This window comes from Pseudomonas sp. NMI760_13, assembly GCF_021283245.1.
In the GTDB taxonomy this organism is placed as follows: Bacteria; Pseudomonadota; Gammaproteobacteria; order Pseudomonadales; family Pseudomonadaceae; genus Aquipseudomonas; species Aquipseudomonas peradeniyensis.
The window spans coordinates 167,659-278,783 of the sequence record NZ_JAJSRC010000002.1; the positions used below are offsets into that span (position 1 = coordinate 167,659).

General features: G+C 65.3%; 107 protein-coding genes and 1 tRNA gene (2 of these 108 only partly in view). 43 read left to right on the plus strand and 65 right to left on the minus strand.

What is annotated here, in order from left to right; translation table 11 throughout:
- From LU671_RS02590 to LU671_RS02605, 4 genes are all read left to right on the plus strand, one after another.
- On the plus strand, positions 1-960 hold the 3' portion of the coding sequence (locus LU671_RS02590) for a haloacid dehalogenase-like hydrolase (RefSeq protein ID WP_232854867.1). The gene continues 96 nt to the left of window position 1, outside the view; only the last 960 of its 1,056 coding nucleotides appear in the window; the start codon falls outside the window, past its left edge; it ends in the stop codon at positions 958-960.
- Positions 961-1,032: 72 nt separating this feature from the next.
- Entirely contained in the window at positions 1,033-1,578 is a 546-nt protein-coding gene (locus LU671_RS02595) for a phosphonate degradation HD-domain oxygenase (protein WP_232854868.1), read from the plus strand.
- A gap of 521 nt (positions 1,579-2,099) precedes the next feature.
- Positions 2,100-2,291 (plus strand): type II toxin-antitoxin system HicA family toxin, encoded by a 192-nt coding sequence (locus LU671_RS02600; RefSeq protein ID WP_050703388.1) that lies wholly within the window; start codon positions 2,100-2,102, stop codon positions 2,289-2,291.
- A gap of 17 nt (positions 2,292-2,308) precedes the next feature.
- Positions 2,309-2,722, plus strand: coding sequence for a type II toxin-antitoxin system HicB family antitoxin (locus tag LU671_RS02605; protein ID WP_232854869.1), 414 nt, complete (start codon positions 2,309-2,311; stop codon positions 2,720-2,722).
- Positions 2,723-2,816: 94 nt separating this feature from the next.
- Here the strand turns inward: LU671_RS02605 and LU671_RS02610 are convergent, their stop codons facing one another.
- The 7 genes from LU671_RS02610 to LU671_RS02640 all read right to left on the minus strand — a co-directional run bounded on the left by LU671_RS02610 (position 2,817) and on the right by LU671_RS02640 (position 6,054).
- On the minus strand, positions 2,817-3,029 hold the full coding sequence (locus LU671_RS02610) for a DUF3079 domain-containing protein (protein WP_232854870.1): 213 nt from the start codon (positions 3,027-3,029) through the stop codon (positions 2,817-2,819).
- A 77-nt stretch (positions 3,030-3,106) separates the two neighbouring features.
- The gene (gene nirK / locus LU671_RS02615) at positions 3,107-4,252 is read right to left on the minus strand and encodes a copper-containing nitrite reductase (RefSeq protein ID WP_232854871.1); all 1,146 of its coding nucleotides are present in this window, start codon (positions 4,250-4,252) and stop codon (positions 3,107-3,109) included.
- A gap of 154 nt (positions 4,253-4,406) precedes the next feature.
- Positions 4,407-4,482, minus strand: a tRNA-Thr gene (locus LU671_RS02620).
- Positions 4,483-4,580: 98 nt separating this feature from the next.
- Positions 4,581-4,832, minus strand: coding sequence for a hypothetical protein (locus LU671_RS02625; RefSeq protein WP_028688480.1), 252 nt, complete (start codon positions 4,830-4,832; stop codon positions 4,581-4,583).
- Between the two features lie 22 nt (positions 4,833-4,854).
- A complete protein-coding gene (locus tag LU671_RS02630) occupies positions 4,855-5,241 on the minus strand; it encodes a hypothetical protein (RefSeq protein WP_203648624.1) in 387 nt (128 codons plus the stop codon).
- Positions 5,242-5,259: 18 nt separating this feature from the next.
- Complete coding sequence (locus LU671_RS02635) at positions 5,260-5,466, minus strand: helix-turn-helix domain-containing protein (protein ID WP_023629980.1); 207 nt, start codon at positions 5,464-5,466, stop codon at positions 5,260-5,262.
- 9 nt (positions 5,467-5,475) lie between these two features.
- Positions 5,476-6,054, minus strand: a complete 579-nt coding sequence (locus tag LU671_RS02640) for a hypothetical protein (RefSeq protein WP_203648623.1) — start codon at positions 6,052-6,054, stop codon at positions 5,476-5,478.
- 527 nt (positions 6,055-6,581) lie between these two features.
- Here LU671_RS02640 and LU671_RS02645 point away from each other — a divergent pair.
- The gene (locus LU671_RS02645; protein ID WP_028688477.1) at positions 6,582-6,941 is read left to right on the plus strand and encodes a multidrug/spermidine efflux SMR transporter subunit MdtJ; all 360 of its coding nucleotides are present in this window, start codon (positions 6,582-6,584) and stop codon (positions 6,939-6,941) included.
- A gap of 14 nt (positions 6,942-6,955) precedes the next feature.
- A complete protein-coding gene (mdtI, locus tag LU671_RS02650; RefSeq protein WP_232854952.1) occupies positions 6,956-7,252 on the plus strand; it encodes a multidrug/spermidine efflux SMR transporter subunit MdtI in 297 nt (98 codons plus the stop codon).
- A gap of 225 nt (positions 7,253-7,477) precedes the next feature.
- Here mdtI and LU671_RS02655 read toward each other — a convergent pair whose 3' ends face one another.
- The 5 genes from LU671_RS02655 to LU671_RS02675 form a co-directional block, all read right to left on the minus strand.
- Complete coding sequence (locus LU671_RS02655; RefSeq protein WP_232854872.1) at positions 7,478-8,701, minus strand: methyltransferase; 1,224 nt, start codon at positions 8,699-8,701, stop codon at positions 7,478-7,480.
- 94 nt (positions 8,702-8,795) lie between these two features.
- On the minus strand, positions 8,796-9,485 hold the full coding sequence (locus LU671_RS02660; protein WP_232854873.1) for an ABC transporter permease: 690 nt from the start codon (positions 9,483-9,485) through the stop codon (positions 8,796-8,798).
- Complete coding sequence (locus LU671_RS02665; protein ID WP_203648618.1) at positions 9,486-10,178, minus strand: ABC transporter permease; 693 nt, start codon at positions 10,176-10,178, stop codon at positions 9,486-9,488.
- 57 nt (positions 10,179-10,235) lie between these two features.
- Positions 10,236-10,997, minus strand: coding sequence for an ABC transporter substrate-binding protein (locus LU671_RS02670; protein WP_110734354.1), 762 nt, complete (start codon positions 10,995-10,997; stop codon positions 10,236-10,238).
- 13 nt (positions 10,998-11,010) lie between these two features.
- Positions 11,011-11,784, minus strand: coding sequence for an ABC transporter ATP-binding protein (locus tag LU671_RS02675; RefSeq protein ID WP_203648616.1), 774 nt, complete (start codon positions 11,782-11,784; stop codon positions 11,011-11,013).
- 606 nt (positions 11,785-12,390) lie between these two features.
- On the opposite strand from LU671_RS02675, the gene gabP reads away from it, so the two are divergent.
- A complete protein-coding gene (gene gabP, locus LU671_RS02680; RefSeq protein ID WP_232854874.1) occupies positions 12,391-13,776 on the plus strand; it encodes a GABA permease in 1,386 nt (461 codons plus the stop codon).
- 163 nt (positions 13,777-13,939) lie between these two features.
- Here gabP and LU671_RS02685 read toward each other — a convergent pair whose 3' ends face one another.
- The 3 genes from LU671_RS02685 to LU671_RS02695 all read right to left on the minus strand — a co-directional run bounded on the left by LU671_RS02685 (position 13,940) and on the right by LU671_RS02695 (position 17,295).
- Positions 13,940-14,383, minus strand: coding sequence for a hypothetical protein (locus tag LU671_RS02685; protein WP_203648604.1), 444 nt, complete (start codon positions 14,381-14,383; stop codon positions 13,940-13,942).
- Positions 14,384-14,519: 136 nt separating this feature from the next.
- Entirely contained in the window at positions 14,520-16,793 is a 2,274-nt protein-coding gene (ptsP, locus tag LU671_RS02690) for a phosphoenolpyruvate--protein phosphotransferase (RefSeq protein ID WP_232854875.1), read from the minus strand.
- A gap of 22 nt (positions 16,794-16,815) precedes the next feature.
- A complete protein-coding gene (locus LU671_RS02695; protein WP_028688498.1) occupies positions 16,816-17,295 on the minus strand; it encodes an RNA pyrophosphohydrolase in 480 nt (159 codons plus the stop codon).
- A gap of 141 nt (positions 17,296-17,436) precedes the next feature.
- Between LU671_RS02695 and LU671_RS02700 the strand changes: the two genes are divergently transcribed.
- Entirely contained in the window at positions 17,437-18,093 is a 657-nt protein-coding gene (locus LU671_RS02700; protein WP_232854876.1) for an HAD family hydrolase, read from the plus strand.
- Between the two features lie 115 nt (positions 18,094-18,208).
- On the opposite strand, the gene LU671_RS02705 is transcribed toward LU671_RS02700, so the two are convergent.
- Together LU671_RS02705 and ilvA are read right to left on the minus strand one after the other, a co-directional pair.
- Positions 18,209-18,634, minus strand: a complete 426-nt coding sequence (locus tag LU671_RS02705; RefSeq protein WP_232854877.1) for a DUF2269 family protein — start codon at positions 18,632-18,634, stop codon at positions 18,209-18,211.
- 128 nt (positions 18,635-18,762) lie between these two features.
- Positions 18,763-20,277 (minus strand): threonine ammonia-lyase, biosynthetic, encoded by a 1,515-nt coding sequence (ilvA, locus tag LU671_RS02710; protein ID WP_203648598.1) that lies wholly within the window; start codon positions 20,275-20,277, stop codon positions 18,763-18,765.
- Between the two features lie 133 nt (positions 20,278-20,410).
- Here ilvA and rpiA point away from each other — a divergent pair, with 133 nt between their 5' ends.
- Positions 20,411-21,085 carry a ribose-5-phosphate isomerase RpiA gene (gene rpiA, locus LU671_RS02715; RefSeq protein WP_011536226.1) on the plus strand — a complete coding sequence of 225 codons (675 nt, stop codon included), beginning with the start codon at positions 20,411-20,413 and terminating at the stop codon, positions 21,083-21,085.
- A gap of 171 nt (positions 21,086-21,256) precedes the next feature.
- Here the strand turns inward: rpiA and LU671_RS02720 are convergent, their stop codons facing one another.
- The 4 genes from LU671_RS02720 to LU671_RS02735 form a co-directional block, all read right to left on the minus strand.
- A complete protein-coding gene (locus tag LU671_RS02720) occupies positions 21,257-22,162 on the minus strand; it encodes an SdiA-regulated domain-containing protein (RefSeq protein ID WP_232854878.1) in 906 nt (301 codons plus the stop codon).
- An 86-nt stretch (positions 22,163-22,248) separates the two neighbouring features.
- A complete protein-coding gene (locus LU671_RS02725; RefSeq protein WP_203648594.1) occupies positions 22,249-23,169 on the minus strand; it encodes an SdiA-regulated domain-containing protein in 921 nt (306 codons plus the stop codon).
- Between the two features lie 151 nt (positions 23,170-23,320).
- The gene (locus LU671_RS02730) at positions 23,321-23,986 is read right to left on the minus strand and encodes a fumarylacetoacetate hydrolase family protein (RefSeq protein WP_232854879.1); all 666 of its coding nucleotides are present in this window, start codon (positions 23,984-23,986) and stop codon (positions 23,321-23,323) included.
- Positions 23,987-24,011: 25 nt separating this feature from the next.
- Positions 24,012-25,409 carry an FAD-binding oxidoreductase gene (locus LU671_RS02735; protein WP_232854880.1) on the minus strand — a complete coding sequence of 466 codons (1,398 nt, stop codon included), beginning with the start codon at positions 25,407-25,409 and terminating at the stop codon, positions 24,012-24,014.
- A gap of 170 nt (positions 25,410-25,579) precedes the next feature.
- Between LU671_RS02735 and serA the strand changes: the two genes are divergently transcribed.
- The 4 genes from serA to LU671_RS02755 all read left to right on the plus strand — a co-directional run bounded on the left by serA (position 25,580) and on the right by LU671_RS02755 (position 30,831).
- Positions 25,580-26,809, plus strand: a complete 1,230-nt coding sequence (serA, locus tag LU671_RS02740; protein ID WP_203648588.1) for a phosphoglycerate dehydrogenase — start codon at positions 25,580-25,582, stop codon at positions 26,807-26,809.
- A gap of 184 nt (positions 26,810-26,993) precedes the next feature.
- A complete protein-coding gene (locus tag LU671_RS02745) occupies positions 26,994-28,052 on the plus strand; it encodes a putative 2-aminoethylphosphonate ABC transporter ATP-binding protein (protein ID WP_203648586.1) in 1,059 nt (352 codons plus the stop codon).
- Position 28,053: 1 nt separating this feature from the next.
- The gene (locus tag LU671_RS02750; protein WP_232854881.1) at positions 28,054-29,778 is read left to right on the plus strand and encodes a putative 2-aminoethylphosphonate ABC transporter permease subunit; all 1,725 of its coding nucleotides are present in this window, start codon (positions 28,054-28,056) and stop codon (positions 29,776-29,778) included.
- A gap of 30 nt (positions 29,779-29,808) precedes the next feature.
- Positions 29,809-30,831, plus strand: a complete 1,023-nt coding sequence (locus LU671_RS02755; protein WP_232854882.1) for a putative 2-aminoethylphosphonate ABC transporter substrate-binding protein — start codon at positions 29,809-29,811, stop codon at positions 30,829-30,831.
- Positions 30,832-31,102: 271 nt separating this feature from the next.
- Here LU671_RS02755 and ilvD read toward each other — a convergent pair whose 3' ends face one another.
- Positions 31,103-32,944 (minus strand): dihydroxy-acid dehydratase, encoded by a 1,842-nt coding sequence (gene ilvD, locus LU671_RS02760; RefSeq protein WP_232854883.1) that lies wholly within the window; start codon positions 32,942-32,944, stop codon positions 31,103-31,105.
- Positions 32,945-33,261: 317 nt separating this feature from the next.
- Here ilvD and LU671_RS02765 point away from each other — a divergent pair, with 317 nt between their 5' ends.
- Positions 33,262-34,938 carry a DUF4153 domain-containing protein gene (locus tag LU671_RS02765; protein ID WP_232854884.1) on the plus strand — a complete coding sequence of 559 codons (1,677 nt, stop codon included), beginning with the start codon at positions 33,262-33,264 and terminating at the stop codon, positions 34,936-34,938.
- Between the two features lie 171 nt (positions 34,939-35,109).
- On the opposite strand, the gene LU671_RS02770 is transcribed toward LU671_RS02765, so the two are convergent.
- Positions 35,110-36,306, minus strand: a complete 1,197-nt coding sequence (locus LU671_RS02770) for a class I SAM-dependent rRNA methyltransferase (protein WP_232854885.1) — start codon at positions 36,304-36,306, stop codon at positions 35,110-35,112.
- Between the two features lie 234 nt (positions 36,307-36,540).
- Here LU671_RS02770 and LU671_RS02775 point away from each other — a divergent pair, with 234 nt between their 5' ends.
- Both LU671_RS02775 and mutM read left to right on the plus strand, forming a co-directional pair.
- Positions 36,541-37,359 carry an HDOD domain-containing protein gene (locus LU671_RS02775; RefSeq protein WP_232854953.1) on the plus strand — a complete coding sequence of 273 codons (819 nt, stop codon included), beginning with the start codon at positions 36,541-36,543 and terminating at the stop codon, positions 37,357-37,359.
- A 3-nt stretch (positions 37,360-37,362) separates the two neighbouring features.
- On the plus strand, positions 37,363-38,175 hold the full coding sequence (gene mutM / locus LU671_RS02780) for a bifunctional DNA-formamidopyrimidine glycosylase/DNA-(apurinic or apyrimidinic site) lyase (protein WP_232854886.1): 813 nt from the start codon (positions 37,363-37,365) through the stop codon (positions 38,173-38,175).
- Positions 38,176-38,343: 168 nt separating this feature from the next.
- On the opposite strand, the gene ggt is transcribed toward mutM, so the two are convergent.
- The 6 genes from ggt to LU671_RS02810 all read right to left on the minus strand — a co-directional run bounded on the left by ggt (position 38,344) and on the right by LU671_RS02810 (position 44,640).
- Positions 38,344-40,026, minus strand: a complete 1,683-nt coding sequence (gene ggt / locus LU671_RS02785; RefSeq protein ID WP_232854887.1) for a gamma-glutamyltransferase — start codon at positions 40,024-40,026, stop codon at positions 38,344-38,346.
- Positions 40,026-40,277: a YfhL family 4Fe-4S dicluster ferredoxin gene (locus LU671_RS02790; protein ID WP_011531711.1), complete on the minus strand. Its 252-nt coding sequence runs from the start codon at positions 40,275-40,277 to the stop codon at positions 40,026-40,028. Before LU671_RS02790 ends, ggt begins: the two co-directional genes overlap by 1 nt.
- A 109-nt stretch (positions 40,278-40,386) precedes the next feature.
- On the minus strand, positions 40,387-40,866 hold the full coding sequence (gene coaD, locus LU671_RS02795; protein ID WP_028689146.1) for a pantetheine-phosphate adenylyltransferase: 480 nt from the start codon (positions 40,864-40,866) through the stop codon (positions 40,387-40,389).
- A 101-nt stretch (positions 40,867-40,967) separates the two neighbouring features.
- On the minus strand, positions 40,968-42,575 hold the full coding sequence (locus tag LU671_RS02800; protein ID WP_232854888.1) for a GMC family oxidoreductase: 1,608 nt from the start codon (positions 42,573-42,575) through the stop codon (positions 40,968-40,970).
- 135 nt (positions 42,576-42,710) lie between these two features.
- Complete coding sequence (locus tag LU671_RS02805; protein ID WP_203648564.1) at positions 42,711-43,196, minus strand: twin-arginine translocation pathway signal protein; 486 nt, start codon at positions 43,194-43,196, stop codon at positions 42,711-42,713.
- Positions 43,197-43,209: 13 nt separating this feature from the next.
- Positions 43,210-44,640, minus strand: coding sequence for a coniferyl aldehyde dehydrogenase (locus LU671_RS02810; protein WP_232854889.1), 1,431 nt, complete (start codon positions 44,638-44,640; stop codon positions 43,210-43,212).
- A 144-nt stretch (positions 44,641-44,784) separates the two neighbouring features.
- Here LU671_RS02810 and LU671_RS02815 point away from each other — a divergent pair, with 144 nt between their 5' ends.
- Complete coding sequence (locus LU671_RS02815) at positions 44,785-45,450, plus strand: TetR/AcrR family transcriptional regulator (RefSeq protein WP_050707373.1); 666 nt, start codon at positions 44,785-44,787, stop codon at positions 45,448-45,450.
- Positions 45,451-45,485: 35 nt separating this feature from the next.
- Positions 45,486-46,340, plus strand: a complete 855-nt coding sequence (locus LU671_RS02820; protein ID WP_232854890.1) for a sulfurtransferase — start codon at positions 45,486-45,488, stop codon at positions 46,338-46,340.
- A gap of 104 nt (positions 46,341-46,444) precedes the next feature.
- Here LU671_RS02820 and LU671_RS02825 read toward each other — a convergent pair whose 3' ends face one another.
- From LU671_RS02825 to LU671_RS02840, 4 genes are read right to left on the minus strand one after another with little or no spacing between them, the layout of a single operon-like run.
- Positions 46,445-47,437, minus strand: a complete 993-nt coding sequence (locus tag LU671_RS02825) for a hydrolase (protein ID WP_232854891.1) — start codon at positions 47,435-47,437, stop codon at positions 46,445-46,447.
- Between the two features lie 60 nt (positions 47,438-47,497).
- On the minus strand, positions 47,498-48,112 hold the full coding sequence (gene rsmD / locus LU671_RS02830; protein ID WP_203648556.1) for a 16S rRNA (guanine(966)-N(2))-methyltransferase RsmD: 615 nt from the start codon (positions 48,110-48,112) through the stop codon (positions 47,498-47,500).
- The gene (locus LU671_RS02835) at positions 48,112-49,605 is read right to left on the minus strand and encodes a M16 family metallopeptidase (RefSeq protein WP_203648547.1); all 1,494 of its coding nucleotides are present in this window, start codon (positions 49,603-49,605) and stop codon (positions 48,112-48,114) included. Before LU671_RS02835 ends, rsmD begins: the two co-directional genes overlap by 1 nt.
- Positions 49,598-50,953, minus strand: coding sequence for a M16 family metallopeptidase (locus LU671_RS02840; protein WP_203648545.1), 1,356 nt, complete (start codon positions 50,951-50,953; stop codon positions 49,598-49,600). Before LU671_RS02840 ends, LU671_RS02835 begins: the two co-directional genes overlap by 8 nt.
- A 234-nt stretch (positions 50,954-51,187) precedes the next feature.
- Here LU671_RS02840 and ftsY point away from each other — a divergent pair, with 234 nt between their 5' ends.
- The 4 genes from ftsY to rpoH all read left to right on the plus strand — a co-directional run bounded on the left by ftsY (position 51,188) and on the right by rpoH (position 55,508).
- Complete coding sequence (ftsY, locus tag LU671_RS02845; protein WP_203648543.1) at positions 51,188-52,849, plus strand: signal recognition particle-docking protein FtsY; 1,662 nt, start codon at positions 51,188-51,190, stop codon at positions 52,847-52,849.
- Positions 52,846-53,517: a cell division ATP-binding protein FtsE gene (gene ftsE, locus LU671_RS02850; protein WP_011531723.1), complete on the plus strand. Its 672-nt coding sequence runs from the start codon at positions 52,846-52,848 to the stop codon at positions 53,515-53,517. The genes ftsY and ftsE overlap by 4 nt, the downstream gene beginning before the upstream one ends.
- Positions 53,514-54,542, plus strand: a complete 1,029-nt coding sequence (gene ftsX, locus LU671_RS02855; protein WP_232854892.1) for a permease-like cell division protein FtsX — start codon at positions 53,514-53,516, stop codon at positions 54,540-54,542. Before ftsE ends, ftsX begins: the two co-directional genes overlap by 4 nt.
- A gap of 111 nt (positions 54,543-54,653) precedes the next feature.
- Positions 54,654-55,508, plus strand: a complete 855-nt coding sequence (gene rpoH, locus LU671_RS02860) for an RNA polymerase sigma factor RpoH (protein ID WP_050707365.1) — start codon at positions 54,654-54,656, stop codon at positions 55,506-55,508.
- 154 nt (positions 55,509-55,662) lie between these two features.
- Here the strand turns inward: rpoH and mtgA are convergent, their stop codons facing one another.
- Positions 55,663-56,373: a monofunctional biosynthetic peptidoglycan transglycosylase gene (gene mtgA / locus LU671_RS02865; RefSeq protein WP_028689133.1), complete on the minus strand. Its 711-nt coding sequence runs from the start codon at positions 56,371-56,373 to the stop codon at positions 55,663-55,665.
- A gap of 64 nt (positions 56,374-56,437) precedes the next feature.
- On the opposite strand from mtgA, the gene LU671_RS02870 reads away from it, so the two are divergent.
- The 4 genes from LU671_RS02870 to trmB all read left to right on the plus strand — a co-directional run bounded on the left by LU671_RS02870 (position 56,438) and on the right by trmB (position 58,709).
- On the plus strand, positions 56,438-56,809 hold the full coding sequence (locus tag LU671_RS02870; RefSeq protein WP_232854893.1) for a DUF423 domain-containing protein: 372 nt from the start codon (positions 56,438-56,440) through the stop codon (positions 56,807-56,809).
- A 102-nt stretch (positions 56,810-56,911) separates the two neighbouring features.
- Positions 56,912-57,112 (plus strand): sulfur carrier protein ThiS, encoded by a 201-nt coding sequence (gene thiS / locus LU671_RS02875; RefSeq protein WP_232854894.1) that lies wholly within the window; start codon positions 56,912-56,914, stop codon positions 57,110-57,112.
- A 52-nt stretch (positions 57,113-57,164) separates the two neighbouring features.
- Positions 57,165-57,977, plus strand: a complete 813-nt coding sequence (locus LU671_RS02880) for a thiazole synthase (protein WP_232854895.1) — start codon at positions 57,165-57,167, stop codon at positions 57,975-57,977.
- Positions 57,978-57,986: 9 nt separating this feature from the next.
- Positions 57,987-58,709 (plus strand): tRNA (guanosine(46)-N7)-methyltransferase TrmB, encoded by a 723-nt coding sequence (trmB, locus tag LU671_RS02885; protein WP_110735367.1) that lies wholly within the window; start codon positions 57,987-57,989, stop codon positions 58,707-58,709.
- A 632-nt stretch (positions 58,710-59,341) separates the two neighbouring features.
- Here trmB and LU671_RS02890 read toward each other — a convergent pair.
- The 9 genes from LU671_RS02890 to LU671_RS02930 form a co-directional block, all read right to left on the minus strand.
- Positions 59,342-59,668 carry a DUF3392 family protein gene (locus LU671_RS02890; protein WP_011531731.1) on the minus strand — a complete coding sequence of 109 codons (327 nt, stop codon included), beginning with the start codon at positions 59,666-59,668 and terminating at the stop codon, positions 59,342-59,344.
- 9 nt (positions 59,669-59,677) lie between these two features.
- Positions 59,678-60,856, minus strand: coding sequence for a radical SAM family heme chaperone HemW (hemW, locus tag LU671_RS02895; RefSeq protein WP_232854896.1), 1,179 nt, complete (start codon positions 60,854-60,856; stop codon positions 59,678-59,680).
- Positions 60,853-61,449 carry an RdgB/HAM1 family non-canonical purine NTP pyrophosphatase gene (gene rdgB, locus LU671_RS02900; RefSeq protein ID WP_232854897.1) on the minus strand — a complete coding sequence of 199 codons (597 nt, stop codon included), beginning with the start codon at positions 61,447-61,449 and terminating at the stop codon, positions 60,853-60,855. Before rdgB ends, hemW begins: the two co-directional genes overlap by 4 nt.
- Positions 61,446-61,880 (minus strand): DUF4426 domain-containing protein, encoded by a 435-nt coding sequence (locus LU671_RS02905; protein WP_232854898.1) that lies wholly within the window; start codon positions 61,878-61,880, stop codon positions 61,446-61,448. The genes rdgB and LU671_RS02905 overlap by 4 nt, the downstream gene beginning before the upstream one ends.
- A 25-nt stretch (positions 61,881-61,905) precedes the next feature.
- On the minus strand, positions 61,906-62,526 hold the full coding sequence (metW, locus tag LU671_RS02910; RefSeq protein ID WP_011531735.1) for a methionine biosynthesis protein MetW: 621 nt from the start codon (positions 62,524-62,526) through the stop codon (positions 61,906-61,908).
- A 7-nt stretch (positions 62,527-62,533) separates the two neighbouring features.
- Positions 62,534-63,673: a homoserine O-succinyltransferase MetX gene (gene metX, locus LU671_RS02915; protein ID WP_232854899.1), complete on the minus strand. Its 1,140-nt coding sequence runs from the start codon at positions 63,671-63,673 to the stop codon at positions 62,534-62,536.
- A gap of 88 nt (positions 63,674-63,761) precedes the next feature.
- Positions 63,762-64,352 carry a YggT family protein gene (locus tag LU671_RS02920; protein ID WP_203648514.1) on the minus strand — a complete coding sequence of 197 codons (591 nt, stop codon included), beginning with the start codon at positions 64,350-64,352 and terminating at the stop codon, positions 63,762-63,764.
- Between the two features lie 10 nt (positions 64,353-64,362).
- Complete coding sequence (gene proC, locus LU671_RS02925) at positions 64,363-65,181, minus strand: pyrroline-5-carboxylate reductase (RefSeq protein WP_232854900.1); 819 nt, start codon at positions 65,179-65,181, stop codon at positions 64,363-64,365.
- 38 nt (positions 65,182-65,219) lie between these two features.
- Positions 65,220-65,906: a YggS family pyridoxal phosphate-dependent enzyme gene (locus LU671_RS02930; RefSeq protein ID WP_203648512.1), complete on the minus strand. Its 687-nt coding sequence runs from the start codon at positions 65,904-65,906 to the stop codon at positions 65,220-65,222.
- Positions 65,907-65,971: 65 nt separating this feature from the next.
- On the opposite strand from LU671_RS02930, the gene LU671_RS02935 reads away from it, so the two are divergent.
- Positions 65,972-66,967: a type IV pilus twitching motility protein PilT gene (locus LU671_RS02935; RefSeq protein ID WP_232854901.1), complete on the plus strand. Its 996-nt coding sequence runs from the start codon at positions 65,972-65,974 to the stop codon at positions 66,965-66,967.
- Between the two features lie 182 nt (positions 66,968-67,149).
- Here the strand turns inward: LU671_RS02935 and LU671_RS02940 are convergent, their stop codons facing one another.
- Positions 67,150-67,800, minus strand: a complete 651-nt coding sequence (locus LU671_RS02940) for a C40 family peptidase (RefSeq protein WP_232854902.1) — start codon at positions 67,798-67,800, stop codon at positions 67,150-67,152.
- 158 nt (positions 67,801-67,958) lie between these two features.
- Here LU671_RS02940 and LU671_RS02945 point away from each other — a divergent pair, with 158 nt between their 5' ends.
- Positions 67,959-68,384, plus strand: a complete 426-nt coding sequence (locus LU671_RS02945; RefSeq protein WP_023630210.1) for an NINE protein — start codon at positions 67,959-67,961, stop codon at positions 68,382-68,384.
- A 39-nt stretch (positions 68,385-68,423) separates the two neighbouring features.
- On the opposite strand, the gene LU671_RS02950 is transcribed toward LU671_RS02945, so the two are convergent.
- The 3 genes from LU671_RS02950 to LU671_RS02960 form a co-directional block, all read right to left on the minus strand.
- Entirely contained in the window at positions 68,424-69,128 is a 705-nt protein-coding gene (locus LU671_RS02950) for an SPOR domain-containing protein (protein WP_232854903.1), read from the minus strand.
- A 1-nt stretch (position 69,129) separates the two neighbouring features.
- Complete coding sequence (gene argS, locus LU671_RS02955) at positions 69,130-70,866, minus strand: arginine--tRNA ligase (RefSeq protein ID WP_232854904.1); 1,737 nt, start codon at positions 70,864-70,866, stop codon at positions 69,130-69,132.
- 189 nt (positions 70,867-71,055) lie between these two features.
- Complete coding sequence (locus LU671_RS02960; protein WP_232854905.1) at positions 71,056-73,275, minus strand: primosomal protein N'; 2,220 nt, start codon at positions 73,273-73,275, stop codon at positions 71,056-71,058.
- 169 nt (positions 73,276-73,444) lie between these two features.
- Between LU671_RS02960 and rpmE the strand changes: the two genes are divergently transcribed.
- The 3 genes from rpmE (at position 73,445) to LU671_RS02975 (ending at position 75,932) form a co-directional block, all read left to right on the plus strand.
- On the plus strand, positions 73,445-73,660 hold the full coding sequence (rpmE, locus tag LU671_RS02965; protein ID WP_110735343.1) for a 50S ribosomal protein L31: 216 nt from the start codon (positions 73,445-73,447) through the stop codon (positions 73,658-73,660).
- 2 nt (positions 73,661-73,662) lie between these two features.
- Entirely contained in the window at positions 73,663-74,484 is an 822-nt protein-coding gene (locus tag LU671_RS02970) for a thermonuclease family protein (RefSeq protein WP_232854906.1), read from the plus strand.
- A gap of 179 nt (positions 74,485-74,663) precedes the next feature.
- Positions 74,664-75,932, plus strand: a complete 1,269-nt coding sequence (locus tag LU671_RS02975) for a malic enzyme-like NAD(P)-binding protein (protein WP_110735339.1) — start codon at positions 74,664-74,666, stop codon at positions 75,930-75,932.
- Between the two features lie 188 nt (positions 75,933-76,120).
- Here the strand turns inward: LU671_RS02975 and LU671_RS02980 are convergent, their stop codons facing one another.
- The gene (locus LU671_RS02980; RefSeq protein WP_442799981.1) at positions 76,121-78,571 is read right to left on the minus strand and encodes a penicillin-binding protein 1A; all 2,451 of its coding nucleotides are present in this window, start codon (positions 78,569-78,571) and stop codon (positions 76,121-76,123) included.
- Positions 78,572-78,740: 169 nt separating this feature from the next.
- Between LU671_RS02980 and pilM the strand changes: the two genes are divergently transcribed.
- The 11 genes from pilM to LU671_RS03035 all read left to right on the plus strand — a co-directional run bounded on the left by pilM (position 78,741) and on the right by LU671_RS03035 (position 93,864).
- Entirely contained in the window at positions 78,741-79,637 is an 897-nt protein-coding gene (pilM, locus tag LU671_RS02985; RefSeq protein WP_232854908.1) for a type IV pilus biogenesis protein PilM, read from the plus strand.
- On the plus strand, positions 79,634-80,173 hold the full coding sequence (locus LU671_RS02990; protein WP_232854909.1) for a PilN domain-containing protein: 540 nt from the start codon (positions 79,634-79,636) through the stop codon (positions 80,171-80,173). Before pilM ends, LU671_RS02990 begins: the two co-directional genes overlap by 4 nt.
- Before the next feature lie 59 nt (positions 80,174-80,232).
- Complete coding sequence (locus LU671_RS02995; protein WP_232854910.1) at positions 80,233-81,186, plus strand: pilus assembly protein PilP; 954 nt, start codon at positions 80,233-80,235, stop codon at positions 81,184-81,186.
- The gene (locus tag LU671_RS03000; protein WP_232854954.1) at positions 81,143-82,366 is read left to right on the plus strand and encodes a type IV pilus secretin PilQ; all 1,224 of its coding nucleotides are present in this window, start codon (positions 81,143-81,145) and stop codon (positions 82,364-82,366) included. The genes LU671_RS02995 and LU671_RS03000 overlap by 44 nt, the downstream gene beginning before the upstream one ends.
- Before the next feature lie 4 nt (positions 82,367-82,370).
- Complete coding sequence (gene aroK / locus LU671_RS03005) at positions 82,371-82,889, plus strand: shikimate kinase AroK (RefSeq protein WP_186712005.1); 519 nt, start codon at positions 82,371-82,373, stop codon at positions 82,887-82,889.
- Between the two features lie 94 nt (positions 82,890-82,983).
- Positions 82,984-84,081 (plus strand): 3-dehydroquinate synthase, encoded by a 1,098-nt coding sequence (gene aroB, locus LU671_RS03010; protein WP_232854911.1) that lies wholly within the window; start codon positions 82,984-82,986, stop codon positions 84,079-84,081.
- Between the two features lie 15 nt (positions 84,082-84,096).
- Complete coding sequence (locus tag LU671_RS03015; protein WP_232854912.1) at positions 84,097-85,719, plus strand: AAA family ATPase; 1,623 nt, start codon at positions 84,097-84,099, stop codon at positions 85,717-85,719.
- A 374-nt stretch (positions 85,720-86,093) separates the two neighbouring features.
- Entirely contained in the window at positions 86,094-90,539 is a 4,446-nt protein-coding gene (gltB, locus tag LU671_RS03020; protein ID WP_232854913.1) for a glutamate synthase large subunit, read from the plus strand.
- Positions 90,540-90,644: 105 nt separating this feature from the next.
- Positions 90,645-92,063 (plus strand): FAD-dependent oxidoreductase, encoded by a 1,419-nt coding sequence (locus LU671_RS03025; protein ID WP_232854914.1) that lies wholly within the window; start codon positions 90,645-90,647, stop codon positions 92,061-92,063.
- 238 nt (positions 92,064-92,301) lie between these two features.
- Positions 92,302-93,366 (plus strand): uroporphyrinogen decarboxylase, encoded by a 1,065-nt coding sequence (gene hemE, locus LU671_RS03030; protein ID WP_110735319.1) that lies wholly within the window; start codon positions 92,302-92,304, stop codon positions 93,364-93,366.
- A gap of 150 nt (positions 93,367-93,516) precedes the next feature.
- A complete protein-coding gene (locus LU671_RS03035; protein ID WP_028689103.1) occupies positions 93,517-93,864 on the plus strand; it encodes a YgiW/YdeI family stress tolerance OB fold protein in 348 nt (115 codons plus the stop codon).
- Positions 93,865-93,979: 115 nt separating this feature from the next.
- On the opposite strand, the gene LU671_RS03040 is transcribed toward LU671_RS03035, so the two are convergent.
- A complete protein-coding gene (locus LU671_RS03040) occupies positions 93,980-95,221 on the minus strand; it encodes an MFS transporter (protein WP_232854915.1) in 1,242 nt (413 codons plus the stop codon).
- 122 nt (positions 95,222-95,343) lie between these two features.
- On the opposite strand from LU671_RS03040, the gene LU671_RS03045 reads away from it, so the two are divergent.
- On the plus strand, positions 95,344-96,249 hold the full coding sequence (locus LU671_RS03045; protein WP_232854916.1) for a LysR family transcriptional regulator: 906 nt from the start codon (positions 95,344-95,346) through the stop codon (positions 96,247-96,249).
- Between the two features lie 40 nt (positions 96,250-96,289).
- Here the strand turns inward: LU671_RS03045 and LU671_RS03050 are convergent, their stop codons facing one another.
- The 16 genes in view from LU671_RS03050 to LU671_RS03125 are tightly spaced (at most 27 nt apart) and all read right to left on the minus strand, a layout consistent with a single transcriptional unit that may run on beyond the window.
- Positions 96,290-96,724 (minus strand): hypothetical protein, encoded by a 435-nt coding sequence (locus LU671_RS03050; protein ID WP_050707335.1) that lies wholly within the window; start codon positions 96,722-96,724, stop codon positions 96,290-96,292.
- 27 nt (positions 96,725-96,751) lie between these two features.
- Entirely contained in the window at positions 96,752-97,978 is a 1,227-nt protein-coding gene (locus LU671_RS03055) for a beta-ketoacyl-ACP synthase (protein WP_232854917.1), read from the minus strand.
- Positions 97,978-98,706 (minus strand): 3-oxoacyl-ACP reductase FabG, encoded by a 729-nt coding sequence (gene fabG, locus LU671_RS03060; protein ID WP_203648471.1) that lies wholly within the window; start codon positions 98,704-98,706, stop codon positions 97,978-97,980. Before fabG ends, LU671_RS03055 begins: the two co-directional genes overlap by 1 nt.
- Positions 98,699-99,169: a hotdog family protein gene (locus tag LU671_RS03065; protein WP_203648469.1), complete on the minus strand. Its 471-nt coding sequence runs from the start codon at positions 99,167-99,169 to the stop codon at positions 98,699-98,701. The genes fabG and LU671_RS03065 overlap by 8 nt, the downstream gene beginning before the upstream one ends.
- Entirely contained in the window at positions 99,166-100,359 is a 1,194-nt protein-coding gene (locus tag LU671_RS03070; protein ID WP_232854918.1) for a beta-ketoacyl-[acyl-carrier-protein] synthase family protein, read from the minus strand. The genes LU671_RS03065 and LU671_RS03070 overlap by 4 nt, the downstream gene beginning before the upstream one ends.
- A complete protein-coding gene (locus LU671_RS03075; RefSeq protein ID WP_232854919.1) occupies positions 100,356-100,841 on the minus strand; it encodes a hypothetical protein in 486 nt (161 codons plus the stop codon). The genes LU671_RS03070 and LU671_RS03075 overlap by 4 nt, the downstream gene beginning before the upstream one ends.
- Positions 100,838-101,569 carry a class I SAM-dependent methyltransferase gene (locus LU671_RS03080; protein ID WP_232854920.1) on the minus strand — a complete coding sequence of 244 codons (732 nt, stop codon included), beginning with the start codon at positions 101,567-101,569 and terminating at the stop codon, positions 100,838-100,840. The genes LU671_RS03075 and LU671_RS03080 overlap by 4 nt, the downstream gene beginning before the upstream one ends.
- Positions 101,566-102,813 (minus strand): NAD(P)/FAD-dependent oxidoreductase, encoded by a 1,248-nt coding sequence (locus tag LU671_RS03085; RefSeq protein ID WP_232854921.1) that lies wholly within the window; start codon positions 102,811-102,813, stop codon positions 101,566-101,568. The genes LU671_RS03080 and LU671_RS03085 overlap by 4 nt, the downstream gene beginning before the upstream one ends.
- Entirely contained in the window at positions 102,800-103,957 is a 1,158-nt protein-coding gene (locus LU671_RS03090) for a sodium:proton antiporter (RefSeq protein WP_232854922.1), read from the minus strand. Before LU671_RS03090 ends, LU671_RS03085 begins: the two co-directional genes overlap by 14 nt.
- Positions 103,958-103,959: 2 nt before the next feature.
- Positions 103,960-106,275, minus strand: a complete 2,316-nt coding sequence (locus LU671_RS03095) for an MMPL family transporter (protein ID WP_232854923.1) — start codon at positions 106,273-106,275, stop codon at positions 103,960-103,962.
- Positions 106,265-106,954, minus strand: a complete 690-nt coding sequence (locus tag LU671_RS03100; RefSeq protein WP_232854924.1) for an outer membrane lipoprotein carrier protein LolA — start codon at positions 106,952-106,954, stop codon at positions 106,265-106,267. Before LU671_RS03100 ends, LU671_RS03095 begins: the two co-directional genes overlap by 11 nt.
- Positions 106,951-107,376, minus strand: a complete 426-nt coding sequence (locus LU671_RS03105) for an acyl-CoA thioesterase (RefSeq protein WP_232854925.1) — start codon at positions 107,374-107,376, stop codon at positions 106,951-106,953. The genes LU671_RS03100 and LU671_RS03105 overlap by 4 nt, the downstream gene beginning before the upstream one ends.
- Positions 107,369-108,913: an HAL/PAL/TAL family ammonia-lyase gene (locus LU671_RS03110; protein WP_232854926.1), complete on the minus strand. Its 1,545-nt coding sequence runs from the start codon at positions 108,911-108,913 to the stop codon at positions 107,369-107,371. The genes LU671_RS03105 and LU671_RS03110 overlap by 8 nt, the downstream gene beginning before the upstream one ends.
- Positions 108,894-109,832, minus strand: coding sequence for an LpxL/LpxP family acyltransferase (locus tag LU671_RS03115; RefSeq protein ID WP_232854927.1), 939 nt, complete (start codon positions 109,830-109,832; stop codon positions 108,894-108,896). The genes LU671_RS03110 and LU671_RS03115 overlap by 20 nt, the downstream gene beginning before the upstream one ends.
- Positions 109,829-110,563 carry a glycosyltransferase family 2 protein gene (locus LU671_RS03120; protein ID WP_232854928.1) on the minus strand — a complete coding sequence of 245 codons (735 nt, stop codon included), beginning with the start codon at positions 110,561-110,563 and terminating at the stop codon, positions 109,829-109,831. The genes LU671_RS03115 and LU671_RS03120 overlap by 4 nt, the downstream gene beginning before the upstream one ends.
- On the minus strand, positions 110,556-111,125 hold the 3' portion of the coding sequence (locus LU671_RS03125) for an AMP-binding protein (protein ID WP_232854929.1). The gene runs 1,110 nt beyond the window's last position; only the last 570 of its 1,680 coding nucleotides appear in the window; the start codon falls outside the window, past its right edge; the stop codon is at positions 110,556-110,558. The genes LU671_RS03120 and LU671_RS03125 overlap by 8 nt, the downstream gene beginning before the upstream one ends.

Here is a 111,125-nt window from a genome sequence, read left to right on the forward strand (position 1 = left end):
GCGCAGAAGCTCGACGCGATGATTGCCGCCAACGCCAACAAGGGTAACTACGCGGTGTTCGACATGGACAACACCAGCTACCGCTTCGACCTCGAGGAAGCGCTGCTGCCGTTCATGGAGAACAAGGGCCTGCTGAGCCGCGACAAGCTCGACCCCTCGCTCAAGTTGATCCCGTTCAAGGACACCGCCGAGCACAAGGAGAGCCTGTTCAGCTACTACTACCGCCTGTGCGAACTCGACGACATGGTCTGCTACCCCTGGGTGGCCCAGGTGTTCTCGGGCTTCACCCTCAAGGAGCTGAAGCAGCAGGTCGACGAGCTGATGGCCTCGGGCAAGCCGATCCCCAGCACCTATTTCGAGGGGGATCAGGTCAAGACCATCGAGGTGCAACCGCCCAAGGTGTTCACCGGCCAGGCCGAGCTGTACAACAAGCTGATGGAGAACGGCATCGAGGTCTATGTGATTTCCGCGGCCTCCGAAGAGCTGGTGCGCATGGTCGCCGCCGATCCCAAGTACGGCTACAACGTCAAACCGCAGAACGTGATCGGCGTGAGCCTGCTGCTCAAGGACCGCGCCAGTGGCCAGCTGACCACGGCGCGCAAGCAGATCACTGCCGGGCAGTACGATCCCAAGGCCAATGAAGGCCTGGAACTGACCCCGTACCTGTGGACCCCGGCCACCTGGATGGCCGGCAAGCAGGCGGCCATCCTCACTTACATCGATGAGTGGAAGAAGCCGGTGCTGGTGGGCGGCGATACCCCGACCAGCGATGGTTACATGCAATTCCATGGTGTGGATGTGGGCAAAGGCGGCATCCACCTGTGGATAAATCGCAAGGCCAAGTACATGGACCAGTTGAACGGCATGATCGCCAAGAACGCGGCGGCCCAGGCCAGGGAAGGGTTGCCGGTTACCGCGGACAAGAACTGGGTGATCGTGACGCCGGAGCAGATTCAGTAACAAGTCGTCATGGCCCTGTCGCGGGGCTTGCCCCGCGATAGCGACAGACCAGGTCAGTCAGGATTAGGCACAATGCCCACACCCACCCAGATCATCAGCGACACCTTCGCCCTCTACGAGCGCCACGGCAGTGCCGATTACATCGGCGAAGCCATCACCCAGATCGAGCACATGTCCCAGGCCGCCCAGTTGGCCATGCAGGAGGGCTACGACGACGAAGTGGTCCTCGCCGCCTTCTTCCACGACATCGGCCACCTGTGCGAGGGCGAGGACATGGGCGGCTATGGCATCGTCAGCCATGAACGTATCGGTGCCGAGTACCTGCGCCGCTGCGGCTTCAGCGAGCGACTGGCGCGGCTGGTGCAGTATCACGTCGAGGCCAAGCGCTACCTGACCTTGCGCCAGCCCGGTTACTACGATCGCCTGAGCGAGGCCAGCCGGCGCACGCTGGCGTACCAGGGCGGGGTGATGAGCGACAGCGAAGCCGATGCTTTCGAGGCCGATCCTCTATTCCGGGTGAGTCTGCGCCTGCGCGAGTGGGACGAGATGGCGAAGCTGACCGGGGTGCCGGTGATGGATCTGGAGGTGCTGAAGAGTAAGGCTTTGGCGGTACTTTGATCGATTCGTTGTTTTCAAGGTGTTCGGCGTTAGAGTTGCAGCGCCTATCAGATCGAGTGCCGCCCGCGCGGCGCATCGCGGCACAAGGCCGCTCCTACATCTGTTTCGGGCCAGTCAATCCTGTGCCATTACCTGGTCCGCCTTGTTGCTCCGACGCGGTCTCAGCGTGGACACCCCACCTGTCTCAAGACATGCACCAAGGCAGGCAACCATGGCCTGACAGGTTCGGCACGTTGCAACAAATGTAGGAGCGGCCTTGTGCCGCGATGCGCCGCGCGGGCGGCGCTCGATCTGATAGGCGCTGCAAGGGTAACGGCAGACACCTGAAGGCCCTCGCTCGGTCAAAGACCCTGAAAGGCTTGGCCGCAAGATCCCGCATCACTTCTCCAGATGCTCATGCTGTGCCTCTTACCATACTTCCCTTCCTGGCAGCCCACTCGTCGCAATAGTGGGTATGGTGTTGATAAACGCCGCTCGGTGGTTATACTAACCACCGAGCGGCCAGCCCAAGGAATGGGTTCATGAACAGCCGTGAAATGATTTCAGTGATCGAGGCGGATGGCTGGTACCTGGTGCGTTCGAAAGGCAGCCACCATCACTTCAAGCATCCCGAAAAGCCAGGCCTGGTCACCATCCCGCACCCAAAGAAAGACCTGCTGCCGGCCACTGCGGCCAGCATCCTGCGCCAGGCGCGGATCGGCTATGCCAGTTGACGAGGAGACCCATCACCATGTTGTTTCCCATTGCGATTCTCCCCGGTGACGATCAACACGCCTGGGGTGTTGAAGTCCCTGACATCCCGGGCTGTTTCTCGGCCGGCGAAGACCTCGACAACGCCATCGCCATGGCCCGCGAAGCCATCGAAGGCCACCTCGAACTGCTGGCCCAGGACCAGCAGGAGATCCCCAAGGCCAGCCTGGTCAGCGTGCACGCGGCCAATCCGGCTTATGTTGGCTGTACCTGGGCGCTGATCGATATCGACATTACTCGTTACCTGGGCAAGGCCGAGAAACTCAACATCACGCTGCCGGCTTACCTGCTCACCCGCATCGACTCGTACGTGCAGAACCATCCGGAGCACAAGAGCCGTTCGGGTTTCCTGGCCGAGGCGGCGCTCAGGATCCTGCAGGGTGATTGCAAGTGACCAGGCAATCGCGTCCAGCGGCAGTCGCACGCTGATTCGCAATTCGCCACCTTGCCGTATTTCCAGTTTCAGTCCGATTGAAATCGGTAGGACATCAACCTGTGTTCGATTGCCGATCCGGGTGGATGTCGAGTGGCTTGTCGAGGCGATCATCGAGTTGGTTCCAATCCTCCCCGAACAACTCCACCGGATGCATGGTCCGGTCTGCGCCGTTGCCGCACGCCAGCGCCTTGGCCGGGCAGTACAGGTCGCAGCCCCAGCAGATCCGTTCGGGATGGCTAGGGTTGCTGGGAAATCGCTTGGCCATGTCTCCCTCCATGAAGTGAATGCCTGCGCTCAGGCTATGCCGCGCATGGCCAAGGGGCTTGATCGGGATCAATGCCGCTAGCTGATCGGCCCGGGCGCCTGCACCTGTTTCATCAGGTCGTCGTTCCACTGACCCTCGACCTGCACATGCGCGGCGGCGCCGAGCATCACTGCTTCGATCAGGTTGTGGTTGAGGTAGGTGTACAGCCCGGGCTGGCGGAAGGTGTACAGCGCCGCGCCCGCCGCGCCGCCGGGGATGAACCAGGTCTCCAGGTTGCGTTGCGGCGGGTTGGCGAACTTGCCCGAGGCCCAGACATAGTCGCCATGGCCGCCGATCAGGTGCGGGCGAGTGTCGCGGTTGGCCTGGGAATGGACGATCAGCACAGTCTCGCCGACCTTTGCGGTGAGCGCCTGCTTGCCGGTCAGGGCACCGACGCTGCCGTTGAACACCACATGGCTGGGCACCAGCCCTTTCATCAGCTGGCTCATGTCGCCGAAGCTGGCCATGGGGTTGGCGTAGCGCTTGTACTTGCCGTCCTTGTCGCGGGGGATGTAGTAGTCCTGCTCGCCGATGTACCAGACCTTGTCGTAGCGCAACGGCCGGCCCTCTGGGTCTTTCAGGCCGTCGCGGGGCAGGACCATGATCGCGCCGTTCATGCCGCACACCACATGCCAGGGAATCATCGCCCCGCCCGGTGCGCAGTGATACACGAACACCCCGGCACGGTCGGCTTTGAAGCGCAGCTTCACCTGCTCGCCGGGCTTCACGTGGGTCAGCTCGCCGCCGCCGAGGGCGCCGGTGGAGGCGTGGAAGTCGATGTTGTGCATCATGCTGTTGCTGGCCGGGTTGACCAGGGTGAGCTCCACGTAGTCGCCCTCGTGCACCACCATCAGCGGGCCGGGTACCGAGCCGTTGAAAGTCATGGCGTGGATGTAGGCGCCGGCGGTGTCGATAGCCAGCTCCTTCTCTTCGATGACCATGCGGAACTCGACGATCCGAGGCTTGCCCTCGGCGCGTTGGGTATGGGCGTGGACTTGCGGCGGCGCCACCAGCTCGACACTGACACGCTCCAGTTTCGCTAGGTCAACCGCCGGGTCCTGGCCCGGTACGGCGGTCGCGGCCTTTGCCAGGCCGCTGCCAAGCGCCGAGGCGCCGACGCCCAGCAACACGGTACCGGCCAGCATGCCACGCCGGGTCAGGGACACGCCTTCTTGCTCATTCATGGGACTTCTCCTTAAGTCGACGAAAGCCGTCGGGCACAGGAATAGCCGCTTTGAATGTAGGGTTTATTGAGGGAGAACAAGAAGTGGAGAGGGTGGGCAATGTGTCGCAGGGGCTGAAACGAAAAAGCCCCGACATTCGTCGAGGCTTTGAGGATGGTGCCGGCACCAGGAATCGAACCCGGGACCTACTGATTACAAGTCAGTTGCTCTACCATCTGAGCTATACCGGCACAGGGGCGTCATTATAGCGATGGATTTGCCGCTGTAAACCACTTCGTTGCATCCATCGCACATTCCCCTAAGTCACCGCGCACAAAGGAGAAATTTCCTACCAGCCGCGGTGGATGGAGTTGACGCTTGGCTCGGGCTGGCCCGGGTTGAAGAACAGCTTGCCATTGTCGCAGCCGCGCTTGCGGCAGCTGCCGTCGGCGTTGTGCAGGGGCAGGCCGCGGTCGCCGCCCAGTTGCATGCCGGGCATGTTCCAGTTCAGCGGGGCGGGCTTGCTCGAAGGCGTGCCGCTGGCGCAGCCGGTCATGGCCAGGGCGAGGGTCAGCAGGGCGAAAGGCTTGGTGTGTTTCACGATGTTCGAGTCCGTTCCGGGATCAGTCTTTGTTCAGGATGCGCTGGATGGTGCCGCCGCAGGCCATGTAGCAGGAGTCGTAGTCATTGCCGCAACTGTAGCTGCTCCCCGTGTGGAAGGGGTAGCTCGGGTAGTGGCAACTGTGACGCGCTTCCTTCTTGCTCTTGCCGTTCTGGCAGTACTGGTAGGCCCTCATCTCGGCCTGGTACAGCGCACGTTCGCTGTTCTCCTGCAGGCGCGCCATCTGCTGGCAGTGGTTGCGCTCCGTCGAACAGCTGTTGATGCAATTCATGCCATGCGCGCTGGGCGGTGGCGAGTATCTATAGGTGTAGCTCGGGCCGCAGCCGGCCAGGGCCAAGGCCAGGCAGGCCAGCACGAGGGCGGCCAAACTGTTGTGGAAAAGTGCCATGGGTGTTGCAGTCCTTGATCATTCGTCGCTGAACTCCAGCAGATCGCCGGGCTGGCAGTTCAGGGCGCGACACAGCTTCTCCAGGGTCTCGATCTTGAAACCCTTGATCTTGCCGTTTTTCAGCAGCGACAGGTTCGCTTCCGTGATACCGATGATTTCCGCCAGGTCCTTGGAACGCATCTTGTTCCGGGCCATGACGACGTCGAGGCGGATGATTATCGGCATAGGAAGCAGTCAGACATAACAGTTGTGTTCATCGCTGATGGTCTTGGCGTCACGCATGAGCAGCGAGAAGGCACACAGCAGGATGCCTTTCATGATCTCGTAGACAGCCTGCGATGATACACCGATCGAGAAGCTGAAGCTCCTTTCGCCGGCCGGCAGGTCGATGGCCAGGGCCAGGCCCTGCAAGGTATAGGTCACCGGCCACAGCAACGGGGTGAAGATGCACAGCAGGCCGACCCACCAGAGCAGCTTGATATTGTCCGAGGTCCAGGTCTGGCCACGGGACAGCCGATGGAAGAACAGGCCGGTCAGGCAGAGGGCGATGACGGAAATCATCGTCGGGATCATGTCCACCACCAATACCAGGCCGATGGCCAGGGGGGATGCCTGGTAGCCGGGTTCCAGCAGCAGGGGCATCTGGTCGCCGTAGGCTTGCAGGTAGCCGTTGAGCATGTCGGGGAAATCGAAAATAAAAAGCAACGGGGTGATCGTCAGCTCGACGATCGCGGTTGTCCACGCCAGGTAGGCGGCGAATGCGCCGATGGTGCGTAGGCGCGAACGCGCATAGGCCACGGATCTACTGTTCATGGGGTGCCTCCGTACAGTGATGAACGGGGCGGATTATTCTTGAATAATTATCGTAAAACAATAATTAATTTTGTTATTTGGCCTGTGGCGACGGTTTGTCGCAGGAGGAGGGAGTAGGCATGGCACCGGCCTTGCCGGTGATCGCGGGGCTAGCCCGCTCCCACGCTGAGGAAGCTTGCCTACGCTATAGAGCAGTCGCAGGGTCATCCCTATAGGAACGACTGTGGGGAATATAATTTACGAAGCTTTCAGCAGGCTTTAAGAGGATAAATCTGGAGGCACGCAATTTTTCGCGAGAAATATTTAGTCTTAGCCTATCGTTTTGACTTAATCGATCAGCTAAGCTAATCTTGTGTTCATTATGTTGAACAGTAAAGCTTTCAAGCTCCTCTCTTCCTCCCGCCTGGTTTCCCGTGAGCGTCACTGGACCGGCGACCTCTAGCGCCACCCTCCCTCTACAGCCGTAAACGTCTCTGTCTGGTGCCGATGCCTGTGCGCTCGGCTGCTGTCGCCCATGGGAGGGCATCATGCGTTCCTGGATCTACCTGATCGTCGCCATCACCTTCGAGGTGATCGGCACGGCGTCGATGAAACTCGCCGCCACCCATTTCCCCGTGCTGGGGCATGCCGTCATGTACGTCATGATCTGTCTGTCGTATTTCTTCCTGGCCCTGGCGGTCAAGCGTGTGCCGGTGGGTGTCGCCTACGCGCTGTGGGAGGGGTTCGGTATCGTGCTGATCACCTTGATCAGCGTGCTCTGGCTCGGCGAAAGCCTGGGCTGGACCAAGGCCCTGGGTCTGGCGGTGATGATCGCCGGCATCCTGCTGGTCAAGGCCGGCACCCGGGCCAAGGCCGTCGAACGTGAAGGGGAGGCCGTGCCATGCTGATGCCATTTGCCTAGCTGGGCCTGGCCATTGTGCTGGAAGTCCTGGCCAACCTGCTGCTCAAGTATTCCGACGGTTTCCGTCGCAAGGGCCTGGGCGTGGCCTCGATCCTCTGCGTGCTGGCGGCGTTCACCGCGCTGGCCCAGGCGGTCAAGGACATCGACCTGTCGCTGGCCTACGCGATCTGGGGTGGCTTCGGCATTCTCGCCACCGTAGCCATGGGTTGGGCCCTGTTCGGTCAGCGCCTGTCCGGGCGCGGCTGGCTCGGCCTGGTGCTGCTGCTGGTAGGCATGAGCTTGCTCAAACTGGCTTGACAACACCCCCGCCAAAGCGCTTGGCCGAATGGTTTATGCACAATGGGCATTGGCCGCTTGCGCGAAAGGCATGCCGGCCAGCGCTACCATCGGTCTTTGCGCAAAGTCCTGTTTTTACTGGCTTTGACGCCCATGGTGGAATAAGCAAAGCAGCGCAAATAGCCTCTGGATCCAAGATTTGGTGATTTTCATCACAAGCTTGTTCACAGAGTTATCCACAGGCTGTCAACCGTGCTGCGGCGCTGTGTCACGCTCGCCTAGCAGCAGCAGGTTGCGGGGCGTCAGCGGGTAATCGCAGAACACCCCGACACGCACCACGTAGCCTTGCTCCTGAAGGAACAGGGCGCGGTCGAGCACCAGCCACATTTCCAGGGGGCGGCGGAACAGATTGCGAACCAGCTCGAGGTTACGCACCTCGGCCAGGCGTCGCTGGCCTGCGGCTTCCAGGGTGGCCCAGTCGGGGTTGCCGTTGATCGTGACCTGCTTGAGTTCGGCCAGGTCGCGGCAGTACTGCTCGAAGGGTTTTGCCAGCCAGCTGACCGGCAGCGATGGCGTGGGCAGGTAGCCGTCGATGCCACGTTGCTGGCGCTGCAAGAGGTCGAAGCCCAGGCGGCGGGCCATTGAGGTGTCGCGCTGGCGGCGGGTGCGCAGGCTGGAGGTGACCGCCTCGCTCAGCGGCAGGCCCAGGTCTTCCTGGGTCAAGGCTAGCGCCGAGGCCCGGGCGGCGCCGGAGAGTGGCTGATAGGCCTTGCCCTGGATGCGGTTGTAGCAGCAGGGCGCAACGGCGATCTGCCGGCAACCCTGCTGGCTTGCCAGCTCTATGAGCCGGACATGCAGGTCGCCGCAGGCGTGCAGGGCGACCGCGCTCTTGTCGCCGTTCAGGTGGCGGGCGCTGTCGGCGGCCATGACGTCCTGGTGTACGTGGGTGGCGGGCAGGTGGTGATGCTCGCTCAGGGCCTTGCCGGCGCTGACCAGTTCAGCGTCGTACTCCAGGCAGGTCAGTTGCTGGTCGGTCTGCAACAGGCGACGGCCCAGGTGGCCTTTGCCGGAACACCAGTCGAGCCAGTGCCGGGCGGGTTGGCTGAACGCCAGGCGACGGCTGAAGGCTTCGATCTGCTGCCACTTGCGGCCGGGGACACCGACATCGAGGCGGTGGCCGGCGGGATGCAGGCCGGCATCGGGCAGCTCGCCGACGGCGGACAGCTGCGCGGCTTCGGCGGCCAGTTGTGGGAAGGGGGGCGGGGCCTCCGAGGTTTCGGAGGATTCAGCTTGCTCGAGGGTGCGTTGGCGCAGCCAATGGGACAGTTGCGGGTGCTGGTCTTCCCACGCCAGGCGCAGGTGGGTGAACGGGCGTGGGTGCCACAGGGGCTGGTGGCGGGTGAGGAAGCGGTCGAGGGCCTGGAAGCGCTCGAGGAGCTGGTTGGTTTGCAGGTAGGGTGTTGAGGTCATTCGGGCACCGGGGTGCTAGCGAGAGGGGCTGCTGTGCAGCCCATCGCGGCACAAGGCCGCTCCTACAGAGAGGGGGCCGCGTGCGGCCCCGGGTTCAACGTCCCTGGCAGGCATCCACGCGCAGCCAGCGCTCCAGCACCTTGAAGCCCTGCACCAGCACGAACGAGATCAGCAGGTAGAACACCCCGGCGGCAAAGAAGATCTCCACCGGCAGGTAGGTCCGGGCAATGATGGTCCGCGCCATGCCGGTCAGTTCCAGCAGCGTCACGGTACTGGCCAGGGCGCTGGCCTTGAGCATCAGGATCACTTCGTTGCTGTAGGCCGGCAGGCCGATGCGCGTGGCGCGCGGCAGCATGATGTACAGCAGCGTCTTGCCCCGCGACATGCCCAGCGCCCGGGCCGCCTCGATCTCGCCCTTGGGGATCGCCTGCAGGGCGCCGCGCAGGATCTCGGCGATATAGGCGGCAGTATGCAGGGTCATGGTCAGCACCGTGCACCAGAACGGATCGCGCAGGTACGGCCACAGCGAACTGTTGCGCACTGCGTCGAACTGGGCCAGGCCGTAGTAGACCAGGAACAGCTGCACCAGCAGCGGTGTGCCGCGGAAGAAGAAGATGTAGCCGTAGGGCAGGGCGCGCACGTACCAGTGCCGCGAAGAGCGCGCCACACCCAGCGGAATGGCCAGGATCAGGCCGGCGATGACGGCGATGGCCACCAGCTCCAGGGTCAGGGTCGCGCCCTGGGCCAGGCGTGGCAGCCACTTGATGATGACTTCCCAGTTCATTTACTCGGCCCTCATGAAGCCGCGAGCGGCGCGCTTTTCCAGGAAGTGCATGCCGATCATCGCGATGATGGTCAGGCCCAGGTAGATGCAGGCGGCGACCGCGTAGAAGGTGAACGGCTCCTTGCTCACGGTCACGCCGATCTGTGCATGGCGCATGATTTCTTCAAGGCCGATCACCGACACCAGCGCGGTGTCCTTCATCAGGATCATGAACAGGTTGCCCAGGCCCGGCAGGGCGATGCGCCACATCTGCGGGAGGATGATCCGCGAGAGGATGCGACCCTTGGACAGGCCCAGTGCCAGGCCCGCTTCACGGTGTCCCTTGGGGATGGCCAGGATCGCGCCGCGGAACACTTCCGTGGCGTAGGCGCCGAAGCACAGGCCGAGGGCGATCACCCCGGCGGTGAAGGCGCTGAGCTCCAGGCCCGGCATGTTCAGCAGCTCGCCCAGGCTGTTCATCAGTCCGACGGTGCCGAAGTAGATGAGCAGCACCCAGAGCAGTTCGGGTACGCCGCGCACCAGTGTGGAATAAGTGCCGCCAAGCCATTGCAAGGGCTTGACCGGCGAGGTCTTGGCCAGGGCGCCGAGCAGGCCCAGGACCAGCCCCAGCAGCAAGGCGCAGAGCGCCAGTTTTACGGTCATCAGGGTACCGGCCATCATGGCCGGGCCGAATCCGTGCAGGTCGATATTCATGGGTAAGTTTGTTCAAGGGACAGGCATCGCCAGGGCGGCGATGCCTGTCGGGGCGAATCAATAGATGCTGAACGGGAAGTACTTGTCGTTGATCTTCTTGTAGGTGCCGTCGGCGACAATTTCCTTCAGTGCGGCGTTGAGCTTGTTGCGCAGCTCATTGTCGCCTTTGCGCACGGCAATGCCGACCTTATCGCTTTCGTTCACCGGGTCGCCTTTGAACTCGTAGTTCTTGCCGGCTTCGGATTTCAGCCAGTCGTAGTTGGCGTACTTGTCGGCGAGGATGGCATCGACGCGGCCGGAGGTGAGGTCGAGGTAGGCATTTTCCTGGCCATCATACAGGTTGACCTTGAACTCGCCGTCCATGCCGCCGTTATCGTCCAGCCAGGTAGCCGCCTGGGTGGCGCGCTGGGTGCCGATGGTCTTGCCCTTGAGCGAAGCGCGGTCGGTCTTGAAGTCGACGTTTTTCGGTGCGATGAACTGCTGCTTGTTCGAGTAGTAGGGGTCGGTGAAGTCGACGGCCTGCTTGCGTTCGTCGGTGATCGACAGCGAGGAGATGATGAAGTCGGACTTCTTGGCGTTCAGCGCCGGGATGATGCCGTCCCAGTCGGAGACGGCCACTTCGCATTCGACCTTCATCTTGGCGCACAGGGCGTCACCGATATCCTTGTCGAAGCCGACCACCTGGCCGCTGGCATCCTTGTTGTTGAAGGGCGGGTAGGCCGCCTCGATGCCCATTTTCAGTTTCTCGGCTGCCATGGCATTGGCCGAGAACACCAGGGTGGCGGCAGCGGCCAGGAGGAATTTCTTGTAGGTCTGCATTCGTGTTGCTCCGTTAGCGGTGGCTGGACATGAATTGCTTGCAACGCGCCGAGGTCGGGTTCTCGAAGACCTGCTGCGGCGATCCCTGCTCTTCGACCAGGCCCTGGTGCAGGAAGACCACTTCACTGGACACCTGGCGGGCAAAGTTCATCTCGTGCGTCACCAGCAGCATGGTACGGCCTTCTTCGGCCAATGCGCGGATGACGTTAAGCACTTCCTGGACCATTTCCGGATCGAGCGCCGAGGTCGGCTCGTCGAACAGGATGACCTTGGGCTTCATGGCCAGGGTACGGGCGATGGCGGCACGCTGTTGCTGGCCACCGGAAAGCTGGGCGGGGTAGCTGTGGCGCTTGTCGAAGATGCCGACCTTGTTCAGCAGCGCCTCGGCGTGCTCGGTGGCCTCGGCCTTGCTCTGGCCGAGCACGCGGCGCGGCGCCTCGATGATGTTGTCGAGGATCGACATGTGCGGCCACAGGTTGAAATTCTGGAAGACGAAGCCGATCTCGCTGCGCAGGCGGTTGATCTGGCGGTTGTCGGCGGCGATCAGGTCGCCGTTTTTCTGCGCCTTGAGTTTGAGGGACTCGCCGGCGACGATGATTTCGCCCTGGTGCGGGTTCTCCAGCAGGTTGATGCAGCGCAGCAGGGTGGACTTGCCAGAGCCGGATGAGCCGAGGATGGAGATCACGTCACCGTCGCGCGCGGTCAGCGAAATGCCCTTGAGAATTTCCTGCTCGCCATAGCGTTTGTGCAGGTTGCGGATTTCCAGCGCGGGCGTGGCCTGGGCCATGTGCGGTCCTCATGTGTTCGGGTGCGTTCCCAGCTGTTGGCGGCCTTCCTGGCGAGCGCCACGCTAGCATAGCGGCGCAACGGCGGCCAACCGGGTCGCGGGGGGCTCGGGTCGCTGGTGGGACAGTTTGTCGCATCGCTGCAGTGGACTGTCGCTAGGATATCCGCATTGGCGTTCTGCCCAGCACCGGAGCTTTGATGAAAAAAGGCGCGATGGTGCCAGCTTTGTTCCTATCTGGGAAGCCGTTTTTGGCCGGGTGGCACTGTGTCGCGGGTTATGCGGGTTCGAGGTTGCGCCTTGAGGTTGCGCTTTGCCGTGTCCTGAATTTGTGCCCAGGTGTTACCGAGGGGCACCTTTGGTGCGTTTGTAAGTGGGTATTTCAGTAATCCCAACTTGGCATGGGGATTTGACGACCTTTCGGTCAAAGCTTGGCACAATGCCCTGCAAGCCGCGTCGTTCTTGGTTACAGAAACATTTCAGACGAAAGCCATTCTCAGCTGGCCCGCTTATTGCCATCCCGAAACCACTGAATGCAGCGACGCCCACTCACACCCCGGCGCGCTGGCCAGTCATTCGTGTAGTCCACCTCCTTACAAAGGTAGTTTTATGAGCGGTAACAATTCCAATGACCTCGCTCAGGGGCTCAAGCAACGGCATGTGACCATGCTGTCGATTGCCGGCGTGATCGGCGCCGGCCTGTTCGTCGGCTCCGGCCATGCCATCGCTGCCGCCGGCCCTGCCGTGCTGCTGGCCTACGCCGCCGCCGGTACCCTGGTGGTACTGGTGATGCGCATGCTCGGCGAAATGGCGGTTGCCTCGCCCGACACCGGGTCCTTCTCCACCTATGCCGACCGCGCCATCGGGCGCTGGGCTGGCTTCACCATCGGTTGGCTGTACTGGTGGTTCTGGGTCCTGGTGATCCCGCTGGAGGCCAACGCCGCCGCCGCCATCCTGCATGCCTGGTTCCCGTCGGTGGACCTGTGGGCGTTTTCCCTGATCATCACCCTGGCGCTGACCGTCACCAACCTGTTCAGCGTGAAGAACTACGGTGAGTTCGAGTTCTGGTTCGCCCTGCTCAAGGTGCTGGCGATCATCGGCTTCATCGTCGTCGGCTGCGCGGCCATGTTCGGCATGGTGCCGAGCAGCCAGGTCAGCGGCATCAGCCACCTGTTCGATACCCAGGGCTTCATGCCCAACGGCCTGGGCGCGGTGCTGGCCGCGATGCTGACCACCATGTTCTCGTTCATGGGCACCGAGATCGTCACCATCGCCGCCGCCGAGTCGAAAGGCCCGGGCCGCCAGATCAGCAAGGCCACCAACTCGGTGATCTGGCGTATCTGCCTGTTCTACCTGGTGTCGATCTTCCTGGTCGTGGCCATGGTGCCGTGGAACGATCCGACCCTCGCCGAGAAAGGCTCCTACCAGACTGTCCTCAGCCTGATCGGCGTGCCGAATGCCAAGCTGATCGTCGATATCGTCGTGCTGGTCGCGGTGACCAGTTGCCTGAACTCGGCGCTGTACACCTCCTCGCGCATGCTGTTCTCCCTGAGCAAGCGTGGCGACGCCCCGGCCATCGCCCAGCGCACCACCAAGGCGGGCACCCCGCACTGGGCCGTGCTGCTCTCCACCGCCGCGGCCTTCCTGTGCGTGTTCGCCAACTTCCTGGCCCCGGCCGCGGTGTTCGAGTTCCTGCTGGCCAGCTCCGGCGCCATCGCCCTGCTGGTGTACCTGGTGATCGCCGTGTCGCAACTGCGCATGCGTGCCCAGCGTGAAGCCAAGGGCGAGAAGATCTCGTTCAAGATGTGGATGTTCCCGGGCCTGACCTGGGCGACCATCGCCTTCATCATTGCCATCCTGGTGGTGATGGCGCTGCGTGAGGATCACCGTGCCGAGATCATCGCCACGGCCATCCTGAGCATTGGTGTGGTGGCGGCTGGCCTGCTGCTGCACCGCAAGCGTGGTGCTGCTGCGCGGGTGGCGCTGGATAGCTGATCCGCTGGTGTGAAATGCAAAGGCCGCGTCCTGTGAGGGGCGCGGCCTTTTTGTTTGCCTGTGAGGCCCGCTCCCACAGGGATCTCACAAGCCTGAAAGGCGATAGGGAACCTGTGGGAGCGGGTTTACCCGCGAAGAGGCCGGTGCAAGTTGAGCGTCACTATCAGCCGAACTGCTTCTGCTGTTGCTGCTGCCTGGCCACGACCTCCGAGGCGGTGACATAGGCGTCCTGGAACTCGTCGCTCTCCAGCCAGGCCATGGTCGCATCCTCGTCGATGCCGTCGAGCCACGCGCGGTAGGCGGTGAACACCAGGACGATGTAGTCGGTGGCGTGTTCTTCCTTGTGGCCCTTGAGCACCAGTGCCAGCAGTGGGTCGACCAGGAATACCGAGATCATCGGCACCAGGCCGCCTTCCTGGGCTTCCTTCATTTTCACGAACAGGCTGTCGTAGCTGCCCGACTCCATGGCCTTGTTGAACACCTGCTCGACGCTGGCGCTGTCGCCGGCACTGGCCTTGACTGCCTGGCCGCTGCGCACCATGCGGTTCTGCTTGGCCTTGGTGGCGGCGCGCTTGGCGCGTTTCTGTTGTTTGGTGTTGGTGGCCATGGGGGCGGATCCTTGGACGACTGGTAAAGGCGCGTATTGAAGCGTAGTTGCCAGGGAAACCCAAGCAGGTATTCGAGATCGCCGGACGCTCTGCGCCCGTTTCGCGACATAAGGCCCGCAAAGCGGGCCCAGGATCTCAGAGGGTCTTGTTCGGCCCGATCATCCGCGCCAGGCCAAGGTTCTTCAGCGCCAGTTGCAGCGAGCTGTGGATAACTTGCGGGTTGTCATGGCTCATGGCGTCGGCCAGCAGTTCCCTGGCCTTGCTCAGGTTGATCTGGCGCAGCATCCACTTCACCTTTGGCAGGTTGGTGGCGTTCATCGACAGGCTGTCGAAGCCCATGGCCATCAGCAGGATCGCCGCAGCCGGGTCGCCGGCCATCTCACCGCAGATGCTCACCGGCTTGCCTTCCTCGTGGGCGACGCTGACCACGGTCTGCAACGCCTGCAGCACCGCCGGGTGCAGGTAGTCGTACAGGTCGGCGACCCGCGGGTTGTTGCGGTCGACCGCCAGCAGGTACTGGGTCAGGTCGTTGGAGCCGACCGAGAGGAAGTCGACCTGGCGCGCCAGCTCGCGGGTCTGGTACACGGCGGCGGGAATTTCCACCATCACCCCCACCGGCGGCATCGGCACGTCGGTGCCTTCGTCGCGCACCTCGCCCCAGGCGCGGTGGATCAGGTGCTGGGCTTCTTCCAGTTCGTGGATGCCGGAAATCATCGGCAGCAGGATGCGCAGGTTGTTCAGGCCCTCGCTGGCCTTGAGCATGGCGCGGGTCTGCACCAGGAAGATTTCCGGGTGATCGAGGGTGACGCGGATGCCGCGCCAACCGAGGAACGGGTTCTCTTCCTTGATCGGGAAGTACGACAGCGACTTGTCGCCGCCGATGTCGAGGCTGCGCATGGTTACCGGCAGCGGGTGGAACGCCTGCAGCTGCTCGCGGTAGATCGCCAGCTGTTCCTTCTCGCTGGGGAAGCGCTGGTTGATCATGAACGGCACTTCGGTGCGGTACAGGCCGACGCCCTCGGCGCCACGCTGCTGGGCGCGGGCCACGTCGGCGAGCAGGCCGGTGTTGACCCACAGCGGCATGCGGTGGCCGTCCGGGGTGACGCACGGCAGTTCGCGCAGGGCATCGAGGCCCTTGGCCAGTTCGCGCTCCTCCTCGACCACATCGCTGTATTGCTTGCGCAGCACTTCACCCGGGTTGGTGAACACCTCGCCCTTGTAGCCGTCGACGATCATCTCGATGCCGTCGGCCTTCGAATACGGCAGGTCGACCACACCCATGACGGTGGGGATACCCATCGCCCGGGCGAGGATCGCCACGTGGGAGTTGCCCGAGCCGAGTACCGAGACCAGGCCCACCAGCTTGCCTTCCGGCACCTCGCCGAGCATGGCGGGGGTCAGCTCCTCGCTGACCAGGATGGTGTTGTCCTCATAGACCAGCGACTGCGAGCGGGCCTCCTGGAGATACGCCAGCAGGCGCCGGCCCAGGTCCTTGACGTCCGAGGCACGCTCGCGCAGGTAGTCGTCGTCCATCAGCTCGAAGCGGTTGACGTGCTCGCCGACCACCTGGCGCAGGGCACCCTGGGCCCACTGGCCGGTCTTGATGACCTCGACCACCTCGCCACCGAGGGCGGCGTCCTCGAGCATCATCAGGTAGACGTCGAACAACGCGCGCTCTTCGGGGCGCAGCTGGGTGGCGAGCTTGGCCGACAGCTTGCGCATGTCCTCGCGCACGCCTTCGAGGGCGTTGTTGAACAGCTTGAGTTCGGTGTCGATGTCCTCGACGGTGCGGTCCGGCACCACCTCGAGGTCGGCGGGCGGCAGCATCACCACGGAACGGCCGACGGCGGCACCCGGGGAGCCCGGCACACCGACGAAGCGGGCCTCCTGGATACCCTTGCCCTGGCGCCCCAGGCCACGAATCGAGCCGGTCGCCTCGGCGTGGGCGATAACCCCGGCAAGCTGGGCGCTCATGGTGACCAGGAAAGCCTCTTCGCCCTCGTCGAACTGGCGGCGCTCCTTCTGCTGGATGACCAGTACCCCCACCACGCGGCGGTGGTGGATGATCGGCGCACCGAGGAAGGAGGCGAATTTTTCTTCGCCGGTCTCGGCGAAGTAGCGGTAGCGGGGGTGGTCGGCGGCGTTCTCGAGGTTCAACGGCTCCTCGCGGGTGCCGACCAGGCCGACCAGGCCCTCGTTGGGGGCCATGCTGACCTTGCCGATGGAGCGCTTGTTCAGGCCCTCGGAGGCCATCAGCACGAAGCGGTTGCTGTCCGGGTCGAGCAGGTAGACCGAGCAGACCTGGCTGCCCATCGCCTCCTTGACGCGCAAGACAATGATACCCAACGCCGTCTTGAGATCTTTGGCGGAGTTCACTTCCTGGACGATCTTGCGCAGCGTATTGAGCATGGCTCGGGGTCGGACTCCGTCGTCAGTCGCGCGTCAGCAGGCGCGGGGCTAGCTCTTTCAGGGCGCGACGGTATACCTCGCGCTTGAATGTCACCACCTGGCCCAGCGGATACCAGTAGCTGACCCAGCGCCAGCCATCGAATTCCGGTTTGCCGGTGAGGTCCATGCGCACCCGTTGCTCATTGCTCACCAGGCGCAGCAGGAACCACTTCTGTTTCTGGCCGATGCACAGCGGCTGGCTGTGGGTGCGCACCAGGCGCTGGGGTAAACGATAACGCAACCAGCCACGGGTGCAGGCAAGAATTTCCACGTCCTGGCGTTCCAGGCCCACTTCTTCGTTCAGCTCGCGGTACAGGGCATCTTCCGGCGTCTCGTCAGGGTTGATGCCACCCTGGGGGAACTGCCAGGCATCCTGGTTGATCCGCCGAGCCCATAGCACCTGCCCGGCATCATTCGTGAGAATGATCCCGACATTGGGGCGAAAACCATCCGGGTCGATCACGGCAGCAACCTCGCAAACGCATGTCACCGCATTGTTCCACAAAGCCTGAGCGCGCAGCAACGCGCCCGCCAAGCTTATGTGCAGCGAGGTGAAAACTCCGTATTCTGCGGGGCTCTTCCGTGGCTGATGCGAGTGACCGCGATGCGCCTGGCTTTATTCGACCTGGACAATACCCTCCTCGGTGGCGACAGCGACCACGCCTGGGGTGACTACCTGTGCGAGCGGGGCATTCTCGACCCGGTCGCCTACAAGCAACGCAACGACGCCTTCTACCAGGACTACCTCAACGGCACCCTGGACATGCAGGCCTACCTGGCCTTCTCCATGGAGATCCTCGCGTCCAGCGAACCTGCGCAGCTGGAGCAATGGCACCGCGAGTTCATGCGCGACTGCATCGAGCCGATCATCCTGCCCAGGGCCGAAGCCCTGCTGCGCCAGCATCGCGAGGCCGGCGACCAGTTGGTGATCATCACCGCCACCAACCGCTTCGTCACCGCGCCCATCGCCCGCCGCCTGGGTGTGCGTACCTTGCTGGCGACCGAGTGCGAGGTGCGCGATGGTCGCTATACCGGGCGTAGCACCGATATACCTTGTTTCCGTGAAGGCAAGGTGACGCGGCTTGCGCGCTGGATGCTGGAGAACGGGTTCGATCTGGAAGGCAGCTACTTCTACAGCGACTCGCTGAACGATGTGCCGTTGCTGGAGGTGGTGGCGAACCCGGTGGCGGTGGATCCGGATCCGAGGCTGCGGGTCGAGGCCGAGCGGCGGGGGTGGCAGGTTATTTCGTTGCGCGATTGAGGGCGCGGGGCCGCTTTGCGGCCCTTTCGCGGCACGAGGCCGCTCCTACAGGGGGCTGTGATTGCTTGTAGGAGCGGCCTTGTGCCGCGAGGGAGGGCGGAGCCCTCCTGCTGTCTCAGATCGGCTTGGCGCCCATCAAGCCGGCAATGGACAGGAAGCAGACGCCACTGAACACCGCCAATGCCAAGGTGAACTTCAAACCCACGGTTTCAGCCTTGCGCAGCCGGTTCAGGCGTACCACCAGCCACCACACGGCAAGCGCGCCAAGCGTATAGATGACGCTGGACGCCAGTACCCAGGTCTGCCCCAGCGGCCAGCCGACCAGGTGCACCAGCCACCAGCCGGTGAACGGCATGCTCACCAGGCACAGCCCCATCAGCAGCCAGACGAACACCAGCGGTCGGCGCAACAGTTTGCCGTAGGCCTCGGCATCGCCCTGGCGGCGGGCGCGGACAGTCCAGGTCGCCAGGCCCAGGCCGCCCAGCAGCAACAGGGCAGTGGCGAGGATGTGCAGGATCTTGAGGGTGGTCAGGTGTTCCATGTCTTCATCGTCCTTCAGCAGGGTAATTCGCGCCCGTCTCTTCGCGGGTAAACCCGCTCCCACAGGTGACGCGCCAACCTTGTGGGAGCGGGTTTACCCGCGAAGGACCATACGCCCAGCTTAGTCAGTTAACCCAAGAACAGCCGGTAAGCCGGGTTCTCGGTCTCGTCCCAGTACGGATAGCCGATCTTGGCCAGCGCCGCCGGCACCAGGTGGCGCTCGTCCTCCGGCACCTGCAGGCCCGCGACCACCCGGCCATCGGCGGCGCCGTGGTTGCGGTAGTGGAACATCGAGATGTTCCAGCGCCCACCCAGCTTGTTGAGGAAGTTGAACAGCGCACCCGGCCGCTCGGGGAACTCGAAGCGCAGCACCATCTCGTCGCTGGCCCCGGCCGAGTGGCCGCCGACCATGTGGCGGATGTGCAGCTTGGCCAGCTCGTTGTCGGTCAGGTCGGTAACCGGGAAGCCTTGCTCGATCAACTGCTGGACCAACACCGCGCGCGGGTCGGTTTCCGGGTGGGTCTGCACGCCGACGAAGATATGCGCCTCGTCCGAGGTGTGCTTGCGGTAGTTGAATTCGGTGATCTGGCGCTTGCCGATGGCTTCGCAGAAGGCCTTGAAGCTGCCCGGACGCTCCGGGATGGTCACGGCGATGATCGCCTCGCGCTTCTCGCCCAGTTCAGCGCGCTCGGCCACATGGCGCAGGCGGTCGAAATTGACGTTGGCGCCCGAGTCGATGGCCACCAGGGTCTGCCCGGCGACGCCCTTGAGCTCGACGTACTTCTTGATGCCGGCTACGCCCAGCGCGCCGGCAGGTTCGGTGATCGAGCGGGTATCGTCGTAGATATCCTTGATCGCTGCGCAGATTTCGTCGGTGCTGACGGTGATCACCTCGTCCACATGGTGACGGCAGATGTCGAAGGTATGCTGGCCGATCTGCGCCACCGCCACGCCATCGGCGAACAGCCCGACCTGTGGCAGCACCACGCGCTCACCCGCGGCCATGGCCGCCTGCAGGCAGTTGGAGTCGTCCGGCTCGACGCCGATCACCTTGATCTCGGGGCGCAGGTATTTCACGTACGCGGCGATGCCAGCGATCAGCCCGCCGCCGCCGACCGGCACGAAGATCGCGTCCAGCTGGCCCGGGTGCTGGCGCAGGATTTCCATGGCCACCGTGCCTTGCCCGGCAATGGTGTGCGGATCGTCGTAGGGATGGATGTAGACGAAGCCCTTTTCCTCCACCAGCTTCAGCGAGTAGGCCAGCGCCTCGGGGAAGGTGTCACCGTGCAGCACCACCTTGCCGCCCCGGGAGCGCACGCCTTCGATCTTGATCTCCGGGGTGGTCTTGGGCATGACGATGGTCGCCTTGATCCCCAGCTCCCGCGCTGCCAGGGCCAGGCCCTGGGCGTGGTTGCCGGCGGAGGCGGTGACCACGCCGCGGGCCAGTTCCTCGGCGCTCAGTTGCGCCAGCTTGTTGTAGGCCCCGCGGATCTTGAACGAGAACACCGGCTGCAGGTCCTCGCGCTTGAGCAGCACCGTGTTGCCCAGGCGCTTGCTCAACTGCCCGGCGCTGTGCAGCGGGGTTTCGACGGCAACGTCGTAGACGCGCGAGGTGAGGATCTTCTTGACGTACTGTTCGAGCATCGGAAAGCATCACTGGGCCGCGGGACAAGGGCTGGGAGTCTACCGCAGCGTCACGTCGGGCGACCACAGCAAAGCCGTGGGAGCCGTTATACTAGGCAACTTTGAAATCCGCCCAGCCCCTCCCGGAGCCCGCATGACCCAGGACCAACTCAAACAGGCCGTCGCCCAGGCCGCCGTCGATCTCATCCTGCCGAAACTGGATGAGAAAAGCGTCGTCGGCGTCGGTACCGGTTCGACCGCCAACTTCTTCATCGACGCCCTGGCCCAGCACAAGACCGCCTTCGACGGCGCCGTCGCCAGCTCCGAGGCCACCGCCCAGCGCCTGAAGGGGCATGGTATCCCGGTCTACGAGCTGAACAGCGTCAGCGAGCTGGAGTTCTACGTCGACGGCGCCGACGAGAGCGACGCCCACCTCAACCTGATCAAGGGCGGCGGCGCGGCCCTGACCCGCGAGAAGATCGTCGCGGCGGTGGCCAAGACCTTCATCTGCATCGCCGACGCCAGCAAGCTGGTGCCGGTACTGGGCGCCTTCCCGCTGCCGGTCGAGGTGATTCCGATGGCCCGCAGCCATGTCGCGCGCCAGCTGGTCAAGCTGGGCGGCGACCCGGTCTACCGTGAAGGCGTGGTGACCGACAACGGCAACGTCATCCTGGATGTGCACAACCTGCAGATCACCAACCCGGTGGAGCTGGAGAGCCAGATCAACGCCATCGTCGGCGTGGTCACCAATGGCCTGTTCGCGGCGCGTCCGGCGGATGTGCTGCTGCTGGGGACCGCTGAAGGCGTGAAAACCCTCAAGGCCGAGTAAACAAGCCTTGCGCGATCCTTGTAGGAGCGGCCTTGTGCCGCGAAAGGGCTGCGTAGCAGCCCCAGATTTCAGCGTTGAACAAAGATTGCCGGGGCCGCCTTGCGGCCCTTTCGCGGCACAAGGCCGCTCCTACAGGGGTAGACGTAAACGCGATAGCGCCAGCCCAGGCAATCAATCAGCCGGCTGCTTGAACACATAGAACAGGTTCGGCTCGCTGACCAGATAGATGGTCCCGGCGTCATCCATCGCAATCCCCTCCGCCTGCGGCACGGTCTGCTTCAAACCCTGAGACCCCTTGCGCAGCGACAGCGTACTCAGCGGTTTGCCCTTCACATCCAGCTCCAGCACCAGCCGTGACTCGTCCGACAGCGCCAGCAGATGCCCGCTGCGCTCGTCGAACTGCAGGCTCGACAAATCCCTCACGAACAAGCGCCGGTCACGCTTGCGGTCCTGTACCACATGCACCGCATAGGGCTTGTCGGGATTGTCATGAGGGAAACCATGGACTTCGTAGATCATCATCGGGTCCCGTTCCTTGGCCACGAACAGGCGCTTGCCCGCCGAGTCGTAGGCCAGCCCCTCGAAACCCTTGTTGCCATTGAGGCCGATGCCCAGGGACAGCTGCTCGGCATCGCTGGCGTCGAGGAACAGGGTGTCATCGTCAAGACGCACGCGAATCAGCCGCTGCTGGCGCTCGTCGGTGATCACGTAGCTGTTGGGCCCTACATACTCCACCGCCTCGGGGTCGCCGAAGCCGGTCAGTGGAACACGGCGCAGGATGCGGCCGTCCAGCGACAGCTCGATCAGCTCCGAGCGGGCATTGGTGACGGTGAACAGGCTCTTGCGGTCGGGATCGTAGGTCAGCGCCGAGATGTCATCGTCCAGCCCGACGATGGGCTGCGCTTCGATCGCCACCTGGTAGCGATCCAGGCCGATGCTCTGCTCGGCCGGCTGCCACCAGGTCTTGAGGTTGAACCAGCCGCGCTCGAACAGGCGGAACTCATGCCCGGCGGCGCCCAGGACGAGCAGGGCAACAAGCACGATGAAGGCTAAGATCAGGCGAAGGTGGCGGCGCATGCGGTCGGACTCGGCGAAAGGAGCACGTATCTAACCACTATCAACTGAAGCAAAGCTTAATGCCACCATCAGAAATATCTGATCGATCAGTGCTTTTTGAAGCGATAGAACAGGTTGGGCTCGCTGACGATGTACAGGTTGCCCTGGTCATCCATTGCCACCCCTTCTGCCCGGGGAATGGTGTCAGCCAGGCCATTGAAGCCGCCCAGCAAGGTCATGAAACTGACCTGCTCACCCTTCTCGTCCAGCTCGAGCAGCATGTTGGAGTCCGCCGACAAAGCCAGCAGGTGCCCGGTGCGCGGGTCGATGCCCAGCGCGGACAGGTTGCGCAGGTCCAGTTCGTCACTGGGCAGCGGTTGCTTGTCGCCCTTGAGCGGGCCGTGGCCATCGGTGCTCCAGATGAACATCTTCGGTGGCCGCTCGGCACCAATGATCAGTCGCTGCCGGATCAGGTCCCAGGCAATGGCCTCGAAGCCCTTGTTGCCATCCTCCGTATCGCCCAGGTCGTAGGGCTGGTAGTCGGCGCGGTTCAGCGATGTCGTGGCGGCATCCACCTTGACCAGTGTCAGATCATGGTTGCGCTCGTCGACAATGGCGATCTGGCCGTTCTCGAGGACCGCCACGCCTTCCGGATTGGACCAGCCCACCAGCGGGATCTTGCGCAGCACGTCACCGTCGAGGTTGAGTTCGACCAGGAACGGGTGCTTGCCCATGACCGCGAACAAGGTACGGGTGTGCGGATTGAACGCCAGGTCCGACGCCTCGTCACGCTCCATCCCCGGCAACGGTTTGGCATCGATGTCGGCCACGTAATCCGGCAGCCAGATGCTTTCCTGGCGCTCGGTCTGGCTTTCGAAGCCTTCCTTTATCCACAGCAGGCCACGGTCATCCCAGTGCATGGCTACCACCAGGCCATAGGCGATGATCGCCAGCGCAAGCAGCCACAGCGACCAGCGGGTGATCAGGCGTCGCTTTGGCGGAAGGGATGCGCTGGAAGGATTGGTCATCGAATGGAGATCCTGAAAGTAGGCGGCAGCGTGGTCGCCACTGTCGGCAAATGAAGGTTAATAGACGAATTATCCGGATCAATTGTGAAAAAAACGACAAATCCCACCGGCACAAGCAGCGACGACGGCATTGCACCGTCGTCGCCCGGAGTCAAAGCACCCGGCCTTCGAACCGGCTTGCACCGGGAAGTTCCAGCACCAGCTCATCGCCGACATTGAACGGCCCCACGCCCGCCGGGGTGCCAGTGAGGATGACGTCGCCGGCCTGTAGGGAGAAGTGCGCGGCCATGTGCTGGATCATCGGTACGATCGGATTGAGCATCAACGCGCTGTTGCCGTCCTGGCGCACCTCACCGTTGATGCTCAGGCGGATGCCGATGTCGGTCAGGTCCTCGAAGGTGCCGGCCGACACGAACGGCGGCAGCACGCAGGCGCCGTCGAAGCACTTGGCCAGCTCCCAGGGCAGGCCCTTTTCCTTCAGTTTCGCCTGCACATCGCGCAGGGTCAGGTCCAGCGCCGGGGCGAAGCCGGAAATGGCGTCGAGCACCTCTTCCTCGGAAGGGTGGGTGGACAGGGGCTTGCCCAGCAGCACGGCAATCTCCGCCTCGTAATGTACCGAGCCACGCTCGGTCGGAATCTTGAAGCCGCCTTCCAGGGGCACCACGCAGCTGCCGGGCTTGATGAACAGCAGCGGCTCGCTGGGGATGGGGTTGTCCAGTTCCTTGGCATGCTCGGCGTAGTTGCGGCCGATGCATACCACCTTGCCCAGCGGGAAGTGGATGCGCGTGCCGTCTACGTACTGGTGCTGGTAACTCATGGCCGACTCCTGTGAATACTGCTTTTTATTCGGGAGCGAAGATCTTACCCGGATTCATGATGCCGTTCGGGTCGAACACCGCCTTGATCGCCCTCATGCAGGCGATTTCCTCCGGCGAGCGGCTGTAGCCCAGGTAGTCGCGCTTGGTCATGCCCACGCCATGCTCGGCGGAGATCGAGCCGTTGTAGCGTTCGACGATCTCGAACACCCACTTGTTGACCTTGGCGCAGGAGGCGAAGAAGTCGTCCTTGGTCATGTGGTCGGGCTTGAGGATGTTCAGGTGCAGGTTGCCGTCGCCGATGTGGCCATACCAGACCACTTCGTAGTCCGGGTAGTGCTCGCCGACGGTGGCGTCGATATCGCGCAGGAACGCCGGCACCTTCGATACGGTGACCGAGATGTCGTTCTTGTAAGGCGTCCAGTGGGAGATGGTCTCGGACAGGTACTCGCGCAGCTTCCACAGGTTCTTCAGCTGGGTCTCGCTCTGGCTCATCACCCCGTCCAGTACCCAGCCCTGCTCGACGCAGTGCTCGAAGGTGGCCAGGGCTTCGTTGGCCACCTCCTCGGTGCTGGCTTCGAACTCCAGCAGCGCATAGAACGGGCAGTCGGTCTCGAACGGTGCGGGCACATCGCCCCGGGCGAGGATCCTGGCCAGGCCCTTGTCGGAGAAGAACTCGAAGGCCGTCAGGTCAAGCTTGCCCTGGAAGGCGTGCAGCACCGGCATGATCGCGTCGAAATCGGGCGTGCCCAGCACCATGGCGGTGAGGTTGCGCGGCGCGCGGTCCAGGCGCATGGTCGCCTCGACTACGAAGCCCAGGGTGCCTTCGGCGCCGATGAACAGCTGGCGCAGGTCGTAGCCGGTGGCGTTCTTGATCAGGTCCTTGTTCAGCTCGAGCAGCTCACCCTTGCCGGTGACCACCTTCAGCCCGGCCACCCAGTTGCGGGTCATGCCGTAGCGAATCACCTTGATCCCGCCGGCGTTGGTACCGATATTGCCGCCGATCTGGCTGGAGCCGCTCGAGGCGAAGTCCACCGGGTAGTAGAGGCCCTGGTCCTCGGCGAACTGTTGCAACTGGCGGGTGACGACCCCCGGCTGGCAGACCACGGTACGGTCGAATTCGTTGAAGGCGAGGATCTGGTTCATGTAGTCGAAGGCCACCACCACCTCGCCATGGGCGGCCACGGCGGCGCCCGACAGCCCGGTACGCCCGCCCGACGGCACCAGGGCGACCTTGTGCCGGTTGGCCCAGCGCACGATGGCCTGCACCTGCTCGACGGACTTGGGGAAGACGATGGCGCTCGGCGCCGGCGGGTAGTGCTTGGTCCAGTCCTTGCCGTAGGCCTCGAGCGAGGCCGGGTCGGTGAGGACCTTGCCAGGGTCGACCAGGGTCATCAGCTCATCAATTACCACGGACTGGGTCATCGCCGGAACTCTCGACTTATTCATAGTCACCCTGAGCACGCTTCACCTGTCGGGATAAGCTCAGGTTGTGTCGCGTATGCTAGCATAGCCCTCCCGCCGTTCGTGCTAAGGCCGACGCCGCGCCGCTCCACTCTCCTCGCCATTTTTCTCCGGGATACAGGTTTACGCAGATGAGCAAGACTTCTCTCGACAAGAGCAAGATCAGGTTCCTTCTTCTTGAAGGTGTGCACCAGAACGCGGTCGATACCCTCAAGGCCGCCGGCTACACCAACATCGAATACCTCACTGGTTCGCTGCCGGAAGCCGAGCTGAAGGAAAAGATCGCTGATGCCCACTTCATCGGCATCCGTTCGCGCACCCAACTGACCGAAGAGATCTTCGACTGCGCGAAGAAACTGGTCGCGGTCGGCTGCTTCTGCATCGGCACCAACCAGGTTGACCTGGCAGCGGCCCGCGAGCGCGGTATCGCCGTGTTCAACGCCCCCTACTCGAACACCCGTTCGGTGGCCGAGCTGGTGCTGGCCGAAGCCATCCTGCTGCTGCGCGGCATCCCCGAGAAGAACGCTTCCTGCCACCGTGGCGGCTGGATCAAGAGCGCGGCCAACTCCTTCGAGATCCGTGGCAAGAAACTGGGCATCGTCGGCTACGGCTCGATCGGCACCCAGCTGTCGGTCCTGGCCGAGAGCCTGGGCATGCAGGTGTACTTCTTCGACCCGCTGACCAAGCTGCCGCTGGGCAACGCGGTACAGGTCACCAGCCTGCACGAGCTGCTGGGCCTGGCCGACATCGTCTCGCTGCACGTGCCTGAGCTGCCGTCCACCCAGTGGATGATCGGCGAGAAGGAAATCCGCGCGATGAAGAAGGGCTCGATCCTGATCAACGCCGCCCGTGGCACCGTGGTCGAGCTGGACCACCTGGCCGCCGCGATCAAGGACAAGCACCTGATCGGCGCCGCCATCGACGTGTTCCCGGTCGAGCCGCGCTCCAACGACGAAGAGTTCGAAAGCCCGCTGCGTGGCCTGGACAACGTGATCCTGACCCCGCACATCGGTGGTTCCACCGCCGAGGCCCAGGCCAACATCGGCCTGGAAGTGGCCGAGAAGCTGGTCAAGTACAGCGACAACGGCACCTCCGTGTCGTCGGTCAACTTCCCGGAAGTGGCCCTGCCGGCCCACCCAGGCAAGCACCGCCTGCTGCACATCCACGAAAACATCCCGGGCGTGCTCAGCGAGATCAACAAAGTGTTCGCCGAGAACGCCATCAACATCTCCGGTCAGTTCCTGCAGACCAACGAGAAAGTGGGTTACGTGGTCATCGACGTCGACGCCGAGTACTCGGACCTGGCCCAGGAGAAACTGCAGCACGTGAAGGGCACCATCCGCTCGCGCGTACTGTTCTGAGTTTCACTGCGTCAAGAAAAAGGGAGGCCCTGGTGGCCTCCCTTTTTTTATCAGCTAACGCCTGAAAACCGGATGGTCGCTACAAAAATCCACCAATACCACTATCACTCGTTTTTGCCCCTTCGCCACACAACCGTCTCACAGCCCTCCTAGCATGGCCCCATCTCTTCGATGAGGCCTTGCCATGAACAACGCCACTCCAGGCGCACAGATGAAAGTGCGCGGTATCCACAAGCGCTTCGGCGCCTTCACCGCACTCAACGACGTCTCCCTCGACATCGCCGCCGGCGAGCTGGTGTGCCTGCTCGGCCCGTCGGGCTGTGGCAAGACCACCCTGCTGCGCTGTATCGCCGGGCTCGAGCGCCAGGATCGTGGCACGCTGTACATTGGCGACCGCGATATCTCCGAGCTGCCACCCCAGGCCCGCGACTACGGCATCCTGTTCCAGTCCTACGCGTTGTTCCCCAATCTCACCGTCGAAGCCAACATCGCCTACGGCCTGACCGGCAGCAACCGCGAGGCCTCGCGCCAGCGGGTCGGCGAAATGCTCGAGCTGGTCGGCCTGACGGGCAGTGAAAAGAAATACCCCGGCCAGCTATCCGGCGGCCAGCAACAGCGCGTGGCCCTGGCCCGCGCCCTGGCGCCCTCACCGTCGCTGCTGCTGCTCGACGAGCCGATGTCGGCACTGGACGCTCGCGTGCGCGAGCACCTGTGTACCGAGCTGCGCCAACTGCAGCGCCAGCTGGGCATCACCACGCTGATGGTCACCCACAACCAGGACGAGGCCATGCTGATGGCCGACCGCATCGCCGTGATGAACAACGGCCAGGTCGAGCAGTACGCCACGCCCCAGGAAATCTACGACCAGCCGGCCACGCCGTTCGTCGCCGAATTCGTCGGCCAGGGCAACTGGCTGCCGTTCCAGCGCAGCGGCGACAGCCATGCCCAGGTCGGCGGCCTGCACATGCGCCTGGCGGCCAACGCCGCTGGCGCCAGCAGCGGCCGGTTGTTCTGCCGACCTGAGGCGATCACCGTCAACCCGGTGGTACACGAGGAAAACCTGTTCCCGGCCAAGGTTCGCGAGATCACCTTCCTCGGCAACCGCTGCCGCATGAGCTTCGAGTTCAAGGCCTTCCCGGGCCATGCGTTGCTCGCGGAGCTGGCGCCGGAGGCGATGCCGCGCCTGGGTTCGCAGGACATCTGGGTGGCCCTGCCGCCGCAGAGCCTGCAGGTGTTTGCCTGAGATGGCCGCGCCGATGACCCTGCCGCTCACCTCAACCAATGCCGCACCTCGCAGTGGTGTTGCCCTGGGGGACCGTCTGTTCGTGATCGGTGGCAAGAGCCTGCTGCTGATCCTGCTGGTGCTGGCGGTGCTGATGCCGTTGCTGGCGATCTTCTGGCGCGGCTTCAGCGCTGAAGCCGGGCAGGGCGGCGGCCTGCCAGCTGCCCGTGAACTGTTCGCCAGCGAGAACTTCCATTGGCTGCTCGGCAACAGCCTGTCGGTGGCCTTCACCGTCGCCGCCATCGTCGTGCCGCTGGCCTACCTGTTCGCCTATGCCCTGCAACGCACGCTGATCCCGGCCAAGGGCCTGTGGCGCGGCATCTCGCTGCTGCCGCTGCTGGCGCCGTCGATGCTGCCGGCCATCGCGCTGGTCTACCTGTTCGGCAACCAGGGCCTGCTGCGCGGGCTGCTCAGCGACAATATCTACGGCTTCTGGGGCATCGTCCTCGGCGAGGTCATCTACACCTTCCCCCACGCCCTGATGATCCTGCTCTCGGCGCTGTCGCTGGCCGACGCAAGGCTGTTCGATGCGGCCTCGAGCATGGGGGCGGGGCCGACGCGGGCGTTCTTCAGCATCACCTGGCCGGCCACGCGCCAGGCGGTGTTCGCCGCGTTCTGCCTGGTGTTCACCCTGACCATCACCGACTTCGGCGTGCCGGTCGTGGTGGGTGGGGATTACCAGGTGCTGGCCCTGGAAGCCTACAAGGCGGTGGTCGGCCAGCAACAGTTCGGTCGCGGCGCGCTGATCGGCATGGTGCTGCTGGTGCCGGCGCTGCTCAGCTTCGCCGTCGATGCCTGGTTGCGTCGCCGCCAGGGCGAGGCCATGAGCGGCCGCGCCCAGGTGTTCGAGCCCAAGCCTTCCAGGCTGCGCGATGGCTGCTTCCTGGCCATCGTGCTGCTGGTGTGCGCGGCACTGCTGGCGGTGATCGGCATGGCGGTGTACTCGTCGCTGGTCAAGTTCTGGCCGTACAACCTGTCGCTGTCGCTCAAGCACTACATGTTCGAGGACACCGCCGGTGGCGGCTGGCTGGCCTACCGCAACAGCGTGACCATGGCCATCGGCACCGCGCTGATCGGCAGCGTGGTGATTTTCACCGGCGCCTACCTGATGGAGAAGACCCAGGGGCAGCGCATGCTCAACCAGCTGCTGCGCTTGCTGAGCTTCATCCCGATGGCGGTGCCTGGCCTGGTGCTGGGCCTGGGCTACGTGTTCTTCTTCAACCTCAATGGCAACCCACTGCATGTGTTCTACGGCAGCATGGCGCTGCTGGTGGTGTGCACCATCGCCCACTACCTGACCACCGCGCAGATGACCGCCACCACCGCCCTGCGCCAGCTCGACGGCGAGTTCGAGGCCGCCGCGCTGTCGCTCAAGGCGCCGCTGTACAGGCACTTCATGCGGGTCACCGTGCCGATCTGCCTGCCGGCGCTGCTGGACATCATCCGCTACCTGTTCGTCTCGGCGATGACCACCGTGTCGGCGGCGATCTTCCTGTACAGCCCCGACACCATCCTCGCCGCCGTCGCCGTGCTGAACATGGACGACGCCGGCAACGTTGGCGGTGCCGCCGCCATGTCGACCCTGATCCTGCTTACCAGCGCTGCCGCATCCTTGCTGCTGGCCGCTGCCTCACGCGGCCTGCTGCGCCGCTCCCAGGCCTGGCGCCAGCGCGCGCCAGGCCATTGACCGACTGCCCACACTGATAGGAACCGCATCATGTTCAAGCCCCTCGCACTTGCCGCTGCCGTATCCGCCGTCTTCAGCCTGCAGGCCTCGGCCGCGACCCAGCTGACCGTCTACACCGCCCTCGAGGCCGAGCAGCTCAAGAGCTACAAGCAGGCCTTCGAAAAGGCCAACCCCGACATCGAGATCAAGTGGGTGCGTGACTCCACTGGCATCATCACTGCCAAACTGCTGGCCGAGAAGGAACGTCCGCAGGCCGACGCGGTGTGGGGCCTGGCCGCTTCCAGCCTGGCCATCCTCGACCAGAACGGCATGCTCGAAGCCTATGCGCCCAAGGACCTGGGCAAGATCTCGCCCAACTACCGCGACGCCGCCAACCCGCCGGCCTGGGTGGGCATGGACGTGTGGGCCGCGACCCTCTGCTTCAACACCGTCGAGGCCGAGAAGCAGGGCCTGAGCAAGCCGGTGAGCTGGCAGGACCTGACCAAGCCTGAGTACGAGGGCAAGATCGTCATGCCCAACCCGGCTTCGTCCGGCACCGGCTTCCTGGATGTGAGCGCCTGGCTGCAGACCTTTGGCGAACCGCAGGGCTGGGCCTACATGGATGCGCTGCACCAGAACATCGGCCAGTACGTTCATTCCGGCTCCAAGCCGTGCAAGCTGGCCGCCGCCGGTGAATTCCCGATCGGCATCTCGTTCGAATACCCGGCCGTGCAGCTCAAGCGCCAGGGCGCGCCGCTGGATATCGTGCTGCCCAAGGAAGGCCTGGGCTGGGAGATCGAAGCCACCGCAGTGATCAAGGGCTCGCCGAAGGCCGATGCCGCCAGGCGCCTGGCCGACTTCTCCGCCAGCCCCGCGGCCATGGAGCTGTACAAGGAGAACTTCGCCGTGCTCGCCGCGCCCGGCATCGCCAAGCCGCAGACCGAGTTGCCGGCGGACTACGAGCAGCGCCTGATCAAGAACGACTTCGCCTGGGCCTCGAAGAACCGCGACCAGATCCTCAGCGAGTGGCGCAAGCGCTATGACGGCAAGTCGGAAAAGGTCGCGCAGCAATAACGTGTCGACCTCATTGGCGGGTAAACCCGCTCCTATGGAACAACACGTAACCTATTGATTTAGCTTGACCCTGTGGGAGCGGGTTTACCCGCGAAGAATCCAGCGCGGTGTATGGCACCGGCTGCGCCGGTGTTCGCGGGTGAACCCGCTCCCACAGGGGACAGTTCCCAGCGCGGCAACGCAGCCCAAAGGGCCAGCATGGGCAATGCAGGGGCCACAGGCATGAAAAAACCGGCGCACCAGGCGCCGGTTTTTTTATGCCGTCAGAGCCTCACAGCCCTTCGAGCATTGCCTTGTTGCGCACCGCGCCCTTGTCGGCGCTGGTGGCCAGCAGGGCGTAAGCCTTGAGCGCGGTGGTCACCTTGCGTGGACGCACCTCGGCCGGCTTCCAGCCCTTCTTGTCCTGCTCGACGCGACGCTCAGCCAGCTCTTCGTCGCTGACCAGCAGGTTGATCGAACGGTTGGGGATGTCGATCAGCACCTTGTCGCCATCGCGCACCAGGCCGATGGCGCCGCCCGCTGCCGCTTCCGGCGAGGCGTGGCCGATCGACAGGCCCGAGGTACCGCCGGAGAAACGACCGTCGGTTAGCAGGGCGCAGGCCTTGCCCAGGCCCTTGGACTTCAGGTACGAGGTCGGGTACAGCATCTCTTGCATGCCCGGGCCGCCTTTCGGGCCTTCGTAGCGGATGATGACGATGTCGCCGGCCTGCACTTCGTCGGCGAGGATGCCGCGCACGGCGCTGTCCTGGCTCTCGAAGATCTTCGCGGTGCCTTCAAACACGTGGATCGACTCATCGACACCGGCGGTCTTCACCACGCAGCCGTCCAGGGCGATGTTGCCGTACAGCACGGCCAGGCCGCCTTCCTGCGAGTAAGCGTGCTCGAAGCTGCGGATGCAGCCGTTCTCGCGGTCGTCGTCGAGGGTTTCCCAGCGGGTCGACTGGCTGAACGCGGTTTGCGTCGGGATGCCGGCCGGGCCTGCCTTGAAGAAGGTGTGCACGGCTTCGTCATCGGTCTGGGTGATGTCCCACTTGGCGATGGCTTCCTCCATGCTTGGGCTGTGCACGGTCGGCAGGTCGGTGTGCAGCAGGCCGCCACGGGCCAGCGAGCCAAGGATGCTGAAGATGCCGCCGGCGCGGTGCACGTCTTCCATGTGGTACTTCTGGATGTTCGGCGCCACCTTGCACAGCTGCGGCACCTTGCGCGACAGACGATCGATGTCGCGCAGGTCGAAGTCCACCTCGCCCTCCTGGGCCGCGGCCAGCAGGTGCAGGATGGTGTTGGTCGAGCCACCCATGGCGATGTCGAGCATCATGGCGTTCTCGAACGCCTTGAAGTTGGCGATGCTGCGCGGCAGTACGGATTCGTCGTTCTCGCCGTAGTAGCGTTTGCACAGCTCGACGATGGTGCGCCCGGCGGTGAGGAACAGCTGCTCGCGGTCGGAGTGGGTGGCCAGGGTCGAACCGTTGCCCGGCAGGGCCAGACCCAGGGCCTCGGTCAGGCAGTTCATCGAGTTGGCGGTGAACATGCCGGAGCACGAACCGCAGGTCGGGCAGGCGCTGCGCTCGTACTCAGCGACTTTTTCGTCCGAGGCCGAGGAGTCGGCGGCGATGACCATGGCGTCGACCAGGTCCAGGCCGTGGCTGGCCAGCTTGGTCTTGCCAGCTTCCATCGGGCCGCCGGAGACGAAGATCACCGGGATGTTCAGGCGCAGGGCGGCCATCAGCATGCCGGGGGTGATCTTGTCGCAGTTGGAGATGCAGACGATGGCGTCGGCGCAGTGGGCGTTGACCATGTACTCGACTGCGTCGGCGATGATCTCGCGGCTGGGCAGCGAGTAGAGCATGCCGTCGTGGCCCATGGCGATGCCGTCATCCACGGCGATGGTGTTGAATTCTTTCGCCACGCCACCGGCGCGTTCGATCTCGCGGGCGACCAGCTGGCCCAGGTCCTTCAGGTGTACGTGCCCCGGGACGAACTGGGTGAACGAGTTGGCGATGGCGATGATCGGTTTCTTGAAGTCTTCGTCCTTCATCCCGGTGGCGCGCCACAGGGCACGGGCACCGGCCATGTTGCGGCCTTGGGTGGAAGTCTTGGAACGATAATCAGGCATGGAGCGCTCCTGGCGGCTAAATCACGTCACGTAAATAGGGAGTGAGCTTCTCTTGTCCTGAAACGCCGAAGGCCGGTTGCCGCTGGCAAGGATGGGGGCCGAAGACCGCGCGGGATCGCCGCAGGCTCGACCAGAGCTCATAAACCCGCCGGGGATGTCTGGCGATGAATGGATCGATTCTACACCGCCGCGCCCGCGAGGGAATGGCGTTGTGATAATTGGCTGTCGCCAGCCCGCAAGGTAAAGGCCTTGGCGTGGTTCGGGCGGGTTTGGGTAGACTTGCGCGCTTCCTGTCCCACTGGCCAAAAGGATTTGCAATGCCAGCGCCTAGCCGCTCCTTATTGTTCTATGTCGTCATCGGCCTGATCCAGGGCCTGGTGTTGCTCGCCACCGTGAAGGGGCAGGGCGAGCTGCTCGGTTTCAACCTGTCGGTCGCCCTGTGCGCCGCGGTGGTGGTGGCCGGCGTGAACCTGCAACTGCTCGGCAGCGCGGTGCGCCAGCGTGGCACCGGCTGGCTGGTGCTGGGCCTGACCCTGCTGATCAGCGGGATCAGTGCCTGGGTCCTGGATAGCGGGCGCATGGGCTGGCTGCAGCAGACCTGGTTCCTGGCCGCCATCGTGCTGGGCTATATCGGCACCGCGTTCATTCTTGCCTGGCCGACCCGCGAGAATGGGCGGCCGCGCTATGAGGACCTGTTCCGGCATGCCTGGAACAACGTGTTCATTCTTTTCCTGGCGCAACTGTTGACCGGCCTGTTCTGGCAGTTGCTGTGGTTGTGTGCGTTGCTGTTCGGCATGCTCGGCATACCGCAGGTCACGGATGTAGTGGAGTCCCCGGTGTTTCTCTGGCTGGTGCTGCCGGTGGTGTTCTCCCTGGGGATGCGCATGGGGCGGGACAACGAGAAGGTCATCGGGTTGTTGCGCGGCATTCTGTTGACACTCTGTCGCTTCCTGTTGCCGTTGAGTGCGCTGATCGCCGTGGTGTTCACCCTGACACTGCCCTTCAGCGGCCTGCAGCCGGTGTGGGACACGGGTTATTCGACCGCTCTGCTGTTGGTGCTGGCAGGTATCAATCTGTTCCTGGCCAATGGCGTGTTTCAGGACGGCCATCAGGGCAATGCCTATCCTGCGCCGCTCAAACGCTTGGTCGAAGCCAGCTTGCTCTGCCTGCCGGTACTGGTGGGCCTGGCGGCTTATGCCAGCTGGATGCGCATCGACCAGTACGGCCTGACCCCGTCGCGCATCATGGCCATGCTGTTGGTGGGTGTGATGCTGGCGCACAGCCTGGCGGCGGTGTGGGCGGTGGTGAGCTCACGGCAGGCCTGGCTGAATAGCCTGCGGCTGAGCAACCCGTTGATCGCCTTGCTCAGCGCGGTGCTGATAGTGCTGTTCTACACACCGTTGCTCGACCCGCAGGTGTTGAGTGCGAAGAGTCAGGTCGAGCGCCTGCTCGGTGGACGCACGCCAATCACCGAGTTCGATGCCGGGACCTTGTACCGCGACCTCGGTCAGCCTGGGCGTGCAGCCTTCGAGCAACTGGAGAAGCGGCTGGAAACCGATGAACTGTTCGATGCGGGGCGCCGCGAGCAATTGCTGGGGTTGATGGCGCAGGTGCGTCGGCCGGAGGTGGTCGAAACCCATGGTCCGAAGTTCGAGTGGCTGGGGCCTGTGCAATCCACCAGCGAGTCACTGGCCGACTCGACCCTTGGACAAAGCCAGTGCGGTGGTAAGGGATGCTATTTGTGGGCGGTCGATCTGGATGGTGATGGGCACAATGAAGTGCTGATGATCCCCCGGCACACCTATGCATCGAGTGTGTTCGTGTTCACCTGGGAGGAGCGCGAGTGGCGTGAGGTGGGCAGCCTGAGCGGCCGGATGGAAAACCTCGAGGGCCTGGCCAAGGGGATTCGCGAGGGTGCGGTGAAACTGGTGGCTCCGCGTTACAAGACGCTCAGTATTGATGGGCAGGAACTGGTGCCGGACTTCAGGCGATAGTGGTTGACGGGCATGAGCGTGAGCGTTTGAGGGAGCCGGGGCCGCTCTGCGGCCCTTTCCGGCCGGTCCGACGCCTCGGCAAGGCCGCTCCTACAGTGACCGCGTAATCAACCACTGTAGGAGCGGCCTTGTGCCGCGAAAGGCTGCGCAGCAGCCTCAAACAAACGTTGCTTAGCTGTTGGGCAGCAACCGGCAGGTGATGCTCTTGATGTAGCGGGTCTCGGCGATCGCCGGGTGCACCGGGTGGTCCGGTCCCTGGCCACCGCGCTCGAGCAGTTGCAGGTTGCGGTCCAGGTGGCGGGCGCTGGTCAGCAGGATGTTGTTCAGGTCGTCCTCGGGCAGGTGCATCGAGCACGAGGCGCTGACCAGGATGCCGTCCTTGTTCAGCATGCGCATGGCCTGTTCATTGAGGCGGCGGTAGGCGGCCTCGCCGTTCTTCAGGTCTTTCTTGCGCTTGATGAAGGCGGGCGGGTCGGCAATGATCACGTCGAAACGCTCTTCGGCGGCCTTCAGCTCGCGCAGGGCTTCGAACACGTCACCTTCGATGCAGGTCAGCTTCTCGCTGATGCCGTTCAGCGCGGCGTTGCGCTCGACACCGTCGAGGGCGAAGCCGGAGGCATCCACGCAGAACACTTCGCTGGCGCCGAATGCGCCGGCCTGCACGCCCCAGCCACCGATGTAGCTGAACAGGTCCAGCACGCGCTTGCCCTTGACGTAGGGGGCCAGGCGGGCGCGGTTCATGCGGTGGTCGTAGAACCAGCCGGTCTTCTGGCCTTCGCGCACCGGGGCCTCGAACTTCACGCCGTTTTCTTCCAGCGCGACCCAGTCTGGCACTTCGCCGTAGACGGTCTCGACATAGCGGCCGAGGCCTTCGGCGTCGCGGGCGGCGGAATCGTTCTTGAACAGGATGCCGCTTGGTTTCAGGACCTGGACCAGGGCGGCGATGACGTCGTCCTTGTGCGCGTCCATGGTGGCCGAGGCCAGTTGCACCACGAGGATGTCGAAGAAGCGGTCGACCACCAGGCCCGGGAGCAGGTCGGAGTCGCCGTAGACCAGGCGGTAGCACGGCTTGTCGAATAGACGCTCGCGCAGCGACAGGGCGACGTTCAGGCGGTGCACCAGCAGCGACTTGTCCAGCGGCAGCTTGATGTCGCGCGACAGCAGGCGGGCGCAGATCAGGTTGTTCGGGCTCATCGCCACCACACCCAGGGGCTTGCCGTTGGCGGCTTCGAGGATGGCCTGCTGGCCCGCCTTCAGGCCTTGCAGCGGGGTCGCGGCGACGTCGACTTCATTGCTGTAGACCCACAGATGGCCGGCGCGCAGGCGGCGGTCGGCATTGGCTTTGAGGCGAAGGCTGGGCAGGGACATGACGTCGCTCCGGGAAAAAAGAGCGGGAGTATACCGTGTTGGCCAAGGCTTCGCTGTGGGGCGCGACCAAACGTTGGCATCATCGCGGGGCTAAAGAAATTCTTGGATCCAACGATCCACTGATAGTTACCCTGCCGGCGTACAGGGTTAGAATCCCCCGTCCCCAGCGAGAATGCACGAATGTCCCAGGAACTTACCGCCGAACAGATCCAGCAAGCCCTGCAGGGCATCACCATCCCGCCGCAGCCGCAGATCATGGTCGACCTGCAGTTCGAGCAGTACATGCCCGACCCGGACCTCGAGACCATCGCCAAGCTGATCAGCCAGGATCCGGGCTTGTCTGGCGCCCTGCTGAAACTGGTCAATTCGGCGCAGTTCGGCCTGGCGAACAAGATCGGCTCGATCCAGCGCGCGGTGAACCTGCTGGGCAGCCGCTCGATCATCAACCTGATCAACGCCCAGTCGATCAGGGGCGAGATGAGCGACGAGACCATCGTCACCCTCAACCCGTTCTGGGACACCGCCCAGGACGTGGCCATGACCTGCCTGACCCTGGCCAAGCGCACCGGTATCCAGGCGGTGGACGAGGCCTACACCCTGGGCCTGTTCCACGACTGCGGCGTGCCGCTGATGCACAAGCGCTTCCCCAACTACATGGAAGTGCTGGAAGAGTCCTACGCCAAGGCCAATGACGAGATTCGCGTGGTGGACACCGAGAACCGCGTGTTCAACACCAACCACTCGGTGGTCGGCTATTTCACCGCCAAGTCCTGGCGCCTGCCGGAGCACATCAGCGCCGCCATCGCCAACCACCACAACGCCCTGGCGGTGTTCCGCGACGAGTCCTCGCGCAATACCCAGACCCAGCTGAAGAACCTGCTGGCGGTGCTGAAGATGTCCGAGCACATCTGTGCGTCCTACCGCGTGCTGGGCAACCAGACCGTCGACCACGAGTGGAACATGGTTGGCCCGCTGGTGCTGGACTACATCGGCCTGACCGACTACGACTTCGAGCAGCTCAAGCAGAACATCCGCGAATTGGGCGGGCACTGAGCCATGCCGGAACTGCCAGAGGTCGAGACGACGCGGCGCGGCATCGCGCCCCATCTGGAAGGCCAACGGGTCAGCCGCGTGGTGGTGCGCGACCGGCGCCTGCGCTGGCCGATCCCGGAAGACCTCGACGTGCGTCTGTCGGGGCAGCGCATCGTCAGCGTCGAGCGCCGCGCCAAGTACCTGCTGATCAACGCCGAGGTCGGCACCTTGATCAGCCACCTGGGCATGTCGGGCAACCTGCGCCTGGTCGAACTGGGCTTGCCAGCGGCCAAGCACGAACATGTGGATATCGAGCTCGAGTCGGGGTTGATGCTGCGTTACACCGACCCGCGCCGCTTCGGGGCCATGCTCTGGAGCCTCGACCCGCTCAACCACGAATTGCTGATACGGCTGGGGCCGGAGCCGCTGACCGACCTGTTCGACGGCGAGCGGCTGTTCCAGCTGTCGCGGGGTCGGTCGATGGCGGTCAAGCCGTTCATCATGGACAACGCGGTGGTGGTGGGGGTGGGCAACATCTACGCCACCGAAGCGCTGTTCGCCGCTGGGATCGATCCGCGCCGCGAGGCGGGCGGGATCTCCCGGGCGCGCTACCTGAAGCTGGCGATCGAGATCAAGCGGGTGCTGGCAGCGGCCATCGAGCAGGGCGGGACCACCCTGCGCGACTTCATCGGTGGCGATGGCCAGCCGGGGTATTTCCAGCAGGAACTGTTCGTCTATGGGCGCGGGGGCCAGCCGTGCAAGCTGTGTGGCACCGAGCTGCGCGAAGTGAAGCTGGGGCAGCGGGCGAGCGTGTTCTGCCCGAAATGCCAGCGTTAAGTGACATGCGAGCCCTGTGGGAGCGGGTTTACCCGCGAAGAAGGTGGCGCGGAGGATGGCACCGGCTTCGCCGGTGTTCGCGGGTGAACCCGCTCCCACAGGATTTTTGCTGCCTCAAGGGGTAGCAGGGGATCTGTAGGAGCGGGCTTGCCCCGCGATAGGGCCGGATCAGTCGACTACCGCCGCCTGCCCTACACCCCTGGGGTCACTGGCCGCCTCCACGGTCCCGGCAGCCTTGTCCCAATACAGCACCTGCTGGTTGCCATAGTTACGCCCCACATCCTTCAACCTATACCCGCGCGCCTGCAGCTCGGCTTTTTGTGCGGCGCTGAACGTCCCCGGCTCATGCTCCACCACATCCGGCAGGTACTGATGGTGATAGCGCGGCGTCGCCGGCCACGCGGCCACCGGCCGCCCTTCGAGGAACCCCATCACCGACAGCAGCACCATGCTCGGAATCCGGCTGCCGCCGGGCGTGCCGAAGCTGGCGAACTGGCTCGGGCTTTCGATGAAGGTCGGGCTCATGCTCGACAAGGGCCGCTTGCCCGCCGCCACTGCGTTGGCCTGGCTGCCGGCCAGTCCATAGCTGTTGCTGCCGGTGGGATCGGCGGCAAAGTCGTCCATCTCGTTGTTCAGCACCACGCCGGTGCCGGGCACGCTGAACGCCGCGCCGAACGGCAGGTTGACCGACAGCGTGGCGGAAACCGCATTACCGTCGGCGTCGATCACCGTGAAGTGGGTGGTGTGGTCGCCCTCGCGCCAGGCCGGTGAGGGGGGCAGGGCGCTGCTGGGGGTGGCTTGGTGCACGTCGATGCTGTCGGCCAGGCCGGTCAGGTACTGGCGCCCCAGCAGGCGGTTGATGGGGTTCGCCACGTAGTCCGGGTCACCCAGCAGCCCGCGGTCGCGGTAGGCCCGGCGCAGTACTTCGATCACATAATGGCTGCGCTGCACCGGTTCGGCGCTCTGCCAGGGCAGGCGCTGGAGCATGGCCAGGCTCTGGGCCAGGGCCACGCCACCAGCCGAGGGCGGCGGGCTGCTGATCAGCTCGCGCTGGTCGGCCAGTGAATAACGCAGTGGCTCGCGCCAGGCGGTGCGGTAGCCGGCGAGGTCATCGAGGGTCCAGACACCGCCGGCCTGGCGCACGCCTTCGACCAGGCGGTGGGCCGTCGGGCCTTGATAGAAACCGTCGCGGCCGTGTTCGGCCAACGCCAGCAGGGTGGCGGCCAGTTCCGGCTGGCGAATCACCGTGCCTAGCGCCGGTACGTCATTGTCGGCAAGGAACAACCGGGCGCTTTCGGCATTGTCGCGCAGGGCACTCAGGCGCATGGTCGCGCGGTCACGGTAGATGCGGTCGACGGCAAAGCCCTGGTTGGCCAGGCGAATGGCCGGGGCCAGGCTGTCCTTGAGCGGCAGCCTGCCGTGGGTCGCGGCCAGGTCGGCCAGCGCCTGGGGCAGGCCCGGGATCGCCGCGGCCAGTGGGCCATTGACCGACAGGCCCGGCTGTACCTTGCCGTCCTTTAGATACATGTCGGCCCGGGCGGCGGCCGGGGCGCGCTCGCGGGCGTCGAGGAAGGCATAGCGTGGGCTGTCGGCGCTCTCGCGCAGAAGGAAGAACCCGCCACCGCCAAGGCCGGAGCCGTAGGGCTCGACAACGGCCAGCGTGGCGCCGATAGCCACGGCGGCATCGAAGGCGTTGCCGCCCTGCTGCAGGATCTGCCTTGCCGCCGCGGTGGCTTCACCGTGCGGGCTGGCGATCGCCGCCTGGCCTGGCCCGGCGGCCAGGGCGCCATGGGCCAGTAGCGCCAGGAGGGCGCCGAGGGCTGCGTGGCGGAGCGCGGCGACGAACGGCATCAGGCCTTGCCGGTGATCCGGCGGTACTTGGCCATCAGCTCGTCTTCGGTTTCCGGGTGGGCTTCATCCAGGGGGATGCAGTCCACCGGGCAGACCTGCTGGCACTGGGGCTCGTCGTAGTGGCCGACGCACTGGGTGCACAGGTTCGGGTCGATCACGTAGATCTCCTCGCCTTGCGAGATGGCGGCGTTCGGGCACTCGGGTTCGCAGACGTCGCAGTTGATGCAATCGTCGGTGATGATCAGGGACATGGAGACTCCGGCCGGGGCGTTGGGCCCGGGCATGTTTCAAAGCGATGGGCACAATTGTGCCGGATTCGCGCCCGCAGTGCACGCGGGCGCGACATCGTGACCGCGCGGCTTACTTGCGAAAGCGCTCAGTCAGCGCATCGGCCACGGCGGGGTGGACGAACTTGCTGATATCACCGCCCAACGCGGCGATTTCCCGGACCAACGTCGAGGAAATGAACGAATAGCGCTCGGATGGCGTAAGGAACAGGCTCTCGACGTCCGGCGCCAGTTGGCGGTTCATGTTGGCCAGCTGGAACTCGTATTCGAAGTCGGACACCGCGCGCAGACCGCGCAGGAACACATTGGCGTTCTGTTCCTTGGCAAAATGCGCCAGTAGCGAGGAGAAGCCGATGACCTCGACATTGGGCAGGTGCTTGGTGACCTCGCGGGCCAGCGCTACCCGCTGTTCCAGGGGGAACAGGGGGTTTTTCTTGGGGCTGGCCGCCACGGCAATGATCACGTGGTCGAACAGGCGCGAAGCGCGCTCGACCAGGTCGCCATGGCCTTTGGTAATGGGGTCGAAAGTACCCGGGTACAACACTCGGTTCATCGCGTCATCCTGGCTGGAGTGCGTTGGGGAGTCGGATGGTAGCGCAGCGATTGAGCTCGGCCAAGTCGCGTGGCTGGTCGATGGCACTATAGACAGCATGGCTATTGGCTGTCATGCGCGGATGCCAGGCGGCCGACCAGCGCCTCGCTGAGCAGGGCGGTCAGGGCATAGACCGACAGCTGCGGGTTGGCGCCGATGCTGGTGGGGAACAGCGAACCGTCGTGGATCGACAGGTTTTCCAGCTGGTGATGCCGGCCCAGGCTGTCGCACACCGCCTGCCGAGGATCCTCGCCCAGGGCGCAGCCGCCCATGACGTGGGCGCTGCCCAGGCGCATGCGGTGGAGTTCCAGGGGCAGGCTGTCGATCAACGCCTTGGCCTGTTCCGGGTTATCGACATACCGGGCATCGCCATGCACCGGCAGCACCCGGCGAGCACCGGCGGCGAACTGGATCTGCGCCATGCTGTGCCAGGCCCGGCGCAGCCCGTCGCGCAGGTAGTCGGTGACCGGGTAGTCGAGCACCGGCGAGCCATCGCTACGCAATTCCACCTGGCCGCCGGGGCTGTCCGGGTGAAAACCGTCGCGCAGCAGCGCCAGCATCACATGGGTATGGGGCAGCTCGGCCATGCGCAGGGCATTGTCCTGGCCATGGCCGCCGAGCAGGGTGCTGGCCAGGGCCGGGTGCAGCGGCGGGACTTCGAGCTTGTAGCCGACCGGGCCGGTGACGCCGTCCTGCCACTGGAACTGGTCGCTGTAGATCGACTGCGGCGCGCCGTAGTACGGGTCGATCTTCGCTTCGAACTGCGCGGCGCTGAAATTGACCAGGTGCAGGAAGGTGCGCTTGCCCAGGCGCTGGTGAGGGTCGGGTGCGTTGGAGCGCAGCAGCAGGGCCGGGCTGTTGATGCCGCCGCCGGCCAGTACGTAATGACGGGCGCGCACCCGAACCTGGCGGCCCGTGGGCTGGATCCCCTGGGCGTCCAGGGCCTGGCATTGCAGGTGGTCGATGCGTTGGCCGTCGTGGCTGAAGCGTTCGGCGCGGGCCAGGTAGAGCAGTTCGCCGCCTTGCTCGAGGGTGGCCGGAATGCTGGTGACCAGCATCGACTGCTTGGCGTTGACCGGGCAGCCCATGCCGCAGTAGCCCAGGTTCCAGCAGCCGCGCACGTTGCGCGGGATCACCGCCCAGCGCAGGCCGAGCGCCTCGCAGCCGCGTCGCAACACGTCGTTGTTGGCATTGGGCGGCATCATCCAGGGGCTGATGCCCAGGTGCTGCTCCATGCGTTCGAACCAGGGCTTCAGGCTGTCGCTGTCCAGGCCCTTGACGCCATGTTCGCGGGCCCAGTGCTCCAGGGTCTGTGGCGGCGTGCGGAAACTCGAGGTCCAGTTGACCAGGGTGGTGCCGCCCACCGCCCGGCCCTGCAGGATGGTGATGGCGCCGTCCTTGCTCAGGCGGCCCAGGCCCTCCTGGTAGAGGTCGGCATAAGCTTCGTGTTCCAGCAGGTGGAAGTCGCTGCTGGTCTTCAGCGGGCCTTCTTCGATCAGCAGCACCTTCAGCCCGGCCGCGCTCAGCCGTTCGGCGGTAGTGGCGCCGCCCGCACCGCTGCCGATCACGGCGACGTCGGCTTCGAGGCTCAGGTCCTGCGCTAGGCGCGAGCCATCGTGGGTGATCCAGCCTCGAGCGAGGCCTTGGCGAAAGGGGTCGGGGACGGGCATTGGCTTCCCTTTTTATTTTGCGAGTCGGCGGTTCGTGGGAGCGGGCTTGCCCCGCGAAGCAGGCAGCGTTGTGCCTGGCACCGGCTTTGCCGGTGTTCGCGGGGCAAGCCCGCTCCTACAGGAGTATGTGACAGGTCAGACCTTCGGCGGCCCTGGATAGCCGCAGGCTGCCCAGGCCTCGGGGCGTTCGTACCAGGCCATGAGCAGCAGTTGCAGCAGCGAGGCATGGCCCTGGCGCAGCAGGTTCAGCGAACTGTCACGCCAGCGTTCGAGAAAGCGGTCCAGCTCTGTATCCGTGGCGCCGGCCCAGCCGCCCCAGATGCCGGTCAGCGGCCCTCGGGTCAGCGGCAGGGTGAGCACGTCGAACAGTTGCCGGGTCAGCTTGAGCATGGCGGGCGACAGCGCCGCCAGCTTGTGGTCGAGGCTGTGCAGCACCAATTCGGTGGAAGCCAGGGTACCCGCCAGCACGACGGGTATCAGGGCCTGCAGCAGCGGCAGGTCGTCATCACGCAGGACCTGATAACCGGGCGAGGCCGCCTGCGGCGTACAGCCGACCAGGCTGGTTGCACCCAGGAACAGGCTGGCGCCGAAGCTGAACCTGAGCAGGTCGCGACGATGCATGAGGCGCCTGCGCTCAGCGGATGAACAGCTTGTAGACCAAGCGCTGCAAGGCTTTGCCATAGGGCGGGTAGATCGTCTTGGCGGCATTGATGCGCTGCTTGGCCAGCACGGCCTTGGCCTTGCTGAAGGTCAGGAAACCCTCGTGGCCATGGTAGTGGCCCATGCCGGACGGGCCGACGCCGCCGAACGGCAGGTCGTCCTGGGCCACATGCAGCAGGGTGTCGTTGAGGCAGACGCCGCCTGAGTGGGTGTCGCGCAGTACCCGTGCCTGCTCACCTTTGTCATAGCCGAAATAGTAGAGCGCCAGGGGCCGGGGGCGCTGGTTGATGTAGGCCAGGGCGTCGTCCAGGCGGTCGTAGGGCACCAGCGGCAGCAAAGGGCCGAAGATCTCGTCCTGCATCACCTGCATGCCGTCGTGCACCTGCAGCAGCAGGTGTGGCGGCAGATGGCGGCCCTGGCGGGGCTCGTCGGGGTAGAGGTCGAGCACCTGGGCGCCTTGCTCAAGGGCATCGTCGAGCAGGCGATTGAGGCGACCGAGCTGCCGCTCGTTGATGATCGCGCTGTAGTCGGGGTTGTCGGTCAGGCGCGGATAGAAGCGATGCACGGCGCGCCGGTAAGCCTCGGCGAAGGCGTCCAGGCGTTCGCGGGGCACCAGCACGTAGTCGGGGGCGACGCAGGTCTGCCCGGCATTGAGGGTCTTGCCGAAGGCGATGCGTTCGGCGGCGGTGTCCAGCGGCACATCGGTCGAGACGATGGCCGGCGACTTGCCGCCCAGTTCCAGGGTCACCGGGGTGAGGTTCTGCGCGGCGGCGAGCATCACATGGCGGCCGACGCTGGTGGCACCGGTGAAAAGCAGGTGGTCGAAAGGCAGGCGGGCGAAGGCCTGGCCGACCTCCACCTCGCCCAGTACTACACTGACCAGATCGCTGGGGAACACACGCCCGAGCAGGTCCTTGATGGCCTGCCCACTGGCGGGCGTGGACTCGCTGAGCTTGAGCATCACCCGGTTGCCGGCCGCCAGGGCGCCGGTCAGCGGGCCGATGGCGAGGAACAGCGGGTAGTTCCACGGCACGATGATCCCCACCACCCCCAGTGGTTGGTACTCGATCCGCGCGCTGGCGGGCTGGAAGGCCAGGCCGACCTTGCGCCGCGAGGCGCGCATCCAGCGCCCCAGCTGTTTCTCCGCGTCGCGCAGGCCGAGGACCGACGGCATCAGCTCGGCGATCAGGGTCTCGTCGCGGCTGCGGCCGCTGAAGTCGGCGTCGATGGTCGCTATCAGCGTCTCCTGCTCGGCCAGCAGCGCCTCGCGCAGGCTTTTCAGCCACTGCCGACGTTGCGCGGCCGGGGGCATCGGGTTGTCGGCGAAGGCCCGACGCAGGGCGTCGAATGTCGCTTGCAGGTCGAGGTCGGATTGCACAGGGGGGAGGACGGCAGGCGAGGTCATGGCGGCTCCGGGGGGGATAAGTGAATAGAGCATATACTCTAATTGGTACGATGGTGCACTCTTTTTCACCTGGCCAGCGGTGCACCCGACCTGCGGGAAGCCGTAAGATGGCCCGATCAATCAAGCTGGAGACTGGAGCTGAGCATGGCCCCGCGCATGAAGACCCGAGAGCGCATCGTGCAGAGCAGCCTGGAGCTGTTCAACCAGCAGGGCGAGCGTTGCGTCAGCACCAACCACATAGCCGCGCACATGGAGATCTCGCCCGGCAACCTGTACTACCACTTCCCCAACAAGCAGGCGATCATCGCCGTGCTGTTCAACCAGTACGAAGAGCTGGTCGACAGCTTCCTGCGTCCGCCCCAAGGCCGCATCGCCACCGTCGAGGACAAGCGCTTCTACCTCAAGGCGCTGCTGGCGGCGATGTGGAACTACCGTTTCCTGCACCGCGACCTGGAGCACCTGCTCGACAGCGACCCGGAGCTGGCCGCCCGTTACCGACGCTTCTCGCGGCGTTGTCTGCTGCAGGGACAGGCGATCTACCGGGGCTTCGTCGAGGCCGGCATCCTGAGCATGGACGGCCCGCAGATCGAGTCGCTGACCATCAACGCGTGGATCGTGCTGACCTCCTGGGTGCGTTTTCTCAGTACCACCCGCGAGCATTGCGCGCACCTGGGTGAAGAAGCGTTCATGCGCGGCGTCTATCAGGTGGTGGTACTGGAACTGGGGTATGTCACCCCGGGCTCGCGTGCCGCGGTGCAGGCGTTGTGCGATGAGTTCCACGTTCCGTTCAACCAGGCCCTGGAGCAGTGATCCTGGGTCTTCGAGCCATTCATCAGGAGATTGTCATGCCCCTTGCGCAACTGATCACCCCGCAACAGCTGGCCGAACGCCTGGACACGCCCGGCCTGGTGATCCTCGATTGCCGCTTTGCCCTGGAGGACGTCGACTACGGCCAACGCAGCTATGCCGAGGGGCATATCGCCGGGGCGCATTTCGCCGACCTCGAGCGTGACCTGAGCGGGCCGGTGGTCAAGGGCCGCACGGGGCGTCACCCGTTGCCCGATCCGCAGCGGCTGGTGGAGCGTCTGCGCGAGTGGGGCGTGGACAACGACAGCCAGGTAGTGCTCTACGACGATGGTCCCGGTGCCTTCGCCGCCCGGGCCTGGTGGCTGCTGGCCTGGCTGGGCAAGCGCGATGCGGTGTTCATTCTCGACGGTGGCCTGAAGGCCTGGCATGCCGCCCACCTGCCGTTGAGCCTGGACCCGCCAGTGCGTCGCGAGGGGACGTTCAGCGGCGAGCCGGACATGAAGCTGCAGATCGACGCCACACATCTGGTCAAGCGCCTGGACGATCCGGCGCTGACCCTGATCGATGCCCGCGGGCTGCCGCGTTTTCGTGGCGAGGTGGAGCCGATCGACCCGGTGGCCGGGCACATTCCGGGCGCCCAGTGCGCGGCGTTCACCGACAACCTCGGCGCCGACGGGCGTTTCCTGCCGGCCGACACGCTGAAGCAGCGGTTTGCCGAAAAGCTGGCTGGCCGTTCGCCGGAAGACCTGGTGGCCTATTGCGGCTCTGGCGTGACCGCCTGCCACAACCTGTTTGCCTTGGCGCTGGCGGGGTATCCGCTGGGGCGGCTGTATGCCGGGTCGTGGAGTGAATGGATCAATGATCCGCAGCGTGGCGTAGCCACTGGCGAGTAATTCGTAACGTGGGAGCGGGCTTGCCCCGCGATGGGCCGGTGATGCCATCGCGGGGCAAGCCCGCTCCCACGAAGTCCTCTCTCAGCCCTGCTCCTGGATGAGGGCTAGCGTCCTTCCATCAGCCACTGCGGAATCCGTCGCTCCAGGTAGTACCCCGGATTGCGCAGGCTGCCCTCGACAAAGCCCACATGGCCACCGCGACTGTGCAGTTCGAACTGCGTCAGTGGCGCCAGTTCATCCGCAGCCGGCAAGCTATGACCGAACACGAACGGATCATCGGCGGCATGGATGATCAGCGTCGGCGTGCGGTTCGCTCCCAGGTAATAGCGGCTGGACGCCCGACGGTAGTAGTCATGGGCATCGCTGAAGCCATTGAGCGGCGCGGTTACCTTGCCATCGAAGTCCCAGAAGGTGCGCAGGTTATGCAACGGGCCCAGGCGTTCGAGGGTCGCCAGCCCCTCATGGTGCTCCTTGTCCTTGAAGTGGCGCTGCTTATCCTGCACGTACGCCAGCATCGCGCGCATGAAATGCGCCTGGTAGATCTTCGAGAATCCCAGGCCGATGCGGTCGGCGCACTGGTCCAGGCGAAACGGCACCGACACCGCGACCGCCGCCTCAAGTTGACTGGCCGAGCCACTTTCCCCCAGGTATTTGAGCAGCACATTGCCGCCCAGCGAGTAGCCCACGGCATACAGCGGCGCCAGGGGCCGCAGTGCTCGCAGGTGGCGGATGGTCTCGGCCAGGTCTTCGCTGGCGCCGGAGTGGTAGCTGCGCGCCAGCAGGTTGGGCTCGCCCGAGCAACCGCGCCAGTTCACCGCGACGCTGGCCCAGCCACGCCCCTGCAAGGCCAGTTGCAGGCCTTTGACGTAGGGCGAATTGGACGAGCCGGTGAGGCCGTGGAGCACCAGCACCAACGGCGCGTCGGGTTGGTGTGGCCCGTGCCAGTCGAGGTCGAGGAAGTCGCCGTCGGCCAGCCACAGGCGCTCGCGGTTGCGCGGCAGGTCCGGGAGCTTGCGCCACAGAGGCCCCCACAGTGTCTGCAGGTGGGGGTTGGACAGGCCGGTGGCCGGGCGGAAGGTGGCGGTGAGGCTGGGCATGCTGGGCGACTCGTGGTGTGCCTGCCTAGAGTGCCATGAAACACCGCCGCTGTACCTGCGCTATTGGTCTGTGCCCGCTCGTTGCCACAACGCGTAGTGCACCTGACCGGTCTTCTTCTCGCGGTGCAGGCGCCAGTTGCCTGGCATCGGCAGCGAAGAGGGCACGGCTTCGCTTTCGGTGTAGATCCACGCCTGCTCGCGCAGCCACTGGCCCTGCTCCAGCAGGTTGCAGGTGTTGGCCAGCAGCTCCTGGTGGAACGGCGGGTCGAGGAACACCACGTCGAACTGTTGCTTGGCCGGGCCTTGAAGGTAGCGCAGGGCGTCGGTCTGCAGGATCTGCCCGCGCGGGCAGCGCAGCAGCTCAAGGTTGTTCTTGAGATTGGCGATGGCCGTTGGGTTGCTGTCCAGCGCCACGGCGTTTTCGGCGCCGCGGGACAGCGCCTCGAGCACCAGCGCGCCGCTGCCGGTGAAGGCATCGAGCACCAGGGCGCCTTCGATATGTGGCGCCAGCCAGTTGAACAGGGTCTCGCGCACACGGTCAGGCGTCGGTCGCAGGCCTTCGCCTTCCGGCACGGCCAGGCGGCGGCTGCGCCACTCGCCAGCGATGATGCGCAGCTGGCCGGGGCCCTTGCTGGCGCCCGGTGCCGGGCGCGCTGGGGTGTTGGGTCTTGCCATTAGTGCTCCGGTACGCCGAGCGGTTGCTCGGCGGGTTTGTCAGTGGGGGCCGGCAGGGGCTGCTGGGCCACCTTCGGGCCGACGGTGACGATCACCAGCTTGTCCGCCGCCAGATGCTTGTTCATGGCGGCCTTGACCTGCTCGACGGTCAGCGCCTGGGATTGCTGCATGAAATCTTCCAGCCAGCTCAGCGGCAGGTTGTAGAAGCCGATCGCGCCCAGTTGGCCGACGATGCTGGCATTGCTGGCGTTGGACAGCGGGAAGCTGCCGGCCAGTTCGCGCTTGGCATCGTCCAGCTCCTGCTGGGTCGGGCCGCTCTTGAGGTAGTCGGCAAGGATGTCCTGCACAAGCTTGAGCGTGCCCTCGCTGAGTTCGGCGCGGGTCTGCAGGTTGATCATGAACGGGCCGCGTACCTGCATCGGGCTGAACACCGAGTACACGCCGTAGGTCAGGCCGCGTTTTTCGCGGACTTCGCTCATCAGGCGGGTACCGAAGGCGCCGCCACCGAGGATCTGGTTGCCCAGCGACAGGGCCGGCCAGTCCGGATCGTTACGGTCGATGCCCAGCTCGGCCAGCATCAGGTGGGTCTGCTTGGACGGGAAATCGATGTGGGTCGCACCCGGCTTGGGCTCGACCGGTTGCTCGGGCTTGGCCAGGGCCGGGCCTTTTGGCAGCCCGGCGGAGACCTGGGCGGCAATGGCTTCGGCTTCGCCGCGGCTGAGGTCGCCGACCAGGGCGATCACCGCGTTGCCGGCCGCGTAGGCCTTGGCGTGGAAGCCGCGCAGCTGTTCCAGGGTAATGCCCGGGATGGTTTCGGCGGTGCCGTCGCTGGGGCTGGCGTAAGGGTGTTTGCCGTAGAGGTTGGCGAACAGGGTCTTGCCGGCGATCTTGCCCGGGTTCTGCTTCTCGTACTCGAAACCGGCCAGCAGCTGGTTCTTGATGCGCTTGAGGGCATCCTCGGGGAAGGTCGGCTGGCCCACCACCTCGGTGAACAGCCTCAGCGCCGGCTCGCGCTTGTCGCTGGCGCTGAGGCTGCGCAGCGACGCCACGGCCATGTCGCGGTACGAACCGTTGCCGAAGTCGGCGCCCAGGCCTTCGAAGCCCTCGGCGATGGCGGTAACGTCCTTGCCGGCCACGCCTTCGTTGAGCATGGCGTTGGTCAGGGTGGCCAGGCCCGGGGTGCCGCCGTCCTGGCTGCTGCCGGCGGCGAAGGTCACGCGCAGGTCGAACATCGGCAGCTCGCGGGCCTCGACGAACAGCACGCGGGCGCCTTCGGCGGTGGTCCAGTCCTGGATGTTCAACTGACGCCGGCTGGGGGCCTTGCCGTCCAGTTCGGCCAGCGATTGCAGGGTGTTGGATGGGCGGGCCGCGGTGTCCGCCTTGCCTTGGCTGTCGGACTGGGCCGGGCGCGCCAACAGCACGGCGACGGCCACCACCAGCACGATGATCGCCAGGCCGAACAGGGTGTAGCGCGGTGCGCTGCGATCACTCATGAGCGGACTCCTCGGGCAGTACATGGGCAACGCTCAGGCGTTCGCGGGTGAAATAGGTGCGGGCGGCGGCCTGGATGTCCTCCGGGGTCACGCGCTTGAGGTCGTCGAGCTCGCTGTCTATCAGCTTCCACGACAGGCCGACGGTCTCCAGCTGGCCGATGGTGGTGGCCTGGCTGCTGATGGAGTCGCGGTCATAGACCAGGCCGGCGATCACCTGGGCGCGCACGCGTTCGAGTTCTTCCGCGGTCGGTGGCGTGGTCTTGAGTTCGTCGAGCAGCTGCCAGATGCCTTTCTCCACTTCGGCCAGGGTCTTGTGCTTCTGCACGTTGGGCGTGGCCGAGATCATGAACAGGCTGTCACCGCGGGTGAAGGCGTTGTAGCTGGACGAGGCGCCGGCCACCAGTTCCTGGCCGCGCTCCAGGCGCGCCGGCATGCGGGCGCTGTAGCCGCCATCGAGCAGGGCCGAGATCAGGCGCAGGGCGTTGACGCTGCGCGGGTCCTTGGCCGTGGCCAGGGCCGGTACGTTGAAGCCGTAAACCAGGCTGGGCAGTTGCGTGCGCAGGTGCAGGGTGAGCTGGCGTAGGCCCGGCTCGGCCAGCTCCAGCGGCAACTTGCTTGGCGGCACGGCGCGCTTGGGGATGGGGCCGAAGTACTTCTGCGCGAGGGCTTTCACCTCGTCGGGCTTGACGTCGCCGACCACCACCAGGGTGGCATTGTTCGGTGCGTACCAGGACTCGTACCAGTGGCGCAGTTCCTCGACCTTCATGCGCTCGAGGTCGGCCATCCAGCCGATGGTCGGGGTGTGGTAGCCGCTGGCCGGGTAGGCCATGGCGCGGAACAGCTCGAAGGCCTTGGCGTTGGGCTGGTCGTCGGTGCGCAGGCGGCGTTCTTCCTTGATCACCTCGATTTCGCGGCTGAACTCGTCGGCCGGCAGGCGCAGGCTGGCCAGGCGGTCGGCCTCCAGCTCGAAGGCCACCGGCAGGCGGTCACGGGCCAGCACCTGATAGTAGGCGGTGTAGTCGTCGCTGGTGAAGGCGTTCTCCTCGGCACCGAGATCGCGCAGGATGCGCGAGGCCTCGCCGGGGCCGAGCTTGGCGCTGCCCTTGAACATCATGTGCTCCAGGGCGTGGGACAGGCCGGTCTGGCCCGGCGTCTCGTAACTGGAGCCGACCTTGTACCAGATCTGCGAAACCACCACCGGCGCACGGTGGTCCTCGCGCACGACCACCTTCAGGCCGTTGTCGAGGATGAATTCGTGGGTGGGTTGCACATCGGCGGCGAAGGCCGCCAGCGGCAGGCACAACGTGCCGAGCAACAGGCCAGCGGCGCGGCGGGCTAGAGCATTCATACGGTGTTCAACCTGTTCGGCGGCCCGCTTGGGTTTAGCGTCGGCGGGCCAGGAGGTGCTAGGATACTGATCCGGTTGCCTGGCGACCATGCCTGTCGCCGTTCTGGCCCGCAGGCCCTTACGACAAAACGTTGCGCATGAACCCGCTGGCTTCACAGTAGTCTGTTCTGCGTGACCCAAGAATTCCCGATGCGCCACTGCTGGCGCATCGCTACCCTGAGATAGCCGTCTTCCATGTTTGGTTCCAACGACGACAAAAAAGCGCCGGCCGCGGCTGGCGAGAAGAAAGGCCTGTTCAGCTGGTTCCGCAAGAAGCCGGAGCAACCTGTCGCCGAACAGCCGCAAGCCCCCCAACCGCCCGCTGAGGCGCCGGTGGTACAGCCGCCTCCCGCCGAGCAGCCCGCTCCGCTGGCCGAGGCACCCCAGCCTGCGCCGGTAAGCGCGCCGGCCGAGCCGGAGCCCGCCGCTGCGCCGCTGACCGCACCGGTGGTCGAAACACCTCAGCCTGTGCCGGTGGAAGTCCCGGTCGAGCCTGTCCAGACGGCCGAACCTGAGCCTGCCGCTGCGCCTCAGGCGCCGCAGCCCGCTGTAGTGCTCGAAGCACCCCAGTCTGTGCCGGCAGAAGTCCCGGCCGAGCCTGCCGCGGTGCCTCAGACGCCGCAGCCTCCTGTGGGAGCGGGCTTGCCCGCGAATGCGTCGGACCTGTCAACGGTTGTGCCCGAGCCAACACCGCCTGCGCCTGTAAGCAACCTGGTGCTGCCGGTCGCGGAAGAGCCGGTGGCGCTGGTGCCTGACCTGGAACCCAAGGTCCCGCCGGCTATCCCTGAGCGCCAGCCCCCTGAGGTGGTGGTGCCCGAGCCAGCACCGGTGGTGATTGCCCCTGTGGTCGAGCCTGAGCCAGAAGCGCCTGTCGCCCCCGCTCCGGCTGCCGTGGAACCCGCTCCAGTCGCAGCCGAACCCGCCAAAACAGGCTTCTTCGCCCGCCTCAAGCAGGGCCTGTCGAAGACCAGCGCCAGCATCGGCGAGGGCATGGCCAGCCTGTTCCTGGGCAAGAAGGTCATTGACGACGACCTGCTCGACGAGATCGAGACCCGCCTGCTGACCGCCGACGTCGGCGTCGAGGCCACCTCGACCATCGTCCAGAACCTGACGCAGAAGGTCGCCCGCAAACAGTTGGCCGACGCCGATGCCCTGTACAAGTCGCTGCAGGACGAACTGGCCGCTTTGCTGCGCCCGGTCGAGCAACCGCTGAAGATCGAGGCGCAGAACAAGCCCTATGTGATCCTGGTGGTCGGCGTGAACGGCGCCGGCAAGACCACCACCATCGGTAAGCTGGCCAAGAAGCTGCAGCTCGAAGGCAAGAAGGTCATGCTCGCCGCCGGCGACACCTTCCGCGCCGCGGCGGTGGAGCAGCTGCAGGTCTGGGGCGAGCGCAACCAGATCCCGGTGATCGCCCAGCACACCGGAGCCGACTCGGCCTCGGTTATCTTCGACGCCGTGCAGGCCGCCAAGGCCCGGGGCGTCGATGTGCTGATCGCCGACACCGCCGGCCGCCTGCACACCAAGGACAACCTGATGGAGGAGCTGAAGAAGGTCCGTCGGGTGATCGGCAAGCTCGACGCCGATGCGCCGCACGAGGTGCTGCTGGTGCTCGACGCCGGTACCGGGCAGAACGCCATCAGCCAGGCCAAGTACTTCAACCAGAGCGTCGAGCTGACCGGCCTGGCCCTGACCAAGCTGGACGGCACCGCCAAGGGCGGCGTCATCTTCGCCCTGGCCAAGCAGTTCAATATCCCGATCCGCTTCATCGGTGTGGGCGAGGGTATCGACGACCTGCGCACCTTCGAGGCCGAACCCTTCGTCAAGGCGCTGTTCGCCGAGCGGGAACCTTCATGATCCGATTCGAACAGGTAGCCAAGCGCTATCCCAACGGCCACGTCGGCCTGCACGAACTGAGCTTCCGGGCGCGTCGTGGCGAGTTCCTGTTCGTCACCGGCCACTCCGGCGCCGGCAAGAGCACCCTGCTGCGCCTGCTGCTGGCCATGGAGCGTCCGACCAGCGGCAAGCTGCTTTTGGCCGGGCAGGACCTGGGTCAGATCAGCAACGCGCAGATCCCGTTCCTGCGCCGTCAGATCGGCGTGGTGTTCCAGAACCACCAGCTGCTGTTCGACCGCACGGTGTTCAACAACATCGCCCTGCCGCTGCAGATCCTCGGGCTGTCCAAGGCCGAGATCGCCAAGCGCGTGGATTCGGCGCTGGAGCGCGTGTCGCTGAGCGACAAGGGCGAGCTGTTCCCGGCCGACCTGTCCACCGGCCAGCAGCAGCGCGTGGGCATTGCCCGCGCCATCGTCCACCAGCCGGCCCTGCTGCTGGCGGACGAGCCCACCGGTAACCTCGACCCGCGCCTGGCCGCCGAGATCATGGGCGTGTTCGAGGACATCAATCGCCTGGGTACCACGGTATTGATCGCCAGCCACGACCTGGCGCTGATCGCGCGCATGCGCCACCGCATGCTGACGCTGCAACGCGGCCGCTTGATCGGCGATGGGGAGGCCGGGCAATGAGCACCACACGTACACCAAAGGTTTCCGAGCGCGTGGCGCCGAAAGCCGCCGACCCACAACCGACGAAGAAAAAGCGTGGCGATCACGACGACGATGGCCCGGACTTCAGCACCCTGCTGCACGCCTGGCTGGAAAGCCACCGCGCCAGCCTGGCCGACAGCCTGCGCCGGCTGGGCAAGCAGCCGATCGGCAGTTTCTTCACCTGCCTGGTGATGGCCGTGGCGCTGAGCATGCCCATGGGCCTGTCGCTGTTGCTGAAGAACGTTGAGAAACTCGGCGGTTCCTGGCAGCGCGCGGCGCAGATCTCGCTGTACCTCAAGCTCGACGCCAGCAGCCGCGACGGCGAGGCGCTGCGTGACGAGATCAAGGGCATGCCCGGCGTCGCCGAGGCCCAGTACGTCAGCCGCGAGCAGGCACTGGAAGAGTTCCAGCAGCAGTCGGGCCTGGGTGAGGCGCTGCGCGAGTTGCCGGACAACCCGCTGCCGGGCGTGGTGGTGGTGACCCCGACCGAGGTCGACAAGCCCGCCCTGGAGGCCTTGCGTCAGCGCCTGTCCGAGTTGCCGCGGGTGGAAGCGGCGCAGCTGGACCTGGTGTGGGTCGAGCGCCTGGCGGCAATCCTCAAGCTGGGTGACCGGTTCGTCTTCGGCCTGGCGGTGATGCTGATTTCCGCGCTGTTGTTAGTAATCGGTAACACAATTCGTCTACATATCGAAAACCGCCGGGTCGAGATCGAAGTGATCAAGCTCGTCGGTGGCACCGACAGCTACGTGCGCCGGCCTTTCCTGTACATGGGCGCGCTGTACGGCCTGGGTGCGGGCGTGCTGGCCTGGGGCATCCTGGCGTTCGGCCTGAACTGGCTGAATGACGCGGTGGTCGGGCTGTCCGGCCTGTATGGCAGTGATTTCGCCCTGGGTGGCGTACCGGCCTCCGATGGTCTTTCACTCTTGATCGGGGCGGTGCTGTTGGGGTATATCGGTGCATGGATCGCCGTTGCTCGTCACCTGAACGAGCTCGCGCCGCGATAAATGTTTCATGGCCAGTATTGACAAATTTTTCATCCTGGAACTTGTACAACGGTTCCTTGTCTATGCTGGCAGTGCCCACAAGGCACGAGTCTGTAAGCCGGAGGTACTTGAATGACCACATCGTTGCAACCTGCCTATGCCCTGGTTCCCGGTGCAAACCTGGAAGCCTATGTGCACACGGTCAACAGCATCCCCTTGCTGTCGCCGGAGCAGGAGCGTGATCTGGGCGAGCGTCTCTACTATGAGCAGGATCTCGAGGCCGCTCGTCAAATGGTGATGGCCCACCTGCGTTTCGTCGTACACATCGCCCGTAGCTACGCAGGCTACGGACTGGCCCAGGCCGACCTGATCCAGGAAGGCAACGTCGGCCTGATGAAGGCGGTAAAGCGTTTCAACCCGGAAATGGGCGTGCGTCTGGTGTCCTTCGCGGTGCACTGGATCAAGGCCGAGATCCACGAGTTCATCCTGCGCAACTGGCGCATCGTCAAGGTGGCCACCACCAAGGCCCAGCGCAAGCTGTTCTTCAACCTGCGCAGCCAGAAGAAGCGTCTGGCCTGGTTGAACAATGACGAAGTGCATCGCGTGGCCGAAAGCCTCGGCGTCGAGCCCCGTGAAGTGCGCGAGATGGAAAGCCGCCTGAGCGGCCAGGACATGGCCTTCGACCCGGCGGCCGAAGCCGACGACGACAGCGCCTTCCAGTCGCCCGCGCATTACCTGGAAGACCACCGCTACGACCCGGCCGTGCAGCTGGAGGACGCCGATTGGAGCGACAACTCCACCAGCAATCTGCATGAAGCGCTGCAAGGCCTGGACGATCGCAGTCGCGATATCCTCTACCAGCGCTGGTTGGCCGAGGAAAAGGCCACGCTGCATGAGCTGGCGGAGAAGTACAGCGTTTCGGCCGAGCGTATTCGCCAGCTGGAGAAGAACGCGATGAACAAGGTCAAGGCACTGATCGCGATCTGATCGGCGCCTGGCTGGAGTGAAAAAGCCGCTGTTCTCGCAAGAGACAGCGGCTTTTTCGTGTGTTGTGGCGCGTGGGAGCGGGCTTGCCCCGCGATGGCGATGCGGCGATGAATCGTCTATCGCGGGGCAAGCCCGCTCCCACGAAAGCCAGGCCTCAAAGCCTGCGCGAAGTATCCAGCTGCATCAGGTAGCTCGGCCCACCCAGCTGGCTCATCTGCCGGCGAATCCACCCTGCCCGGCTCGCCACATAGGCGCTTGGCCGGCTGGCACTCCACTTGATCGGACTCGGCAGCACCGCTGCGAGCTGTGCGGCCTGTTGTCGCGTCAGGCGGCTGGCGTCCACGCCGAAGTGGTAGCGTGCCGCGGCCTGGGCACCGAACACGCCCTTGCCCCATTCGGCGCTGTTCAGGTAGACCTCGAGAATCCGCTCCTTTGACCAGAACAGCTCAATCAGCGCGGTGAACCAGGCTTCCAAACCCTTGCGCAACCAGCTGCGCCCGGACCACAGGAACAGGTTCTTGGCCACCTGCTGGGTCAGGGTGCTGGCGCCACGGACCTTGCCACCACGCTCGTTGTAGGCCAGCGCCGCCTGTATGGCTGGGATGTCGAAGCCCCAGTGGCTGGCGAACTTCTGGTCCTCGCCGGCAATGACTGCGACCTTGAGCTCGTCGGAGATGTCCTCCCAGGGCGTCCAGTCGCGTTGCAGGTCGATGGGCTCGCCGCTGAACCACGACTCCACCTTGCGCTCGACCATCAGCGCGGTGCCGGGCGGTGGAACCCAGCGCAGCACCAGGACCACGGCGGCGCTGCCGGCGGCGAACCAGAGCAGGGCGCGGGAAAGGCGGCGCAGAAGAGATGACAGCATGGTGATGGCTTGGCCGGACCGTTGGAACGGGCCATTATACAGACCCCTCCCGAGGAGTCGTCCCATGCTTCGCAGCTTCCTGATGCTCGCCGCGTTCTTCGGCTTTACCGGCGTCGCCCTCGGCGCCTTCGCCGCCCATGGCCTGAAGAGCCGTCTCAGCGCCGACTACCTGGCGATTTTCCACACTGGCGTGACCTACCAGCTGGTGCACGCCCTGGCGATCCTCGCGGTGGCGGTGCTCTCGGCACACCTGCCGGGGCGCCTGGTCGGCTGGGCCGGCGGTCTGTTCGCCGTGGGTATCCTGCTGTTCTCCGGTAGCCTCTACGTACTGACCCTGAGCGGCCTGGGCAAGCTCGGCATGATCACCCCGCTGGGTGGCCTGTGCTTCCTTGCCGGTTGGTTGTGCCTGGGCCTGGCCGCCTGGCGCCTGGGCTGACCGAACGGTCCACAATCGCGACTAATGGCGTGCGTCGCCCTTGGGTTGAGGGGTGGATCGGCGCTAGAATGCGGGCCCCAAAGAACAATGGTGGCCGTGCGCATGCGCATTCAATTGAACGGTGAACCTTACGAACTGCCCGAGGGCGAGAGCGTCGCGGCGCTGCTGGGCCGGCTGGAGCTGGCCGGTCGCCGGGTGGCGGTGGAACTGAACCTGGACATCGTGCCGCGCAGCCAGCACGAGAACACGCGATTGAGCGAAGGCGACCAGGTCGAAGTGGTTCATGCCATTGGCGGTGGTTGAGCGCGTTCCGCCGATTCATCCAAAGTCCCGTAACCTTTCCAGAGGAACATCGATGAGCAACGTTCGCAGCGACAAGCCTTTCGTCCTGGCCGGGCGCACTTTCCAGTCGCGCCTGCTGGTCGGCACCGGCAAGTACCGTGACATGGAGGAAACCCGCCTGGCCACCGAGGCCTCGGGTGCCGAAATCGTCACCGTGGCCGTGCGTCGCACCAACCTCGGCCAGAACGCGGGCGAGCCGAACCTGCTCGATGTGCTGTCGCCCGACAAGTACACCATCCTGCCGAACACCGCGGGCTGCTTCGATGCGGTCGAGGCGGTGCGTACCTGCCGCCTGGCCCGTGAGCTGCTCGACGGCCACAAGTCCCACGAGGAGCGGACGCTGGTGAAGCTGGAAGTGCTGGCCGACCAGAAGACCCTGTTCCCCAACGTGATCGAAACCCTCAAGGCCGCCGAAGTGCTGGTCAAGGACGGCTTCGATGTGATGGTCTACACCAGCGATGACCCGATCATCGCCCGCCAGCTGGCCGAAGCCGGCTGCATCGCCGTCATGCCGCTGGCCGGCCTGATCGGCACCGGCCTGGGTATCTGCAACCCCTACAACCTGCAGATCATCCTCGAGGAATCCAAGGTGCCGGTGCTGGTCGATGCCGGCGTGGGGACCGCCTCCGACGCCACCATCGCCATGGAGATGGGCTGCGAGGCGGTGCTGATGAACTCGGCCATCGCCCACGCCCAGCACCCGGTGCTGATGGCCGAGGCCATGAAGCACGCCATCCTTGCCGGCCGCATGGCGTATCTCGCCGGGCGCATGCCGAAGAAACTCTATGCCAGCGCGTCCTCGCCGCTGGAAGGTCTGATCAAGTAAGAGCCCCAGATGACTGAATCGCAAGAAACGCCGATCACCGAAGACGGCGAAGCCCGCCCGCACCGCCGCATCAAGAGTTTCGTGATGCGTGCCGGGCGCATGACCGAAGGCCAGCAACGCGGCCTGGAGCAGGGCGGCCCGCTGTTCATCCTGCCGTTGACCGACAGCCCGGTAGACTACGATCAGGTGTTCGGCCGTTCGGCGCCGCGCACCTTGGAGATCGGCTTCGGCATGGGCCATTCGCTGCTGGAGATGGCCGCTGCCTCGCCCGAGCTGGACTTCATCGGTGTCGAAGTGCACCGTCCAGGTGTCGGCGCACTGCTCAACGGCGTGCTGACCCAGGGCCTGAAGAACCTGCGGGTTTACGATTGCGACGCCATCGAAGTGCTCAACCGCTGCGTGGCCGACAACAGCCTCGATCGCCTGATGCTGTTCTTCCCGGATCCGTGGCACAAGGCGCGTCATCACAAGCGCCGGATCGTCCAGCTGGAGTTCGCCGAGCTGGTGCGCCGCAAGCTCAAGCCCGGTGGCGTATTCCACATGGCGACCGACTGGGAGCCCTATGCCGAGTACATGCTGGAAGTGATGAGCGCAGCGCCCGGCTATCGCAACCAGGCGGCTGATGGCGCCTACGTGCCGCGCCCGCAAGAGCGTCCGATCACCAAGTTCGAGCGCCGTGGTGAGCGCCTTGGGCATGGGGTGTGGGATCTGAAGTTCGAGAAGGTGGACTGAGCCAAGTTCGTTCGGAGCTGACCTTCAAACCTGCGAAATGGCAGGTACAAAAAAACCGCCTTTAGAAGGGCGGTTTTTTTATGCGGGCTTCGGGTTACGAATCCTCAACCTGCGTGTTTCAGTTTCACTGGAGACAGTTCACGGCTCAAATACTAGGGTTGCCTGGAGGTCGCGTCAATCGTGGAAATATCCAGCATTACGTGTGACTGGGCGAGTAACAGCTTCACCTTTTCAGAAAGCGTAAGATCACGCCGCTCTCATGTGATTCCTTCCAGTGTCGGGCCGGGAACGAATTCAATCCGTTGTCTCGGCCCCTTCGACGCGGCCCACGAACCGCGCCGGTGGAGTGTTCGAAGGGCCATCCACCTGGCCGCTTCACTGGAGATGGTTCACACGATTTCCGAAGGCGTCGAAGTGCCGGTCAGACGCTGGAAGATTGGCCCAGCCAACACGGAGGCCAAGGCATATGAAGCGTTTGCTGAATACGCTGAGCCGCGTCTGGAAGCTGATCCGGATCCTGATTGTTTTCAGGTCTGTCAGGGACTTCCTGCGCGATCACTTTGACGATGCCCGCTAAGGGTTAGTCGGGTGAGAAGCCGCCCTGGCTCGCCAGGGCGGCTTTTAGCAAGTACTCAGCCCCGCCGATCAGCTACGACCCCAATCAATACCAGCACCACCAGCAGTACCGGTGCCAGCGCATAGTTGTTGAACTGCCCCAGCCCCTTGACGATCCACGGCGTTGCATAGATCAGTGCCGCGCCGCTGCCGATCATCACCAGCAGCGCCATGAACGGCACCCGCAAGGCGCCGGCCAGGCCGCCCAGGCGGCCTTCTACCCAGCCTTTGATATCGGTGCCGAACAGCACCAGCAGGCAGCCCACCAGGGCCAGCGAGATTTCTGACAGGTTGCTGCGGCTCCAGCGGGAAACGGTCGAGAGCAGGTCAAGTACCAGGTCCATGGGTCATCCTTAATTCAAGAAGTACTGCAGCAGGTCGTTGAGGAACAGCTGACCACGTGGCGTGGCGGCCAGCCGATCCGGTTCGACCTGCAAAAGGCCTTTTTGTTCGGCTTCACGGCGGGCTTCGGCCAGTTGTGCCAGGGGTAGGCCGGTGCGCAGGCTGAACAGTTCGGCCTCTACCCCGTCGGTGAGGCGCAGGGCGTTCATCAAGAACTCGAAGGGTAGCTCATCGGCCGGCAGCAGCTTCTCGCCGGCCTTGAACGGCTTGGCCGGGTTCAGGTAGTCCTTGGGCAGGCGAGTCTTCCAGGTGCGCAGGATGCGTCCGTCGGGGAACGACAGTTTGCCGTGGGCACCGGCACCGATGCCGATGAAGTCGCCGAAGCGCCAGTAGTTCAGGTTGTGCCGCGCGGCACGACCGGCCTGGGCGTAGGCCGAGACTTCGTACTGGCGGTAACCGTGATCGGCCATCAGCGCCTGGCCGGCTTCCTGGATATCCCAGAGGATGTCGTCCTCGGGCAGCTCAGGCGGCTGGTTCCAGAACACCGTGTTCGGCTCTACCGTCAGCTGGTACCAGGACAGGTGCGTCGGCGCCAGTTCGATGGCCTGGCGCAGGTCGCCCAGGGCGTCGTCGAGCGACTGGTCCGGCAGGCCGTGCATCAGGTCCATGTTGAAGTTGTCGAAGCCTGCCGCACGGGCCATGTCGGCGGCGCGCACCGCTTCGTCGCCATTGTGGATGCGCCCGAGCTTCTCGAGCTTGGCGGGCTGGAAACTCTGCACGCCGATGGACAGGCGGTTGATGCCGGTCTGCCGGTAGGCCTTGAACTTCTCCTGCTCGAAGGTGCCCGGGTTGGCCTCGAGGGTGATCTCGATGTCCGGGGCGAACGGAATGCGTTGCTCGACTCCGCGCAGCAGGCGACCCAGTGCATCGGCGCTGAACAGACTGGGGGTGCCGCCGCCGAAGAAGATCGTGCTGATGGAGCGGCCCTGGACGGCAGGCAGTTCCTGGTCAAGGTCGGCCAGCAGGGCATCGATGTATTCGGCTTCAGGCAGCTTCGGGCCGGCCTGGTGCGAGTTGAAGTCGCAGTACGGGCATTTGCGCACGCACCAGGGAATATGGATGTACAGCGACAGCGGCGGGAGCTCGGGAAGGATCAGGCCCGCCGGTTGCACGAACAGCTTTTCGGTCATGCCAGGCCCAGACGTTGACGCAGCAGGGCCATGGCGCGGGCGCGGTGGCTGAGCTGGTTCTTGTCGACCGGGGCGAGCTCGGCGCTGGAGCAGTTACGCTCCGGGACCCAGAACAGCGGGTCGTAGCCGAAGCCGTGCTTGCCGCTGGCTTCGAACAGGATGCTGCCGTGCCACAGGCCTTCGCAGAGGATCGGCAGCGGATCGTCGGCATGCCGCACCAGGGCCAGGACGCAGACGAACTGCGCGCCGCGCTGGTCTTCAGGCACGTCCTTGAGCGCTTCGAGCAGCTTGGCGTTGTTCGCCGCGTCGCCCTTGCCGTCGGCGTAGCGCGCCGAGTAGATGCCCGGCGCGCCGCCGAGGAAGTCCACCGCCAGGCCCGAATCGTCGGCCAGGGCCGGCAGGCCGGAGATGCGTGCGGCGTTGCGCGCCTTGAGGATGGCGTTCTCGACGAACGACAGGCCGGTCTCTTCCGGCTCCACCTGGCTGAATTCGCCGATCGAACGCAGGTGCACGGACTCGCCGAGCATGGCCTGCAGTTCCTTGAGCTTGCCGGCGTTGTGGCTGGCCAATACGAGTTGCGTAAGATTCATCATTCGCCTGGGAACACTTCCTGGTTGAAGCTGAGTTTATGGCTGACGCCGCCGGTTTCGACGTTGATGTCGAAGGTGACGGTCTCGGCCTGGTCGATCTTGAACTGGGCGATGTAGTAGACCGCGCCCTGGTCGGTGATCTGCTTGAACGACAGCGGGTTGCTGCGCCCGGTCAGGTCCTTCACCGTGCCGCTGACCACCGCCGTTGCAGGCTTCTCGGCCTTGAGCACGGCGATGTTGAGCACGCCCTGGTTCTTGCTGCGGGTCAGGCCCGTGGCGGCGGCGATGTCCGGTTGCAGCATGCTTGAGGTGAAGGCGCTGTAGTGGACCGTCACATCGCCGAAGACTTCCTTGCGCTCCGGCCTGGCGGCATCGGCAGCCATTACCGGCAAGGCCAGGCACAGGCTGATCAGAAACAGTGCTAGTCGACGCATGATCCCATTCCTCCGTTCGCGAGGGTCAGACCGCGAGCTGATGCTCCTGCAGGCCCGGGCTGCTGACCCGATAGATACCGATCTCACCTAGAAGATTAGGCCAAAGCCGCCCACCCAACCCGTTACGGTGCAGACGGTCGACAGCCAGGCGGTCGAGGACCTTGGCGTGGCGCTCATGGCACAGGTTCTCGAAGTCCTCGAAGGTGCAGAAGTGGATGTTCGGGGTGTTGTACCAGGTATACGGCATGAAGTCCGAAACCGGCATGCGACCCTTGGTCGCCAGGTACCAACGGCAGCGCCAGTGGCCGAAGTTGGGGAAGGTGATGATGCACTGGCGGCCCACCCGCAGCATCTCGTCGAGGATCCGGTCGGGGTACTCCACGGCCTGCAGGGCCTGGGTCATGACCACCACGTCGAAACTGTTGCTGGCGAAGTTGCCCAGGCCCTTGTCCAGGTCCTGCTCGATGACGTTGACGCCCTTGGCCACGCAGGCGGCGATGTTGTCGGCGTCGATCTCCAGGCCATAGCCGGTGACATTCTTGCGCTCGCGCAAGGAGGCCAGCAGTTCGCCGTTGCCGCAGCCCAGGTCGAGGACCCGGCTGCCGGCGGGGATCCAGTCTTGGATGATTTCCAGGTCGGCTCTCATGCGGTCCTCAGAGGGCGATGCGGTTCATGTAGTTCGCGAAGCCCTGCATGTAGCGGGGCGTCGGGATGAGGAAGGCGTCGTGGCCGTAGGGCGAGTCGATGTCCAGGTAGCAGACGTTCTTGCGCGCGGCCATCAGGGCGTCGACGATCTCCCGCGAGCGGGCCGGCGAGAAGCGCCAGTCGGTGGTGAACGACATGATGCAATAGTCCGCCGTGACATGGGCCAGGGTTGCCGCCAGGTCGCCGCCATGGGCCGCGGCCGGGTCGAAGTAGTCCAGTGCCTTGGTCATCAGCAGGTAGGTGTTGGCGTCGAAACGCCCGGAGAACTCCTCGCCCTGGTAGCGCAGGTAGCTCTCGACCTGGAACTCGACGCTGTGGAAGTCGTAGTTGAGCTTGTCGCTCTTGAGCTCGCGGCCGAATTTCTCGCCCATCGAGTCGTCGGACAGGTAGGTGATGTGGCCGACCATGCGCGCCAGCATCAGGCCGCGCTTGGGAATCACGCCCTGGTCCTGGAACGAGCCGCCGTGGAACTCGGGGTCGGTGAGGATGGCCTGGCGCGCCACTTCGTTGAAGGCGATGTTCTGCGCCGACAGCTTGGGTGCCGAGGCGATGTCCACGCAGTGGCGCACGCGGTCCGGGTAGGTGATGGTCCACTGCAATGCCTGCATGCCGCCGAGGCTGCCGCCGACGATGGCGGCCCAGGTCTGTACACCTAAGCGGTCGGCCAGGCGCGCCTGGCTGTGCACCCAGTCCTCCACGGTCAGCACCGGGAAGTCGGCGCCGTAGGGCTTGCCGGTGGCCGGGTTGAGGCTGCCGGGGCCGGTGCTGCCGTTGCAGCCACCTAGGTTGTTCAGGCTGACCACGAAGAAGCGGTTGGTGTCGATCGGCTTGCCGGGGCCGATGCAGCTGTCCCACCAGCCCGGCTTGCGGTCGGTGGCGGCATGGTAGCCGGCGGCATGGTGATGGCCGGACAACGCATGGCAGATCAGCACGGCATTGCTGGCAGTGCTGTTGAGGGTGCCATAGGTTTCGTAGATGAGCTCGTACGAGGCCAGGGAGCGGCCACAAGCCAGGGCCAGCGGTTCATCGAACCGGGCAATCTGCGGTGTTACCAGACCGACGGAATCTTCGGGAAGGACAGTGGACATCGACCCTGCTCACGCTTGACGGAGGCGTAAGTCTAAAGAGCGCTACCCCCAGCGGCAAGCAAAGGCTTGCCGCTGGATGCGGTGCGGGTCAGATCATCCGCCACAGCTCTTGCGGCATGCCGGCGTAGGCCGCCAGCTGGGGCATCAGGAACGACTGGATCACCTGGATGGCGATGAAGGCGAAGATCGGCGAAATGTCCATGCCGCCGAGGTTCGGCACCAGGCGGCGGAACGGCGCCAGCACCGGCTCGCTGATCTGGTAGGCCAGTTCGGCGGCGGGGTTGTGGCTGTTCGGCGCGACCCACGAGACGATGACCATGACGATCATCGCCACCCAGAAGATCTTCAGGAACAGCGAGGTGATGCCCAGGATCGACCACATCACCAGGTGCAGGATGTCGCCGAAGGTGCCGTAGGTGACCATCAGCACGAAGGCCATCAGCAGTGCCTGGATCAGGATCGACAGCAGCAGCGAGGAGGTGTCCAGGCCGGCGATGCTGGGAACCACCCGGCGCAGCGGCTTGAGCAGCGGCTGGGTGGCGCGCACGGCGAACTGGCTCAGCGGGTTGTAGAAGTCGGCCTTGACCAGCTGCAGCACGAAGCGCAGCAGGACGATCACCAGGTACAGGCTGACCAGGGTTTGCACCACGAAGATCGCGGCGCCGGACAATGCATTCATCAATGGCTCCTTATTTGCCCAGTTGTTCGGCCAGTTCGGCGGAACGTTTCGCCGCGGCCTGAAGTGCCTGCTCGACGATCACCTCGAACCCGCTGGCCTGGAACGACTTGATCGCCGCTTCCGTGGTGCCGGCCGGCGAGGTCACGCGGCGGCGCAGCTCGGCGGCGTCGACGTCGCTGGCAACCGCCATGCGGGCGGCGCCCAGGGCTGTCTGCAAGGTGAGTTGCGAGGCAGTTTCACGCGGCAGGCCGAGTTTCTCGCCGGCGGCGGTCATGGCTTCGATCAGCAGGAAGAAGTAGGCCGGGCCGCTGCCGGAGACGGCGGTGACGGCATCCAGCTGCTGTTCTTCATCCAGCCACAAGGCGGTGCCGACCGCCGACAGCAGCTGTTCGGCCTGCTGGCGCTGCTCGGCGGACACTTCCCCGGTGGCATACAGGCCGCTGACGCCCTGGCGCAGCAGCGCCGGGGTGTTGGGCATGCAGCGCACCACCGGGATCGCGCCCAGCCAGGCCTGCAGGCTGGCGCAGGTGATGCCGGCGGCAATGGAAACCACCAGCTGGCCGGGCTTGAGGTTCGGCTTCAGTGTTTCGCAGACCGCCTTCATGACCTGCGGTTTGACCGCCAGCACGATCACGTCCACGCCCTCGATGGCCTGGGCGTTGCTTTCGAAGGCATCAATGCCGTGCTCGGCCTGGATCCGCGCACGGGTTTCGGCACCCGGGTCGCTGGCGCGGATCTGCGCGGCGTCCAGGCCCTGGGCACGCAGGCCGCCGATCAGGCTGGCGGCCATGTTGCCGGCACCGATAAAGGCAATACGAGTCTTGCTCATGTCAGGTCCTTGAGGGAAAGAGTGAGTTAAGCATGGATTCAGGGCTGTCCGTAGTCGCGGGCGCCGAACAGGGCGGTGCCGATGCGGACCCAGGTCGCACCTTGGGCGATGGCGGCTTCCAGGTCGTGGCTCATGCCCATCGACAGGGTGTCCAGGCCGAGGCCCAGCTGCTCCTGGAGCTGGCGCAGGATGGCAAAGGCGGCCTCCTGCTCGGCGCGGTCCTCGGTCGGCTCCGGAATCGCCATCAGGCCGCGCAGGCGCAGGCCGGGCAGGGCGTTCACCGCCTGGGCCAGGGCCGGCAGCTCGGCGGGCATGCAGCCGGACTTGCTGTCCTCGCCGCTGACGTTGACCTGCAGGCAGACGTTCAGCGGCGCCAGGCCGGCAGGGCGTTGTTCGGAGAGGCGTTGGGCGATCTTCAGGCGGTCCACGGAATGTACCCAGTCGAAATGCTCGGCGATGGCCTTGGTCTTGTTCGACTGGATGGGGCCGATGAAGTGCCAGATCAAGGGCAGGTCGGAAAGCGCCTGTTGTTTTGTCAGGGCTTCCTGAAGGTAGTTTTCGCCCACATCGCGCAGCCCGGCCGCAAAGGCCTCGCGGATGGCGCTGGCGGGCTTGGTCTTGCTCACCGCCAGCAGCTGGATGCTGGCCGGGTCGCGTCCGGCGGCCCTGGCCGCGCTGTCGATGCGGGTGGCAATGGCGCCAATGTTGTCTGCTAGGGTGGACATGGTTCGTCGCCGACGGCTTTGGGGTCAGCGGCATTCTACCTGCTTGATCGCCGTTGGGGAGTCTCATGGATGTGACCGACCTGTTGGGCCGGGCCCTGGCTGCCGGTGCCAGCGACCTGCATCTGGCTGCTGGCGAGCAGCCGCTGCTGCGTGTGGATGGGGTGTTGCAGCGCCTGGACCTTGCGCTGCTGACGACAGGGGCGCTGGAAAACGGGATGGCGGGTCTGCTTGATAGCGAGCAGCGGCGGCAGTGGGCGGCCGGGGATGAGCTGGACCTGGCGGTGAGCCTGGATGGACTGGGGCGTTTTCGGCTGAACCTGTTCCGCCAGCGCAATGGTCCGAGTGCCAGCGTACGTTTGGTCCCCGCGAGCGTGCCCTGTCTGGAGGCACTTGATCTGGTGCATGTGTTTCAAATCATCTCCCGGTACCGGGATGGCCTGGTCCTGGTCGGTGGTGCCACCGGCAGCGGCAAGTCGAGCACCCTCGCGGCGCTGATCGATCGGCTCAACCGCGAATACGCATTGCATATCGTCACGCTCGAGGACCCGATCGAGTTCATCCACGGCAGTCAGCGCAGCCTGGTCAACCAGCGAGAGATCGGCCTGCATAGCCGTGACTTTGCCCAGGCCCTGCGCAGTGCCCTGCGTCAGGACCCGGACGTGATCATGATCGGCGAGCTGCGCGATCTGCACAGCATTCGCCTGGCGTTGCGCGCCGCGGAGACCGGGCACCTGGTGCTGGCCACCGTGCATACGCGATCGGCGGTGAACAGCATCGACCGGCTGGTGGAGGTGTTCGCGCCGGAGGAAAAGCCGCTGGTGCGCAGCATGCTGGCTGACGCCCTGCGGCTGGTGGTCGCGCAGGTGCTGGTGCGGCGATCAGGCGGTGGCCGGGTCGCGGCGCGGGAGGTGCTGGTGGCGACGCCAGCGGTGCGCAACCTGATACGTGAGGGGCGCCTGGCGCAGATCCATTCGCTGATGCAGGCTGGTGCGGCGGCGGGGATGTGCACGATGGAGGGGGCGCTGCAGGCGCTGGAGGCGCGGGGTTTGATAGTGGGTTAGGAACGTCCACAGAGACTGAAAGTGCACCGCAGTCCCTGTGGGAGCGGCTTTAGCCGCGAACACCGGCAGAGCCGGTGCCATCCTCCGCGTCGCTTGCTTCGCGGCTAAGGCGCTCCCACAGGGTGCGCGCTGGTCGCGGAATCATGGTTCCCTTCGATCTCCCACAGGGACTGCTGGGCGTTTCAGCGTTTGGCCAGGCTCAGCGCCTGTTGCTGCTGCTTGGGCAGCACGCGCTTGGCTACCACGTAGTGCTTCTGCCAGTAAGGCTTCTCCAGGCTGTCGATGCTCACCCGCTTGCCGGTGCGCGGCGCGTGGATGAAGCGGTCGTTGCCCAGGTAGATGGCGACGTGGTTGACCCGACGGCTCTTGATGTTGAAAAAGATCAGGTCGCCTGGCTTGAGGTCGCCCTTGGCCACCTTGACGCCCTGACCCTGGGCCATGGCATTGGAGGTGCGCGGCAGGTCGACATCCGCCACATCGTTGAACGCATACTTGACCAGGCCGCTGCAGTCGAAGCCCTTCTTCGGGCTGCTGCCGCCCCAGCGATAGGGCGTGCCGAGCACGTTCACCGCACGGCTGAGCACTTCGCTGCTCTGCTTCGGCGACATCGCCACCGCCTGCATGCCCACGGCGTGCTGCTTGGCCGCATTGGCCGGGCGCGCGCGCAGGCTGGTGGTGCTGCGGTACTGGATCGGGGCGCGTTTCACCGTGGCGTCGGCGTTGGTCGTGTAACCGGTGAATCCGCTTGGAAGGCGTTGCTCACGGTTGGTGGCGTGGGCGGCCAGGGGTAATAAAAGGCAGAGGGTCAGCCATGTCTTGAAGAAAGGTGGCATAGATGAAGCTCTTTATAAGTGTTGGCGCGCAACTTTATAACAGCTTTTTGATCAAATTCTGATCCGTTGGTCGCTCAGCCACGTACCATATGTCGGGTCAAAACGAAAAAGTCACATTTTTCGTTAGAAAATTTTCGGCTATCCCACGAGGGCTTCGAATGAATGGTTATCAACAGGGTGCCCCTTCGCACGACACCCACAGCAAGGTCCTCGGCTATCTGCTGTGGATCTTCGGTTTCACCGGCTCGCACCGTTTCTACTACGGCAAGCCGATCACCGGGACGATCTGGTTCTTCACCCTCGGGCTGCTGGGCATCGGCTGGCTGATCGACCTGTTCCTGATCCCGTCGATGGACCGCGAGGCGGACATGCGCTTCGAGTCGGGCGGTGTGGATTACAACCTGGCGTGGATCCTGCTGACTTTCCTGGGAATTTTCGGGGTGCACCGGCTGTACCAGGGCAAGTGGATCAGTGCCTTGATCTACCTGTTCACCGGTGGTCTGTTCCTGCTGGGGGTGCTGTATGACTTCTGGACGCTCAACAGCCAGATCTCCCAGGTCAACGCCGAGCGTCGCCGGGTATGAAAAAAGGCCTTGTCGCGGAGTGCGGCAAGGCCTTTTTCGTTACTGGCGCCGCTGTTGCAGCAGCAGGTTGCTGAAGCCTGCCCCGGCCAGTTGCTTCTGCGCCACGGTCAGCTGTTCGCGGTTGCTGAACGGGCCGACCATCACGCGGTACCAGGTTTCTTCCTTGACCGTGCCCGACTCCACCTTGACCGCCTGGCCGAGCAGGATGATCTGCGCGCGAACCTTGTCGGCGTCTGCCTGCTTGCGGAACGAGCCGGCCTGCAGGAAGAACTGGGTGGTGGCTGCCGGCTTGATCACCGGAGGTGCCGGTGCCGGCGTCTGCCCCAGCAGCGCGGCCTGGGCGCGGGCGGTGTCGATCTTCGCCGCTTCCGCTGGCGTGACCGGCGTGCTAGGCACAGGCGGCTGCGCCGGTACCGGCGGGGTTTTCTCCGGCACGGCCTCGGGCGGCACGATCACTTCCGACTCCGGCAGCAGGGTATAGAAGTCGTACTTCGGCTTCACCGGTTGCTGTGGCGTCGGCGTGGTGGTCTTGCTCGCCTCGGCGACTTTCTCCGGCTTGTGCTGCTCGGGCTTGGTGCGTTTGATGTCGTCACCGCCCGGCTCGAGCTTCATCAGGAAAACGATGAAGGCGCCGACCGTCAGGCCAACCGCCAGCCACACCCAGCCCGGGATCGGCTGCTTGCTGGCAGGCGGCTGGGAACGGCTGGCGCCGCGCTTGGGTGCGGGTTTCTTCTTTGCAGCCAACTTACATGCGCTCCAGGGTTTCCAGGCCGAGCAGTTCCAGGCCCTGCTTGAGGGTGCGGCCGGTCAGGGCGGCCAGGCGCAGGCGGCTCTGCTGCTGTTCGGTGGTTTCGGCAGAGAGGATCGGGCAGTTCTCGTAGAAGCTGGAGAACAGGCCGGCGAGGTCGTACAGGTAGCTGCACAGCACGTGCGGCGTGCCTTTTTCGGCGACGTTGTTGAGGGTCTCGCCAAACTGCGCCAGGCGCGCGGCCAGGTCCTGCTCGTGCGCTGCCTGCAGGACGATGCTGCCGTCGACTTCGGCGAAGCCCTTGCCGAGCTTGCGGAACACGCCGGCCACGCGGGTGTAGGCGTACAGCAGATACGGCGCGGTGTTGCCTTCGAAATTGAGCATCAGTTCGAAGTTGAAGCTGTAGTCGCTGGTGCGGTGCTTGGACAGGTCGGCGTACTTGACCGCGCCGATGCCGACCACCTCGCCGATGTGGCGCAGTTCGTCCTCGGCCAGCGACGGGTTTTTCTCCTTGACCAGCGCGTAGGCGCGGTCCTTGGCTTCGGTGAGCAGGTCGATCAGCTTGACGGTACCGCCATCACGGGTCTTGAACGGGCGGCCATCGGCGCCGTTCATGGTGCCGAAGCCCATGTGCTCCATCTTCATCGGATGGCCGACGAAGCCGGCGCGACGGGCCACTTCGAACACCTGGTTGAAGTGCAGGGCCTGACGCTGGTCGACGAAGTACAGGGCGCGGTCGGCGTTCAGCGTGTTGCTGCGATAGCGCACGGCGGCCAGGTCGGTGGTGGCGTACAGGTAGCCGCCGTCGGCCTTCTGCACGATCACCGGCAGCGGCTCGCCCTCGGCGTTCTTGAATTCCTCGAGGAACACGCACTGGGCACCCTGGTCCTCGACCAGCAGGCCCTTGGCCTTGAGGTCGGCGACCACGTTGGCCAGGTCGGCGTTGTAGGCGCTCTCGCCCATCACGTCGGCCATGGTCAGCTTGACGTTGAGCAGTTCGTAGGTCTTCTGGCAGTGCGACAGCGAGATGTCCTTGAAGCGCGTCCACAGCGCCAGGCAGTCCGGGTCGCCGGCCTGCAGCTTGACCACCAGGCCGCGAGCGCGGGTGGCGAATTCTTCAGACTCGTCGAAGCGCTTTTTCGCTGCGCGGTAGAAGTTTTCCAGGTCAGACAGCTCATCGCTGGTGATCGGGTTTTCCTGCAGGTAGGCCATCAACATGCCGAACTGGGTACCCCAGTCGCCAACGTGGTTCTGGCGGATGACGTTATCACCCAGGAATTCCAGCACGCGGGCCACGCTGTCGCCGATGATGGTCGAGCGCAGGTGGCCGACGTGCATCTCCTTGGCCAGGTTCGGCGCCGACATGTCGATCACCACCTTCTCGGCCGGGCCGGCCTTGCGCACGCCCAGGTGCTCGTCGGCCAGGGCGGCGTCGAGGCGGTTGGCCAGGGCCTCGGTGTTCTGGAAGAAGTTCAGGAAGCCGGGGCCGGCGATCTCGACCTTGCTGATGTCGTCGCTTTTCGGCAGGGCGTTGATCAGCTTCTCGGCCAGATCGCGCGGCTTCATGCCGGCCGGCTTGGCCAGCATCATGGCGATGTTGCTGGCGAAGTCGCCGTGGGTCTTGTCCCGGGCGTTTTCCACCTGGATCGCCGGCGTCAGCCCTTCAGGCAGCACACCGTCGGTGGCGAGTTGGGTGAGGGCTTGCTGGATCAGCTGGCGAATGGTGTCTTTCATGGGATTCTCTTTTCGACCGCAAGCGCGGTGGAGCGCTTCGATGCGCAGGTGGAAAAACTGGGCATTATCCGTTGCCGGGGGCGGGTTGCCAACCTTTTGGCCGGTATCGCTGGTCAGGCGTGGGAGCGGGCTTGCCCCGCGATGGGTGCAATCGCGGGGCAAGCCCGCTCCCACGGACCGTTCAATCTCTCAGTACAGGTCCACCGGATCGACATCCAGCGACCAGCGCACCTGCCGCCCCGATGGCATCTGCTCCAACACTAGCAACCAGGCACTGATCAGTCGATGCAACTGAGCCCGGGCATTGGCCTGGAGCAATAGTTGCGCGCGGAAGCGGCCCGCCCGTCGTTCCATGGGCGCCGGGACCGGCCCCAGCAGCTCGATGCCGTGCAGGCCCTGTTCGGCCATGACCCGCTCGGCGGCGGCGCAGGCTTCGTCGAGGAAGCTCTCGGCCTGGCCCGGCTTGTGCGCATCCGCACGCAGCAGGGCCAGGTGGGCGAACGGCGGCAGGCCGGCGGCGCGACGTTCGCTCAGGGCCTGCTCGGCGAAGGCGAAGTAGCCCTGCTCGGTCAGTTGCACCAGCAGCGGATGGTCGGCCAGGTGGGTCTGCACGATGACCTTGCCCGGTTCCTCGGCGCGTCCGGCGCGACCGGCGACCTGGACGATCAGCTGGGCCATGCGCTCGCTGGCGCGGAAGTCGCCGGAGAACAGTCCTCCGTCGGCATCGAGAATCGCCACCAGGGTGACGCGGGGGAAGTGGTGCCCCTTGGCTAGCATCTGGGTGCCCACCAGGATGCTCGGCTGGCCGCGCTGGATGGTGGCGAACAGGTTGTGCATGGCGTCCTTGCGCGAGGTGCTGTCGCGGTCCACGCGCAGGATCGGGTAGTCGGGGAACAGCACCTTGAGCCGCTCTTCGGCGCGCTCGGTACCGGCCCCCACCGGGCGCAAGTCGACGTGGGCGCACTGTGGGCACTGCAACGGCAGGCGTTCGTCGTAGCCGCAATGGTGGCAGCGCAGCACGGCGGAGCGCTGGTGCACGGTCATGCGCGCATCGCAGCGCGGGCATTCGGAGAGCCAGCCGCAGTCGTGGCACAGAAGTGTCGGGGCGAAGCCGCGGCGGTTGAGGAACACCAGCACCTGCTGCCCAGCCTCCAGGGTCTGGCGGATAGCCTGTTGCAGCGGGCCGCTGATGCCGCTGTCCAGCGGCAGGCTGCGCACATCCAGGCGCAGGAAGCGTGGTGCCTTGGCACCGCCGGCGCGCTGGTTCATGCGCAGCAGGCCGTAGCGGCCACTATGGGCGTTGTGCAGGCTTTCCAGTGAAGGTGTGGCCGAGCCCAGCAGGATCGGGATGTTCTCCTGATGGGCGCGGACCACGGCCAGGTCGCGGGCGTGGTAGCGCAGGCCTTCCTGCTGTTTATAGGAGCCGTCGTGCTCCTCGTCGATGATGATCAGGCCCGGGTTCTTCATTGGCGTGAACAGCGCCGAGCGGGTGCCGATGATGATGTCGGCGTCGCCGTCGCGGGCCGCCAGCCAGGCGTCCAGGCGCTCGCGGTCGCCCACCGCCGAGTGCAGCAGGGCGATGCGGGCGTTGAAGCGCTGCTCGAAGCGTTGCAGGGTCTGCGGGCCGAGATTGATCTCGGGGATCAGGATCAGCGCCTGCTTGCCGGCTTCGAGGGTTTCGCGGATCAGCTGCAGGTAGACCTCGGTCTTGCCGCTGCCGGTAACGCCGGCCAGCAGGTAGGCGTGGAAGGCGCCGAAGCCTGCGCGCACCGCCTCGAACGCCGCGCGCTGCTCCTCGTTGAGCGGCAGCTCCGGCTGGGCCAGCCAGTGCTCGTGGCGTGCGGCGGGCAGGTGACGGCGGATCTCGACGGTCACCAGTTCCTTGGCCAGCAGCAGGTCGAGGCTGTCCTTGTTCAGGCCGAGCTTGCTCAACAGGCTGTGGGCCACGCCGTGAGGGTGCTGCGACAGGGTCTTGAGGGCATCGCGCTGGCGCGGGGCGCGGGCGATGCGCGGGTCCTCCAGGCGTGCGCCGGGGGCGACGTGCCAGAAGCGCTCCTGGCGCGCCTCGGCCAGTTCGCCCTGGCGCAGCAGGGTCGGCAGGGCCCAGCTCAAGGTGTCGCCCAGGCTGTGCTGGTAGTACTGGGCTGTCCACAGGCACAGCTTGAACAGCGCAGGCGGCACGGGCGAAACCGGGTCGAGCAGGGCGCTGGCCGGCTTGAGCTTGTCGGCGGGGACTTCGCTGTGCGTGGCGACCTCCACCAGCACGCCGATCATCTCGCGGCGACCGAACGGCACGCGGATGCGCATGCCTGGAGTCAACGCCTGGCGGGCCATGCTCGCGGGCGCCCGGTAGTCGAACAGGCGACGCAGGGGCGAGGGCAGGGCAAGGCGCAGGATGACGTCGGACACGCGGAAAGTCTCTGGAGGGCGTTTCACAAAGCAGACGAGCCTAGCAGACGACGGTCGGTGCAAGCGACAACTTGCGCTGCAGCCGCGCTCTGGTATTATTCGCCGCCTAATTACGTGCGGTATTCAACAATAGGTGTTGGGTGGCGGCACGCAGCTCGAGGAAGTGACCATGAAAGCAGATATTCATCCGAACTACGAAGTAGTTGCAGTCACCTGCAGCTGCGGCAACAAGTTTGAAACCCGTTCGACCCTGGGCAGCGTCCTGGCGATCGACGTTTGCAACCTGTGCCACCCGTTCTACACCGGTAAGCAGAAAGTCCTGGACACCGGTGGTCGCGTACAGAAGTTCGCCGATCGCTTCGGCATGTTCGGTGCCAAGAAGTAATCATGCGCATGGCGAATCTTTCGAGGTTCGCGTTGCTGCAAAAGAAGGCGCCCCTTGTGGGCGCCTTTTTTGTGGGCGCGATCTGGCATTTTCCGGCCCTGGCGTTCTGTCCGTTGTCCGAGCAGCCGCAGCAGGTGACGGTGCGCCAGGTGGTCGATGGCGATACCCTGCGCCTGAGTGACGGGCGCAATGTGCGGTTGATCGGCATCAATGCGCCCGAGATCGGTCGCAAGGGCCGCACCAGCGAGCCCTACGCCGAGGCAGCGAAGCGGCGTCTGCAGGCGCTGGTCGAGGCCAGCGATGGCCGCGTCGGCCTGGTCCCGGGCGAAGAGCCCAGGGACAAGTACGGTCGTACCCTGGCGCACATCTATAGCCGTACTGGCGACAATCTCGAAGCACAACTGCTCAGCGAAGGCCTTGGCTACCGGGTTGCCATTGTCCCCAACGTGGCCTTGTCGGGCTGTCAGCAACAGGCCGAGCAGCAGGCGCGCAACGCCGGAACCGGGTTGTGGCGACAGTCGCCGGTTGTACGTGCGGGGGATGTCAGGCAGTCCGGTTTTGCCGTGATCGGCGGCCAGATCAAGGGTATCGAGCGCAACCGCGGCGGTATCTGGCTGGAGCTCGACGATGCGGTAGTGCTGCAGATCCCCGCTCGTCTGCAGCAGCGCTTTCCCGCCAGCTTCTTCGCTAACCTCAAGGGACGCCAGGTCGAGGCGCGTGGCTGGGTGCTGGATCGATCCCGCAAGGGCGGGCTCAAGCCCGGGCAGCGACGCTGGCTGTTGCCATTGACCGATCCGAGCATGCTGGCGACTGTTCCAGGCTAAATAGTTGTAGACATTCTTATGCTGGATTGTACACACTGGCTTCCGTAAGCCCCGTGGGTTATAGCGTAAAGTCGTAGGCCAAAGGCCTTGACACATAGTGACCGGGCAGTCTTGTCGCCCCCCGGCTCTTTGCGTATCCTCGGCGGTCCGTCAGAACAGTAAACAGCGGAATGCCCATCATGTCAGACCTGAAAACCGCCGCTCTCGAATACCACGCCCAGCCCCGTCCGGGGAAACTGAGCGTCGAGCTCTCCAAGCCCACCGCCACCGCCCGTGACCTCGCCCTGGCCTACAGCCCAGGCGTCGCCGAACCCGTGCGCGAGATCGGCCGTGATCCGGAGCTGGCCTACAAGTACACCGGCAAGGGCAACCTGGTTGCGGTGATCTCCGATGGCACCGCCATCCTCGGTCTGGGCGACCTCGGCCCGCTGGCTTCCAAGCCGGTGATGGAAGGCAAAGGTGTTCTGTTCAAACGTTTCGCAGGTATCGACGTGTTCGATATCGAAGTCGAGTCTGAGAGCCCACAGGCCTTCATCGACACTGTTCGCCGCATCTCCATCACCTTCGGCGGCATCAACCTGGAAGACATCAAGGCACCTGAGTGCTTCGAGATCGAGCGCACCCTGATCGAGCAGTGCGACATTCCCGTGTTCCACGATGACCAGCACGGTACCGCCATCGTTACCGCCGCGGGCATGATCAACGCCCTGGAAATCGCCGGCAAGAAGCTCGAGGAGGCGAAGATCGTCTGCCTGGGCGCCGGCGCCGCCGCCATCTCCTGCATGAAGCTGCTGGTGAGCATGGGTGCCAAGGTCGAGAACATCTTCATGATCGACCGCAGCGGCGTGATCCACGCTGGCCGCGACGACCTGAACCAGTACAAGGCCCAGTTCGCCCACGCCACCGACAAGCGCACCCTGGCCGATGCCCTGGATGGCGCTGATGTGTTCGTCGGTCTGTCCGGTCCGAACCTGCTGAGCGCCGAAGGCCTGAAGTCGATGGCCGCCAACCCGATCGTGTTCGCCTGCTCGAACCCGGACCCGGAAATTGCTCCGGAACTGGCTCACGCCACCCGCAGCGACGTGATCATGGCCACCGGTCGTTCCGACTACCCGAACCAGGTCAACAACGTACTGGGCTTCCCGTTCATCTTCCGCGGTGCCCTGGACGTTCGCGCCAAGCGCATCAACGAAGAAATGAAGATTGCCGCCGCCATCGCCCTGAAGGACCTGGCCAAGCTGCCGGTGCCCAAGGAAGTCTGCGAAGCCTACGGTGTGCAAGGTCTGGAGTTCGGTCGCGAGTACATCATTCCGAAGCCGCTGGATGCTCGCCTGATCACCGTGGTTTCCGATGCCGTGGCCAAGGCCGCCATCGAATCCGGCGTGGCCACCCTGCCGTATCCGAAGCACTACCCGCTGAAAAGCGTGGATGACGTGTTCAACGGCTGATCCGGTCGTAGCGTCATGAAAAAGCCCCGGCTCGTGAGAGTCGGGGCTTTTTGTTTGCTTTTGGATTCACCGAAGCCATTGTGGGAGCGGGTTTACCCGCGAAGGCATCGTTGGCTTCGCTGAAGCCTTCGCGGGTAAACCCGCTCCCACAGGATCGAAGTTGCCTTTGAGGTTTGTCGTTTACCTGGTCAGAACAGGTCCATCGGCGCCGCTTCATCTGCCGGCAGCGGGCTGCCAGGTGCCGCGCCATTGCCCAGCTCGTCCACGGACGGTGGCGAGTCCTCGGCCTTGAACAGTTCGAAGTAGGCATTCGGCGTGCCCGGCGTGGCGGCGCGGCCGCTGACCGGGTCGACGCGCAGGCTGAGAATGCCTTCAGGTTCGGCCGGGGCGTGCTCAGGCTTGTCCTTCAGCGCCGCACCCATGAAGCTCATCCAGATCGGCAGCGCCACGGTGCCGCCGTACTCGCGTCGGCCCAGGGTTTCCGGCTGGTCGAAGCCGACCCAGACGGTGGTGACGTAGTCGGCGTTGTAGCCGGAGAACCAGGCGTCCTTGGACTCGTTGGTGGTACCGGTCTTGCCCGCCAGGTCCGCACGGCCGAGGGCCAGGGCGCGACGGCCGGTGCCGCGCTTGATCACGTCCTGCAGCATGCTGGTGAGAATGTACGAGGTGCGGCCGTCGATGATCTGCTCGGCCACGGCAGGCACTTGCGCTGCCGGGGCTGCCTGGCCGAGGGCCGACGGTGCTTCACCCGGCATTGGCGCGACGCTGATCGCTTGCTCGGGGGCGGCGAGGCCGGCCTGGTCCTGGCTACCCTGGGGCACCCGTGCCGGGTTGGCGGTGAACAGGGTTTCGCCGTTGCGGCTTTCGACGCGCTCGATCAGGTAGGGGCTGATCTTGTAGCCGCCGTTGGCGAAGGTGCTCCAGCCGGTGGCGATCTCCATCGGCGTCAGGGTCGCGGTGCCCAGTGCCAGCGACAGGTTGCGCGGCAGGTCCTGCTTGTTGAAACCGAACTTGGCGATGTAGTCGATGGTGCGGTCCACGCCCATGGCCTGCAGCAGGCGGATCGAGACCAGGTTGCGCGACTTGTACAGCGCCTCGCGCATGCGGATCGGGCCAAGGAAGGTATTGGTGTCGTTCTTTGGGCGCCAGACCTTGTCCAGGTACTCGTCGACGAACACGATCGGCGCGTCGTTGACCAGGCTGGCGGCGGTGTAGCCGTTGTCCAGCGCGGCGCTGTAGACAAAGGGCTTGAAGCTCGAACCCGGCTGGCGCTTGGCCTGCATGGCGCGGTTGTAGTTGCTCTGCTCGAAGGAGAAGCCGCCGACCAGGGCGCGGATGGCGCCGTTGTACGGGTCGAGGGTGACCAGGGCGCTCTGGGCGCCAGGCACCTGGCTGAACTTGAGCTTGCCGTCCTCCAGGCGCTGCAGGCGTACCAGGTCGCCGACCTGAGCCACGTCGGCCGGCGACTGCGGCGAGCGCCCCTGCGAGTTGCTGTTGAGGTACGGGCGCGCCCATTTCATGGTGTCCCAGGCCACATTCTCTTCCAGGCCGCCGCGACTCATCACCTTCAGGCCGGTCTTCTCGACCTGGGTGACGATGGCCGGCTCCAGGCCGCCGAGGGTGCGCTGCTTGCCCAGCTCCTGCAACCAGGCCGCGCGCGTCTTGCCCGGGAAGCGTGCCTCGGGGCCGCGGTAACCGTGGCGCTCGTCGTACTCGCTGAGGCCGTTGAGCACCGCGCTGTTGGCCATCTGCTGCATGTCGCTCGGGACCGTGGTGGTGACGCGGAAGCCTTCGGTATAGGCGTCGCTGCCGTAGCGGCCGACCATCTCGGCGCGGGCCATCTCGGCGACGTAGGGGGCGTTCACCTCCGGAGTCGGCACGTGGTAGCTGGCGTTCAGCGGTTCGGCCAGGGCCGCCTGGTAGCTGGCTTCGTCGATCTTGCCGAGCTTGTACATGCGCCCGAGGATCCAGTCGCGGCGCTCCTTGGCGCGTACCGGGTTGGCCAGCGGGTTGAAGCGCGATGGCGCTTTGGGCAGGCCGGCGATCATCGCCATTTGCGCCAGGCTCACGTCGCGGATCGACTTGCCGTAGTACACCTGCGCTGCGGCATCGATGCCATAGGCGCGGTTGCCCAGGTAGATCTTGTTGACGTAGAGCTCGAGGATCTCGTCCTTGGTCAGCTCGCGTTCGATCTGCAGGGCCAGCAGGATCTCGTTGGTCTTGCGCGAGAAGCTGCGCTCGCTGCTGAGGAAGAAGTTCTTCGCCACCTGCATGGTGATGGTGCTGCCGCCGGTCTGGATATGCCCGGACTTGAGCAGCTGCGATGCCGCGCGCATCAGGCTGCTCGGATCGACCCCGTAATGGTTGAGGAAATTGTCGTCTTCGGCGGACAGAAGCGCCTGGATGAACTGTGGGGGAATTTCCTGGAACTTGATCGGCGAGCGCCGCATTTCGCCGAACTCGGCAATCAGCTTGCCGTCGCTGCTGTACACCCTCAGGGGGATTTGCAACTGGACGCTTCTGAGCGAGTCGACCGAGGGCAGGCTGGGGCTAAGATACAGAAACGCACCGCTCACACCGAGCACGAGCGCGCAGATGACGGCGACGAGAGACCACCAGAAGAACTTCAGCAGACGTATCAAGGCTTTTGGGTGTCCAGGTTGAGGAGTGGATTGCGCGCGGGGCCGGCGGACAGAAAAACGCTGGCCATTATAAGCATTTTTCGTCCCACCGGGTGACCGCCCGGGACGCGGGACGAGCGCTCGCGCCGCAACGGCGCGGGCTGCCGATGACCAGGAAGAAACAGCCATGCTTGGACGCTTTGGTAGGGGCACCGGTTCACTGCTGGGGGTGGAAATTGCCTCCGACTCCATACGAATGCTGCATCTGCACCGCCAGCGCGGCGGTTGGCGTTTACAGGGGTGGGCGCAGGAGCGCTTCGAGCCTGCGCTGCCTGACAGCGCCGCATCCAACGAGGCAGAGCGGTTGGTCATGGGATTGCGGCGGGCCCATGATCAATGTCGGACGAGGCAGTTCCGGATCGCCCTGGCATTGCCCGCCTCCCAGGTGATCTGCAAGGTGTGCCGGGTAGCTGCCGGGCTGACCGACCTTGATGTCGAGGCCGCCGTGCTGGTTCAGGCCGAACAGCTGTTCCCTTTTCCGCTGGAGGATCTCGCCCTGGACTTCTGGGTGCAGGGTGCATGCGCTGACGATCCCGGACAGTTCGAGGTACTGGTGGTGGCTTGCCGGCAAAGCCAGCTCGATCCGCTGGAGCGGGTGTTCGCCAGGGCCGGATTGCAGCTTGAGGCCGTGGAGGTAGACAGCTTCGCGCTACGGCGAGCATTGCTGCCTGAGGTGCCGGCTCGTGGAGCGGTACTGCTGCAATTGGAGCCGGGCGAAGTGGTCATGCACCGCTGGCACGGCAGCCCCGCGCCGCAACGACAGCGGCTCGCCCTGGGCTCGCCGGCGCAATGGAGTGAGGCTGTCGATGATCTCTGGCGGTTGGGTGAACGGGCGCCCGTAGAGGAAGTTGTCCTGTTCGGCTGCGCTGCTGATGAGGACCGGGCGGCGTATTTGCGAGAGCACTTGGGTGTGAAATGCCAGGTGGGTTGCCCACTCCCTCTGGCCGGCCTGCTGGAGAGGGATGGCCTGCGCGCAGCTTCGATGGTCCTGGCCTGCGGGCTGGCCATGGGAGGCCGGGCATGATGGCGAGACTGAACCTGATGCCTTGGCGCGAGCAGCGTAGGGCCAGGGTTGTGCGACGATTTCAGATCATGCTGGTTGTCGCCCTGGTAGTGGCACTGTGCGGGGTCATATGGCTCGATCAGATGGCGCGGTCGCGTCTGGCCAGGCAATCACTGGTCGTCGCCTCGCATCAGGCGGAGCTTGAGCGGCTCGATGCCACCTTGAGGCAGGTCGATCAGCTGCGCGGCAGGCGGGCGGCGTTGCAGGCCGAGCATGCCGCAGTGTCCGCACTGGACGCCGGGCGATCGCAGATGCCCGGCCTGTTCCTCGCCCTTGAGCAGGCCCTGCCAGAAGGCGCTCGCTTGACGGAGGTGGATGTTGAGGCGGGGCGCCTGCGCCTGGGCGGCCTGGCGGCCTCCGCGTCGGTGGTCGCCCGGTTCATGCGCGATCTGGAGCAAGTGGGCATGGTGCGGAACCTCGAGCTCGTTCACATCAGGCGCCATGTCCAGGGGGACGAGTTCCTGCTGGCGGCGCGATTGCTGGCGGGCGAGTCGTGAACCGCCTCTGGCCCCTTGACTGGCAGGCGTTGGCTGGCCGGTCGGGAGTGGTGAGGGCCATGGTGTGCCTGGCGCTCGTGCTCATGGTTGCTTGCGTGGGCTACCTGGTTCGTCTGCGTGATCCGGTTCAGGGGCATGTCGAGTCTGTCCGACTGCAGCTCCAGCTACAGGACGAACTGGAGGAGCGCGGGGCGCGCCTCGTCGAACTGGGTGTCGAGCAGCAGGCGCTCGAGCACGCACGGGTGCTTTTGCAGGCGGCACGATGGCGGCTGGCCGCGGGAGAGGGCATGAGCGAGCTGCTCGACCAGCTGGCGTTATCGGGGCATGAGCATGGCCTGGTATTCGAGCGAGTCGAAGTGCAGGAGGCACAGCAGGCTTCAGTGTATCGGGTGCAACCGCTGGAAATCGCGGTGTCGGGACAGTATCCGGCGCTGCGCCTGTGGCTGGAGCAATGGCTGCGGCAATTGCGTCTGTTGAGCGTGGAGCGGCTCAGGCTGGCCCTGAAGGATGAGGGGATTGGGCGAGTTGATGCTCAGCTACGACTACATGCCTACCACCCCGGAGAAGAGCTGCCGGTCCCGGCGTCATTGGCGGATGAGCCGGCCCAGGCAATCTTGTCGAAGAAGACGGCATTCGATCCGTTCCGGGCCTGGTCACCTCCCAGAGAGGGCGGTGACCTGGCGCATGTTCCTTTGGCACGGCTGGAGATGGTCGGCAGCCTATCGCGTGCAGGGTGGCGACAGGCCTTGCTGCGCTCGGGAGGTCGCCTGTATCGGATTGCGCAGGGCGAGCGGTTGGGGCTCGAAGGGGGTGTCGTGGTAGCCATCGAATTCGACCGGGTGGAGGTCCATGAGCGGATCTATAGCGATGGGCGCTGGCAGGCGCGCCCCAGGTATCTGGTTCTTGGAAAGCATGTGCAAGGAGAGGTCAGGGATGAGACCGACGAGAGGGTGGAGCGGCGCGCTATTGATGCTGGGGCTGCAGATGGCGCAGGCCGAGACGTTTCAGGGTGAGCCGATGTCGCTCAACTTCCAGGATGTCGAACTGCGTTCGGTGCTCCAGGTCATGGCCGACCACGCGGGCATCAACCTGGTGGCCGGCGATTCGGTGCAGGGGCGGATAACCCTGCGTCTGGAGGATGTGCCCTGGGGCCAGGCGCTTGACCTGGTGTTGCGCAGCAAGGGGCTGGGCAGGCGCCAGGAGGGGAATGTGCTGCTGGTCGCTCCCCTGGCCGAACTCGCCGGGCAAGCCCAGGACATGCGTCAGGAGGTATTGCTGGAGCCCCTGCAGCGTGAATTGATCCCTGTGTTCCATGCCAAGGCCGGCGAGCTGGCGGAGCTGTTGCTGGCGAGCCTGGCTGACGACGGTGCCCTGGCCGGGCGTGGCAGCCTCAGTGTGGATGCACGCACCAATACACTGGTCGCCACCCAGCCTGCCGCCCGGCTCGCCGAACTGCGCAGGCTGGTCACACAGCTGGATGTGCCGGTGCGCCAGGTCATGATCGAGGCACGGATCGTCGAGGCCAATGTCGATTACGATAAGGCCTTGGGCGTGCGCTGGGGTGGACCGCTGTATGGCGCGGAGCGCCGGCTGGGCAGCGACCTGTTCGTCGACCTCGGGGTCGAGCGGGCCGGTGCCGGGCTCGGGGTGGGGCTGCTGCGCAGCGATATCCTGCTCGACCTGGAGCTCAGCGCCATGGAAAAAAGCGGCAATGGCGAGATCATCTCCCAGCCCAAGGTGGTCACGGCCGACAAGGAAACCGCGCGCATCCTCAAGGGCACCGAAGTGCCTTACCAGGAAACCACCCGCAGCGGCGCCACGTCGGTTTCCTTCCGCGAGGCGTCCCTGTCGCTGGAGGTGACCCCGCAGATCACGCCGGACGGCAAGGTGATCATGGCGGTGCGGGTGACCAAGGACGAGCCGGACTTCATCAATGCCCTCAACGATGTGCCGCCGATTCGCAAGAACGAGGTCAACGCCAAGGTGCGGGTAACCGATGGGCAGACCATTGTGATTGGTGGCGTGTACTCGACGTCGCAGAACAAAGTGGTCGACAAGGTGCCATTTTTCGGCGATCTGCCGTATGTTGGACGGCTGTTTCGACGCGATGCATTACAAGAGAAAAAATCCGAGCTGCTGGTCTTCCTGACTCCGCGTATCATGAGTGACCAGGCGATTGCTGTGAGTCGTTGATTCTGTGCGAAATTTGATACTTGTGGGGCCCATGGGCGCTGGTAAAAGCACCATCGGGCGCCTGTTGGCCAAAGAGCTGCGCCTGCTGTTCAAGGATTCCGACAAGGAAATCGAACTGCGAACCGGCGCCAACATCCCGTGGATCTTCGACAAGGAAGGCGAACCGGGCTTTCGTGACCGCGAGCAGGCGATGATCGCCGAGCTCAGCGCGCTCGATGGCGTGGTCCTGGCCACCGGCGGCGGCGCGGTGATGCGCGACGCCAACCGTGCGGCGCTGCGTGCCGGCGGGCGGGTGGTCTACCTGCACGCCTCGGTGGAGCAGCAGGTGGGGCGTACCTCACGTGATCGCAACCGGCCGCTGTTGCGCACCGCCAACCCGGAAGCCACGTTGCGCGCCCTGCTGGAGACACGCGACCCGCTTTATCGCGAAATCGCTGACCTGGTGGTGGAAACCGACGAACGGCCACCACGCATGGTGGTGCTCGACATTCTCGAGCGCCTGCAGAAGTTGCCGCCCCGCTGAGCGGGGTCTATCCTCGGCGACCAACGCCGAGACGGGGTTGAACGTCACCGCGCGGGGCCGCACCGCCGCGCGTCCAAGCACATTGTGGGGATACATGCAGACACTAAAGGTCGACCTGGGCGAACGTAGCTACCCGATCTACATTGGCGAAGGCCTGCTGGACCAGCCCGAGCTGCTGGCGCCGCACATTGCCGGACGGCAGGTCGCCATCGTCTCCAACGAGACCGTCGCGCCGCTGTACCTCGAACGCCTGAGCAAGACCCTGGGTGCCTACTCGGTGCTGCCCGTGGTGTTGCCGGACGGCGAGGCCCACAAGAACTGGGAAACCCTGCAGCTGATCTTCGATGCGCTGCTCACCGCCCGCCATGACCGTCGCACCACCGTGGTCGCCCTGGGGGGCGGCGTGATCGGCGACATGGCCGGCTTTGCCGCGGCCTGCTACCAGCGCGGCGTCGACTTCATCCAGGTGCCGACCACGCTGCTGTCCCAGGTGGACTCGTCGGTGGGCGGCAAGACCGGCATCAACCACCCGCTGGGCAAGAACATGGTGGGTGCCTTCTATCAGCCCAACGCGGTGCTGATCGACACCACCAGCCTGAAGACCCTGCCCGGACGCGAGCTGTCCGCGGGCCTGGCCGAAGTCATCAAGTACGGCCTGATCTGCGACAAGCCGTTCCTCGCCTGGCTCGAAGACAATATGCGGGCGCTGCGCGCCCTGGATTGCGTCGCCCTGACCGAGGCCATCCGCCGCTCCTGCGCGGCCAAGGCCGCCGTGGTCGGCGCCGACGAGCGCGAATCGGGCGTGCGTGCCACGCTCAACCTTGGCCATACCTTCGGCCATGCCATCGAAACACACATGGGCTATGGCGTCTGGCTGCACGGCGAAGCCGTGGCGGCGGGTACGGTCATGGCCCTGGAAATGTCCATGCGCCTGGGCTGGATCGACCAGCCGGCGCGTGATCGCGGAATTCGCCTGCTGCAGGACGCAGGATTGCCGGTGGTGCCACCACAGGAAATGACCCCGGCGCATTTCATGGAGCACATGGCGGTCGACAAGAAAGTGCTCGACGGGCGCCTGCGCCTGGTGCTGTTGCGCCAGCTGGGCGAGGCCGTCGTCACCGACGACTATTCGACAGAGATTCTACAGGCCACCCTGGCGGCGGATTACCGCGCGATCGTGGCCCAGCTTTGAGGTTGTGACAACGCAATGACCAGTCTGCATGCCGATGAGGCGTTCCTCGACCATTACCAGTTGAGCCACGATCCGTTCGCACCGCGAGTGCCCGGCTTCAAGTTCTTCCCCGCCCAGCGCAAACCCGTGCTCGGCCAGCTGCACCACCTGGCGCGCTACAGCCAGCTGATGCTGGTGGTCAGCGGCCCGGTGGGCAGCGGCAAGACCCTGCTGCGCCAGGCCCTGGTGGCCAGCACCAACAAGCAGTCGGTGCAGAGCGTGGTGGTGTCCGCCCGTGGCGCCAGTGACGCAGCCAGCGTGCTGGGCCAGGTGGCGCAGTCGCTGAACGTGGCGCAACCGGAGGTGCAGGCGATCCTGTCGCAGGTAGTGCAGCTGGCGCTGACCGGCCAGGAAGTCTATCTGCTGGTGGACGATGCGGAACAACTCGACGAGTCGGCACTCCAAGCGTTGCTGGAGTTGGCGGCAGGCGTGGCCGAAGGGCGCCCGCATGTGTTCCTGTTCGGCGAGCCTTCGCTGATTGCCGGGCTGGAAGAACTCAATACCGATGGCGAGCGCTTCCATGTCATCGAGTTGGCCCCGTACAGCGAGGAAGAGACCCGCGAGTACCTGGAGCAGCGCCTGGAGGGCGCCGGCCGGGGCATCGAGGTGTTCAGCGCCGAGCAGATCGTCGACATCCACGAAAACTCCGACGGTTGGCCTGGGAACATCAACCAGGTTGCCCGCGATACCTTGATCGAAGCCATGATCGCCAGCCGTACCACGGTCAAGCGACCATCCATGGGGTTCAAAATGCCTAAGAAACACGTGCTCGCGTTGTCCGCTGTGGTCGTGGTCGCCGTTGGCGCGGCGGTCCTGATGCCCAAGAAGGGTGACAAGGCCCCGACCGAGGCACCGGCCGCCCAGGCCCAGCTGCCGCTCGGACAGGGTGCGAACGGCGGCGCGCCCGCCATCGAGTTCTCCGGTTCCTCGCAGCCAATGCCGCTGCCGCTGGTCGGCCAGTCGCAGCCGGTGATGCGTGAGCCGCTGGCCCAGGCCGCCGGCATGGGCGAAGGCGAAGAGGGTGGGCCAGCGGGCGATACCGCCCTGCAGCCTGCCGCGCCGTCGGCCGCCGTGCCGCCGACCGTGACCACCATCGCGCCGCCACAAGGTGCCACCGCCAGCCCGGCACCGGCCCCTGCCCAGCCGGTGACCACCGCTCCGGTACAGCCGGTTGCGCCTGCGTCGAAGCCTGTCGCAACCCAGCCGGCAAAACCGGTTGCACCTGCAAAGCCGACTCCGGCTCCGACCCAGGTCGCCAGCGCCAAGCCCGCCGCTAAACCTGTCGAGAAACCAGCCGCGGGCGGCGCCGGTAACAGCAGCTGGTATGCCGGCCAGAAACCGGGCAATTACGTGGTGCAGATCTTCGGCACCAGCTCCGAGGCGTCGGCCCAGTCGTTCGTCAAGGCGCAGGGTGGCGACTATCGCTACTTCAAGAAAAACCTGCAGGGCAAGCCGCTGTTTGTCGTCACCTACGGCAACTTCGCCAGCCGCGACGCCGCCGCTGCGGCAATCAAGAACTTGCCAGCCAAGGTCCAGGCTGGTAAACCTTGGCCACGTACCGTCGGCAGCGTCCAACAAGAGCTGGCCACGGCCCGCTGATACCTTCCGGGCGGCACCACCCCGCCGCCCAGTTGCTGAGCGACTTCTAGCTTTCGATCAGCCTGCTGCGCCCGAGCGCGGCAGGCTTTTCTGTCCCAGACTGCCGGCCACAAGCCCTGTGTTGCAGTCATGGCTGAAACGCTTCAGACTCCAGCCTAGCCGCTATCACGGCGCATGGCGCAAAAACATTCAAAATTGCGACATAAATTTTCAATGGTGAGACATGAAAATTTGTGGGCATCGCTGTCGCTGTGCAACAATGGTTTTCCATGACCACCGCAAAAAAGCTGGCGTTTGATCGACGTGGATGGTAAGTGGTTGTTAAAAAAGAGATTTGCCTCCGGTTGAGAGGTGAACCTGGTGAGAAAGTGTCTATGAAAACAGGTCTGTACCATCCCGAAGAATTCAAGGACAACTGTGGTTTCGGCCTGATCGCCCATATGACGGGGCAGCCGAGTCACCACCTTCTGCAAACCGCCATGCAGGCGCTGACCTGCATGACCCACCGCGGCGGCATCAACGCCGACGGCAAGACCGGTGACGGTTGCGGTCTGCTCATGCAGAAGCCCGATCAATTCCTGCGTGCCGTGGCCCAGGAGCACTTCGCCGTCGAGCTGCCCAGGCAGTACGCCGTCGGCATGGTGTTCTTCAACCAGGACCCGGTCAAAGCCCAGGCCGCCCGCGCCAACATGGACCGCGAGATCGTCAACGCCGGCCTCAAGCTGGTCGGCTGGCGCAAGGTGCCGATCGACACCCGCGTCCTCGGCCGCCTGGCCCTGGAGCGCCTGCCGCAGATCGAGCAGGTGTTCATCGGCGGCGAAGGCCTGAGTGACCAGGAATTCGCCATCAAGCTGTTCAGTGCCCGTCGCCGTTCGTCCGTGGCCAACGCCCACGACACCGACCACTACATCTGCAGCTTCTCGCACAAGACCATCATCTACAAAGGCCTGATGATGCCGCGCGATCTCGCGGCGTTCTATCCGGACCTGGGCGATGAGCGCCTGCAGACCGCGATCTGCGTGTTCCACCAGCGCTTCTCTACCAACACCCTGCCGAAGTGGCCGCTGGCCCAGCCCTTCCGCTTCCTCGCCCACAACGGCGAGATCAACACCATCACCGGCAACCGCAACTGGGCCATGGCCCGACGCACCAAGTTCGCCAACGACCTGATCCCCGATCTCGAAGAGCTTGGCCCGCTGGTCAACCGTGTCGGTTCCGACTCCTCGAGCATGGACAACATGCTGGAGCTGATGGTCACCGGCGGCATCGACCTGTTCCGCGGCGTGCGCATGCTGGTACCACCGGCCTGGCAGAACGTCGAGACCATGGACGCCGACCTGCGCGCCTTCTACGAATACAACTCCATGCACATGGAGCCGTGGGACGGCCCGGCCGGCATCGTCATGACCGAAGGCCGCCACGCGGTGTGCCTGCTCGACCGTAACGGCCTGCGCCCGGCGCGCTGGGTGACCACCACCAATGGCTACATCACCATCGCCTCGGAAATCGGCGTGTGGGGCTACCAGCCCGAGGAAGTCCTGGCCAAGGGCCGTGTCGGCCCAGGCCAGATTCTCGCCGTGGACACCGAGACCGGGCAGATCCTCGACACCGACGCCATCGATAACCGTCTGAAGTCGCGCCACCCGTACAAGCGCTGGCTGCGCCAGCACGCCACACGCATCCAGGCGACCCTGAGCGACGACCAGGGCGTGGCCAGCTACGACGCCGACCAACTCAAGCAGTACATGAAGATGTTCCAGGTCACCTTCGAGGAGCGTGACCAGGTGCTGCGCCCGCTCGGCGAACAAGGCCAGGAAGCGGTCGGCTCGATGGGCGACGACACGCCGATGGCCGTGCTGTCGCAGCGCGTGCGCTCGCCGTACGACTTCTTCCGCCAGCAATTCGCCCAGGTGACCAACCCGCCGATCGACCCGCTGCGCGAAGCGATCGTCATGTCCCTGGAAATCTGCCTGGGCGCCGAGCGCAACATCTTCCAGGAGTCCCCCGAGCACGCCTCGCGGGTGATCCTCAGCTCGCCGGTCATCTCGCCCGCCAAGTGGCGTTCGCTGATGAACCTGGAACGCGAAGGTTTCGACCGCCAGCTGATCGACCTCAACTATGAAGAGAGCGTCGGCCTGGAAGCGGCGATTCGCAACATCGCCGACCAGGCCGAGGAAGCCGTGCGCGGCGGCAAGACCCAGCTGGTGCTGAGCGACCGCTACATCGCCCCAGGCAAGCTGCCGGTGCATGCCTCGCTGGCGGTCGGTGCGGTGCACCACCGCCTGACCGAGCAGGGCCTGCGCAGCGACAGCAACATCCTGGTCGAGACCGCCACCGCCCGAGACCCGCACCACTTCGCCGTGCTGCTGGGCTTCGGCGCCTCGGCCGTCTATCCGTACCTTGCCTATGAAGTGCTGGCCGACCTGATCCGCACCGGCGAAGTACTGGGCGACCTGGACGAAGTCTTCAAGTACTACCGCAAGGGTATCTCCAAGGGCCTGCTGAAGATCCTGTCGAAGATGGGTATCTCCACCATCGCCTCGTACCGTGGCGCGCAGTTGTTCGAAGCGATCGGCCTGTCCGAGGAAGTGGTCGGCCTGAGCTTCCGCGGCGTGCCGAGCCGTATCAAGGGTGCCCGTTTCGCCGACCTGGAAAGCGACCAGAAACTGCTGGCCGCCGAAGCCTGGAGCGCACGCAAGCCGATCCAGCAGGGCGGCCTGCTGAAGTTCGTCCATGGTGGCGAATACCACGCCTACAACCCCGACGTGGTGAACACCCTGCAGGCCGCCGTGCAGCAGGGCGACTATGCCAAGTTCAAGGAATACACCACGCTGGTCGACCAGCGCCCGGTGTCGATGATCCGCGACCTGCTCAAGGTCAAGGTGGCCGACCAGCCGTTGGCACTGGACCAGATCGAGCCGCTGGAGGCGATCCTCAAACGCTTCGACTCTGCCGGTATCTCGCTCGGTGCCCTGTCGCCGGAGGCACACGAGGCCCTGGCCGAGGCGATGAACCGTCTGGGCGCGCGCTCCAACTCTGGCGAGGGCGGCGAAGACCCGGCCCGCTACGGCACCATCAAGAGCTCGAAGATCAAGCAAGTGGCCACCGGCCGATTCGGTGTGACGCCGGAGTACCTGGTCAACGCCGAAGTGCTGCAGATCAAGGTCGCCCAGGGCGCCAAGCCCGGCGAGGGTGGCCAGCTGCCAGGCGGCAAGGTCAACGGCCTGATCGCCAAGCTGCGCTACGCCGTACCAGGCGTGACCCTGATCTCGCCACCGCCGCACCACGACATCTACTCGATCGAAGACCTGTCCCAGCTGATCTTCGACCTCAAGCAGGTCAACCCGCAGGCGCTGGTCTCGGTCAAGCTGGTCGCCGAAGCTGGCGTCGGCACCATCGCCGCCGGCGTGGCCAAGGCCTATGCCGACCTGATCACCATCTCGGGTTATGACGGTGGTACCGGCGCTTCGCCGCTGACCTCGATCAAATACGCCGGCGCCCCGTGGGAACTGGGCCTGGCCGAAACCCATCAGACCCTGCGTGGCAATGACCTGCGCGGCAAGGTGCGGGTACAGACCGACGGTGGCCTGAAAACCGGCCTGGACGTGATCAAGGCCGCCATCCTCGGCGCCGAGAGCTTCGGCTTCGGCACCGCGCCGATGATCGCCCTGGGCTGCAAGTACCTGCGCATCTGCCACCTGAACAACTGCGCCACGGGCGTCGCCACGCAGAATGACAAGCTGCGCAAGGATCACTACATCGGCACCGTCGACATGGTGATCAACTTCTTCACCTTCGTCGCCGAAGAGACTCGCGAGTGGCTGGCCAAGCTCGGCGTGCGCAGCCTGGGCGAGCTGATCGGTCGCACCGACCTGCTCGACGTGCTGCCGGGCGACACCGAGCGCCAGCATCACCTTGACCTGTCGCCGCTGCTGGGCAGCTCGCACATCCCGGCCGACAAGCCGCAGTTCTGCGAAGTCGACAAGAATCCGCCGTTCGACCAGGGCGAACTGGCCGAGAAGATGGTCGCCATGGCCTTGCCGGCGATCCGCGATCAGGCCGGTGGCGAGTTCAGCCTCGACATCTGCAACTGCGACCGCTCCATCGGTGCGCGCATCTCCGGCGAAATCGCCAGGCTGCACGGCAACCAGGGCATGGCTGCAGCGCCGATCACCTTCCGCTTCAAGGGCACCGCGGGCCAGAGCTTCGGCGTGTGGAACGCCGGTGGCCTGAACCTGCACCTGGAAGGCGATGCCAACGACTACGTCGGCAAGGGCATGACCGGTGGCAAGCTGACCATCGTGCCGCCTGCCGGCAGCCCATTCGAAACCCAGCACAGCGCCATTGTCGGCAACACCTGCCTGTACGGTGCCACCGGCGGCAAGCTGTTCGCCGCCGGCACCGCGGGCGAGCGCTTCGCTGTGCGTAACTCCGGCGCCCACGCTGTTGTAGAGGGCACCGGCGATCACTGCTGTGAATACATGACCGGCGGCTTTGTCTGCGTCCTGGGCAAGACCGGTTACAACTTCGGTTCTGGCATGACGGGCGGCTTCGCCTACGTGCTCGATATGGACAATAGCTTCGTCGACAAGCTCAACCACGAACTGGTGGAAATCCAGCGTATCAGTGGTGAGGCGATGGAGGCCTACCGCAGCCATCTGGCGCGGGTCCTGGGCGAGTACGTGGAGGAAACCGGCAGCGAGTGGGGGCGTGAGCTCTCCGAGAACCTGGACGACTACGTGCGGCGCTTCTGGCTGGTCAAGCCGAAGGCGGCCAATCTCAAACAACTGCTGTCCAGTACCCGTGCCAACCCGCAGTAAGAACAGCTGCAAGTGACGGCCCCGTGCGCGGGGCCCGTCCTGCTCAAGTGATTGTCTTGCAGCTTGCGGCCCAAGGCCGGCAACTGCGGTAAAGAGGTTTGAAAAATGGCTGAACGTCTGAGCAACGACTTCCAGTTCATCGAAGTGGGCCGCAAGGACCCGAAGAAAAAGCTGCTGCGCCAGCGCAAGAAGGAGTTCGTCGAGATCTACGAACCCTTCAAGCCGCAGCAGTCCGTGGAGCAGGCGCACCGCTGCCTGGGCTGCGGCAACCCGTATTGCGAATGGAAGTGCCCGGTGCACAACTTCATCCCCAACTGGTTGAAGCTGGTCTCCGAAGGCAACATCCTGGCCGCGGCTGAACTATCGCACCAGACCAACACCCTGCCGGAAGTGTGCGGCCGCGTGTGCCCGCAGGACCGTCTGTGCGAAGGGGCCTGCACCCTGAACGACGGCTTCGGCGCGGTGACCATCGGCTCGGTGGAGAAGTACATCACCGACACCGCCTTCGCCATGGGCTGGCGCCCGGACATGTCCAAGGTCAAGCCCACCGGCAAGCGCGTCGCCATCATCGGTGCCGGCCCTGCTGGCCTGGGCTGCGCCGACGTGCTGGTACGCGCGGGCGTGACCCCGGTGGTGTTCGACAAGAACCCCGAGATCGGCGGCCTGCTGACCTTTGGCATCCCCGAGTTCAAGCTGGAAAAGACCGTGTTGAGCAATCGCCGCGAAGTCTTCACCGGCATGGGCATCGAGTTCCGCCTGAACACCGAGGTGGGCAAGGACATCAGCATGGAGCAGCTGCTCGCCGAGTACGATGCGGTGTTCATGGGCATGGGCACCTACACCTACATGAAGGGCGGCTTCCCGGGCGAGGACCTGCCGGGCGTGCATGACGCGCTGGACTTCCTGATCGCCAACGTCAACCGCAACCTCGGTTTCGAGAAGTCGCCGGAAGACTTCATCGACATGCAGGGCAAGAAGGTCGTGGTCCTGGGCGGTGGCGATACCGCGATGGACTGCAACCGCACCTCGATCCGCCAGGGCGCCAAGGCCGTGACCTGCGCCTATCGCCGTGACGAAGCCAACATGCCGGGTTCGCGCAAAGAGGTGAAGAACGCCAAGGAAGAGGGCGTGAAGTTCCTCTACAACCGCCAGCCCATCGCCATCGTCGGCGAGGACAAGGTCGAAGGCGTGAAGGTGGTCGAGACCCGTCTCGGCGAGCCGGATGCCCGTGGCCGCCGCAGCCCCGAGCCGATCCCGGGCTCCGAGGAGATCCTGCCGGCCGATGCCGTGGTGATCGCCTTCGGCTTCCGCCCGAGCCCGGCGCCGTGGTTCGAGCAGCATGGCATCCAGCTGGACAGCCAGGGCCGCGTGGTGGCGCCGGAGAAGGGCAAGTTCAAGCACCAGACCAGCAACCCGAAAGTGTTTGCCGGTGGTGACATGGTGCGGGGGTCGGATCTGGTGGTAACGGCCATTTTCGAGGGCCGCACGGCCGCTGAGGGGATCCTGGACTACCTCGAAGTCTGATCGATTGTCGTGGCCGCTTTGCGGCCCTTTCGCGGCACAAGGCCGCTCCTGCAGAGGATCGCATTCACCTGTAGGAGCGGCCTTGTGCCGCGAAAGGGCTGCGAAGCAGCCCCAGGTTCATTTTTTGTATACAAAAACGCTTGATCCAAGGCACCCAATAGACAAAACGCATGGCCATGGCCGTGCCTTTTGTGCCCGCGTCTGAGAAAATGCCCGCACTTTTTTTCCGGATGCCGACATGACTGCCCTGAAGAACGATCGTTTCCTGCGTGCACTGCTCAAGCAACCCGTAGACGTCACCCCGGTGTGGATGATGCGCCAGGCCGGCCGCTACCTGCCGGAGTACCGTGCCAGCCGCGCCAAGGCCGGTGACTTCATGAGCCTGTGCATGAACCCGCAGTTCGCCTGCGAGGTCACCCTGCAGCCGCTGGACCGCTACCCGCTGGACGCGGCGATCCTCTTCTCGGACATCCTCACCATCCCCGACGCCATGGGCCAGGGCCTGTACTTCGAGACCGGCGAAGGCCCGCGTTTCAAGAAAGTCATCAGCACCCTGGCGGACATCGAGGCGCTGCCGATCCCCGATCCGCAGAAGGACCTGGGCTATGTGATGGACGCGGTCAGCACCATCCGCCGCGAGCTCAACGGCCGCGTGCCGCTGATCGGCTTCTCCGGCAGCCCATGGACCCTGGCCACCTACATGGTCGAAGGCGGCTCGTCGAAGGACTTCCGCAAGACCAAGGCCATGGCCTACGACAACCCCGAAGCCCTGCACCTGCTGCTGGACAAGCTGGCCCAGTCGGTCACCAGCTACCTCAATGGCCAGATCCTCGCCGGCGCCCAGGCGGTGCAGATCTTCGACACCTGGGGCGGTAACCTGTCGGCGGCGGCCTACCAGGAGTTCTCCCTGGCCTACATGCGCAAGATCGTCAGCGGCCTGATCCGCGAGCACGAAGGGCGCAAGATACCGGTGATCCTGTTCACCAAGAACGGCGGTATGTGGCTGGAAAGCATTGCTGATGCCGGTGCCGACGCTCTGGGTCTGGACTGGACCTGCGAGATAGGCGACGCCCGCCGCCGCGTCGGCGACAAGGTGGCGCTGCAGGGCAACATGGACCCGACCGTGCTGTATGCCAAGCCCGAGGCGATCCGCAAGGAAGTGGCGCGCATCCTCGCCAGCTATGGCAAGGGCAGTGGCCATGTGTTCAATCTGGGGCATGGCATTACCCCCGAGGTCGATCCGGAGCACGCCGGCGTGTTCATTAACGCCGTGCACGAGCTGTCGGCGCAGTATCACCAGTAAGCATCAGACCGATCGCGGGGCAAGCCCGCTCCCACGCCCCCTTGTATATGGCGTGGGAGCGGGCTTGCCCCGCGATTTTTCGTATTAAGTTTCAATTCAGCGATCGTCGGTAATCTGGGGCCATCAAAACGCAAACAGGACCCGATCACCATGAAAGCCCGTTACCTGCCCCTGATCCTCGCCCCACTGTTCAGCACCGCCGCCCTGGCCGCCGGCTACACCGGTCCTGGCGCCCAGGCCGTGACCACGGTCGCCGCCGCCAACGATGCCGCCGACGACACCCCGGTAGTGCTGCAGGGCTTCGTGACCAAGAAGATCAACAACGACGACAAGTACGAGTTCAAGGACAACACCGGCACCATCACCGTCGAGATCGACGACGAAGACCTGCCGCCGACGCCGTTCAACGACAAGACCAAGGTCAAGCTGACCGGCGAGGTGGAGAAGCACCTGATGAGCCGTGAGGTGGATGTGGATATCGTCGAGATCATCAACTGATCCGAAGCTTCACGCTTCAATGCGTGGGAGCGGGCTTGCCCCGCGATAGCGCCAGCCAGTGCAAGCCTCGTTGCCTGATAGGACGCCATCGTGGGGCAAGCCCGCTCCCACGATATCAGGCCGTTTTCGGTGGCAGTTTGCTCAGGTGCACCGCCACCAGCAACGCCACCGCCAGCAGGCTGCCGATGAACAGCCCGATGCCGTTCCAGCCCCACTGATGCCAGAACACCCCGCCCGCCGTCCCCGCCACGCTCGATCCCGCGTAGTAACAGAACAGGTACAACGACGAAGCCTGCCCCTTGGCCTTCAACGCCCGGCGGCCGATCCAGCTGCTGGCCACCGAGTGCGCGCCGAAGAAGCCGAAGGTGAACACCAGCATGCCGACGATGATCATCGCCAGCGGGTTGGCCAGGGTCATCAGCAGGCCGCCGGCCATTACCACGATGCTGGCCCAGAACACCTTGCGCCGGCCCAGCTTGTCGGCCAGGGCGCCGACTTGCGCCGAACTGTAGATCCCCGACAGATACACCACCGACAGCAACCCGACCAGTGCCTGGTTCATGTGATAGGGCCCGGCCAGCAGGCGGTAGCCGATGTAGTTGAACAGGGTGACGAAGGCGCCCATCAGCAGGAAGGCCTCGAGGAACAGCCAGGGCAGCCCGGCATCCCTGAAGTGCATGACGAAGCCGTCGAGCAGGCTACGCGGATTCAGTGCCTGGGGACGGAAGTTGCGCGACTCGGGCAGTACCTTCCAGAACACCAGCGCCGCTACCAGCGCCAGCCCGCCGATGCTCAGCATCGCCGTGTGCCAGCTGACGAAGTCGATCAGCACGCCGGTGATCAGGCGCCCGCTCATGCCACCGATGGCGTTGCCACCGATGTACAGGCCCATGGCCAGGCCAATGTGCTGCGGGTGGATCTCTTCGCTCAGGTAGGTCATTGCCACCGCCGCCAGGCCGCTCAACGACAGGCCCACCAGGGCGCGCGTCGCCAGCACCAGCTCCCAGCTCGGCATCACTGCGCTGGCCAGGGTCGACAGGGCGGCGCAGAGCAGGGCGAAGACCATCACCGGCTTGCGCCCGATACGGTCGGAGATCGGCCCGGTGACCAGCAGCCCGAACGCCAGCATGGCGGTGGATACCGACAGCACCAGGCTGCTCTGCGCGGCGTTGATGGAAAATTCCTGGGACAGCAGCGGCATCATCGGCTGCACGCAGTACAGCAGGGCGAAGGTGGCAAAGCCACCGCTGAACAACGCCAGCACGGTTTTCATGAAGGCGGGGGAGCCTTTCTCGATCCAGATATCGTTGACGACAGGCTCGGGTTCGGCAGATAGGGGGGCTACGACGGATCTCACGGAGGGTACCTCGGGCGCTGGGGCCGGTGCTGCGGTGAAAAAAGCATATAGCTGGCTAATGATTAGATCCAATATATTGTTCGACCTGTTTGAGATGTTTTACGACCTGTTTGGAGTCGATCATGGAGCTGCGTCACCTGCGCTATTTCATTGCCGTGGCCGAGGAGCTGCATTTTGGCCGTGCCGCCCAGCAACTGGGTATCTCCCAGCCCCCGCTGAGCCAGCAGATCCAGGCCCTGGAGCAGGAACTGGGGGCGCGCCTGTTCGAGCGCACCAACCGCCGGGTCGAGCTGAGCGAGGCCGGGCGCCTGTTCCTCGAGGAAGCGCGCCAGGTGCTGGCCCAGGTGGAGAAAGCCGCCGACGTGGCGCGGCGGGCGCAGTTGGGGGAACTGGGCGAAATGAAGATCGGTTTTACCTCCTCGGCGCCTTTTACCTCGAAAATTCCCAAGGCCCTGCACGCGTTCCGCCAGCAGTTCCCGGCGGTACACCTGAACCTCAAGGAAATGAGCAGCCGTGAGGTGGCCGAAGGGGTGTTCGACGAATCCATCGAAGTGGGCCTGATGCGGCCGATGCCGTTACCGGAGGGGCTGGTGGCCACCGAGCTGTTGCGCGAGCCCTTGGTCGCGGTGATCAACGCCTCCCATCCGCTGGCCAAGGGCAGCGAGCAGGGGCTCTACATGCAGGCGCTGGCCCACGAGCCATTCGTGTTCTTTCCACGCAGCTATGGCAGCGGCTTGCATGCGCAGTTGCTGAGCCTGGCGCGCCAGGCGGGTTTCAGCCCGCATTTCGCCCAGGAGGCGGGCGAGGCGATGACCATCATCGGGCTGGTTTCGGCGGGGCTCGGGGTTTCGGTGTTGCCAGCGTCGTTCCAGCGCATGCGCATCGACGGGGTGGTGTACCGCACCTTGCTGGATGAAGAGGCGGTCACGGCAGTGTGGCTGGTGCAGCGCGAGCGCGGCGGGTCGGCAATGGCCAGGGCGTTCGCCGCGCTGCTGACAGGCCAGGCAGGCAGCCAATCCAGCCCCTGAGCGCCGGTGCCGCTGGCGGCCCCGGTGCCCAGGCGCAGGCTCAGTTGGAGACGCTGGCGTTGCCTTGCTGTTGCAGGATGCGCTGGGTGTTCAGGGCGTTCAGCTCACGCAGGATGCTGCGGTCGAGGTTGTAGACCCAGCGGTTGTAGTTGCGGTGGATCTGGCCGTCCTTGTAGCCCAGTTCACGGCTGTCGCGGTAGGCGATGCGGAACTGGCTGGGGCTGTAGTGGATATCGACCGCCGCGAAGAAGGTGTTGCGCACGGTGATATCGGCCTGGATCACGCTGGCGCCGACGTTGCGCGCGGTCCAGCCGCGCTCGGCGACGGCCTTGAGGATCGCCTGCTGGACTTGTGCCTGGCTGTAGTTGTGCCCGGCGGTCAGTTGCTCGGCCGGGTTGAGCACGGGTTTCGAGGTGCAGCCGGCCAGGCCGGTCAGTGCCAGGCCCAGGGCCGCGGCACGGATCAATGGGGACATTCCATTCTCTCCAGTAGGGTGGGGGTGTCAGGGCCAGCGACGGAAGATCAACGACGTGTTGACCCCGCCGAAGGCGAAGTTGTTGTTCATCACATGCTCATGGTTCATCGCGCGGAACTCGCCGCGCAGGTAGTCCAGCTCGCCGCAGCGCGGGTCGACGTGGTCGAGGTTGAGGGTGGGCACGTAGCGGTCGCTGTTCATCATCTCGATGCTGAACCACGACTCCAGCGCGCCACAGGCACCCAGGGTATGGCCGAGGAAGCTCTTCTGCGAGCTGATCGGCATGCGTGGGCCGAACAGGCTGCTGGTGGCCTGGGTCTCGGCGATGTCGCCCTGCTCGGTGGCGGTACCGTGGCCGTTGACATAGCCGATCGCTTCGGGAGCGAGGCCTGCGTCCTCCAGCGCCAGTTCCATGGCGCGGCGCATGGTGGCCTGCTCCGGACGGGTGGTGTGCTGGCCATCGGCGTTGCTGCCGAAGCCGACGATCTCGGCGTGGATCCGCGCGCCACGGGCCAGGGCGTGTTCCAGCTCCTCGAGCACCAGCATGCCGCCGCCTTCGCCGATCACCAGGCCATCGCGGTCGAGGTCGTAGGGGCGCGGGCTCAGGTGCGGGGTGTCGTTCTTCAGGCTGGTGGCGTAGAGCGCGTCGAACACCATGGCCTCGGTGGGGCACAGTTCTTCGGCGCCGCCGGCGAGCATCATCGGCAGGCGCCCGTACTTGATCGCCTCGTAGGCGTAGCCGATGCCCTGGCTGCCGCTGGTGCAGGCGCTGGAGGTGGGGATCAGGCGCCCGGTGAGGCCGAAGAAGATGCTGATGTTGGCCGCCGTGGTGTGGGGCATCATGCGCACGTAGGAGTTGGCATTGAGGCCGTCGGCCACCGAGTTGAGCAGCATGTTGCCGAAGGCCTTGATCTCGTCGGTGCTGCCGGTGGACGAGCCGCAGGCCACGCCCATGCGCCCGTCGCGGATGCTCGGGTCGTCGAGCAGGCCGGCGTCGGCCAGGGCGCGCTCGGCGGCGGCAACCGCCAGGCGCGACACCCGGCCCATGCTGCGCAGCTGCTTGCGGGTCCAGTGACCGGGCACCTTGAAGTCATCGATGGGGCCGGCCAGGCGGGTGTTGAGCTCCTCGTAGCGATCCCACTCGTCCATGCGCCGGATGCCGCTGCGTTGCTGGGCGAAATGCCCGGCGATGCTGGCCCAGTCGTTGCCCAGGGCGGTGATGCCGGCCATGCCGGTGACGACGACGCGGCGCATCAGCACAGCCCTCCGTTGACCGCCAGCACCTGGCGGGTGATGTAGGCCGCCTCGGGCGACATCAGGAAGTTCACCGCGCCGGCCACTTCCTCCGGCGTGCCCATGCGCCCGGCGGGGATCATCTTCAGCAGCTCGTCCACCGGCACGTGTTCGTCGAGCATGGCGGTGTCGATCAGCCCGGGGGCCACGCAGTTGACCGTGATGCGGCGCTTGCCCAGCTCGATCGCCAGGGCCTTGGCGGCACCGATCAGGCCGGCCTTGGAGGCGCTGTAGTTGACCTGGCCACGGTTACCGATCAGGCCGGACACCGAAGTGACGCAGACGATGCGGCCCGGCGCGCGGCGGCGGATCATCGGCATCGTCAGCGGGTGCAGGACGTTGTAGAAACCATCAAGGTTGGTGCGCATGACCTGGTCCCAATCGTCCTCGGTCAAGGCCGGGAAGGCGCCGTCACGGGTCAGGCCGGCATTGCATACCACACCGTAGTAGGCGCCATGGGTCTCAACGTCGGCTTCCAGGACGGCCTTGCAGGCTTCGCGGTCGGCGACATCGAACTGCAGCACCCGCGCCTGCCGGCCCAGGGCCTGGACCTCGGCGGCGACGGTGTCGGCCTCGGCGCGGCCGCTGCGGCAGTGCAGGACCAGGTCGTAACCGGCACGCGCCAGGCGCAGGGCGATGGCCCGGCCGATGCCCCGGCTGGAGCCGGTGACCAGGATGGTGTCAGTCATGGGGTGACTCCTCAGGGCCCGCCTCGGCCAGGTAGCTGGCCACTTGCGGCGGGCGGTAGACATTCAGGCGGGCGCTGGCGTTGATGCCGGGGCCGCGCAGGTGACATTCGAACACACCCATGCCGTTGTCGTCCTCCAGCGAGCGCAGCGCGTGGATGCGCAGCTCTGCGCCGGCGGGGAAGTGTTCGACATCGCATTCGAACTTGCGGGTGCCGAGCAGGAAGCCCAGCTCCACCGGCTGGTCCAGGCGGCGTGCGCGGCAGCCAGCGTAGGCGGCCACGCTCTGGGCCATCAGCTCCAGGCCCAGCCAGGCCGGCAGGCTGCCGTCCTCGCGGTTGAACAGCCCGCCGGGGCGGACGGTCACGCGGGTGTGGATCTGCTCATCGTCGCAGCTGTCGACCTGATCGATCAGGATCATGTCGCCGGCATGCGGCAGCAGTTCGGCCAATGGCCAGGCAATCATGGAGTGTCTCCGAGAATCAGGCTCACGTTGTTGCCGCCGAAGGCGAACGAATTGCTCATCAGTCGACGCGGGCGGCCCTGGGGCAGCTGCTGGCCAGCGTCTGCCAGGGCCAGCTCCGCCAGTTGCGGGTCGCGCTGGCCGTCCCAGACATGGGGTGGCAGCCGCCCGTGCGGGTTGTGTTCGCTCAGGGCCAGCCAGCAGAAGGCCGCCTCCAGCGCCCCGGCCGCGCCCAGGGTGTGGCCGGTCATCGGCTTGCTGGATGAGCACGCTGTGCCGGCGCCGAACAGAGCATGCACGGCCAGGCTTTCCATGGCGTCGTTGTGCTGGGTGGCGGTGCCGTGCAGGTTCAGGTAGTCGATCTGCGCCGCGGCCAGGCCGGCATTGTCCAGGGCCTTGGCCATGGCTTGCAAGGCGCCGTTGCCGGTGGGGTCGGGTGCCGAGATGTGATGGGCGTCGGAACTGGCGCCGGCGCCAAGCAGGGCAATGGCAGGCCCCTGTACCGGGCGTGTTCGGCTCATGACGAACAGCGCGGCGGCTTCGCCGATGTTGATGCCGTTGCGGTTCACCGAGAACGGGTTGCAGCGTTGTTCGCTGACCGCCTCCAGGGCGCTGAAACCGTTGAGGGTCAGCCCGCACAGACTGTCGACGCCCCCGCACAGCACAGCGTCGCACAGGCCCAGGTCGAGCAGGCGACGCGCGCTCAGCAGCGCCCGGCCGCTGGAGGTGCAGGCGGTGGAGATCACGTAGGCCGGGCCGCTCAGTTGCAGCCAGTCGGCGAGGAACTCGGCGGGAGCGCTCAGTGCCTGCTGGTCGTAGCGGTAGCTGCCTGGCAGCACACCTTCGTGCAGGTAGTGGGCAATGTCGGCGCTGGCCTCGGCAATTCCCGAGGTGCTGGTGCCCAGCACCACGCCCACCCGTTGCGGGCCGAAATCGGCAATCGCCTGGCGGATCGCCGGTTCGATCTGCAAGGCCGCGCAGTAGAGCAGCTGGTTGTTGCGGCTGTGCTGTTCAGGCAGCGGCACGGCGGGTAGTTCGCCACTGACCGCACCCACCGTAGGACGTCGGTCCGGCACCCAGCCCTCCTGGGGCAGCATGCCGGAGCAGTCACCGGCGAACAGGCGAGCGGCCACCTCGGCCTGGCCGCGACCAAGGGCGCAGACCAGGCCCAGGGCGTTGAGATAGGCGGTCATGGTGTGTTCTCGCTGGGCAATGGGCTGACTTCATAACGCAGGCCCTGGCCCAGGTTCAAGGTGAAATGCTCGCTGGCCCGATAGTTGACCTGCCAGCGGTCGCCCAGCCAGCGTCGTTGATCCTGCTGGCGGGCCTGTGGATAGAGACGCTGCAGTTGCCCGGACGGCGTCAGGGCGAACAGCACGGCGGCGAACAGTTCGCGCGCCGCCGGGTTGGGCGGCAGCAGGCCGTCGGCCTGCCATTGCCTGCCATCGAGCAACTGGCGCGCCTGGGGGATGCCCAGCAGGTCGAGCAGCGACCAGCGCAGACGGTGGTCTTCGTCCTGGATCACCAGCAGCCAGTCCTGGCGTTGGCCGTCCTGCTCGCGCTGCACGTGCAACTGGCGCGGCAGTGTCAGCGTGGGCAGCGTCTCGGGCAGGGGCGGGCGCGCGGCGCAGGCGCCGAGCAGCAGGCACAGGCACAGCGCCAGCAGGTGTTTCATGGTTGCTCCAGGGGCTTGCGCGCCACTACGTTGACCAGGGTTTCCTCGCGCTGGCCAACCGGTGGCGGCTTGCGCAGTCCCAGGCGTTCGAGCAGGCCGAAGTCCTTTGAGCGGCTCCACCACAGATAAGGGTAGGACACGTTGCGTGCGGCAAACTCGAAGCCCTGGTCACGCAGCATCTGCAGGTAGCCTTCGGCGCTCTTCTGCACGTGCATGGGGTGGCGGAACAGCCAGCGGATTACCCAGGTGTCGATGTAGGCCTCGGTGGACTCGGCGAACAGCAGGTAGCCGCCCGGCTTGAGTACACGGTAGAACTCGGCCAGGGCTTTCTCCTGTTCCACCAGGTGGTGGAAGGTCTGGTGGCAGAACAGGATGTCGACGCTGGCGTCGGGGAACTGCAGCGCCGCGCAGTCGCTGCCGCGCAGCTCCACCTCGACGCCCAGCCGCTGCGCCTCGGCGGCGCTCAGCGCCAGGCTGTGCGGGTCGGCGTCGGTGCCCAGCAGGCGCGACGGGGCGAACACCTGCAGCAGGTGCTTGAACGACTTGCCCTGGCCGCAGCCGGCATCGAGCAGCACCGGCGCCTGGGGCGGCTCGCCGTCGAACAGGCGGCGCAGGTCATTGATGGCCACGCGCAGCACATGGTGCTGCCAGGTGTGGCTGCGCAGGAACCAGAAGCCGATGCGGGTTTCTTCGACGTAGGTGTCGCTCAGGTACGGCTGCTGGCTCATGCTGGCGTCCTCGCGCACAGCTCGGCCAGGGTGCGCAGGCGGCGCTGGGGTTCGGCGACGAACGGATTGCGCAGGTCCCAGGCATAGCCGGCCAGGATCGAGCTGATCATGGCGCGGATCTCCGGCGAGCTGCCGGGGTGGTAGATCACATCCTGGAAGCTGCCGTCGTACCAGCCTTCGACATAGGCGCGGAAGGTATCGACGCCGCGTTTGAGCGGCGTGGCGAACTCGGCCTGCCAGTCCACCGCCTCGCCCTCCAGCTGGCGGTGCAGCAGGTTGGCGGCCATGCTCGCCGAGCGCATGGCGATGGTCACCCCCGAGGAGAACACCGGATCGAGGAATTCGGCGGCGTTGCCCAGCAGGGCAAAGCCCGGGCCGTGCAGGGTGCTGACGTTGGCCGAGTAGCCACCGATAGTGCGCGCCGGCGTGTCCCAAACGGCATTGGCCAGCACCTTGGCCAGGCTCGGGGTCTGCGCCACGAAGTGCTTGAGGCAGGCGTCCAGGTCGGCCGGCGCCTCGGCGAAGCGCTCGGCGGCGGCGACCACGCCCAAGGAGGTGCGGCCGTTGCTGAACGGGATGGTCCAGAACCAGATGTCACGGTGTTCGGGGTGGGTGGTGATGAGGATCTTGTCGCGGTCGAAGCCGGGGTGGTCGATGCGGTCTTCGATGTGGGTGAACACCGCCTGGCGCACCGGGAAGTTCGACGGTGCTTCCAGCTCCAGCAGGCGCGGCAGCACGCGGCCGTAGCCGCTGGCGTCGAGCACGAAGGCGCTTTCAACCTCGTATTCGTCACCCTCGGGGCGGCGCACCCGCACGCGCGGGCAGTCACCGCCCATGTCGACGCTGACGATCTCGTGCTCATAGCGGATCTCCACGCCCTGGGCCTGGGCCTGGCCGGCAAGCAACTGGTCGAACTGCGCACGTTGCACCTGGAAGGTACTTGGCTTGCCCTGGGAGAAGGTGAGGCCGAAGTCGAACGCGCTGTATTCCTCGCCCCAGGCGAAGGCGGCACCGTTCTTGTGCTGGAAGCCCGCGGCCTCGACGGCTTCGAGCATCCCGGCCTCCTCGACGAAGTCCAGGCAGTGGGACAGCAGGCTCTCGCCGATGGAGAAGCGCGGGAAACGCTGGCGCTCGATTACCAGTACATCGTGGCCCTTGCGCTTGAGCAGGGCGGCGGCGATGGCGCCGGAAGGCCCTGCGCCGATCACCAGCACCTGGCGTTGTTGCAGTTCACAGTTCGGCATGAGGCCTCCTTGGCGTCGGGACAGTATTCAGGGGAATCCGGTGCAGGCCGGCCATCGCCGGCATCAGGGTGGCAACCAGGCTCATCAGCATCAGGGCGAAGTACAGCGCCGGGCCGATCAGCCCCTGTTGCAGCAACAGGTTGAGAAAGACGATTTCGCTCAGGCCGCGGATGTTCAGCAGCAGGCTCTCGCGCCATTTGCTCGCGCCGGGGAACGATGGCGCGGCCCAGCACAGGCCCAGCCAGTTGCCCAGCAGCTTGCTGGCGATCGGCAGGGCCAGCAGGGCGGCCAGCTGCAGCGCATCGAAGCCTTGCAGGGCATGGTGCACGTCGATCTGCACCACGCCGTAGGTGAGGATCAGCGGCACTGCCAAGCCTTGCTGCAGGCGGCGGCTCCAGGCCTCGGACAGCAGCATGCGCACCGGGACCTTGAGCCAGGCCAGGCAAGCCAGGTAGCCGATGCCGAAGACCAAGGCATTGAGCCGGTAGTGCTCGGCGACGAACAGCAGCGCCAGGAACAGCGCGCCATACACCCTGGGCGCTCGTAGGCCAGCGAAGTGCAGCGGCACGGGCAGGGTCGCCGCCAGCAGCGGCCAGGCCAGGCTGCCCGGTTGCAGGCTGCCCTGGCCGAGGCCCAGCAGCAGCCAGCAGGCCAGGTCGATGAGGATCGCCGCCTGCAGCAGCCGGCTGCTGGCCGCGGGTGGGTAGTCGATGGCGCGCAGGTACAGGTACAACACCGGGATCGCGGTGATGGCGAACACCAGGCCCATGGCCAGCGCGGTGAGGCCGCCCTGATCCAGCAACCACAGCGCGCAGGCCAGGCCGCAGATGAAGGGCACCAGGAAGCTGGGCACGGCGAGTTTCAGCGCCTGTCGGTCGATGCGCAGCTCGGCGACGTCGCTGAGGATATGCCCCAGCAGCAGGGCGAAGCTGCAGCCATACAGCGTCTTGAGCCAGCTCGGCGCGACCAGCGCGGCGCCGTCGAGCTGCCAGTGCGGCTCGACCCACAGCAGCATCAGCAGCGGCAGTGCCAGGGTCGCCAGCAGCAGCTGGCTGACGATCGGGATCAGCCCCACGCGTTTGCCCAGCGCACAGGCCAGGGCGAACAGCAGCAGGGCCATGGCCCAGAACAACAACACGCTCATGATCAGCTGTGCGCTCCTTGGCGCGGCGCGGCCCAGGGGGCCAGGATGAAGCTCATTGCCAGGCCCAGGCTCACCGCCAGGCCGAAATTGCTCACCGCCGGGGTGCTCGACAGCGCCAGCAGGCCGAACGACAGCCAGGTGGTCAGCGCCGCCAGCAGGGTGCCCAGCAGGCTCACCGCCTCACCGCCGACGCGCTCGTGCATGAGGATCGCGTAATCGACGCCGATGGCAGTCACCAGCAGCAGGCCGAACAGGCTGAACAGCGTCAGCGGCTGCCCGAGCCAGCCCAGCAGGGCCAGGCTGCACAGCGCGGCGAGCAGCGGCAGGGCGACGATGCGCAAGGCACCGCGCAGGCCGAACGGCAGCACCAGCAACACCAGGATCAACACGCACGACAGCAGCTTGAGCTCGGCGGCGCTGACCTGGGTGGCGGCAAACAGTTGGTTCAGCTCACCCAGCCGGTCCACCAGCTGCACGCCAGGCAGACCCTCGGACTGCAGGCGCAGCAAGGCGGTGTCGTTCAGCCCCTGAAGGCTGACGATGGCGGCCACGCCCTGGTCCACCTGGCCCAGCCACAAGGGGCGCCAGGCTTCGCCCAGGGGGCCGGCGAGGACATCGTCGATGGACTGGATAGGCAACTGGTGCAATTGCTTGAGTTCGGCCAGCAGCGCGGTTTCCGGCACGCCCTGGGCCAGCAGCGGTTGCCAGTGTCCGGGCAGGCGATCCAGCGCCTGCAGCGTGCGCGTCTGCTCGGCGGGGCTGGCGACCAGCCGATCGAGGGACATGTAACCCTTGAGCTTGCCCAGGTCGACCAGCTCGTCGAGTTTTTCCGACAGCGCCGCCAGGCGTTCCAGCAATTGCTGTGGGTCGGCGCCACGTACCAGGTAGAACTGGCTGGTGGGCTGGTAGCCGGTGATGCGTGCCACCGCTTGGGCTTCCTCCAGCAGTTGCGGCGGGCTGCCGACCCACTGGCGCACGTCGTTGCGGCTGTCCAGGCGCCACAGCCCGGCGGCGCAGAACAGCACCAGCAGGGCCAGCAGCGCAGCGCTGGGGACTCGGCGCAGCAGGCCGGCGCGCAGTTCGGTCAGCCATTGCGCGACGCGCAGTGGCCACTGGGCCGGGCGCAGCTCGACACCGCCGAGCAACGCCGGCAGCAGGCACACGGCGCTGAGATAGGCGCCGACCAGGCCGGCGGCCGAGAACGCGGCGATCTGGGTCAGCGCGGGGAACGGCGTGAAGGCCAGGGCCAGGTAGCCGATGCAACTGGTCGCCAGGCTCAGGCTCAGCCCCGGCAGGGTCAGGCGCACGGCCGGCCAGCTGCGCCAGGGTTGCAGGCTCCAGCTCTTGGACAGGTAGTGCAGCGGGTAGTCGACGGCCACGCCGATCAGGCTGGAGCCGAGCACCAACGTCATCACGTGCATCTGCCCGAACAGCGCCACGCACACCACCGAGCCGAACAGCATGCCCACCAGCACCGGCACGAAGGCCAGCAGCACGCGCCAGCGGCGGAAAGCCAGCAGCAACAGCAGCAGGATGCCCACGGTGGCGCCGCCGCCGACCCAGGTGATCTCGCGGCTGGCCTGTTGCTGGCCGGCCGCGGCATACAGCAGGCCGCTGGCCGCCAGCAGTCGGGCGCCTTGCTGGCTGGCCTCGACGCGGGCGCGGGCCAGCAGGTCGGCCACCTGCAAGGGCAGGTGCATGTCGAAGGCGTTGCCCAGGGTGCGGGCGCGCAGCAGCACCCACTGCTGGCCGTCGGCTTCGGCCACCAGCGCGCCGCTGGCGGTGTCCAGTTGCACGTTGACCGGCTTGGGCTGGCTCTGCTGGATGCGGCCGCTCAAGCCGAGCCAGTCATCCTGGCTGGCCACCAGGCTGAAGCCGGCGAAGGGGTCGAACAGGCTTTGCAGGCGTTGCTCGACAAAGGTGTCGGGCTGCTCGGCCAGCAATTGCCGGTCGTGGGTCGAGAGCATGGCCACGCGGCCCTGCAGCAACTGGCTGCGTAGCGCTTGCAGGTCGGTCTGCAGGCTCCATTGCACCTTCTCGAACAGGCCGCTGGCCTGCCATTGACCGGCCAGGCGTTGGGCCAGGGCGACGGCCTGCTCGCGCTGGGAATGGCCGACCAGCACCAGCAGCTCGCGGTTGAGCGGCTCCTGCATGCGTTGCTCGGCTTGCTTGACCAGTGGGTCCTGGGTGGCGCCGGGCACCAGGGTCATCAGGTCGGCCGACAGCGGCGCACCGCGATGCCATTGCCAGCCGGCCACGGCAAGCATGATCAGCAGCAGGCCCGCGAACAGGCACGGCAGCAGGCGTTCAGTCGGCAAAATCGCTGCGCTCCGCGTCGCTGAGGGCGCTGGCACCACGGCTTTCGGGCATGCGCAGCACGGTGCTGTCGCCCTGGGTTTCGCTCAGTTCGATGCGCTCGACATAGCGACCGCCGGCGATGTCGATGCGGGTGAAGATTTGCTTGAGCAGCAGCGAGCGTGGGGTCAGGCGCAATTGCCAGTGCGCGGCGTCGCCTGAAAGCGCCAGTTCGAAATCGCGTTGCAGGCCGCTGCTGTCGCCTTGCAGCACGGCGAAGAACAGGCGGTTCTGTTCGGCGCCGGCACTGCGTGCGGGTAACGTTTGCCAGCCACTCGGGTCGCGGCGGGCGATGCCCTTTGCGTCGATGCGGTAGTCCTGACTCAGCGGGGTCTGTAGCAGCCAGAGCAGACCGTGGTCGCGGGCCAGGACGAAGCGGCCCTTGCTGGTCAGTGGCTGGGGCAGGGCGCGCAGGTGTTTTTCCTGGATGAACGGGCCGCTGACCACGGCAGGTTCGCTGAGCTGCTTTTGCAGGTCGTCGAGGGTGAAGGCCAGGGTCAGGGGGCTGATGAACAGCAGCAACAGGGCGAGCAGTGTCGGGACCTTCGCGGGTAAACCCGCTCCCACAGGTTTCGCGGTGCCTGTGGGAGCGGGTTTACCCGCGAAGAGGCTGGCAATACCAGTGCACAGCGCGGCGCTCATGGCAGCACCTTGGCAACGGCATCGAGCATCGCCTGGGGCGAGGCCAGTTGCATTTCGCCGCTTTCGATGTGCACCGCCACCTGCACGGTGCTGGCGCGGGTCATGCGTTCGCCGCTGGCGGCGTCGCTGATCAGGTAGTGGATCTTCAGACGGTTTTCCCATTCCACCAGGCTGGCGCGCACGGTCAGGCGCTGGCCAAAGGTGGCGCCGCGGATGTAGCGCAGTTGCAGGTCGATCACCGGCCACGCATAGCCGCTGGCCTGCATGCGCAGGTAGTCGTGCTCCAGGCTGTCGAGCAGCGCGCAGCGGGCGACTTCCAGGTACTTGACGTAGTGGCCGTGCCAGACGATGTGCATGCTGTCGACGTCGAAGAACGGCACGACGATCTCGCTGTCGACGTGGAACACCCCGGGATTACGCATGCAGCCTCCAGTGGCGCTGGCCGATACGGGCCAGGCACAGGCGCAGGTCTTGCTCCAGGGCGCGGTCCTCGATGACCGGGGCGAAGTCCTCCAGCAAGGCCGCGTGCATCTGCGCCAGGGCCGGCGGCAGGGCGTGCGCGTCGGCCAGGCGCTGGCGCAGCCAGACCCCCTGGTTGGCGGCCAGCAGGGTGGCGGCGGCAACCTGTTCGGTCAGTTCCAGCACGCGCAGGGCGTCGCGGGCGGCAATGGTGCCCATGCTTACCTTGTCCTGGTTGTGGCACTCGGTGGAACGAGAGAACACGCTGGCCGGCATGGTCTGCTTGAGTGCCTCGGCGGTCCAGGCACTGGCGCCGATCTGCACGGCCTTGAAACCGTGGTTGAGCATGGCGCGCTCGGCCTCGGCGCCCGAAAGATTGCTCGGCAGGCCGTGGTTGTAGCGCACGTCCACCAGCAGGGCGAGCTGGCGGTCGAGCAGGTCGGCGACGTTGGCCACCAGGTTCTTCAGGCTGTCCATGGCGAAGGCGATGTGCCCGCCATAGAAGTGCCCGCCGTGCAGCACGCGCTCGGCATCACCGTCGATGATCGGGTTGTCGTTGGCGCTGTTGAGTTCGGTTTCGATGAAACTGCGCAGCCAGCCCAGGCTGTCGGCCAGTACGCCCAGCACATGGGGCGCGCAGCGCAGCGAGTAGCGGTCCTGCAGGCGATGCAGCGGTGGCAGCGGGGCCTCGATGGCCAGGTCCTGGCGCAGCCAGGCGGCGACCTGGGTCTGGCCGGGGTGCGGCTTGGCGGCGAACAGGCGCTCGTCGAAGTGCTCGGGGTTGCCCTGCAGGGCGACGACATTGAGCGCGGTGATGCGCGTGGCCAGCTTGAGCAGGTAGTCGGCGCGGGCGAAGGCCAGGCAGGCCAGGCCAGTCATCACCGCAGTACCGTTCATCAGCGCCAGCGCTTCCTTGGGGCGCAGCACCAGGGGCTGCCAGCCGAGTTCGCGGTGCACGTCGGCGCTGCTGCGGCGCTCGCCCTGGTACATGACTTCGCGCTCGCCCGACAGGGCCGCGGCCACGTAGGACAGCGGTGTCAGGTCGCCGCTGGCGCCAACCGAGCCTTCCTCGGGGATCAGCGGCAGGATGTCGTGCTCGATGAACGCTTGCAGGCGTTCCAGCAGCTCCAGGCGCACGCCGGACACGCCATGGCTCAGCGAGCGCAGGCGCGCCGCCAGCACGGCGCGGGTGGCCGGCGCGTCGAGCAGCCGGCCCAGGCCGCAGCCGTGGAAGGTGTAGAGGTGCCGGGGCAGGGCCTCGACGTGCTCCAGCGGCACGGCCACCACGCAGGAGTCGCCGTAGCCGGTGGTTACGCCGTAGATCACCCCTTCCTTGTCCAGCAAGGTGTCGAGGAAGCGCGCGCCACGGGCAATACGCTCGCGGTAGGCGGCGTCAGCCTGCAGGCGCGACGGCGCGCGGCGCTCGGCCAGGGCCAGGACGTCTTCGATCGCCAGCGGCGCTGCGCCGAAGGTTACAGGCTCATGCGGATGCATCGTCATCGGTCTTCCAGAAGGGGTAGAAATTGAACCATTGCAGCGGCGCCTGGGCGCAGTAGTGGCCCAGGCGTTCGGCGTAGCGGGCGGCCCATTCGGCGATCACCGCGTCGCGTTGGCCACGGCGCCACTGCAGGCGCTCGACGAACGGCTCGAGGGTGACCTGGTAGCGGCCCTGAAGCTTGAGGCAGAACAGCAGGTTGAGCGGGCAGCCGAGCAGCCCGGCCAGCAGCCACGGCCCCTGGGGGAAGGCCGCCGGGTAGCCGAGGAAGTCCACCTCCACGGTGCGACCGCCATGCAGCGGCACACGGTCGCCGGCGATCGCCAGCCACTCGCCGCGCTCCAGGCGCTCGGACAGTTGCAGCATCACCGCCGGGTCCAGCTCGCTGACCTGGATCAGCCGCAGGTGGCTGGCCCCGGCTTCACCCAGCAGGCGGTTGAAGTGTTCGGCATGGCGGGTATGCACCAGCACGTTCATGGTCACTTTTTCGCCGATCTCGGCCAGGGCCCGGCATACTTCCAGGTTGCCCAGGTGTGCGCCCACCAGCATTTGCCCGCGTTCGCCGCGCAACTGCTGGCGCAGGTTGGCCGGGTCGACGATGTCGATCTGCGACAGGGCCAGTCGGCCATTCCATACGTCGAGCTTGTCCAGCAGGGCTTCGGCAAATGACATGAACTGGCGGAATACGCGCCACTGGCCGGGGGCCTGGACCTGGCCGGCGCTCCAGCGGTGCAAGCGCTGCTGGTACTGCCAGGCGCTGCGCCGGGCGCGGCCGCCGAAGACGAAGAAGTAGGCGACGATCACATGGATCAGCGGGCTGAGCACGCGCCGCCCGAGCAGGCGGGCCAGGGTGGCGGTGAGCTTCATCAGCCAGAAGCTGCCGCGTTCCTGGTGCTCGGCCCAGTGTTGCGGACGCTCGCTCATGCGTGCCACCTGCGCCAGAGGATCAGCGGGGCGCGCAGGAGCATGCCGAAGAACAGCTTGGCGTGCATCTTCGAGATCAGTGCGTTGTCGTGGAACAGACGGAAGTGCGACAGGCCGTCCTGAGGATAATGGACCTTGGTCGGCAACCAGCGCATCGGCTGGTTGCGCCACGCCAGGCGCACCAGGATCTCCGGGTCGAAATCCATGCGCCGACCAAGGCTGACGCTGTCGATCAGCGCCAGGGTCGCGGGCAGCGGGTAGACGCGAAAACCGCACATCGAATCGGGGATGCGCAGCGACAGGCTGTTGATCCACACCCACACGTGGGTCAGGTAGCGGGCATACAGGCGGCCCTTGGGCACGCTGGCATCGTACTGTGGATAACCGCACACCAGCGCCTGTGGATAAGCCTGCGACTGGGTCAGGAAGTGGCTGACATCGGTCAGGTCGTGCTGGCCGTCGGCATCCACCTGCAGGGCGTGGCTGAAGCCCAGCCGCGCGGCTTCGCGCAAGCCGGCCATCACCGCGCCGCCCTTGCCCTGGTTGACCGCCAGGGTGACCAGGTGAACGTCGTCGCGCTCGGCCAGCTGGCCCAGTACCCGGGCGCAGGCCGCGTGGCTGGCGTCGTCGACCAGCACGCAGGGCAGGCCGGCGCGCAGCAGGTCGTCGACCACCTTGGGCAGCGCCTGCTCGTGGTTGTACACCGGGATCACCGCGCAAGGCTTATGCACAGGCGGCCTCCAGCACGATGCGACCGCTGGAGCAGGGCTGCCCGGCGCAGGCGTAGGCGAAGTACAGCTTGCCGCGCTCGGCATCAAAACGCAGGGTCAACAGCAGCTCGTCGCCGGGGCGCACCAGTTGCTGGAACTTGAGCACTTCCATGCCGGCAAAGCGCTGGGCCAGGTGCAAGTGCGACGTGGCCAGGGCGAGCGCCCAGTCGACCTGGACCACGCCCGGCAGCACGGGCGTCTGCGGGAAGTGACCGGGGAAGCAGGCAAGATCCAGGGGCACCGCCAGGCGCAGGTGCAGCTCTTCGCCTTGTCGACTGTGCTCCAGCACCTCCAGCACCTCCGGCGCCATGCTGCGCGAGGCCAGCAGCAGCGCCTGCAGATCGGCCTGGGGCAGCTTGCCCTGGGTATTGAGAGGCAACTGGCGCACCAGGCGCCAGCGGCGTGGCAGGGCCAGCGCCTCGCAATGGCCGGCCAGGTGCTGGCGCAGGCCGTCGATCACGGCGCGGCGGCCCTGGTTGCGCAGGGCGTGCAGCCCGGCCGGGGTCAGGGCTACCAGGGCGCC

Excerpts from the sequence above, each read along its gene's own strand:
- LU671_RS03075 (WP_232854919.1), bottom strand. The coding sequence starts at position 100,841 with ATGAAACACCTGCTGGCGCTGTGCCTGTGCCTGCTGCTCGGCGCCTGC.
- LU671_RS02890 (WP_011531731.1), bottom strand. The coding sequence starts at position 59,668 with ATGGACCTGGTACTTGACCTGCTCTCGACCGTTTCCCGCTGGAGCCGC.
- LU671_RS02665 (WP_203648618.1), bottom strand. The coding sequence starts at position 10,178 with ATGAATATCGACCTGCACGGATTCGGCCCGGCCATGATGGCCGGTACC.
- LU671_RS03035 (WP_028689103.1), top strand. The coding sequence starts at position 93,517 with ATGAAAGCCCGTTACCTGCCCCTGATCCTCGCCCCACTGTTCAGCACC.
- LU671_RS02820 (WP_232854890.1), top strand. The coding sequence starts at position 45,486 with ATGCCCCTTGCGCAACTGATCACCCCGCAACAGCTGGCCGAACGCCTG.
- LU671_RS02765 (WP_232854884.1), top strand. The coding sequence starts at position 33,262 with ATGCCAGCGCCTAGCCGCTCCTTATTGTTCTATGTCGTCATCGGCCTG.
- coaD (WP_028689146.1), bottom strand. The coding sequence starts at position 40,866 with ATGAACCGAGTGTTGTACCCGGGTACTTTCGACCCCATTACCAAAGGC.
- gabP (WP_232854874.1), top strand. The coding sequence starts at position 12,391 with ATGAGCGGTAACAATTCCAATGACCTCGCTCAGGGGCTCAAGCAACGG.
- LU671_RS02905 (WP_232854898.1), bottom strand. The coding sequence starts at position 61,880 with ATGCGTCGACTAGCACTGTTTCTGATCAGCCTGTGCCTGGCCTTGCCG.
- LU671_RS02730 (WP_232854879.1), bottom strand. The coding sequence starts at position 23,986 with ATGAGTTACCAGCACCAGTACGTAGACGGCACGCGCATCCACTTCCCG.
- ftsY (WP_203648543.1), top strand. The coding sequence starts at position 51,188 with ATGTTTGGTTCCAACGACGACAAAAAAGCGCCGGCCGCGGCTGGCGAG.
- LU671_RS02735 (WP_232854880.1), bottom strand. The coding sequence starts at position 25,409 with ATGACCCAGTCCGTGGTAATTGATGAGCTGATGACCCTGGTCGACCCT.
- LU671_RS03090 (WP_232854922.1), bottom strand. The coding sequence starts at position 103,957 with ATGAGCGTGTTGTTGTTCTGGGCCATGGCCCTGCTGCTGTTCGCCCTG.
- thiS (WP_232854894.1), top strand. The coding sequence starts at position 56,912 with ATGCGCATTCAATTGAACGGTGAACCTTACGAACTGCCCGAGGGCGAG.
- LU671_RS02930 (WP_203648512.1), bottom strand. The coding sequence starts at position 65,906 with ATGTCCACCCTAGCAGACAACATTGGCGCCATTGCCACCCGCATCGAC.
- aroB (WP_232854911.1), top strand. The coding sequence starts at position 82,984 with ATGCAGACACTAAAGGTCGACCTGGGCGAACGTAGCTACCCGATCTAC.
- LU671_RS02990 (WP_232854909.1), top strand. The coding sequence starts at position 79,634 with ATGATGGCGAGACTGAACCTGATGCCTTGGCGCGAGCAGCGTAGGGCC.
- LU671_RS02640 (WP_203648623.1), bottom strand. The coding sequence starts at position 6,054 with ATGAACAGTAGATCCGTGGCCTATGCGCGTTCGCGCCTACGCACCATC.
- LU671_RS02635 (WP_023629980.1), bottom strand. The coding sequence starts at position 5,466 with ATGCCGATAATCATCCGCCTCGACGTCGTCATGGCCCGGAACAAGATG.
- LU671_RS02870 (WP_232854893.1), top strand. The coding sequence starts at position 56,438 with ATGCTTCGCAGCTTCCTGATGCTCGCCGCGTTCTTCGGCTTTACCGGC.
- LU671_RS03115 (WP_232854927.1), bottom strand. The coding sequence starts at position 109,832 with ATGAGCGAGCGTCCGCAACACTGGGCCGAGCACCAGGAACGCGGCAGC.
- LU671_RS02920 (WP_203648514.1), bottom strand. The coding sequence starts at position 64,352 with ATGAATGCATTGTCCGGCGCCGCGATCTTCGTGGTGCAAACCCTGGTC.
- argS (WP_232854904.1), bottom strand. The coding sequence starts at position 70,866 with ATGAAAGACACCATTCGCCAGCTGATCCAGCAAGCCCTCACCCAACTC.
- LU671_RS02630 (WP_203648624.1), bottom strand. The coding sequence starts at position 5,241 with ATGGCACTTTTCCACAACAGTTTGGCCGCCCTCGTGCTGGCCTGCCTG.
- gltB (WP_232854913.1), top strand. The coding sequence starts at position 86,094 with ATGAAAACAGGTCTGTACCATCCCGAAGAATTCAAGGACAACTGTGGT.
- ptsP (WP_232854875.1), bottom strand. The coding sequence starts at position 16,793 with ATGCTCAATACGCTGCGCAAGATCGTCCAGGAAGTGAACTCCGCCAAA.
- LU671_RS02995 (WP_232854910.1), top strand. The coding sequence starts at position 80,233 with ATGGTGTGCCTGGCGCTCGTGCTCATGGTTGCTTGCGTGGGCTACCTG.
- LU671_RS02670 (WP_110734354.1), bottom strand. The coding sequence starts at position 10,997 with ATGCAGACCTACAAGAAATTCCTCCTGGCCGCTGCCGCCACCCTGGTG.
- rdgB (WP_232854897.1), bottom strand. The coding sequence starts at position 61,449 with ATGATGAATCTTACGCAACTCGTATTGGCCAGCCACAACGCCGGCAAG.
- LU671_RS02805 (WP_203648564.1), bottom strand. The coding sequence starts at position 43,196 with ATGCATCGTCGCGACCTGCTCAGGTTCAGCTTCGGCGCCAGCCTGTTC.
- nirK (WP_232854871.1), bottom strand. The coding sequence starts at position 4,252 with ATGAATGAGCAAGAAGGCGTGTCCCTGACCCGGCGTGGCATGCTGGCC.
- LU671_RS02720 (WP_232854878.1), bottom strand. The coding sequence starts at position 22,162 with ATGCGCCGCCACCTTCGCCTGATCTTAGCCTTCATCGTGCTTGTTGCC.
- LU671_RS03055 (WP_232854917.1), bottom strand. The coding sequence starts at position 97,978 with ATGCGCCGCGTCGTCGTCACCGGCATGGCCGGCATCACCGCCCTGGGC.
- LU671_RS02705 (WP_232854877.1), bottom strand. The coding sequence starts at position 18,634 with ATGGAACACCTGACCACCCTCAAGATCCTGCACATCCTCGCCACTGCC.
- rpiA (WP_011536226.1), top strand. The coding sequence starts at position 20,411 with ATGACCCAGGACCAACTCAAACAGGCCGTCGCCCAGGCCGCCGTCGAT.
- trmB (WP_110735367.1), top strand. The coding sequence starts at position 57,987 with ATGACTGAATCGCAAGAAACGCCGATCACCGAAGACGGCGAAGCCCGC.
- LU671_RS02945 (WP_023630210.1), top strand. The coding sequence starts at position 67,959 with ATGAATGGTTATCAACAGGGTGCCCCTTCGCACGACACCCACAGCAAG.
- LU671_RS02675 (WP_203648616.1), bottom strand. The coding sequence starts at position 11,784 with ATGGCCCAGGCCACGCCCGCGCTGGAAATCCGCAACCTGCACAAACGC.
- LU671_RS02755 (WP_232854882.1), top strand. The coding sequence starts at position 29,809 with ATGTTCAAGCCCCTCGCACTTGCCGCTGCCGTATCCGCCGTCTTCAGC.
- pilM (WP_232854908.1), top strand. The coding sequence starts at position 78,741 with ATGCTTGGACGCTTTGGTAGGGGCACCGGTTCACTGCTGGGGGTGGAA.
- LU671_RS03100 (WP_232854924.1), bottom strand. The coding sequence starts at position 106,954 with ATGAGCGCCGCGCTGTGCACTGGTATTGCCAGCCTCTTCGCGGGTAAA.
- LU671_RS02800 (WP_232854888.1), bottom strand. The coding sequence starts at position 42,575 with ATGCCCGTCCCCGACCCCTTTCGCCAAGGCCTCGCTCGAGGCTGGATC.
- LU671_RS03000 (WP_232854954.1), top strand. The coding sequence starts at position 81,143 with ATGCTGGGGCTGCAGATGGCGCAGGCCGAGACGTTTCAGGGTGAGCCG.
- LU671_RS02655 (WP_232854872.1), bottom strand. The coding sequence starts at position 8,701 with ATGACCTCAACACCCTACCTGCAAACCAACCAGCTCCTCGAGCGCTTC.
- metW (WP_011531735.1), bottom strand. The coding sequence starts at position 62,526 with ATGAGAGCCGACCTGGAAATCATCCAAGACTGGATCCCCGCCGGCAGC.
- LU671_RS03070 (WP_232854918.1), bottom strand. The coding sequence starts at position 100,359 with ATGACCGCCTATCTCAACGCCCTGGGCCTGGTCTGCGCCCTTGGTCGC.
- ilvD (WP_232854883.1), bottom strand. The coding sequence starts at position 32,944 with ATGCCTGATTATCGTTCCAAGACTTCCACCCAAGGCCGCAACATGGCC.
- LU671_RS02745 (WP_203648586.1), top strand. The coding sequence starts at position 26,994 with ATGAACAACGCCACTCCAGGCGCACAGATGAAAGTGCGCGGTATCCAC.
- LU671_RS03105 (WP_232854925.1), bottom strand. The coding sequence starts at position 107,376 with ATGCGTAATCCCGGGGTGTTCCACGTCGACAGCGAGATCGTCGTGCCG.
- mutM (WP_232854886.1), top strand. The coding sequence starts at position 37,363 with ATGCCGGAACTGCCAGAGGTCGAGACGACGCGGCGCGGCATCGCGCCC.
- LU671_RS02645 (WP_028688477.1), top strand. The coding sequence starts at position 6,582 with ATGCGTTCCTGGATCTACCTGATCGTCGCCATCACCTTCGAGGTGATC.
- LU671_RS02810 (WP_232854889.1), bottom strand. The coding sequence starts at position 44,640 with ATGACCTCGCCTGCCGTCCTCCCCCCTGTGCAATCCGACCTCGACCTG.
- hemE (WP_110735319.1), top strand. The coding sequence starts at position 92,302 with ATGACTGCCCTGAAGAACGATCGTTTCCTGCGTGCACTGCTCAAGCAA.
- LU671_RS02685 (WP_203648604.1), bottom strand. The coding sequence starts at position 14,383 with ATGGCCACCAACACCAAACAACAGAAACGCGCCAAGCGCGCCGCCACC.
- LU671_RS02750 (WP_232854881.1), top strand. The coding sequence starts at position 28,054 with ATGGCCGCGCCGATGACCCTGCCGCTCACCTCAACCAATGCCGCACCT.
- LU671_RS02815 (WP_050707373.1), top strand. The coding sequence starts at position 44,785 with ATGGCCCCGCGCATGAAGACCCGAGAGCGCATCGTGCAGAGCAGCCTG.
- metX (WP_232854899.1), bottom strand. The coding sequence starts at position 63,673 with ATGTCCACTGTCCTTCCCGAAGATTCCGTCGGTCTGGTAACACCGCAG.
- LU671_RS03080 (WP_232854920.1), bottom strand. The coding sequence starts at position 101,569 with ATGAGCCAGCAGCCGTACCTGAGCGACACCTACGTCGAAGAAACCCGC.
- LU671_RS02880 (WP_232854895.1), top strand. The coding sequence starts at position 57,165 with ATGAGCAACGTTCGCAGCGACAAGCCTTTCGTCCTGGCCGGGCGCACT.
- LU671_RS03050 (WP_050707335.1), bottom strand. The coding sequence starts at position 96,724 with ATGTCCCCATTGATCCGTGCCGCGGCCCTGGGCCTGGCACTGACCGGC.
- LU671_RS03015 (WP_232854912.1), top strand. The coding sequence starts at position 84,097 with ATGACCAGTCTGCATGCCGATGAGGCGTTCCTCGACCATTACCAGTTG.
- ftsE (WP_011531723.1), top strand. The coding sequence starts at position 52,846 with ATGATCCGATTCGAACAGGTAGCCAAGCGCTATCCCAACGGCCACGTC.
- LU671_RS02700 (WP_232854876.1), top strand. The coding sequence starts at position 17,437 with ATGCGCCTGGCTTTATTCGACCTGGACAATACCCTCCTCGGTGGCGAC.
- rsmD (WP_203648556.1), bottom strand. The coding sequence starts at position 48,112 with ATGGCAAGACCCAACACCCCAGCGCGCCCGGCACCGGGCGCCAGCAAG.
- proC (WP_232854900.1), bottom strand. The coding sequence starts at position 65,181 with ATGAGCAAGACTCGTATTGCCTTTATCGGTGCCGGCAACATGGCCGCC.
- LU671_RS02725 (WP_203648594.1), bottom strand. The coding sequence starts at position 23,169 with ATGACCAATCCTTCCAGCGCATCCCTTCCGCCAAAGCGACGCCTGATC.
- LU671_RS02970 (WP_232854906.1), top strand. The coding sequence starts at position 73,663 with ATGCGCATGGCGAATCTTTCGAGGTTCGCGTTGCTGCAAAAGAAGGCG.
- LU671_RS02940 (WP_232854902.1), bottom strand. The coding sequence starts at position 67,800 with ATGCCACCTTTCTTCAAGACATGGCTGACCCTCTGCCTTTTATTACCC.
- LU671_RS02840 (WP_203648545.1), bottom strand. The coding sequence starts at position 50,953 with ATGAATGCTCTAGCCCGCCGCGCCGCTGGCCTGTTGCTCGGCACGTTG.
- ftsX (WP_232854892.1), top strand. The coding sequence starts at position 53,514 with ATGAGCACCACACGTACACCAAAGGTTTCCGAGCGCGTGGCGCCGAAA.
- ilvA (WP_203648598.1), bottom strand. The coding sequence starts at position 20,277 with ATGCTCGAACAGTACGTCAAGAAGATCCTCACCTCGCGCGTCTACGAC.
- LU671_RS03045 (WP_232854916.1), top strand. The coding sequence starts at position 95,344 with ATGGAGCTGCGTCACCTGCGCTATTTCATTGCCGTGGCCGAGGAGCTG.
- LU671_RS02600 (WP_050703388.1), top strand. The coding sequence starts at position 2,100 with ATGAACAGCCGTGAAATGATTTCAGTGATCGAGGCGGATGGCTGGTAC.
- LU671_RS02975 (WP_110735339.1), top strand. The coding sequence starts at position 74,664 with ATGTCAGACCTGAAAACCGCCGCTCTCGAATACCACGCCCAGCCCCGT.
- LU671_RS02595 (WP_232854868.1), top strand. The coding sequence starts at position 1,033 with ATGCCCACACCCACCCAGATCATCAGCGACACCTTCGCCCTCTACGAG.
- LU671_RS03085 (WP_232854921.1), bottom strand. The coding sequence starts at position 102,813 with ATGCCGAACTGTGAACTGCAACAACGCCAGGTGCTGGTGATCGGCGCA.
- LU671_RS02835 (WP_203648547.1), bottom strand. The coding sequence starts at position 49,605 with ATGAGTGATCGCAGCGCACCGCGCTACACCCTGTTCGGCCTGGCGATC.
- LU671_RS02660 (WP_232854873.1), bottom strand. The coding sequence starts at position 9,485 with ATGAACTGGGAAGTCATCATCAAGTGGCTGCCACGCCTGGCCCAGGGC.
- LU671_RS02825 (WP_232854891.1), bottom strand. The coding sequence starts at position 47,437 with ATGCCCAGCCTCACCGCCACCTTCCGCCCGGCCACCGGCCTGTCCAAC.
- ggt (WP_232854887.1), bottom strand. The coding sequence starts at position 40,026 with ATGCCGTTCGTCGCCGCGCTCCGCCACGCAGCCCTCGGCGCCCTCCTG.
- mtgA (WP_028689133.1), bottom strand. The coding sequence starts at position 56,373 with ATGCTGTCATCTCTTCTGCGCCGCCTTTCCCGCGCCCTGCTCTGGTTC.
- hemW (WP_232854896.1), bottom strand. The coding sequence starts at position 60,856 with ATGACCGAAAAGCTGTTCGTGCAACCGGCGGGCCTGATCCTTCCCGAG.
- rpoH (WP_050707365.1), top strand. The coding sequence starts at position 54,654 with ATGACCACATCGTTGCAACCTGCCTATGCCCTGGTTCCCGGTGCAAAC.
- LU671_RS02935 (WP_232854901.1), top strand. The coding sequence starts at position 65,972 with ATGGATGTGACCGACCTGTTGGGCCGGGCCCTGGCTGCCGGTGCCAGC.
- LU671_RS03025 (WP_232854914.1), top strand. The coding sequence starts at position 90,645 with ATGGCTGAACGTCTGAGCAACGACTTCCAGTTCATCGAAGTGGGCCGC.
- LU671_RS02790 (WP_011531711.1), bottom strand. The coding sequence starts at position 40,277 with ATGTCCCTGATCATCACCGACGATTGCATCAACTGCGACGTCTGCGAA.
- LU671_RS02770 (WP_232854885.1), bottom strand. The coding sequence starts at position 36,306 with ATGTCCCTGCCCAGCCTTCGCCTCAAAGCCAATGCCGACCGCCGCCTG.
- LU671_RS03065 (WP_203648469.1), bottom strand. The coding sequence starts at position 99,169 with ATGATTGCCTGGCCATTGGCCGAACTGCTGCCGCATGCCGGCGACATG.
- fabG (WP_203648471.1), bottom strand. The coding sequence starts at position 98,706 with ATGACTGACACCATCCTGGTCACCGGCTCCAGCCGGGGCATCGGCCGG.
- rpmE (WP_110735343.1), top strand. The coding sequence starts at position 73,445 with ATGAAAGCAGATATTCATCCGAACTACGAAGTAGTTGCAGTCACCTGC.
- serA (WP_203648588.1), top strand. The coding sequence starts at position 25,580 with ATGAGCAAGACTTCTCTCGACAAGAGCAAGATCAGGTTCCTTCTTCTT.
- LU671_RS02605 (WP_232854869.1), top strand. The coding sequence starts at position 2,309 with ATGTTGTTTCCCATTGCGATTCTCCCCGGTGACGATCAACACGCCTGG.
- LU671_RS02610 (WP_232854870.1), bottom strand. The coding sequence starts at position 3,029 with ATGGCCAAGCGATTTCCCAGCAACCCTAGCCATCCCGAACGGATCTGC.
- LU671_RS03110 (WP_232854926.1), bottom strand. The coding sequence starts at position 108,913 with ATGACGATGCATCCGCATGAGCCTGTAACCTTCGGCGCAGCGCCGCTG.